This window comes from Methanobrevibacter sp. (genome assembly GCF_015062935.1).
GTDB lineage: Archaea > Methanobacteriota > Methanobacteria > Methanobacteriales > Methanobacteriaceae > Methanocatella.
The window spans coordinates 30,252-145,594 of the sequence record NZ_SUTM01000002.1; the positions used below are offsets into that span (position 1 = coordinate 30,252).

The following is a 115,343-nucleotide window of genomic DNA, read 5'->3' on the forward strand; positions in this document are numbered from 1 at the left end:
GTGAGTTAGCTAATGCTACTGATAGGATTGCTGATTTGACTGAACAGTTAGATGATGCTAATGCTAGGGTTGGTAATTTGACTGGTGAGTTAGCTAATGCTACTGATAGGATTGCTGATTTGACTGAACAGTTAGATGATGCTAATGCTAGGGTTGGTAATCTAACTGAGCAGTTGGCTGATGCTAATAAGACTATTGAGGATTTAACACGTCAATTAGAAGAAGCTTTAGCTAATAAGACTAAAACTGTTGTTGTTGATGGTGTTGAGTATCCTATTGACTATGTGAATGGTACTGCTGTTGTTAATACCAATAAGACTGAAATGTTAAGCGCTGAATTTGATAAAATTACTGTTTCCGGTTCCAACATTGATGCTGTTTTAGTTGATAGTGAAGGAAAACCTGTTGCAGGTGCTACAATTGCATATAAGGTAAACGGTGTTGAATCAAATATCACTACTGATGATGACGGTAGGTTTATGTTGAAAATCGCTCCTAATTCCATTGTGGAAATATCTTATGCAGGAAGCGAGACTGTTGCACCGGTTAATGTCTCTATTAACTTACAGGGTCTTGCTCCTGTAAGACAAGCTACTTTATTTAACAGTAATGACTTCTCACAATATGCTTGTGATTTCTACGAAGGAGAACGTGGTGGAAACTTCACATTCCAACTCGTTGATGAGATGGGTAATCCTCTTGCAAACAAAACCATCTACATCGGTTACAATGGTGTAACATTAAACAGAACAACTGATGAAAACGGTTTTGCAAATGTTCAGATTAACCTCAAAAACGCAGGTCTATACACCTTTGTAATAGTATTCCTGGGCGATGAAGACTACAACGCAACCATGGCTGTACACAAGGTTAACATTGAAAAGAAAACAACTTCAATATCTGCAAGCGCAAAAACATATAAGGCTACTGCAAAAACCAAAAAATACACAGTAACCTTAAAAACCATCAAAGGATCATCCATCGATGGAAAAACATACCTTGCAAAAGGCAAAAAAGTTACCCTACAAATCAATGGTAAAACCTACACAGCAAAAACCAACGCTAAAGGTCAAGCAACATTCAGCCTAAAAATAACTAAAAAAGGCAAATTCGCTGCTAAAGTTTCATTTGCCGGTGACAATACATACAAGGAAGCAAACAAATCAGTAAAATTAACAATCAAATAGAAGGGAATCAAATTCCTTTCTAACTTTTTTCTTTTTTTCACATTTGACCAAATTTATATAACTACTTTTTTTCGGTGTTCATTTCAAGGAAAAAATCTTTGGATTGAAAAATAACAATGCAATATTTAACAATTTATATATAATAATTAAGACATAAACAATATAGACTAGTAATAATATGTAAAATCTAATTATTATAATGAGAATTTACACATGATATTGGTGATAATATGAATGAAATAGGTAGGACATTTACATCAGAGTCTGTAACTCAAGGGCACCCTGATAAGGTTGCGGATATAATTTCTGATGCAATATTGGATGCATATATGGCACAGGATAAAGATTCACATGTCGCTTGTGAAACTTGTGTAACAACCAATTTTTGTATGGTATTTGGTGAAATAACATCTAAAGCTCACATTTCAGATGAAGAAATCGAAAAGATCATAAGGGATACAATTATTGAAATAGGTTATGATAAGCCTGAACTGAAATTCGATGGTCACAGCTGTGAAGTTGTAAACAGGCTCCATGAACAGTCTGCAGATATCAATCAGGGTGTTGACCGTGGAGATGAGGAAACCGGTGCAGGAGACCAGGGTATGATGTTTGGTTTTGCAACCAATGAAACTGAATCATTAATGCCTTATCCGATTGACCTTGCACGTAAGTTAACCAATAAATTGACCGAGCTCAGGGAATCCGGTGAAATTCCATATTTAAGACCTGACGGTAAGGCACAGGTATCAGTCAATTATGACAAGGACGGAAATGTTGTTTCACTTGACGCAGTTGTACTGTCAACCCAGCATGACGAGTCAATGTCTGACAATCAGGAACAGCTTAAAGCGGACATTCGTGAAAAGCTCTTCAAGGCAGTCATTCCTGATGAACTCATGACTGAAGACACAAAAGAACACATCAACCCAACCGGCAAATTCGAAATAGGCGGCCCTCACGGAGATGCAGGTCTTACCGGACGTAAAATCATCGTCGATACCTATGGTGGATATGCAAGACATGGTGGTGGAGCGTTTTCAGGAAAAGACTGTACTAAAGTGGACAGAAGTGCATGCTACATGGCAAGATACATTGCCAAAAACATCGTTGCAAGCGGACTTGCTGAAAAATGTGAAATCCAATTGTCATATGCTATTGGAGTTGCAGAACCGACTTCAGTAATGGTAGACACTTTCGGAACCGGTGTTGAAGGCGTAGATTTCGAAAAGATTGTACGTGAAAACTTCAGATTGACTCCTGACGGAATCATCGAAACATTAGGTTTAAGGGACACTACCTACAAGCAAACCGCAAAATACGGTCACTTCGGTATTGAAGGTCTTCCATGGGAGAAAACCGACAAGGCTGAAGATTTGAAAAAATACATTTAAACAGGCAAAATTTTCCTCTTTTGAGGAATTTTCCATCTCTTTTTTTTAACATTAACGGCAGACATTTTAACATTTGGCTTTATTTTTCTTCTTTGATATATATCCCCATTTTCAGCATGCTTTCAAAATCACTTTCCCGAATGTTAATGTAATTCACGATTAAAATAATCATAGGTTTTATGTAAAACTATGGAAATAATCAATGAGTATTTCTTTTAAATCATACTTTGAACTTTTGCAGTTTATAATCAGGATTAATGTCCGGAATCCTGAAATGGGCAGTATAGATTTTCACTATTAATTTTGATTTTAATTTGTTATCCCTTGAAAATAATTCTAAATCCTTTCTTATTTTTAAAAATTTTCCAGATTCCCACAACCTTTATTTATTATCTAAAACAAAAAGATATATATTATAAATTTTTATTTACTTAGATTATTTTAATTATTTGAGGAGTTACAATGCCAATAGAAGAGGCAGAAAAGTCATACGACCATGGAAAAATAGAAAAGAAAGTTCAGAAATTCTGGAAAGAAGAAGAAACTTTCAAAAAAGTAAACGAGCTTAGAGAAAAAGGTCCTAGATACTCATTTTTGGACGGACCACCATACTGCAGCGGAAAAATCCACTTAGGTACCGCCTGGAACAAGGTCATCAAGGACTCATACCTTAGATACAAGTCCATGAACGGATTCAGCCTAAGGCGTCAGGCAGGATGGGACATGCACGGGCTACCTATTGAAAACAAGGTGGAACACCTCATGGACATCCAATCCAAGCAGGACATTGAGGAAAACATTGGAATTGACAAATTTGTCGACAAATGCAGAGAATTTGCAATCGAAAACAAGATAGCTATGGAAAAGCAGTTCGACCAGCTTGGTGTTTGGATGGACTGGGACGACCCGTACATGACACTTGATCCAAAATACATGGAATCCTCATGGTGGACACTTAAAAGGGCAAACGAACAGGGATTACTTGTAAATGACCAGAGAGTAATCAGCTGGTGTCCTCACTGCGGAACCGCTCTGGCCGCAGCTGAAATAGAATATGAGGAAAAGGTTGACCCTTCCATATTCATCAAATTCCCGGTAACCGGCGAAGAGAATACCTATTTCCTGGTATGGACAACAACTCCATGGACACTACCTGCAAACCTTGCAATCTGTGTAAATCCTGAATTTGATTACGTTTACGTTTCAAAAGACGGTGAAACCTACATCATAGCCGAAAACCTCATGGAAGCGGTTTTAGGAAAACAAATCAAAATCCACAGAACCAAAATCCCTGCCGAATCTGAAGATGAAGAGGACAAAGTCATCGAAGAAGAAGAGGTAATGTATGACATCATTAAAACAGTAAAAGGTGAAGACCTCGTTGGAATGGCTTATGATTATATTTTAGCAGATGAAATTCCAAAACAGATGGAATTCGATTCAGAAATTGAAAAGGTTCACACAATCCTTCCTGGAGACCATGTAGAGCTCGGCGAAGGTACAGGTCTTGTACACACAGCACCAGGACACGGTCCGGACGACTTTGAAGTCGGTCAGAAATTCGGTCTTCCTATATTCTGTCCTGTTGGCGAAGACGGATGCTTCACACAGGATGCAGGTAAATACGACGGCAAGTTCACAAAAGAGGAAAACGACCAGATCATTGAAGACCTCCAGACCAAAAACCTCATGTACAGGGTAGAAACCATTGAGCACAGATACGGTGTGTGCTGGAGATGCAAAACCCCTATCATATACAGGGCAACCAAACAGTGGTTTTTAAAAGTGACTGACATCAAGGACAAAATGCTTGATGAAATCGACAAGGTTGAATGGGTACCTAAATGGGCCGGAGAAGGAAGGTTCCATGACTGGGTTGACAACGCACGTGACTGGACAATTTCCAGACAAAGATACTGGGGTATACCTATTCCTATATGGGAATGTCCTGACTGCGGAGAGCTTAAGGTAATAGGTTCTCTCGACGAGCTTAAAAAAGAATCCTTAAACGAAATCAACGTTTCAGATTCCGAACTTATCCACAGGCCGTATGTTGATGAAGTTGAAGTCAAATGTGACAAATGCGGCTCTACAATCAAAAGAATTCCTGATGTGCTGGACGTATGGATCGATTCCGGTGTAGCCGGATGGGCATCACTCTACTATCCTGAAGAAAAGGAAAAATTCGAAGACTGGTTCCCATATGACTTCATTACAGAAGGCCACGACCAGACAAGAGGATGGTTCTACTCACAACTTGGTACAGGAGTAATTTCAATGGGTAAAAGTCCATATCAAAAAGTATTGATGCACGGTTTTGTTCTCGATGAAAACGGAAACAAGATGTCCAAATCTCTAGGTAATGTTGTATCTCCTGAAGAAGTAATTGAAAAGTACGGGGCGGATGTTTTAAGATTCTACCTGTTATGGGCTTCAAAACCATGGGATGACCTCAAATTCGTTTGGGATGAACTTCTAAACGTCAACAAAATGATTAACATTTTATGGAACGTATATGTGTTCTCAACAACTTACATGTCTCTGGACAACTTCAATCCTAATGAAATCACACAGGATGACATAATTTTAAGGGCTGAAGACAAATGGATTGTATCCAGAGCAAATTCACTGATTAAAGGCGTTGCAGAAGACCTTGACAATCTCTTCTTCCACAAGGCAACAAGAAAAATATATGACTTCATACTTGATGATTTGAGCCGCTGGTATGTAAGGCTCATCCGTGGAAGGACCTGGGTTGAAAGCGATGACCCTGACAAGTTAGGTGCTTATTACAGCCTGTACACAGCACTTGTCAAACTTATTACAGTATTATGTCCTATAGCTCCTCATGTATCAGAGGAAATCTATGAAAACCTTGTAAAAGGAGTAAACCCTGAAGCTCCTGAAAGCATTCACATGCTCGACTGGGAATATGACGGCGAACAGATTGATGAAGCTCTTGAAGAAAAAATGGATGTTGTCCGTCAGGTAATCGACGCATCAATAAGGGCACGTGATATGGCACAGTACAAACTCAGATGGCCGGTATCAGACATTACCGTAGTGTCAGAAGATGAAGATGTTCTCAAAGCCATCGACGAGTTGAATGACATCATCAAAGATCAGTCAAATACCAAAGAAGTCATAAGCGCAAGCGTATTTGAAAAATTATCATACAATGCAAAACCTAACCTCAAGATATTGGGTCCAAAACTCAAAGGAGACATGGGCAAGGTAGTTAAAGGTTTAAAAACAGCTGACGGAAATGAAATCAAAGCTGAACTGGAAGCAAACGGAACAGTAACAATCGAAGGAATTGAACTGAACTCAGAAGAAGTACTGTTCGATTCAGAACTTCCGGATGACTTCGTATCCTCCGAATTCGACGGCGGAAACGTATTTGTAAATACTAATGTTACTCTGGAAATCAGACAGGAAGCTATGGCCCGTGAACTGATAAGAAGAATTCAGGACATGAGAAAAGACCTTGATTTGGATGTGGAAGCAAACATCAATGTCGACGTTGAAACTTCAGCACAGTTCAAGGACCTTATCGTACCTCAATCAGAAATCATATCTCATGAGGTCAGAGCAAAAAGCCTGATTATAACCGATACAGAAGAATGCAGTAAAGATTCTAAAGATTATACTAAAGAATGGGATATTGAAGGTGAAAAAGTAATTATTTCAATTAAAAATTAGGGTGTTTAACATGACTTTAGCTGATTCTGAAATTGAATATATCGAAGGAATCCTCGGCAGGAAAATGAATGAACTTGAAGAAGGAATGCTTGACGTAATGTTTTCAGAACATTGTTCCTACAAAAGCAGCAGGCCATTTTTAAGGGCATTTCCAACCGAAGGGGAAAACATTATTTTAGGTCCCGGTGACGATGCGGGACTGGTATCAGTAACCGACAAATATGCACTTGCTGTAGGAATGGAATCCCACAACCACCCGTCAGCAATCGAACCTTATGGTGGAGCGGGAACCGGTATCGGTGGAATATTGAGGGATATCATTTCCATGGGCGCAATGCCGATAGCTCTTCTCGATTCACTTAGATTCGGACCTCTTGAAGAGGATGAAAAATCAAGATACCTGTTTGAACATGTAGTAAAGGGAATTTCCGATTACGGAAATCGTGTTGGAGTTCCGACCGTTGCAGGTGAAATAGAATTTGACGAATCCTTCAGAACAAATCCGTTAGTAAACGTAATGTGTGTCGGACTTGTCGAAAAGGATAAAATCGTACGTGCACAGGCTCCAAACATAGGCGACGTATTCCTTCTAATGGGAGGAACCACTGGAAGAGACGGAATTCACGGGGTAACATTCGCATCAGAGGAACTCACATCCGATTCAGAAACCGAAGACAGGCCTGCAGTACAGGTTGCAGATCCGTTCACCAAAAAAAGAGTGCTTGAAGCATCACTGGAAATACTTGAAAAAATCAATGTCAGCGGTGTTAAAGACCTTGGTGGAGGAGGCCTTACATGCTGCATTTCAGAGCTTGTGGATTCCTCTAAAAACGGAGCATTAGTGGACTTAAGGGCAATCCCTCTAAGGGAAACCGGAATGACTCCATATGAAATCATGCTTTCAGAGTCCCAGGAAAGGATGGTATTCGTCATAAACCCTGACGATGTCGAACTCGCTCAGCAAATCTGCGACAAGCATGAAATCACATCATCAGTAATCGGTGAGGTAATCGAAGGAAACAACATGATAATCTCTGATGATGGGGATGAAATCGCAAACCTTCCAACCATATTGCTTGCGGACCCTCCTTCAATCGACAGGCCTATTAAGGAAATACCTGAAGACACAGAAAAAATTGAACTGAAAGAGCCTGGCGTTTACCAGTCACTGCCTAAACTCCTATCAAGCCCTAACATAGCTTCCAAAGAATGGGTATACAAACAGTACGACCACGAGGTTCAGGTAAGGACAGTCGTAAAGCCTGGTGATGATGCAGCTGTTTTAAGAATAGATGATGAAACCGCAATTGCGCTTACAACCGATTCAAACACAATCCACACAAAACTCTCTCCATTTGACGGAGCTGCAGGATGTGTTGCAGAAGCTATCAGAAACGTTATTTCAATGGGTGCAACCCCTTACGCTGTGGTTGACTGTCTTAACTTCGGAAACCCTGAAACTCCTGAAATATTATGGCAATTCAAAACAGCAATTGAAGGAATGGCACTTGTTGCTGAAAACTTCAACGCACCTGTCATCAGCGGTAACGTAAGTTTCTACAATGAAACTGAAGGAATCAAAATCAATCCGACACCTGCTGTAGGTGTAATCGGTGTGGAAAACATCAAAAACATAAGAACCATGGACTTCAAGAACGAAGGTGACAAGATTATCCTGATAGGTAAGACCTATGATGAGCTCACAGGTTCTGAATACCACAGATGCATACACAACCTTGAAAAGGGAACAGCACCAAGAATAAGGATTGATGAAGAGGTGGCAAACGGTCAGACAGTCCTCAAGCTAATCGATGAGGATGAAGACAAAAACATCACTGCAGTCCACGACGTGTCTGCAGGAGGTCTTGCAGTTGCACTTTCCGAAATGGTCATCAAATCAGGTCTCGGATGTGAAGTGGAACTTGTCGACGATGAACTTGACAAAATCCAGCTTTTATACTCTGAAAGCCATGCAAGATATCTGTTAACCGTAAAGGCAGATGCCGTCGATGACATCTTATCAAAAATAGATGTTGAAGCAAAAGTCATTGGTGAGGTAAAAGGCACATCATTGAATGTAAACAATCATGAATTCAGTTTTGAAGATTTAAATAATGCTTATCATGGCGTTATTGAAAAGTATATGGCATAAATACTTTGGGGAGTTTTAAAACATGTTCTTATCAAAATTGGATTCAGTTACAAATGCTACAAAGCTAATTGCAGATCATCAGAAATTCACTGACACCGAAGAGATATCCATTTATGATGCCCATAAAAGAGTATTGGCTGAAGACATAATGGCATTTCATGATTCACCGCCTTTTGATAAATCAGCAATGGACGGATTTGCACTGATTGCTGAAGATACATTCGGAGCAGGTCAGTCCGCACCTAAGGAATTTAAAATAATCGATGCAATCGGAGCCGGAGACTTCTCCCAAAAAACAGTCAAAAACGGTGAAGCCATTGTCATAGCCACAGGCGCACCAATTCCTGAAGGCGCTAATGCTGTGCTTATGAAGGAATACACTACTGAAGACGGGGACGATTTGACAATATACTCCCAGGTTACTCCTGGTGAAAACATTTCTCCGAAATCCGAAGACATCAAAAAGGGCCAGAAGATTTTGGATAAAAATACATTCATCAGATATCAGGAACTGGGACTTATAGCTTCAGCCGGATATGACAGGGTTAAGGTCTATAAGAAACCTAATGTCAAGGTTATCATAACCGGAAATGAGCTTGTGGAACCTACCAAGGAAGAGATAGACAAGGCTAAAATCATCAATTCAAATCAGTTCACAATCAAGGCGATGATTGAGGATTCAGGTGCAACATGCGATATTGGACATGCCGGAGATTCCTTTGAAGAGGTAAAACAGGCAATCCTTGATGCGTCAAAGGAATATGATGTAATCATGACCACCGGAGGAACAGCCATCAGTAAAGGTGACGTTGTACTGGACGTTATCAATGAAATTGGAGAAATATTGTTCCACGGAGTAGCCATGAGGCCGGGCAAGCCTGCAGGTGCCGGAGTTGTAAACGATAAAATGATATTTACATTCTCAGGTCAGCCTGTTGCTGCAATGTCTCAGTTTGATGTTTTTGCAAGAAAATACCTGTTTGAAATGCAGGGACGTGAATTCAACTTTAATGTTGTTTCAAGGGTATCACAGCTTAAGATACCTTCCCAGTTGGGTAGAACAGATTTCATACGTGCTTACAGTGATAATGAACATGCAAAGCATGTGCTCAATAGAGGTTCTGGTATAATTCGTTCAATGGTTGAGGCGAACAGCTATATCATCATAGACGAAAATGATGAAGGATATCAGAAGGATGATATAGTTGACGTAGTCTTTTTCGATTCACTACTTTGGTAGTTGAAGGTGTATTTTAATGAATGGGATTTATTATTATTTGATAGCTTTTGCTGTCATCTGGATATTGGCAGGAATATTTCATGAAAGGTTGTCCAATCACGGATTTGAAATAAACTTTCCCGTGATAATGTGGAAAACCCAAAGGTTAAGGGGTCTGATATCCAGAATCAATAACCTTTCACCAAGATTCTGGCGATGGTTCATGAATCTTGGAATTGTTGTAGCCTTCGGGGCTATGATATTTATTACATGGACGCTGGTCTCATCACTGCCGTCAGTATTCGAGACACCTGCTGTTTCCATTGTCATTCCAGGTGTGGAAATGCCCGGATCATCTATTTATATCCCGTTCGTTTACGGACTGATAGGTCTGGCTACAGTCTTAATAGTTCATGAATTTTCCCATGGGGTGCAGGCTGTAGGAGAGAAAATATCCATAAAATCTATAGGTTTACTGCTGTTTGCAATTATTCCGGGTGCATTTGTAGAGCCTGATGAGGATGAACTCAAGGAAGCTAAAAGAACTTCAAGATTAAGGGTTTATGCGGCAGGTTCTGTTGCCAATATTTCCTTAGCCCTTATAGCACTGCTTCTCGTATCATTATTTTCAGCAGGAATTCCGGCATTCTTTGCAGAAGACGGAATAGCCGTTGACAGAGTCGTTACAGATTCACCTTCCGACGGTATTCTAAAAGAGGGAATGATTTTGAAATCTGTCGATAATCATCAGATAACTAATTCTACAGATTATATTGATATTGTAAGTTCATATAAGCCCGGTGATAATGTAACCGTTCAAACAGACCAGGGCAGCTATACTTTAACCTTGGATAAAAATCCAAATAATGATTCAAGAGGATTTTTCGGAATTCAGGCAGTTAAACATTTTGAGATGATTAATGACAGTTTGGGTCCTCTTCCATGGATTTTGTTCGAGCTTGTTGAAATGTTCCAGTGGATAGCAATGCTTAACCTGGGAATCGGACTGTTCAATCTGCTTCCGATTAAACCATTGGACGGCGGATATATGCTCGAAATACTTTTAAGTTATAAATTGTCTGAAGAGCATTATAAACCAATTGTCAATGCGTTGTCTGTTGTAATGGCAATGATAATAGTATTCAGCCTTGTTGCTGGATTCATTTAACTTATTTTTATAAAAAAAAGAAATGGTGAAAGAATAATTAAATTCTTTCGGTTTAATATATATTTAGAAGTATCTTTCAAGGATTCCTTCTAGGATTTTGTAGTGACGACCTTCGTCTTTGGAACTTTCACGGAAGAAATCAGCTGCAGTTTCGATACCTGCTTCCTGAGCTTTTTCGGAAGCTTCTCTTTTTTCTGCATTAGCCATTTTTTCTCCACCCATCATCCATTCGATGTTTTCTTTGAGGGTTGGTTTGATGATTCCGTTCATTTCACAGAATCTTGCAGCGTGTTCAGCTTCTTCCCAAGCTAATCTTTTGAATACTTCAGCTAATTCCCCATAACCTTCACGGGAAGCTTGTCTGGACATGGCTAAGTAGATACCTACTTCGTTGGTTTCTCCTTCAAAGTTTCCTGCAACGAATTTTTCTACAGGGGTTCCTTTTGTAATTCCGATTTCATGTTCGTATTTAACCATATTATCACCATTATAATTCTTTACATGCCTGAGCTAATTTTTTACCTAACTCGTAGCTTGCTTCATCTTCATCAGCGGTTGGTACAAAGTAGATTTCCTGAGTGTCAACAATATCGAATCCGCAGTTTCCTAATTCTTCAGCGAGTTTTGCAGGAGCTCCTCCTCTTCCGCCCATGGAACCGAAGGTAACTGCTTTTCTTTCAATACCTGTTCTGTTGAAGAGTAATCCTTTAAGGTAGTACATGATGTCCCCGATACTTGGGTATGGCACATCGTTGATTGTAGGGTCTCCAACAGCAATTCCTTTACTGGTTAGGATACTTTTGACGATTTCGGATCTTTCATCTTCGTGCAAGAAGAAGATTTCCACATCATATCCTTCAGACATTGCACCTTCAGCAATTTCATGAGCCATTTGCTGGGTTGAGTAGTGCATGGTGTCATAGATGATTGTGATTTTGTCTTCACATACACCGGTAGCCCAGTTCTGGTAAGCTCCGATAATTTGCATTGGGTCGGTCCAGATTTGACCGTGGGATGGTGCAATCATTTTGATTTGATCAAGTAAACCTAATTCGACTACTTCATTTAGTTTTTTGAGAACTAATTTGGAAAGTGGTGTAATTAAGTTTGCGTAGAATTTCTGAGCTGCATCCATTAACACGTTTTCAGGGATTTCATCTGAGAATCTTTTGGTGAAACATAAGTGCTGACCGAATGCGTCGTTAGGGAATAAGATACCGGTTTCATCAGCAAGCAATGTAAACATGCTGTCAGGCCAGTGTAGGAGGAATGCATCTAAGAATGCTAAGGTTCTTCCGCCAACATCTAATGAATCTCCGGTTCCTACAGTGATGAATTCTGCTCCTTCAAGTGCAGGGTAGTGTTTTAATAAACCTTTCACTGCGATTTCGGTACAGTAAATTGGTGCTTCAGGGAATCTTTTGTGTAAGTCCACTAAAACACCAGAGTGATCTTTTTCAACGTGGTTTTGAATAATGTAGTCAACTTTAACTTCTTTTCCTTCTTGAGCGAAAGCATCGTCGATACGTGCCATCATTTCTTTGGTTTTACCAGGATAAGCGTTATCAATAAGTGCTACTTTGTCTTCTCCAAATACTAAATATGCGTTGTAGGTTGTTCCGTCTAAGGTGTAACCGTGGTATGTTCTTAAGTCCCAATCGAGTACACCGATCCAGTATACTCCATCAGCTATTTTTTGAGCATTAGCTTTCATTTTAATCTACCATTTAAAAGTTTTATTCATTTGATTAAATCATATGAATTGTTATTATTTTCTTATTTATTATTATATATAATTTTGTTTTATACGAATAGTTCGTTATTATAGTGGCTTTTTCAAGAGGGTATAGTTATTAATTAAGTGGCTTTCATGCCACATTAACTTTTTATTTAGAAAAATTTAATTTTCAATTGGTGATAATATGCCAGTTATAAGTTTTGATATAGGAGAATTAACAAAAGAGCAAAAAGAAATTTTAGCAAAAGAATTCAGCGAATCTGCTTCAAGAGTCACAGGCCTTCCGATAGAAATGATATATGTGCTGTTCAACGAAAGGAAATTTGACAATGTTGGAGTCGGTGGTGTTCTTTTAAGTAATCAGGAATAGATGGATTTTTAAAAATTCATTCTTTTCATTTTAAATCCAATATTTCCTTATACATTTCTTTCAATTCTTTTTTTTCATATTCCGAATAATGTTCGTTGTCGACATCCGTTTCAAGAGCAAACAGTAACAGTTCATAGAATACCTTATTCAGTGACCTTCCCTTTTTGGTTAGGAAATATTGGGTATTTTTTGGATCATTGCCCTCATTTGTCTTGTAAATAAGACCATTATCCTGCATTGTCTTAAGGCATCTTGACAGTGCCTTGTTGTCCAGTGAGGGTCTGTTGACTTTAAATTCATTGAAATGGCTTTTTCCTAAAAATAGGTCTCTTAAAACATGCAGTGTCCATTTGTTGCTCATGAATTTGAGAGTGTCTTCCAGTGGGTTTCGTTCATACTTTTTTTCGTAATATGCAAGTTTTTTTGGATTTAAAGTCATGTTTATTGTTATATATGTTTTAATATTAAGTTTTTTAGATGTCATTGATGCCACTTTATCTTTAAATACCCTATTTTTTAAATATTTGATTAGAAAATTTTAATTGGTGCGATAATATGAATGATAATGAGATAGTCATGACTAAATTCCTGGCGATACTGTTTGCGATATGTTCAGGTCTTGCAATAGGTAATCTGTACTGGGCCCAGCCGTTGCTTGTCCAGATAATGGATGGTTTCGGTCTTCCCGCAGCAAATGGGGGACTTCTGGTTACTGCAACCCAAATAGGCTATGCGATGGGAATTCTCTTTATTTTGCCTTTGGGCGATTTTGTTCGAAGAAAACGTATGATAGCTATTGTAATGGTTCTGTCCGTATTGGCTTTGGTCTCCTGTGCCATATCTCCTTCATTTATCATATTGTCACTGTCACTCTTCAGTATGGGGATTGTAACAATTTCCGGTCAAATCATATTGCCTCTTGCAGGGGATTTGAGCCGTGAGGATGAACGTGGCCACATCGTTGGAATTGTATCATCCGGAATAACAACCGGTATCCTCTTTTCAAGGTTTGCAAGTGGCATCATTGCAGGATTTTGGGGATGGAGATCAGTTTATGTAATAGCGGCCGCCTTGAATCTGGTCATGGTTTTGGTAATGATTTATGTATTGCCGGAAATTCCTGCAAAAAACAAATTTAAATCATATGGGAAACTTTTGGCAAGTGTTTTCACCACCTTTAAAAATCATAGGTCCTTGCCGAACATATTACTGCACTCAGGACTTATATTCGGTTTGATTTTCAACATATTCTGGACTTCCTTAACATTTCTTCTGTCCGCAGATCCATTTAACTATAACACGTTCCAAATTGGGCTTGTAAGTCTGGCAGGTCTTGCAGCGGCAGTATTTGGTGTGGGAATCGGAAAATTGCAGGACAAAGGCTTGAGCATACCTGCGCTCGGAGCGTTCATTGTGGTTTGCCTTGTTAGTATGGTGTGCGGCTTTGCATTCAGTGATTCAATAGTTGCCATTGTGATTGTTGCAGCGGTACTTTCAGTTGCAGTTCAGGGAGTAAGCGTCTTGACCCAGACAAGATTGTTTAACTTATCTCAGGGTGAGCGCAGCAGACTGAATACGGTTTTTGTTGTGAATAACTTTATATTTGGGGCTGTCGGAAGTGCTCTTGCATCTCTTTTATGGTCATTGGGGGGATGGTCATATGTAATGATGGCAGCTAGTGCGGTTTCTGTTGTGGCATTGATTGTCTGGTTGTTTTCAAGAAGTAAATTTAAATATGCTGATGAATCATTGGATAATTAGTTATTTTTGCTTCCAATATCTAATTTTTTAAATTTTTCTTTCTATTAATTATATATTTGAGTTTTAGTGGGCAAATCGATAAGTATTCGAACTATATCATACGTTTTATATGAATTATTCGTATTTTTATAGATTTTGTCTTTGGGAAATTTCTTTTATAAAAATTGCTCTACTTTTGTAAAATTGCTTTAACTTTATAATATTGTATTCATTTAAAACAAAAACCTTATAAAATTTGTAATTTAACATAATATTAAATTAAATTTTTTAAAATATAAAATAAAGGTTTTAAAAATGAGAGATTATTCTATTGAAGAGGCAATTGAAATAATTAATTCATGTGATCAATCGTTCATGCCTGATACTAAACATTTTGATGTTAGGAATATTCAACGGATTGGAGATTTTGGCTTAATCTTTGAAACATTCTTACACAATCCATTAATGGGGATTATCAAGCAAGATTACAATAAATTTAGATTATATTTTGAACACAATCAGAGACCTACAAAAGATATATCATTAGTGATAGGTATAAATGATAATAAAGATGTGAAGTTTGTAACTGTTATGGAAACTTATAGAAATCAAAGGGTGAGAAAATGAACAACAAAGTAGTATATGATTATGACCATCAAGGGGACTCATTATTCATATATTGTGTTGATGATTATGAATATGAAGTTTCACTTGAATTGGACAATGATGTGATTCTGGATATTGATAAAGAAGGTAAGCCTGTTGCATTTGAATTTCTAAACGCATCTAAAATATTCAATCTGGATAAAAGTCATTTTAATAATTTAACTAAAATTACTATTCAATCAATAATCACTGAAGAAGCTATAAATTTAAAAGTCAAATTAGCAGTTCCGGTCCATAATAAAACACAAACTTTTGGAATGAATAGAATCACAACTAATTTAAATGGTATTCCTGCTATTGAATCTGAACTGGTTACAGCATAACATTATTTACTCTTTAAACCACATAATTATTTAAAAATAATATGTTGAGATTTACTAAAAATTGATAATGTTGCGAACTATATCATACGTTTTATACGAACGTTCGTATTAATTTTACACATGTCTCATATGTTTCTGTAGGGATAAATTCCTTTCTCATTAAATTCTAATTCTAACCATCTTTTAAGAATCGGTTCTGAAATCTCGTATAAACCGTTATTTAGTATTATAAGGCCCTGATTTTGAAGGTTATTTAAGTAATTGCTTAATGACCCTGTTGATATTCCAAATTCATTTGCTATGTCAATTCTACGTAGGGGTTTTTCAAGCAAAATAATGATTATTGTCTGTTCTCTAAATGATAATCTTGTCCACATGTTTATTAATTGAGAACTTATGGCCTGAATTTTTTTATCGAATTGTATTTTTATGGCATTTTCATCTAATTGCTGATTGATTGGTAGAAGTGATGCAAATATATTAACATATGAGGGGGTTCCGGATGTGCATTGGTAGAATCTGTCAAAACCATCATCAGTAAATATTATGTAGGGAGCTTTTTCAGATAAATAATTCCGTACTGTTTCTTTTTCGAATGGATTTAAGTGGATTGAAATCATTCTTCCGCCGAATGCTCCATTTTGACTTGCAATTTCGGAAATTAATTTATCTTGCATGCTCATTGATCCGGAAAATACATATGCTACATTTCTTTGATTTTGAATGTAACTTCTCAATTTCCATAAGAATGAATCTCTGTAGTCGTTTAATTCTCTTATGAGTTGGAATTCGTCAATGAAAATTAAAACACCTTTGATTTTGTCCAGATTTTTTTCATATATTTTTTCGGGTAAATCCAGTACAAAATCCATAAGTTTTTCTTCGTTTGTCTCTTTTGAAAAAACAGGTATAGGTATTTTATCAATTTCTATGAATTCCTTGATGTTAAAGTCATTTGATTTAAAATATTTTTCTATTTGCTTATCTAGTGTGTTTAATCCTTTGCTTTTTGCTTCTTTAATAAATTCTTTGAAAATATGTTCCATCAAACCAATAATACTCATTTGATTTTTCTGATAACATTTGGATTTTGAAAAATCAATATAAACCACTAAATAGTCGTTGTCCATTTCTCGTTTTAATTTTTTAAGAAAAACAGTTTTTCCAACACCTCTTATGCCTGTTAATAATAAATCAGGGGCATGACCCTGGCCTGTTGATTGTAGAAGGTTTTTAATATTTATTAATTCGCTTTTTCTATTGTAAAACTCTTCATCAGTTAAATTTTGATTAGTCCCCCAAGGTAAGTCGGTCATAATGTAAGCTCCTATATGTACTACAAATTGTAGTATGTTTATTTTATAATATAAATTTTAGTATATACTATAAAATATAGTATGATTTGAAGGTATTATAAATTTTAGAATATGTTTTTTTCTTCAACTAGTTCATTGATATGCTCTAGAAATTCTCTATCCACTAATCCATCATATTCGATGTCTGTTTCAGTATCTAATATTTTTTGAGTAGAAAGAATTTCCTGAAACCTTCCCTCAACTGGTGGAATGTCAATTATTCCAATAATGTCATCAGGATGTACTGTTTTTCTTTTATTGTCTCCTTTTCTAGTATATGTATCAAAATTACCTAATTCTTTTTCTAAATATTGTTTTAACCTTTTAAAAACCTCTAAATCTTCTTCATATGCTTCATCACTTGGAATAAATGAAAACCAAGATAAAGCAACTTCAATATCTTTCTGTAACTGATTTTTAGCCATCTATAATCATCTCTATGTCATTAAAATAATCCTTTACTTTTTGCAACAATTCTTTTGTGCTTTCCAATTTGAATTTCAAGCAATCATTTTCTTTTTTTAACTCAAGTATGCTGGAATCTATTGTTTCATCTGATTTCAGCAATTCATTTTCTTCATACAATTTGTTTAATACATCACATAATTCTTTCCAAGTCAATTGTTTGCCGTTGTCCCATATGCCATTGCTTTCAATGATAAATCTTTCATTGACCATTTTCATTCCTCTATGAATTTATTTCACTTAATTAAAGAATAATTGATGATATAATATTAAATTAAAAATAATATATAGTTTTTGTTTGAAATTAAAGCAATTTTATGAAGTGAAAGCAATATTACAATATCAAACAATGATTTCAATATTTTCAATGGTTTCAAAAGATTTAATAATAACTACAAAACAAATTTTGTATCCGAGTTTACGTGCTTGAAATCGATAAGTACTGGAGTATTACGAATAGTTTGTTTAGGTTTTAATAATATAATAGCACGATGTAAAATAATCATTACAATTAAATAGCATGACAAAGATAAACTAAGAATATTATTATTTGTTAGTGGAGAGAGTATTTTGAGTGTAGAAACATTTGTGAGAAAAAACATATATTGCTTTAAGATTATTTTGGCAATTACAATGTTTCTATCATTGGTATATTTTTCACTATATCTGCAGGAATTTCTTGTTTACTCACCATTTACTCCATTTGGTATATTGATATGCCAAATTATAAGTTCTTCAATTGTTGCGCTTGTCATTGCATATTATATCGGCAAATCTAAAAATTTTCATATTGCACTTTCATGCATGCTGTTTGTTATTTTATTAGTGGGGGTTTTTTTAGCTGAAAACGTTATGGCAAGCACATTCAGTTATAATCTTGATGGTGTGGAATACTGTTTGATATTTTTTTCACTATTTATTAGCTTGTTTTTTAGCTATAATCTGTATCAGGTCATGACTAATAAATGTGATTCCAGATTGAAGGTAAATTTCTGGAGCTTTTTGGTCTTTTGTGAATTGTCTTTTTTGTCAATGTTTGTATGTGAAGTGATATTTTATGAACTTACTCTTATATCATCATTAATCGATGCATTTTTAATATTCAATGCGTTTTATCTTGCATTTAAGTTCAGTGTAGATATAACCTCTAGGGATTTAAAGATAATTGAATCAAAAAGGGTTGCTGAATTGAATAAAAAAGAAGAAGACATTGATATGCAAAAAGTAAAATTATGTTTCATGTTATCTTTTGTTTCATTGTTTGTAATCTCTTTTATTTTTTATAAATATTATAATGTTTTGCAACTGGATTCAAGGAGTTTTGCTGGAATAATTTTATTTGGATCTATAATAATCACTGCTTATTATTATAAAAAATCATTATTTTTGTCAATAATTGGAATTGGAATCGATGCGGGATTATGGGCATTATTTGCTGGATTATTTACACTGGTCGGATACTTTAATATGAATCCCAAATTTTTATTCCCAATTTGGTTTTTTGAAGGTTTGACTTTAATTCTTATGCGTTTCGTCTTGAGATACAGGAGATTATCTGGAATAGGCTTTTAATAGTTCTTATTTTAACAGTATTATTGATAAGTTAGAAATGTTAAATTATTGATTTTATTTAGTAAAATTGTTTTTAATTCGTTAAATTGTTTTTATTTCAAACAAAAACTATATTTAAGTTTCAAATTAACATATAATCCATAGTATGGAAACCTATATCTAATAGTATTTAAAATGTTTTATCAAAAAATAGTTAAATATATTATCAAAAAATAGTTAAATATATTATCAAAAAATAGTTAAATATATTATCAAAAAATAGTTAAACGGTATGATTCTATGGAGTATATGGTCCGATATTTGGATGATGAATTGGAGCAGTGGATGAATGTTATTGGTGCAGTGCTTATTGTTGGTCCCAAATGGTGTGGTAAGACAACTACTGCTGAACAATATGCAAAAAGTGTTTTAAAACTTCAGGATATTGACAGGCAAGAGGAATATCAGATGTGGTTAGATATTAAACCATCCAAATTATTGGAAGGTGAAAAACCTAGACTTATTGATGAATGGCAGATGGCACCAATATTGTGGGATGGTGTTAGAAATAGTGTTGATGAACTTCAAGGGGAAGGATTATATATATTGACAGGTTCTACAGTAGTTGATGAGTCTAAAATTATGCATTCTGGGACTGGCAGAATTCATAGGCTATTAATGAGGCCTATGAGTCTATATGAAAGTGGAGAATCAAACGGTAAGATTTCTATTGAGGAATTGTTTGATAATCCGAATATGGATATTGATGGAATTGAATCCAATTTAACAATGGATGATTTAATTTTTGCAGCATGCCGTGGAGGATGGCCAGATTCCATAAATAAACAAAGCGATAAAGATAAATTATTAATAGCTTATAATTATCTGGATAATATATCTGAAAGTGATATTTCTAATGTAGATGGTGTTAAACGTGACCCTGATAGGGTAAAAGTAATTTTAAAAGCTATTGCAAGAAATAATTCTACTTTAGCTAAGGACACTACAATAATGGCAGATATTTCAGCTAACTTTGGTGACATTAGCAAGCCCACTTATTATTCATATGTTGACTCATTGAAACGATTATTTGTCATTGAAGATTTAAGGGGCTGGGCTCCAAACATTAGATCAAAATCATCAATGAGGTCAGGCAATAAAAAAGTATTCATTGATCCATCCATTTCTGTAGCCTCTTTAGATATGAGTCCTGAAGCGTTCAATACAATTGATGGTTTAAAAACTTTCGGTTTTATTTTTGAAAACTTATGTATTCGTGATTTGAGTGTATACACTTCTAAATTGGGTGGTTCAATATCTTATTATCATGACAATTCCGATACGGAGGTTGACTGTGTTGTACATCTCAACGATGGAAGATATGCATTAATCGAATGTAAATTAGGAAAAACTAAAATAGAGGAAGGAGCTCGAAATTTACTGAAAGTGAATAAATTGATTGAAGCTAATGACCAAGTTAGAAATCCTAGTTTTTTAGCTGTTATAACCGGAGGAAAGTTTGCATATACTCGGGAGGATGGTGTAAAAGTAATTCCAATTGGATGTTTAAGGTAGTTTTAGCGCTTGAAATTGAAAATATGTGAAGAGTATCACATGTTTTCTACGAATAGTTTTAATTAGTTTTGAGTCTAGATTTTTTGAACCTCCTCCGGCTTCTTCAGGCCTGAGGGGATTAAAAGTTAATCGGATAGATTATTAATGTCTTCAATTAGCTCATCCAACAATTCATCATTCTCATTTAATTCACGTGCCTTATTTATATAATATAATGCTTCATCGTAGTTTCCCAATCCAATTGATATTCTGGAAATGGCGTATAAATATCCAAATTCGTTAGGATTCATCTCTGATGCTAACTTAAAGTAATCTAGTGCTTTTTCATAATTTCCCAGATAGCTGTTGCAATAGCCTAGATTTGCATAAAGAAACGGATGGTCATATCCTAGTTTCTGGGATTCTTCCAAGCTAACTAATGCCTCATCGTAGCGTTGTAGTGTGTTTAAAGCACTCCCTTTGATGGCTAAAATGTAAGATTTCTTTCCAAATATGAATATGGAACAGTTTGCAAATTTTAAAGCTGTTGAAAAATGATTGTGTCTTAAAAAGAATCTGGCCAGCATGTCTAATGTAGGTTCGAGGCATACCCAGAGCAAAAGCAATAAAAAACCAAAATATCCATATGCTAAAAGCCAGTCATTGTTTTTTATCCCGATGTAAGTCTCAATGAGACAAACAACCATCATTACATATGTTAGGAATTTAGAAATTTTATTTTGGGGGATATCGGCAAACTGGTAAACCAGAATGATGATTACTAGGGAAGATGTGAAAATATTCCATAAACTAAAATTATAAGTACATTGGTAAATTAAATTCGCAATCAGTAATATAGCTAGAATGAAATATTTTGCATTTTTGTCCATGATTACACTTTTAGACTTTGTGATATATATGTTATTTCAAGGCTCTTTTTGTAATTCGAATTGTGCCCTCGCTGTGGATTCGGACAATAGGGTTTTCATCATTTTCTGCAATCCATTCTAATTTTTTCAGGTAGGGTTTTACATGGTCTGGTTTTTGTTTTCCGACAACTCTAAACATTTCAGGAGCTTCTATCCAAACCTTATCGCTTGAATCTGAAATCATTTCTAAAAAAATTTCAAGATTTTCTAAAAATAGTTCGGGAGCGTTTGTTGCAATGTTTTCACAGGCCCAGATGAATGCATGTCTGACGTTTTCAGATTCATCGTCTTTCATAGTCATTAGTTGATCTAAATAAGGGATTATCAGATTTTCATCTCCTCGCCCGATTCTTCCTATTGCATTTGTTGATCTTTCCTGCAATTTGGGATTGCCGTCATCCATGTAACCGGCAATGTCTTCAACATATTTTTCTATCTCTTCAGGGTACTTCAGTCCCATCTCTCCAAGAAGCCATAATGCCTTTGCCTTTACGGCAGCGGAATAATTGTTATCTAATCTGGATGCGACATCATCAATATTGGCTTTCCATGATTCATTATTTTTTGTTATTTCTCTTAATTCTTTTAGAATCTCTTTATCATTCATATTTGACATTAAAATTTTTCTCCTCAGTAAAATTGCGAGTATATCTTTATTTTGCCTGATTTAAATGTGTTTTGAAAATTTTTTCAGGTTCTTATTTTGGATGCCTTCTATAGAACTAATTTTAACAGTTCATGTTGATTTCAGTATTTTAAATGTTGCTATGATATAATCAATAGTTAATTTTTTTATTTTAATTTGAAGGCTCGGATTTCACATTAACGGCAATGATTTTTAAAAACGATTATTATTAAAAATCGCGATATATATCAAACATTTTTAAAAGCTGTTTTGAATAGGAAAAATGTTGGTGTTATAGTAAAAAAAGTATAACTGTGGTTTGTTTTAATTTTAAGAGCTATGCTTTAGTTATTCATCCAACAATTCGGGATTTTTGGAATTCTTTTTGCTAATAACGGATTTTCCAGTCACTGATTCAAGTTCTTTTCTTGCATTTCCTGCAATGTTTCCCCCACGTTTTGCAACATCACGGCTTTCTTCAAAGCCGTCTGGATTTTCAACTTTGCTTATTTCGGTTGTTGAAGCTTCAGCGAGCATGTTTAGGATTAGTTCCATATTTGTCATATTGTCTCTTAGACCTTCTTTTTTAAGTCCCTTGTATTGTTTGTACTCTTTTGTAGACATTCCTGACCATGCTTTTGAAATATCATCAGTCAATATTGCATATTCGATTCCTTCGTTAACTCCGACCCTGTTCCATTCTGCTGTCAGTTCTTTTCTGGTTTCGATAGTTCTCATTCTCTGAGTAATCCAATCTTCGGAGTAACCTTTTTGGCGGTAAGTGTCGATTGCTCTTTGCATGGCGATTTCGGGGTCTGCTATCTCTTCAAGTCTTTCTTTACCCATTTGAGCTAACCATTGTTTGAACGGTTCTGCTTTTGGTGAAGGGACTGACTGGATGAGACGTAATAATTGTTTAGTTGTTGCAACATCTGTTAAACGCATTTTGCCATCTTTGGCAGGCATTTTCAAACGGTTACAATTTGTAACCAGTTCACTACCTTCGTCTTTCATCCTTTTTTTCAATACTTTCCAATAGTTTCTTGGATTTTTGCTCTCGGTAAGAACTGCAATAACATCTATTATGGAATAGTACCAATCTTCGATTTCAGAATCCCATTTGGTTCTTATTTTGTATTCTTCGAATAATTTAATTGCATATTTTTCTTCCATAATTTTTCCTCCTTCAATTAATTAAGTTAAATTACTTATTATTATATTAAAATAAGGGATAAATATAGTTTTTGTTTGAAATGAAAGCAATTATATGAAGTTAGAACAATTTTATGAAGTTAAAGCAATAGTATCATATAATATTTCAATTCTAAAAATCAAGTATTATTTCAACGATTTTTTTGAAGGCCTCTTTTGACTCGGGAACTAAAGGGTAAACAGGATATACGTGGGTCATTTCATATCCAACAATCAGTTCGGCTTCAACACAATTATCCTTTAATTTGTCATGGAATTTAACAACATCAGGATAGAATATTTCATGAGTTCCCACAAACAACGTTGTTTTTGGAAGTTTGCTCACTTCCCCGAATAATGGGCTTACCTTATAGTCTTTAGGGTCCAAATCTCCTGCCCAGGTTTCACCCATTTTGCGCAGGCCGTCCACTCCAAGCATGGGGTCAAATTCCACATCATAATCTCCAGACATTGATACATCAACCCATGGGGATATTAGAATCAGGTTTTCCGGCTGAGGCTTATTTTTAACCGCCAGATGTTCGCTGAATGCAGCGGATAATCCCCCTCCGGCTGAGTCACCCATGATAATAACAGGTTTTTTCAGTGTCAGGAAATAGTCATAGAGCTTTTCAACAATTTCATAGGTTTCTTCATAGCTATGATTTGGAGCAAGCGGATAAATTGGAGCAAATACGCAGGCATTAACTTTTTTTGCAAGTTTGTCGCAAAAGATTATGTGGGGAAGTCTGATTTCGTTAACATATATCCCTCCATGAAGATATATTATTAAACGTTCCGCATCGTCCATATCATTAAATGTTAGCATCTGGCATCCAAACATGTCTTTGCTTTCAACTTTTGAGCGGTATATTATTGGTATTTTGTAATATTCATCTTCTTCTAAAGAGCGTTCCTGCATATGTTCGGCCGCTTTACCTGCATCGTCCACATATTCGCGGTGTCTTTTCTTTAGGACTGTTGCCACTATTTTTGACAGTTTTGACATTTTGTCGCCTGTTAATTTAATTACATGCTTTCAGTCTTTTACGATATCCTTAATCACTTCTCCGGCGATAATAAGTCCCGCAACTGACGGAACAAAAGAAACGCTTCCTTTTACTTTAAATTTCCTGTCCTTATTTATTTCATGGTCGTTGGTGTTTATAGGGTGTTCCTGTGAATAGACTACTTTTAATTTTTCTATATTTCTCTTTCTAAGGTCTTTTTTCATTATTCTGGCAAGTGGGCACACGGTTGTCTCAAAGATGTCTGCAACTTCAAACATGGTGGGATCCAGTTTGTTTCCGGTTCCCATTGATGAGATGACCGGAACGTCAAGTTCATCGCATTTGCATATGATTGCAATCTTTGCCATTATGGTGTCAACGCAGTCAACGGCATATGATAAATCCTCTGTAAGGATGTCTATTTCACAATCATCCATGTAGAATTCCTTATATGTTTCCACATTGGCATTCGGATTAATCTTAAGAATTCTTTCGGCCATCAAATCAACCTTATACTTGCCGATTGTATCAACAGTTGCAATCAGCTGTCTGTTGATGTTGCTTTCATCTATCTTGTCAAAGTCAACCAAAACAAAATTTCCTATTCCGCTTCTTGCAAGTCCTTCGCATACAAAAGATCCTACGCCGCCAAGTCCGAAAACGGCAACCTTTGCATCGCTCAATTTTTCCATTCCGTCATTTCCAATTAACATTTCTGTTCTTGAAAACTTCTCATCCATCTCGCTTCACCAAAAAATATAATTTAATTAATCATATAATTATTGATTAGATAAGAATAAAAAGTTAATGCAAATAATCTTTATTGCAGGGATTTTCATGATAATAGATACTCATTGCCACATTTATGCAAGTGAAATGGAAAATGCGGAAGAAATTATAAATGAAGCCGCAAAAAAGGACATCCATATGATATTGAACGGCACGGACCCATTAAGCAACCTTGAAGTATTGGGGCTGGCAGAAAAATACGAAAATGTCCATGCCGCTTTGGGATATCTGTATACCTTTGCAGATGATGTAACTGATGATGATATCTCCTTATTGGATGAGCAGCTTGAAAATGAAAATGTTATTGCAGTGGGAGAGATTGGCCTTGACTATTACCATACAAAGGACAACAGGGACAGGCAAATTAAATTGTTTGAAAAGATGCTATGCCTTGCAGAAAAACACGGCCTGCCTGTGATAGTCCATTCAAGAAAGTCAATGCAGGATACTTATGACATATTGAAAATGCATAATGTGAGGGGTTCCATGCACTGCTATCTGGGTTCTGCAGAAATGGCACAGCAATTCATCAAATTAGGTTTTTGCATTGGAATTGCAGGGCCGATTACTCACACCAACAACAAGAAAACAAAGAAAATGGCGAAAAATATTGACATTAGCCATATTCTTGTGGAAACCGACTCTCCCTATCTGACTCCAGAAGAGATGAGGGGTGAGAAAAATACGCCTCTGAACTTGAAGTTTATCATAGAAAAACTGGCTGAAGAACTGGCCATGACAGAAGATGAGGTCATTGAAATAACTACAGAAAATGCAAAAGGATTATTTAATCTATTCAAATAAATTGTAAATTTCAGCAGAATTTTTCGGGGTTTTAGTTTGTTAAGAACTTAACTATACTAACTAGTTTATATGTTATAAAACGAACAGTTCGTATCTATTTTATTCTTTAATTTTATCATTGTTCATATTTTTTTATTATTTCTATACAATTATCGTTTTTTGATTTATACAAATATTTATTAACCTAAAAATATTAAATAAGATTATATATTGGGGGATATTAATATGAGCGAACAAAAACCAATCCAGATTTTCTCAAATTCCAACGACAATATTGGTGTTAATGTTGTAAAAAGTCCAGTAAAACTTACAATTCTTGAAATGTTAAGGGACCGTGATATGGAATTTGATGAAATCGTAAGCAATACAGGAAAATCAAAATCTACAGTATCAGTTCATCTCAAAAGTTTAAGGGAAAAAGGTATAATTTCATATAAGGTTCATCCTGTAGACAACAGGAAAAAAATATTCTTTTTAAACTCCAAATACATAGGTTCTGTCGACATGAGGGAACCAAAAGAGATAGAACAAACCCAATCCGATTACCTAATCAAAAATCTAGTTGAAGAGGATGAGGAATTTTCAACATTGCTGTTCCACACATTAAAATCAATGCTTATTCAGGAAGGAATAAATATAGATCCGATTCTTCAGTCAACAGGAAACAGCATAGGCAAATCAATTTTTGAAAAATTGTATGATGATGATTTGGATGTATTCATGGATAATCTTGCCGAATTCTGGCAAAGAAAAGGTTTAGGAAGATTAACATTTAAAATAGGTCAGATAATAAAAATTACAACCTATGACTGTTTTGAATGCAAATTCCTCCCAAAAACAGGAAAACCAGCATGTTTTTTGGATACTGGAATATTTGAAGGTTTATTCACTGAATTTTTCAATCTCCCTGTCAGCGTTATTGAAACTCAATGTTATACTATGGGAGATGAAAAATGTGTATTTGAAATTGAGCCTTTAAGCATCAAATCAAATTAATCGTCTTCAAATTTTATTATTGTTGTTGTAAGGTAAGGTTTTTCATTAGAAAATCCTTCAATAATTTTTTCGCTTTCGCGTGTGCAGTTCTGCACTGAATAAATTTCTTTAGGTCTTTCTTTTTCTTCTATTGTTTTTTCCAGTTCAGAAGTATTTCTTGACGCTTTCATTAACACGACTGAATCGCTGTACTCTAAAACCTGCTCTAATCTGTCGTCAATTTTAGGAACAATAGTTAAAATCTGGTTCTGTTCGACTAAAGCCTTATTCCTGGCTGCAGCACATGCAGTAAATGATGTAATTCCAGGAACTGTTTCTATTTCATATCTTCCAGCTAATTTCTTTTGGACATATGAGTAAGTGCTGAATACGGAGCTGTCTCCGAGGGTAATGAATGCAACGTCCCTTCCGCTGTCAAGATATTGAGCTATCATTTCAGATGCGCTGGTCCAAACTTTTTCAAGTTCCTCTTTATCTTCAATCATTGGAAATATAGGTTCAACAAGCATTAATCTTTTATAATCTTTTCTTTCTTTAAGTATTGGTCTAACAATTGATAATGCAATACTTTCTTTTTCTTTAGCGGATTTTGGTGAGAAAACAACAGGGACTGTTTTTAAAATTCTAGCAGCTTTTAATGTAAGTAATTCTGTATCTCCCGGTCCGACACCAATTCCAATCAATTTTCCTTTTTTAGCCATATAATCACTTTTTAGTATAAAATTTTAATTTGAATATTATTTATCAAATGCTCTTCCTATAATTTATTTATATTATACTAACTAATATATCTTTAATGTCAAATTCGATTTTTTGCCCAAATTGTGGAATGTTAAAAAGTAATTGTACTTGTGGAAATTCAAGTAATAAGAAATCAAGCGGTCCGACTAATTTATTTAGTTTTCAAAAGCCTAGGACATCCTCCATACTGGATGATGAAATTCCTGAGGTATATTCGGTTGAAAACCATAAACTGGATGAGGGAACTGCGGCATATATAAAGGAGTTATATCCTCACATTGACGACGAGATAATTGAAAATTTCCCTTTCAATGAACCCCGTTCCGGCCAGCTGGAAATTATTCAGGACATTAACGATGCAATCAAGCAGGGTTACAAGTATATAATTTTGGAAGCCGGTACAGGTACCGGAAAATCAGCAATTGCAACCACTCTTGCAAAAATGTATGAATCCGCTTATATCTTAACAATGACCAAGCAGCTGCAGTCACAATATTCAAACGAGTTCAGTTTCCCTCTAGTAAAGGGAAGGGGAAATTTTGCATGTTTGAATTCTAATTTGGATGCCACTTGTGATATGGGTACATGTAAGACAACTCCTACTTCAAGCAACTTTTTCTGTCCGTTTGGTATTGCAAAAAATCCTACATTGGATGCTGAGCTGGCTTTTGAGGATTCATTTGGAGGAACAATATTTTACCAGTCAGCAAATCACTGTCATTACTGGAATCAGAAGGCCAATGCAATAAATTCCCCGATAACTCTTATGAATTATGATTATGCTATTGTGGAGTTAAATTATGTAAAGCATTTCGGCCCACGTTCTCTGTTGATTCTTGACGAAGCTCACAACATCGAAAATAAGCTGATGACTACAATGGAGGTTACATTATATAACAGAACCCTTGAAAAGGATATCAGCAAGCACATTTCAGAAGAAACATTAAAAGATGGCGAGCTTCAGGACTGGAAAATGGAAATTGATGCCATCAGGGAAAGCTATGAAGAAATAGATTTGAAGGAAGTTACCAAAAGCAAAGCTGATAGGATCAGGTCAACTATAGGAAGGCTGAAAAGCCTCAGCAACAATCTTGAAAAGGAACCTAAAAACTGGGTTATCGATGCTGAAGAGTCAGGAGTAACATTCAAGCCGCTGAGAGTGCATCATTACGCTAAAAATAATCTCCTAAAATACGGGGATGTTGTAATTTTCATGAGTGCGACAATCCTGTCTCATAAGATGTTTTCCAAATGGCTGGGGTTAAATCCGAATGAGGTCTACCACATTAAGGTTGACAGTCCGTTCACCAAGGAAAAAAGGCCAATCATTCTTAATCTGGCAGGTAAGATGTCTGCAAACAGGATTAAAAATACAGCTCCAAAAACAATTCCAATCCTTCAGGAAATCCTTAAAAAGCATGAAGGGGATAAGGGTTTAATCCACACACACAGTTACAAGTGTCAGCAGTATATTCTAAACAACCTGTATAATTCAAGGCTAGTTTCCCATACCTCAAAAAACAGGGAACAGATATTGAATTTCTTTGAAAAAGATGAAAACCCGCTGGTTCTTGTTTCACCGTCCATGAGTGAGGGTGTTGATTTGCCTTATGATAAGTGCAGATTCCAGGTTATCTATAAGATGCCGTTCCCATATCTTGGTGATAAGCAGGTGAATATGAGAATGAAAAGGGATAAGAAATGGTATGCTTATAAGACTGTAATGACTCTCATGCAGGCGTATGGCCGTGGAATGAGAGCTGAAGATGATTCCTGTTACACTTACATCATTGACAGTGACATTAACATGCTGTTTAAAAGTCCTATGTACAGATCTTTAATTCCTGACTTTTTCAAGGAAGCTGTTGTAAGAATAAAAAATTAGCGGACCTGGAGGGATTTGAACCCCCGATCTCAGGATCCGAAGTCCTGCGTCATTCCAGACTAGACCACAGGCCCTAATTAATAAATAAAATTTATTTTTTTTCGCTATCTCTAGAAATAGGGATATTATCAATATCTTCAACTTCTGCAAAGATATCATCAATAGATTGGCTTTCACGAACTACTTGCTCGTATTCAATTTCTTCGATTTCTTCAGAAGTTAAACCTTTTTTCTCTTTAGGTTTTTCTCGAGCAGGTGGTATTTTATCCAATTCCTCTTGGGTTGGTGGCGCTGGTTTTTTAGGTTGGGACGGTTTTTTGAGTTTACTTTTTATATCCCTAAAGTTGAATTCTCCTATTTTGTAAGACTCTTTATCTAATGGAATGTTACTTTTAGGGATGACTTTTTCAACGGGCTCTTCTTCTTTTTTAGAAGGAGCAGGTTTATTCTCTTCAATAGAATTTATTCTATTTGACATCCCTTCCAATGGGTTTTTAAAACCAATTACTCGGTACAATCCATAGATTAGCAGTAATAAACCAAATATTAAAAATATAATGAAATAAAAGTTGGTTTCACCGGAGACTACATTATCAATGACTCTTTCACTGCGTGATGAGAAAATAAATCCTGAAATGGCTATGAGTATTAATCCCAAAATTGCGCTGATTACACCAATGATTGGTGTTCTTCCAACTTTGGCATTAATTAGATTGTCAAAGCCTTCGCTGACATCACCTGAAAAGTCATCGAAAAATTCGTCACCTTCAGTCGGATTACTTGCTTCTGATTCTTTTTCTTTGGGAGTATTTATTATATAATCTTCATTAATAGGATTATCTTCTAAATTAATAGCTTGTCCTTCATCTTCACCAGGGTGATAGATGAATTCGTCGTCGATTTCATAATCTCCAGCTGACGGATCTTCATTAAGATAGTTGATTAACTCCATGTCCTCTTCGATTTCTTCAGGAGCGACAGTGCGGTCCTTTTCTGTGACATTGTCAATCATGTCCTTGAGATTTGAAATCCTAAGCTCTTTTTCTTTAGAATCTTTCATGATAAATCCTCTTTAATCGTATGCTCTCCAAGTATGTTTACATTTTGAACATTTAAAAATTCTAGTTGGTGCTTCATCAGCACTACGGGTTTGAATTAATTTATAAGTTGCTTTATCATGTCCGCATTCAGGACAGGTTTCGTTTACGGTTGGACCTACTTCAACGTCTTCTCCAAGCATTTTAACAGTTTCATCGCTAGATTTTTCTAATTGTTCTTTTCTTGAAACTTCATACTCGTTGCCGCTTGATAAATCTTTTTTATATCCACAGCCACATTCCAGTTTTCCATTTTTTGGAAGTAGCATGGCACCACAATCAGGACAAAATTCCATTTAACTCTCCTCTATTAATATATTTTATATATTCAATAAATCTTTTTTTTAACTTATTTAAATATACTCATTAAAAGTTCTTTTTTGCTGTTTTTAAGCAGTCTTTAATTATTTCCTTATGGTCGAATGCAATATCGATTTCATCTAATTTTTTTTCATCAAAAATTGAAATGTCGATTGCATCGCTGTCGGCTTTTTTGTCGGCAAAATTTCCTTTTGCTGTGTATGCTACTGTTATTGTGTGTCCCCTTGGATCCCTGTCAGGTTTTGAATAAACATTTACCAGGTCCATGAGTTCAACGTCAATGCTGGTTTCTTCCTTTGCTTCGCGTATTGCTGCGTTTTCTACAGTTTCACCGTATTCAACAAATCCTCCCGGAATAGCCCAACAATCTTTATATGGTTCATTTTTCCTTTTAATTAAAATAAAGTTCAAATCATCATCAAAAATAAAGATATCGGTAGTTATAGAAGGAATTTTGTAATTTGTCATTAAATCACATAAAAAAATAATTTGAAGCTATAAAGCTTCATCAATAAGTTTTTTAAAATCAGCACTCTCTTTTTGGAGTTCTTCTGCTGCTTTTTTTAATGCAACTCTAGGTCTTTTTCCTCTTTTTGTTTTTATTGTCATTTCTGGTTTTCCAGTAAGAGGGTGGTCGATGTTGTAAACAGCATATTCAACATCTTCATCTTGCATTAAAAGGTGTCTTAAAGCATTGCAAACTCCGTGACTTTCATCATTTATGCGAAATGTCAATTCTAAAGTTTTATCTTCAATAATTTCAATATTTTCCATATTATCAACCTTAATTAACCATTAATATAGTTTTTAGAGACTTTACGTTTCTCTTTTTTGTTGCAAGTATTGCACTGAAGTTCATTTTGTTTTTTGGTGGTATGCATATAGTCTCTGCAGCGAGTGCACATTGCCTTTAGAACTCCACATTCATCATCTACTGTACCTAAATCAATATTATCTCCAGTAACTTTAACTACTTTTGCTTGTATGATGTCTCCTATTCTGAAAGCATCGGATAATTTTTCGAGATAATCTTTTTTTGCTTGAGATATGTGGATAGCTCCCATATACGGTAATGCTAACGGTCTAGCATTATCTTTTATGCATTCAATATTCACATTTGCTCTTTGTGGTTTGATATCAGTTATTTGTCCATATACAATGTCGCCGACTTTTAATAAAGCCGGTTTAGTGTCACCTTCAACAGAAATAACCTTCATTTTTTGATTAATTTTAACATTTCCCAGTACAGATGCTTTTATGTCTCCATTATCGTCATATGTACCTTCTCCTGGGAGATATTGTTCAATTATTCCTAATTTATCTCCAGGCATTACTATTTGTTCCTCTTTATTGCTCATATTAAAATCACCAAAATTAAAGATTTTATAAAATTTTCTTTAATATACTAATTTTATTTTAATTAATATTTAAAGCTATTTAATATATTTTGCCTCATTGTTTGAAATATTTTAATCACTAAATATTATATTCATTAATGAATATTTATTTGACCTTATTTTATTGTTTAATCTTCTGAAATTGTTTTATTTTAGATTAACTAAATTTAAATACTTTAAAATTTAAAATAAAGAGCATTAAATAACTTTATAACTAATATATTTTTATTAGGATGTGGGGTTAAAATGAGTAAAAACACGGACATCTTTGCCAAACAGAAAATAGGGCACAGCAAATACGGAATACTTAATGTTGGAAAGAATACCAATAAGGCGGTAATCACGGGTTTTGTGTGGTCATACAGGTATTTTGATGGTGAAAAATTGAGAGTAATCACTTCATATGACCTGGTGAAGCTGAGAAAAAAAGTTGAAAGCATAGGTGAGGAATGGGTCATTGTTGATTTGGAAAAGGCCAGAAAGGCATACGAGCTCAATCGTAAGGCAATGAAAATCCATGAAGAATACATTAAAAACAAAAAAACTAAGTCTTAATGATATCTTTCATGGAATAAGATTTCATCCAGCTGATAATTTTCCCATTCCCTTTTATCTAAAACTATTTCCAACTCCTGCGGAGTCAATAACGGTTTTTTATACATTTGCGAATCGTCAATAGCAATTCTTGGACATGCACTGACGACAAATGCCTCCAATTCAAGATAAGGCAGCAAAATGTCCGGATTGATGTTGTCTGCTAAAATGATGTATGCTTCCATATCCCTGTCTTCTAAAGTTTTCTTAAGTTCCTTTGCAAGAGCCATTCTGTATTGTCCTTCTTTTGAAGAGACGATTATTCCCCATTTTTTTGCACTTCGGGCTTTGGTGATTCTTGCAAATCTTATTCTTAGGATTCTATCTGCATATTCATCCATCTTTCTAATTTCATTGTTGTACGGATCAATAGCGATAACCGGGGTGTTTGAAAATAATTTTATGCCTAACGGGTGGAAATTTCCGCTTCCGACAAACAGAATCACCTCAGCATCCAAATCCTTTATTGATGAAAAGTTGCATCCGAGAACCTGCCCTTTCCTGGTGGATTTTGATGAGCCAAGAATGACTTCCTTTCCGTTGTCTTCAAGAAAATCCCTGATTTCATTTAAAAGATGAAGGTGCTGTGTTGTGGTGACCAGTCCGACTCTGGAATATCCTTTAAGCTCTTCCAAACATTTTTTAAGGTCTTTTTTAACGTCAATTTTTGAATAAGCTTCAATGAACAGTGTCGGAACTTCATATTTAAGTGGAAGTGGAGTATGTCCGTAATGGACTATCAAATCCACAGAGCCTTTCATCTTCCAGTCACTAACGTCACATGCTCCAAAACATGGGTCTCCTGAAATGATGACTGTTGCTTCAGTTTCCTCCTCAATAGCTCTGGCTATTTTAATGGCCTGCATTTTCAAGCCTTCTGGAAACTGAAGGCCAACGGTTCTGGCATCTTTAGAATTGATTTTACGGATTACTTTATCCAAATCCATATCATACATTGACATTTTAATCTTCGATTGTTTTTTCGATAACTACTTTGCCGTCAATAACATCCAGCTTGACGATGGATAATACGTCAACGCCGGTTTCCTTTTTGACGATTTCTTTTCCTTCACCCTTTTCAATAACTGCCACAATAGATTTGATGTCCAGGCCCAGATCTTCAAGGGTTCTGATTAAAGCAACAAGGGTTCCTCCGGTACTTACGACATCATCAATCAGCAATATTTTTTCGCCTGCATGCAAATCGTTGATGTAGAGATTTGATGAACCGTATCCGGTTTTCTGATATACTTCATGTTCTCCCTCAAGTCCGTACTGTCTTTTACGGATAACGACAAAGGGAATGTCGGTTGCAAGGGATAGTGCAGTAGCTAAATGGATTCCCATAGCTTCAACAGCCACAATTTTATCAACATCCAAATCTGCATGTTTATAAACTGCCAATGATATTTCACGTAACATTTTAGGATCCATTGCAGGAACGCCGTCACTGATTGGATTTACAAAGTAATTGTAGTCACCTTTCTTTACAATTGGTGATGCTTCTAAAGATCTTTTCACTTCTTCTAACATAGTATCACACAAAAATTTTAAAATATAGATAAATATAAATATATTTTAATATAATTAAATAATTTTTCTAATAAAGTGATTATTATGCTCGGAAATTTAGGAGAAAATCTTACTAATACTATGAAAAAATTAGTAGGAATGTCTGTAATTGATAAAAAAACAATTAAGGAAGTTGTAAAAGATATACAACGTGCATTAATTCAATCAGACGTTAATATTAAGTTAGTATTGGAATTATCAAAAACAATCGAATCAAGAGCTCTTGAAGAAAAACCTCCTAAAGGTATCACTCCAAGAGAACATGTAATAACTATTATCTATGAAGAAATGGTAAACCTGCTGGGAAGTGAAGCAGTAAGCCTCGACATTAACGACAGACCATACAAAATCCTCTTTTTAGGTCTTCAAGGTAGTGGTAAAACAACCACCATCGGTAAATTATGCAGATACCTGCAGAAAAAAGGTTTCAATCCTGCTGTTGTATGTACAGACACATGGAGGCCGGCCGCTTACGAGCAGTTAAGGCAGCTGACTGAAGAAATGGACATTCCTCTGTATGGGGATCCAGACAATAAGGACGCACTTGACCTGGCCCAAAAAGGTCTGCAGGAATTTAAAAACAGAAAAGTCATTATTTTCGATACAGCCGGTAGGCACAAACAGGAAGAGGACCTGATTGCTGAAATGGATGAACTGGACAACATAATCAATCCTAATGAAGCTATCCTGGTTATCGACGGTACAATCGGTCAGCAGGCAGGTGAACAGGCAAAGGCATTTTCACAGGCTACCGACATCGGTTCAATAATTATTACAAAATTGGACGGTTCCGCAAAAGGTGGGGGTGCAATGTCCGCAGTTGCAGAAACAGGCGCTCCAATCAAGTTCATCGGTACAGGTGAACGGGTAGATGATTTCGAACTCTTTGACCCTGAAAGATTTATTTCAAGACTGCTTGGAATGGGAGACATCAAGTCCCTTATAGAAAAGGCCGAAGAAAACATTGATGAGGATGTGGCTGAAAAAACCATGAACAACATGCTGACTGGTAAATTCACATTGATGGACATGAAAAACCAGTTTGAAATGATGAACAGCATGGGACCGATGCAGCAGGTCCTGAACATGATTCCGGGTATGGGAAACAAGATTACAAAAGAGGCATCCAAAATGACCGAGGATAAAATTGACTCATATAAGGTCATGATGTCTTCAATGACCGAAGAGGAAATGCTGAATCCTAAAATCATTAAACAGTCACGTATTCAAAGGATTGCAAGAGGGTCAGGTGTACAGGAAAGCGAAGTAAAAGAGCTTTTAAAATACTACAACAACACCAAAAAGACCATGAAAGGAATTGGAAAACGTGGTGGCCGTTTAGGCGGCGGTGCAATGAACCGTATGATGGGACAATTCATGAATAGATAATATGTTAGACTTAGCAAGTAAAATTTTGGAAGAAGCCGACTATAAAATCTGCAAGCACTGTCTTGGACGTAAACTATCCAAAACAGTCGAGGGGTCCAACAATATTGAACGGGCCGACAAGGTATGTCAGGAACTGGGCATTGATTTGGATGATGCAGAATGCGTGATTTGTGATAATTTATTTGATAAGCTTGATGATGATTTATACAAAAAGATTGATGATAAGATAAATCAGCTGGGCATTGAATTCGACACATTTCTTGTAGGATGTCAAATCGAAAAGGACATCAGGGACAGGGACGATGAATTCAGTGAAAAATTCGATTTGACTGTAGAAACCATAAAAAAGGAAGTCAACAGATTAATAGGACTTGGAATATGGGAAATCTACGGTAAGGAAGCGGAATTTGAAAGACAAGACATTGTTTTTAATGTGGATTTAAGAAAAGAGCCTAAAGTTAAAATCCAAATAAACCCGCTTTATATTGAAGGAAAATACAATAAGCTGAAAAGGGGAATTCCCCAAACCAAATGGCCGTGCACAAAATGTAAGGGAAGAGGCTGTGAAGAGTGCAATTTCACAGGAAAACAATACCCTGAATCCGTCGAGGAGTTAATATCCGAGCATGTATTAAAGTTAACCAAAGGACGGGAAGCCAAATTCCACGGTGCAGGCCGTGAAGACATTGACGTGCTGATGTTAGGTTCCGGAAGACAATTCGTTCTTGAAATCAAAGAACCTAGAATCAGAAAACTTGACTACAGGCAACTTGAAGATGACATTAACAGGATGAATGAAGGAAAAACCTCCTATCATAACCTGCATCCATGTGAAAGGCCAAGAAAAGCCGAAATAAAGCAGTCATCTCCTGATGCATATAAAGTTTATCATGCAATCGTAAAATGTGATGAGGCATTTGACGAAGCCAAACTCGAAGAACTTAAGAAATTAAATGAAATTAACCAGCAAACTCCTTTGAGGGTACTTAGAAGGCGTGCGGATATGGTAAGAGTAAAGCATGTTCTTGACTTGTCATATGAAATAATAGACGACAAGACATTCAGCATGCATATCAAAACCGAAGGAGGCCTTTACATTAAGGAACTGATTTCCGGAGATGAAGGAAGAAGCAAACCTAACGTATCCGAAATATTGGGAGTCAATGCAATTTGCGAACAATTGGACGTATTGGAAGTAAGTGAGAAATGATATTATGGCAGATGAATTTACACATTTAACTGACAGTGGAGTACACATGGTTGAAGTTGGGGCAAAACCCGATCAGAAAAGAAGAGCTATTGCCCAGGGAAGCATATTTCTGGATAAGCATACCATAGAGTTAATACAAAACGAGGAAATCAAAAAAGGTAATGTATTGACAACAGCTCAAATTGCAGGAATTCAGGCCGTAAAAAATACCTCTTCAATTATTCCTCTCTGCCATCCTTTAGCTTTAACAGGAATCGAACTTGATTTTGAAGTGAAAGCTGATGAAATCATAGCTACCTGTGCAGTAAATACATTGGGTAAAACAGGTGTTGAAATGGAAGCTATAACCGGTATCAGCGTAGCGCTTTTAACCGTATGGGATATGGTAAAGGCTGTTGAAAAGGATGAGAACGGACAGTATCCTGATACAAGAATTAGTGATATTAAAGTTATCAAAAAGGAAAAAATTTAAAGTTTATATATGATGAAGAAAATAATTATATTCAGTTATTTTTATAAATTAATTTAATGGGAGATTATTATGGCAAAAAAAGATAATAAGATTTCTATGCCTCAAACTGGTGCAGGTTTAGTAAGATACTTTGATGAAGAAAGTTTAGGTCCAAAACTTTCCCCTGAGCACGTACTTGTTGCTACTGTAATTTTAGCAATATTCTGTTTCGTTTTAAGATACTCAGCTTAATATTATTGTTTTTAAAAAACAATACTCTTTTTTTATTTATTTGATACTATGTTAACTAAAAGAATTATTCCTTGTCTAGATTGTGATTTACAGGTTCCGGAAGGCAGAGTAGTTAAAGGAGTTGAATTCAAGGAAATTAAATATGCAGGAAATCCTGTTGACCTTGCAACACGCTACTATGAGGAAGGGGCCGATGAAGTGGTTGTCCTCGACATAACCGCATCTCATGAAAGAAGAGCTACAATGGCGGACGTCATTGACAGGTTAACCGAAAACGTGTTCATGCCAATCTGCGTAGGCGGAGGAATAAGGAAAGTTGACGATTATATAAAAATGCTTAAGGCAGGGGCGGATAAATGCTCAACAAACACTGCCGCCATTAAAAATCCTGAGCTATTGACAGAAGCTTCAAAAGTTGTGGGATCTCAGGCTGTCGTTATCGGAATTGATGCTAAAAGAAGATATGTCGACCACCCGGATGACGCTCCGGATAAAACTGTCATTGAAACTGAAAAGGGTTACTGCTGGTTTGATACAAGTATTTACGGAGGACGTGAATTTACAGGCATTGATGCAATCCAATGGGCAGTGGAATGTCAGGAACGTGGAGCCGGTGAAATTCTCTTGACCAGTATGGACGGGGACGGAACCCAGAACGGATATGATATTGAATTGAATAAGACAATCAATGATGCGGTGGACATTCCTGTAATAGCCAGTGGCGGTGTCGGCGAGCCAAAACATATTCTTGAAGTTTTTGAAAAAACAGATGTTTCAGCGGCTCTTGCAGCAAGCATATTTCATTTTAACCAATATTCAATAGGCACTGTAAAGGAATATCTGAAAGAAAATAATGTGGCTGTCCGCTTATGATTATCAAAAAACCTATTGATTTGGAACTGACCCAATTGTCCGGCCAGACTTCTCAGCCTCCATGGGCTGAAATCAACGGTACTTTTTCTAATGTTGTTAATGTTAATGGAAATCAGGTTATTTTTAATGTAAAGCAATTCGGTGAATTTTTGGATTTTGATTTTGACGGGGATGTCTCTCAAAGCCAAGCCGTTTCAAAATTAAGCTACATCTTTGATTTGGATTTTGATTTGGATAGGTTTTATAAATATCTTGAAAATCATGCCGAGCTGGTGGAAATGTCAAAATTCTGCAATGGATTAAGACTGTTTTTGGCACCTGATCCTTTTGAATGCGTTATATCATCAATATGTTCTGCAAACAATTCCATAAAAAGATGGACAAAGTCAATATCCGACATTAAGCATAACTGGGGAAATCAATATGGTGACTACTATACTTTTCCTAAAAGCTGCGATTTATTAAACATCTACCTGGATGAGGAAGAGGAATTTGATTTGTCAGGCATTTCAGATATTGAAAGATGTACCAATAATCTTAAAAATTGCGGTGTCGGATATAGAGCACCATATATGAGAAAGGCAAGCGAGCTTTTTACAGATGAAATGGACCTTCAGGACATTTCAAAAATGTCTTATGAGGAAGCATTTGAAACTATTTTGAAGGTTCCGGGTGTAGGGCCAAAAGTGGCGGACTGCATTTTATTGTATGGATTTAACTTCAAAGAGGCCTTCCCAAGCGATGTATGGATTAAAAGAATAGTTTCATACCTTTACTTTGACGGAAAGGATATAAGCGTTTCAAAGGTAAGGGAATTTGGTATGGAAGAGTTTGGAGATTATGCAGGCTATGTTCAGCTCTATATGTTTCATTATGCCCGCAAATCCGGTTTGATGGCAAAATTGAAGTAGTTTCATTTATGCTTTTAAGATTATTTTTTCATCATTATCGAACCTGTGGAATACTTAAAGATAGGGTTAATATTTTCAATAGCCGTCCTTCTACAGTTATTTTAATTAATTGAATTTTACATTAACGGCCGGTTTTTTTTGAATTTGAATTTAATTTTCAGTAGGGATATATATGAAACTGTTTGAAAAAGCATATTTTAAGTAGCTAAATGCGGATGTTAATGTTAACAACTGCATATAAGAGTTTATATTCTATAATTACCATATATTTCCTTGATGGAGAGCAAAAATTTAATATTAATTATTTGTACAATATTGTCATTTTTTACGGTGTTTGCCGTTAATGCGGTTACAATTGTTATTCCGTCCATTGCAGCGGAATATGGAATGAGTAATATTATTCAAAACTGGGTTACTATTATCTTTTTGCTGGTTGTGGCTGTACTGTCCGTTCCTGCAGGTCAAATTTCAGGAAAATACGGCCTTAAAAAAGTTACAATTTTAAGTATAATCTTATTTATTATAATTTCAATTGTCAATGTTCTTGTCACATCACAGGAACAGTTCCTCGTATGCAGATTTGTTCTGGGAATTTCTCTGGCTTTTATTAACGTTACTTCAATGGCAATGATTGTTTCCGTATTTCCTCCTGAGGAACGTGGAAAAGCATTGGGGATAAACATTACAGGAGTTTATGTAGGCCTGTCACTGTCTCCCGTTCTTGGTGGAATTTTAGACTATAATCTGGGATGGAGATCAGTAGTGCTATTTGGCGTACCGTTCTTGTTTGCAATTCTGGCCCTGCTTTTAACAAAAATAGATGAAGAGTGGAGCTCATTTGAAAACATTCCTCTGGATATTAAAGGGTCACTCACATACGGTATTGGAATGGTACTTTTCATGTACGGCTTTACAATACTGAATACTGCAATGGGAATTGCATTGACTGTTTTGGGAATCATTATTTTAATCGGTTTTGCTTTAATAGAACTGAGAGAGAAAAATCCTGTATTTGACATAAAATTTTTCAAAAATCATAAATTCCTCTCAGCAAATTTTGCATCACTATGCGCATATCTGGCGACATATGCTGTTACAACAATTTTAAATTATCATCTGCAATACATTAAAGGCCTTGATTCACAGACTGCAGGAATGATATTGCTTGCAGCACCGTTGTGCCAGGTTGTTCTCGCTCCAATTGCAGGAAGACTTTCTGATAAGTTTGTTCCGCAAATTCTTGCAGCTATTGGAATGGCATTAGGTACAATTTCACTATTTTTATTCTCATCACTGAGCAGCACAACTTCAATGGAATTTCTCTTTGTTGCAATGATAATCTACGGTATTGGTTTTGGACTTTTCTCACCGCCGAATACAAATGTCATTATGGGTTCTGTTCCTCCTAAAGACACATCGGTGGCATCAGCGGCAGTTGCAACAATGCGTACTGTCGGTCAGGCAATGAGTATGGGAATATTGACACTGGTATTTGCATTTGTGATGGGCAATGTGCCTATGATTGAGCAATACTATCCTCTATTGATTACTAGCTGTCAAATAACCTGTCTGATTTGTGTGATATTATGTATAGCATCTGTATTTGCTTCATTTGTAGGTATTAAATCCAGTGAGGTTTAGTTAAATATAATCAAATTAATATATTTAAAATTAGCAGTTTAAATGGGAGCAATTACATGCCCGTACAATTTTTTCTATTTTCAGCACGTAATAAGTTTAAATTAATTTATTTAAAAAAAAGAAAAGTGAAAGATAAGAATTATCTTTCTTCAACGGTCACTCTGTTCATTTTGTCTCCTTGACGGATTGCATTAACAACATCTTGACCTTCAATAACTTGACCGAATACAGTGTGTACTCCGTCTAAGTGTGGTTGTGGTGAGTGAGTAATAAAGAATTGGCTTCCACCGGTGTCTTTACCTGCGTGTGCCATGGATAGAGCACCAGTACCGTGTCTGTGTGGGTTTCCTTCGGTTTCACATTTGATTGTGTAACCTGGTCCGCCAGTACCGTCTCCTCTAGGACAGCCTCCCTGAATTACAAAGTTAGGAATAACTCTGTGGAAGGTTAATCCGTCATAGAAACCTTCTTTGATTAATTTTTCAAAGTTAGCTACAGTTCCAGGTGCTTCATTCGGGAAGAGTTCTAAAACAATGTTCCCTTTATCAGTTTCAATAGTTGCGACTTTCATTTTATCACCTATTTTTATATAATACTATTACTATAAGTATTATTGAATAAATAGTTAATGGAGGATAAAATGAATACTCAGGATTTAATTAAGATTGAAGATGATTATTTCATTAACACTTTCACAAGACAGCCTGTCGTATTGGACCACGGTGATGGTGTTAAAGTAACTGATATTGATGGAAATGAATATATTGACATGTTTGCAGGTATTGCAGTTAATGCTTTAGGTCACAATCATCCTGCATTGGTTAAAGCTATTCAGGACCAGGCAGAAAAGCTCATTCACATTTCAAGCATTTACTACAACGAACCTGCTTTAATTTACGCTAAAAAATTAATTGACAAAACCAGCTTTGACAGAATATTTTATGCAAACAGTGGAGCTGAAGCAAACGAAGGAGCTATCAAGTTAGCTGTCAAATACACTGGAAAAAGCGAAATCATATCAACCGTAGATTCATTCCACGGAAGAACAATAATGACTCTCGCTGCAACAGGTCATGAAGAATATCATGAACCATTCAAGGCAGTAATGCCAAAAGGATTCATCAACGTACCATACAATGACATCGATGCAATCAAAGAGGCAATCACTGAAAATACTGCAGCTATTATTGTTGAACCTATCCAAGGGGAAGGCGGAGTAAACGTCCCTGACAAAGATTACTTAAAACAAATCGAAGAAATCTGCCATGAAAAGGATATTGTTTTCATTGTGGATGAAGTACAAACCGGATTTGGAAGATGCGGAACATTATTCGCCCATGAACTTTTTGACGTTAAACCTGACATAATGACCATGGCTAAAGGAATAGGTGGAGGAGTCCCAATGGGAGGAATCCTTGCAACCGAAAAAGTAGCAAGCGCATTTGTACCGGGAGATCACGGAACCACATTTGGTGGAGGACCTTTAGTCTGTGCAGCTGCAAATGCAGTACTGGACACTTTCGATGAAGAAAACATCCTTGACAATGTTAATGAAGTCGGCGAATACTTCATTGAAGAGTTGAAAAAATTAGACAAAGAAATCATTGCTGATGTAAGAGGTAAAGGTCTAATGGTCGGTTTGGAACTGACCAAACCTGGAGCAGAATACGTTGATAAACTCAGAGAAGCAGGATTTTTAATTAACTGCACTGCAGGTAATGTATTAAGATTTGTTCCACCACTGATAATTACCAAAGAAGACATCGATGAATTTGTTAAAGCTTTAGACGAAATATTATAGGTGATTTAATGGGTGTCCATAATGAATATTCATGCAGCGAATGCGGATTTAAATTGGAGGATTCTTCAAATATCTTCTGGATAGATTTTGACAGAAATGTTCATGTGGATATTTTAACCGTTAAAGCATCTTCTGAAGCTTCCAAAGCTCTGGTTTCTGGAGGAATCTATAAATATTACTGTTATAACTGCGGGGAAGTTATCTATAACTTCCATATAACCTCTAAAGAAGAAGCTATTCGCAATGAGGAAATTATTTTCCTTCTTGAGAAACTTGACAAAAATGTTAAAATCATCGATTTCGACGCCAAATTCCAAAACTGCATAGAATGCGGCAAAAATCTTGATTTGAAAATGAAAAAATCATTTGCGCTTGACAGTGAAGGAAACTTCTGCATAGACGATCCGAAATTAAATGACTTTTCAGACAAGATGCTGGATTTAAGCGGTAAATACTACGGTTATTACTGTAAGGACTGTTCAAAGCAAATCAACAAATTTGTAATTTTTGAAAACAATGCAGATTTGGATGAGTCTTTAATAAAAGAGATTTTGGAAGACCATACCAATGAACTGACAGTATTTCTTGATGACACTTATGCGTTATGCCCTCATTGCGGGGGAGAACTCAGCGTATTGGGAGAATCTTCTAAATGTCCAAGCTGCAAAAAAGGCGAATTGAAATTGGTTAATCGAACCTTCATCGACTAGATTTCCCAATTTCTTTTTTCTAATAATTTTTTAAGTGATGTTGAAATCTCTAATGTTCTGATTTCATCCAGACTTGCCCACATCCACTCTGTGTGCTCATCACTGATTTTAACTTCACCTTCAACCTCATCAAAATACATCATAATCTGCACGGTACGCTTGTGCATGTAGTCGTTTTGAACTGCATCGCAAAAGTCACCAACTTTAACGTCAAGATTTGTTTCCTCCTTGATTTCACGTACAAGCGCATCTGCGAAAAATTCTCCCTTTTCAACCTTGCCTCCGGGCAATTCCCACATTTCAGGGTCGGTTCTGCTTTTCGGATGTCTTTTGACGATTAGGATTTTATCATTATTTTTGATTATTCCTCTAACGGTAAGTCCATATGCTTTCATATTGTTATTTTAAATGAAATAGGATAAGAATTTTTAGTATGTCATTCCCCTAAATACCCCTATTGCCAGTGATGTTAAAAAGACGGTAGTTATGAAAAATATTGAAGGGAATGCAATATATGCAAATATAAAGAAAATTAATGCAAAAATCAGTTCGCTTCTATGTCCGTCCAGTTCTATTTGGTAATACTCGGCCAGTTCGTATATTATCGGAAATATGATGAATGAGGCCGTAATCCATATGATTTCATAAACATGACCGTAAGGCGCCAGGATGTACATAATTACAGGAACAGTGATGAAACTGACTATTCCGCTGTTAATTTCTTCATATGGTAAATATTTTTTCAGATATATGTTTGGCCATAGGGATGCGGAATATAATATGCATGCAGGCCATGAATACTGCCCGAAACTCAAGATCAATCCGGCTATCAGTCCGCATAAATAGAATGCATTGACACTCACGTTTACATTGCGCTTAAGCAATATCAGCAGTATGACTGAGTTGAGTGAGTATGCAAGGAAAAGCAATTCCATAAACAGGTCAATATTTAAGAATAAGAGTATTATAAATCCGATGAAATATGAAATTGCATTTGATACTGAGCAAACGTTAAATGTATATTTTTCCTGCTTTTCAAGTAAAAAGTTGCTTATTTTAGGAATAACTAATGCAGTTAACACAGATACTGCCGCCAAAACTATGAATTCGGAGGTATCCGAAGATACGGCTGTGCATATTATCAAAAGCAGCGGGACGCATATTATGTTATAGTCTGTAATTTTTGATATTCCCTTAATAAGTTTTGTAAACATTATTTTACATTATGTTCTTTTAATTTAAACTTCTATCGGCAAAATCCTTTCCTTCATTAGTTTTAAATAGCTTAAACTAAATATTTTTATACATAATGTAACTTTTTAGGAGTTTTATTATGGATTTAAATATTAAAGTAAACGATAAAAACCATTTAGATATAGGCGGTGCCGATGCATTAGACATCGCAGAAGAATTCGGAACTCCAACCTATGTAATTGACGAGAATAGGATAAGAGATAACTATAACAGATTTTACTCTGCTTTTTCAAAATACTATTCTGATTTTAAAGTGTTTTACGCATGTAAAGCAAATACCAACATTGCCGTAATGAAAATATTGGAAAGCGAAGGATGCTGCATTGATGCAGTTTCCCCTGGAGAAGTTCACATTGCAAAAATGCTCGGATTTTCAGGTGACAGAATATTATTCACAGGTAACAACATTACCAATGACGAGTTAAAATTCGTTCACGATGAAGGTGCTGTTTTAAACATCGATTCCGTATCAGCACTTAACAGATTAGCTAAAATGGTTGACCCTGAAGGGCTAAAAATATCTTTCAGAGTAAACCCGATGGTTGGTGCAGGACACCATGACCACTGTATCACTGGTGGAGTAATGAGTAAATTTGGTATAATGGACAATGAAGCTGTTGAAGTTTATACCATGGCTAAAGAATTAGGATTTAATCCTGTCGGTATGCACTCACACATCGGATCCGGAATCCTGGACCCTGAACCATTTAAACTCGCAATCGAATCCACAATGGACATTGCAGGTAAAGTTCACCAGGAAGCTGGAATCGACTTTGAATTCGTTGATTTCGGTGGAGGTGTAGGAATTCCATACACTCCTGAAGAAAACATTGTTGACTTGGACAAGTTTGCAGAAGTCAATGTGGGACTTTTCAAAGAAAAACTTGAAGCATATGATATGGGCAACCCAACAATGTATCTTGAACCTGGAAGATACCTGGTTGGAGATGCAGCTGTCCTTTTAGTAACTGTAAACAGTGTAAAACAAAGCTACAGAAAATTCATAGGTGTAGACGCTGGTTTCCACACACTCTTAAGACCGGCAATGTATGATTCATACCACCACATTGTAGATGCAAGCAAAATGGACGCTCCAAATACTCAGGAAGTGGACATTGCAGGTAACGTATGTGAATCCGGAGATTTATTCGCACGTGACAGGCCGATGCCTGACGTTGAAGAAGGAGATGTATTGGGTATAATGAATGCAGGTGCATACGGATTTACAATGTCATCCAACTACAATTCAAGACCATTATGTTCTGAAATACTGGTCACTGACGGCAAATGCAATGTAGTACGTGAAAGAGAAACCTTTGAAGACTTATATGCAAAACAAAGCATTCCACCACATTTAAAATAAGTTGATAGCATGGTAGATTTAAAAGGACTGAAATTTTCAAAAATGCACGGAATAGGTAATGACTTTCCAATAATCGATGAAAGCAAAGGAGAAGTCATTCCCGAAGCAGACAAACCAGAAGCATGCAGAATACTATGTCACAGAAATTTCGGTGTAGGCGGAGATGGAGTACTGTTTGTAGAGCCATCTGAAGTAGCTGACATTGGATACAGAATGTTCAATCCTGACGGAAGCGAAGCTGAAATGTGCGGAAACGGTATAAGATGCTTTGGAGATTTCGTATACAGAAAAGGCATTTTAAAACAGGAAAAAATGACCGTTGAAACCAGAGCAGGAATCAAAACAATTGAAATCACATTGGAAGATGATGAACCTGTACTGTTCAAAGTGGACATGGGTTTATCCACCTTTAAAACTCCTAAAATTCCAATGACTTCAGATAAGGAAGAGTTCCTCGACGGTGAGCTTGAAGTTCTTGATACCACTTTCAATGTAACTGCAATCAGTGTCGGAAATCCTCACGCAATAATCTTTGTCGATAATGTTGATGAAGTTGACATTAACAAATACGGTCCTGCAATTGAGGCTCATGAAGTTTTCCCTGAAAAGATTAATGTGCACTTCGTTGAAGTCATATCCAAAAACGAAGGAAAAATGATTACATGGGAAAGAGGTGCCGGCGTAACATTGGCATGCGGTACCGGTGCAACATCCACAGCCATTTCAGGTTTCAAGTTAGGCCTGTTTGAAGAAAATGTATTGCTTCAGCTGCCTGGCGGTGACTTAAACTTTACAGTTTATGAAAAAGAGGATGCTCTCGGAGCCTTCATGGAAGGTCCTGCAGAGCTTGTTTTCGATGGAGAATTCTAATTCTCCTTTTTTTTAATTATTTTTTCTCATATATCCAGTTATCATCATCAAAATTGCTACAATAATAAGCAGTATTCCTAAATATGCGTATTTTGTTGTAATCAAAAGGAATATCACAGCAATAATTAAAAATACAACTCCTATAATTATTGATTTCATTCCGCTGTCCATATTTTCACCTCTATATTTTATATGCATTAATTAATGTGATATCTTCAAAAAAGAAATGTTCTTTAGCTTTAATTTCAGCTATAAAACCTAGTTTATCCAACATTTCAAGAGTCATGTCATTGTCTGAAAATGAAGACTGTATCACCTGGACAATTCCACCATCATTTAAATAATTTGACACTTCATTTAAAAATAAATCTATGACTTTCCTACCATTTAATCCACCGTCGAATGCATAATTTAAATTGCTATCAATAACTTCGTCTTCTTCGGTAGGCAGATATGGAGTATTAAATAAAATTACATCAAACTTTCTATTTTTCACAGGTTCGAAAAGGTTTCCAAACAATATTTCAATGTTTTCAATTCCGTTTGCCTCGAAGTTTTTTCTCGCAAGCTCACAGGCATCGAAGTTAATGTCTGTAACTGTAATTTTGTCTGTCAGTTTTGAAGCGTACATTGCAACAATTCCGGAACCTGTTCCTATTTCCAAAACGCTTTGTCCTTCTTTTATTTCCAGATTTTCTGCAAGTAAATAGCTGTCTTCTGCTGGAATGTAAACGTTTTCATCAGTATTTAAAACAAATTCGCTCATCGTATCTACTCACTTAAAATTAGGTTCAGCTCTTTTGATAAAAACAGTATCTCTTCAGGCTCGATTGCAATGACCCTTTTTTTAAGATATTCTTCAATCTCCTCATTTTCAATGGAGTTGATCTTGTTTTTCATCTCTTTTTTATCCAGATTGCAGATGATATGTCTTGAATCGATCAGTGCATTTCTGATTTTTTTGTTTCTATGCTGAAATAGAGCCTTTGTATAATTCGAATAAACTTTAAATTCATCCTTTGAGATTTTATTCTCTTTAGGTGTTAGCTTCACGACTGTTGAGTCAATTTTAGGCTTTGGAATGAAGCTTTCGGAACTGACGTCTGTTAAAGTTTCAACGTCGCATTTAAAATAAAGCATGGCGGACAGCCTTGAATAGTCCTTGCTTCCAACTTTGCCGTTCATGCGGCTTGCAAATTCCTTTTGATACATCAGGACTGCCAGGTCAAAATCGTAATTTAAAAATTTAAATGTGATTGGTGATGAAATCTGATAAGGTAGATTTGAGATGATTTTGTTGAATTTTGGAAAATCAACATTCAGTGCATCATCGTTTATTAGCTCTACATTATCGATTTTTTCTTCTTTAAGTCTTTCACTCAGTATGTTGGCTATCTTTGTGTCTTGCTCGATAGCTATTACTTTTCCAGCTTTTTTGGCAAGTTCGATTGTTAAAGTTCCAATTCCAGTTCCTATCTCTAATACAACATCATCTTTAGTGAGATTTGCAAAATTGATTATCTGGTCTCTTTTATTTCTGTCGATTAAATAATTCTGACCAAGATTTTTATTTAACGTTATCCCATATCTGTTTAGAATGTTTTTAGTTGTTTTAGATAAAGACTCATTAGTCAAATTATCACTTTATCTTCTAGGTTTTCTTGGAGCTTGAGTGAATATGTAATATTTATTTTTACCTCTTCTGACAGTGGAGGTATCCAATTCCTGTTTAACTCTGTTAACAATCATGCCTGCGGGATCGGTTAATGTTGGAAGTCTTTTGGTAATGTCTTCAAAACTTTCAAAAGGCTTTTCCTCTCTTGCTTTAATAATGTCCCACATGTATTTTTTACCAATTCCTGGAATTAACTCTAAACTGTGAAGTCTTGTACTTAATGAATCTGCAGTATTAAAGAAATCAACGTATTTCTGTTCGTTTGCTTCTACAATGTCCCGAATTGCATATTCCAATTCGATTCTACTGGTTGCGGTTAAATTTTCGAAATTCAGTTTGCCTAAAACCCTATAGATTTTATCTCTTTTGCCTTTTCCTATGTAAACAGTATCTTGAATTTCCAAATCCACACCAGTCTTTGGAGCTAATTCTAGTAAAGTGAATTGTTCTGTACCAATAGCTTGAGCAATAGCTTTTCCACCAAATTTGGACATGTCTGATTTAACATATCCTCTACTTAAATAATCAAGTATTACAGCATTTTCTTCTTTTTTCACTGCTGGCGCTCTCTCTTTTTTGTTATTATTATTCATGTTATCACTTCACTATTGTTTTTCATCGGCCAAAATTTGACCTAAGATTAATATTATTTATAGTTATTATTTTTAAATGTAATAAACATATCTAAAAAAAGGCGGTTAAATGAGTTTAAAAATAAGTAAAAAAAAGGAATAGTTTTGCAACTATTCAATAATATCATATTGTTCTAAAAGTTCAAGAATTTTTTCCATGTCTTCTTTGCTGAATTGACCTGGTTCTTTTGCAAAAATTAATCTTAAGTCAGCTAAATCCTGTGGAACTAAATCTACAATATGAACTGCTACTTTTGGTCTTAAATTGAATTCACTTTGAAGCTTTTCGATAATCTCTTCGGAATCTTCAACGGAATATCTTTTAAACCTTGCAAGATGGTTTAAAGTAATGTTCTGTTCATAATTCAGTTCGTTATCTTCTGAAAATTCTTCGAGAACTTCTTTAACTTTAGCACCTGAAATAGGTTCAGTTTCAATAACTTCTTTTCCAATCATAAAACTCAGTTTTGTAATTTTAAGTGGTCAGGTCTTACAATTAATTCTTTTGCTTTGTTTCCATCTTTTAAAGCAACTAAGTAAGCTTTACCTTTTTGTCCTACGATTTTACCGGTTTTACCGTGGAATCTAGGAGCAGGTTGACCTTTTTGAATACTTGGGTTAATAGTAATGTGAACTAAGTCTCCTTCATTAAATTTTTGGAGCCTGTTTGTAATAGGGTTAGTTCTTCCCGGTCTTTGTACTTTAGTCATTTTTTTTCTTGATCTACTTTTTAATCCTCTTGATCTTTGCATGATATAACCTCTAATCAGTTCTGTCTGGGTATAAGTCTATGTTATCAGCGATCTAGTATTGTAAAAGCCCATAAATACTAGTAACATAGAGTATTAAAATAATGAATTATCATTCAGTGATATGATAATATTATATTTTTAGATTAATATCATTAATATACTTTTAGTTTTTTGCGGATTTTTCAAAAAATTTGTGGATTTGAAATTTTTTTTTAATTGTTGTGCTAAAATTTTTAAAAATAAAAAAAGAGGAGGAATGTTATTCCTCTTAACGTTTGACTTTTAAGGTTGTTTTAACAGTGTTTTTAAGGTAGGTAACTTTCATGATGTATTTTTTACCTACTTTAAGTTTGCTGATAACGCTTTTCTTAACGGTGAATTTAGCTATTCCATATTTATTGGTTTTGGCAGTTAATTTCTTACCGTTAATGCTGAGTGTTATCTTTTTGTTTTTAAGCGCTGTCTTTCCGTTTTTGAGTGTTGCTTTAACGGTTAGTTTTTTAGCGGATTTTTTGACAGTGTATTTGCTGGTTTTAAGGTTCTGTTTTACCTTAATTGTTTTTGTAATGCTTTGTCCCTTGTATGTTGCAGTCAATTTGTAGGTACCCGGCTTTAAGGTGCTTGGTATCTTAAATGAAATAAGGCCTTTAGCATTTGTTTTGACCTTGTAGGTTTGTTTGTTGAGTTTAATGGTAACTAGCTGGTTTTGGCCAACCGCCTGACCATTGTCCCCAATGATGTATGCTGTAAATTTAGACCCGTCATAATAATACATTGCAATATTTTTAGGATTCACAAACCTTGATACAACTGTAATTTTGCTTGTTTTAACATCTCCGTTTGACGGATTAACAACATTAATTATTTGAGGTTGTGTCAGTTTAGTGAACTTGACGGTTATATAACCCATCTCGTCGGTTGTGTAGTTTTTGCTTTTATTGTTAACTGACACTGAAACTGCAGTTTTGTTCAGCGGATTGCCGGCAGGGTCCAATACCTGCAGTTTATAGTCATAATTGCTGTTGATTCCTCTTACGGCATCATTGGAAATAATGGTACTTTTTATTTCTATATAGTTGAGAATGGTCATGTTTTTGTATGTTGTTGAGATAACATACTTTCCTACATCTCTATCAATATTCAATTTGGCGGATCCGTTCACTGATTTGACAGTGTAGTTTTTATCACCAAACTGGAAAAGGACTTCTTCACCATCATCAACTTCTGCAACGAATGGAGCATCACTTCCATAGTATTTCACCAGATTTTGAGTAATATTTAAATCTGAAACTGTGTATGCTTTTAAAATGGCCACTGCATTTGAAGTCTTCAGCTCATAATATGTTGTGCCGTTGTTGGTACTGTAAAATGATTGGCCCTTTTCAACATGAATTCTAAGGTTAGTGACAACGTGAAGTATATTTCTAAATGCTATTTTGAAATTGTCTCCTTTCTTGATTTGAATGAATTTGTTCAGTTTGATTGTTTCATATCCTCCAAAAGTACTTACTCCTTCATGGTTATATACAGGTACGTCATTGACATATATTGAAAATGCATATTTGTCACCGGAATTTTTAAAGTAGGTTCCAACGGCCGCAATCACTCTCTTAAACATTATAATGTTATACATAATTATGTTTATTTTGTAAAATATTTAAGTTTATTCAAAAAAGTTCAATAACTTTTCAATTAATGTTTTGAAAAAAAGCAGTCTGGGTATAATTATGGATGGTTTTTGGTGTTTAAAAAAAATGGTGTGAAGAAGATAACTGTTTAGTTATCTTCGAATCTTCTTCTGTCAATTAATTCTTGACGTTTACCTGGGTTCCAACCACCAGATGCAGATTTTGCACGTCCAACTTGTTGTACGTATCCGGTAATTCTGTCATACCATTCAACATCTTCGCTTTCACCGCAGGTAGGACAAGTATTATTTAATCCTTTCATTAAGGTTTTACATTTTAAACAGAAACTTAATGCTGAGCTGTAAGCCCAGAATCCGATATCGGATTTTCTTGCAATTTTGTTAGTTAAACTCATTAATGAATCTGGATCGGAGTATGATTCTCCCATGAATGCATGGAAGATATGTCCACCAGGAGTTATACTGTGATATTGTTCTTCAATTTTGATTTTTTCAATTAAGGATAATCCTGTGTCTACTGGTACGTGTGAGGAGTTGGTGTAGTAGTTTGCATTTCCTTCTCCCTGTACGATAGCTTGGTCTCCGAATTGTTTTTTATCGAGAGTTGCAAATCTGTAAGCAGTAGATTCAGCAGGAGTTTGAATTACAGACCATCTGAGTCCAGTTTCATCTTTTAATTGGTTAGCTCTATCGTTAATGTAGTTTATACATTTTACACCGAATTTATTGGATTCAGGATTTTCAATACCTTCGCCGAATAAGGATAATAACATTTCGTTAAGTCCAACAAAACCAAAGGATAATGTTGAATTTTCGATTCTGTAGTATGATTCTTCTCCTACTTTTTGTTTTAAGAATGGTAAGATGTGGAAATCATTTAAACATTTTAATCCTTGTTCTCTTCTAAGCATTAAAGTTTCAACAGCCAAGTCCATGTATTCATCTAAGTATTCGAATACTTGGTTTTCATCTTTGGATTGGTATCCGATTCTTGGTAAGTTTAATGTAACGTATGCAAGGTTACCGGTTCTTAAACAGTCTTTATCCCAGTCTCCAGTCCAGGTATCTTGTAAACAGGTTCTGCATCCCATGTAGTTTGCCATTTGGCCTCTGTATTCAGGGAACATGTTTACAAAGTAGGATGAACCGTATTTAGCAGATAATTCGTGGACTAAACGGAGGTCATCTTCGTATTCACTGGTCATTGTTTCAGGTCTTAAGGTGTAAATTGTATTTGGGAATAAATGAGGTTTACCTTCGTTGTCTCCTGCGAGTAATGTTTCAGTGAATGCTCTTTGGATTAATCTGGTTTCTTCTTCAAAATCAGCGTAGGTTCCTACAACCTGACCTTTTGGTCCGTATGCGGTTTCTTCTTTTAAGAAGTCAGGAACACCGAATTCCAGTGCCATACTTGTGAATGGTACTTGGGATCCTCTTGCTGCATAAGCCATATTTAAGTTGTAAACAAGCATTTGTACAGCCTGTTTGATTTCATCATAAGTTCTGCCTCTTGCAAATGGTGCAACGAATACGTTCCAGAGGGACATTGATTGTCCACCGGACATGTTTTGTTGTGCTGCAAGCATGATTTCACCAGTGTGGTTCATTAAAGTTTCCATGTGGTTTGGTGCACCTGCAATGGAGGTGTGGTCACCGGTACCGTCTACTTTAAGTCCGTATTTGATGAATGTTCTTATATCATGCTGGAGACAGTTTAGAGGTCTTCCTGCGAAGAATTCTAAATCGTGAATGTGAATGTCACCGGACATGTGTGCGTCTGCTAGGTGTGCAGGTAACATTTTTAATAAAGCGTATTGTTTTAATGCTTCGTCTGCTACATGTTTGTGAATACTTTCTGGGTTGTGAATCATGTTTGCGTTATCCCTGTTACCGTTTTCGATGAGTGATGTAATGTTGTATACAGGAATACCTAAACGGGTGTAACGGCTTCTTAAGTCTTCTAAACCGTATTCAATTAATTTTGTGTTAACCATTTCCCTGATCATTGGAGCGGTTAAGTATTCTACATTTAATTTTTTGAGTTCTTTCCAGGTTTCAGTAGCAATTTCAAAAGCAGTTTCTTGGCTAGCACCGGTTTCTTCAATCAGGGTGTTAGCGATTTTTGATAAGTCAAATGCTTCAATAGTATCTCTTGAAGTACGTACTTTTAATTGGGTACTTGCTAAGTATTTGTTTGCGATTTCAGGGTCGATATCTTCTAAACATTCGTGAACTATTTTTTTGATTTCTTTGGTTTTAATTCCATCGTATAATTGGGATACTACTGTAGCTACGATTTTATCAGATTCAAAGAATGGGGTTTCTACCATTACTAATGATTTTACTAGCTTTTCATAGCTAAATCTTTCTTTAATACCGTTATTCTTTTCTACATTGATTTTAACGGTTTCATTTAATTTATTTCCTAGTTCTGAAATTTTTTCCATGTACTTCACACCATTTTCCTAGTTTTTAAAAATTTATTATCCAACTGAGAGAGCATTCTCTCACCTGTTATAGTTTATGTCGTCACATGTATAATTATTGTTCGTTTGTATACGAACATCTATATAATACATGGTTCCTCATAGTATATAAATTGTTCGTCTTGTATCGAACAGGATTTATTTACTCTGAAATATATTATATTAATAATATTAAAAATCAAATGTCCGAGAGCATTTGAGAAGTAATGTCACTAGAAGAAAACATCCAGTGAGCTCTGTTTGGATTTATCACTTTCAAACAGTGACTTGATACCAAACTCCTGAATTTCCAAACGTTGTCTCAAGTATGGGGAAATCGGATATCTGTTAATCAGCTCCTGTGAAATTTCAAGATACTTTGTAACTGATCCCTTTGAAACTGAAAGTATCAGATTGCCTCCGCATTTCTGGCATTTTCCTGTAAGAGGAATCCTGCGGTACTTGGATCCGCACTTGGTACATCTTACCTTCTGTTTGGAAAAGGCTCTTGAATTGCCCATGATGTCTGGCAAGAAATGAGAGGACAATACCTTTTCAACAACCCCTCTTTGGTCAACAGCCCTGATTTTTTCAGCAAGACTGATTTGCGCCTCAACCTTTTCACGCATTGACGGCAAGGTCTTATAAAGACAGATTGTAGGCCCTGCATGAATGTTGGATGTGTGATGGGAAAACATTAATCCCTCATATTGCTGCGGAGTTCCCAAATGCATTTCAACATTGTCAATGTATTCCAGAACTTCAGCAGGTTTTAAAGGACTGTAAGTCTTTTCATAAAATTCAACAGGGAACCTTTCAAAGATATCCAGGTTGTGGGATTCGTCGTCTATTTCTTCCGGGTCAATTCTTGTAGATAAAACTAAAGGAGCATCCATACTTCCTCCTCTAGTGTTTGGTAAGTATGATTTTGAAAAGTTTAAAATTGAATCTAAAAGCAACATTATAGCATCTTCGTCACTGTCACAGTTTCTACGTTTTGCTGAATGGAAATATGGATGCGCATAACAGCCTAAAGCCTTTGTAAATCCGACAATCCTTCCAAGCACTCCTGCAGATGTGTGCGGTGCAAGACCTGCAACAAGATGTCCAATCAAATCGCTTTTTTCTTTGACATTGTAGAACGGTTCCATATCATAAAATCTTGTAAGCTCATCGTCAATGAATTTTGCAGTTTTAAGCAGATATTCTCCGCAGTTATCTGATATTACAATGTCCTGAACTCTTAACTCGATAATTTGGTCTTCATTTTCAATAGGATTTCCGTAACAGTCTTTTTCATAACCCATTTCCTTAAGCTTTTCCACAGTAACTCCAATTTCCTTTGGTATGAAATGAGTTAGAGGCAAATCTGTTGAGTCATGACGGATTGTTCCATCCTTAAATGTGAATACCTCATTTTTGGCTCTAAGAATACCTTTTTCAAGAGGCTCGGCCAGTTTTGATTCTGAAATCATACCAACTACGCCTTTCACTTCATCCACTCTTCTGACTTTAACATTATCTGATGCTTTTTTGAGCATGGATGCCAAAGGTATGTTTTTTTCACTAGGTTTTCCGATTTCAGTCGGACTTCCGCATTTCGGACACAGTGAATTGTTTGAACTGATTCCGCATGAAGGGTTTGTACATTTTCTTCTGGCTATTTCCACTTTGATATTTCCTTTTTTAGCGGCTGTTGCAATTAATCTTCGGGCACCTCCATTGTTTCCAATCGGGAACAGTACATGCGGTGCCGGTCTCATCAGTCTTTCCTTGGACTTTTCAGGTCTTCCTACACGTGTACCGATGTATGCCGGAGCCTTATTCTTAATCTCGATAGGTGAGATTTCATTGACTGCCTCCAATGTGCTGTCCTTTTCAGGCAACTTTTTAGGCAGTGTAACTAAAAGAGCGTAGGCATGATCCTTATCTATGACAATTTTGCCCTCTCTTACTGTATGAGGGACTCCAATAACCTCCAGAACTCTTTTAGGATATGATAAATCTAATATTAATTCACTATTTGCTTTATAATTTGCTTTGCCTTTCTCCAGTAATTCAATCAGTGAATTTAAATCTTCAATAGTAACGTCATTGTAGCAGTAAGTGTATTTCGGATGGAGAGGTATGTTATAGTTTTTAGACAGGGTCAATGCTTCAGCAGATGAGAGATATTCGTATTCGAGTTTGTGTAAATCCAAATCGTTGTTGTTCTCATCAAAGTTTTCGCTTTGCATTAGAAGTTGTATCCACCATTCTTCAACCCATCCTGAAGGGTATAACGGCTGGTTGTTTCTTAAAAACTCTCCGAATGCAACAAGCATGTCTCCAAGGAATAAAATTTCATCCACGTCTTTTTTAAGCTCACGGGCCTGGCGAACGCTGTCGATGATTACGACATCTCCATTTCTCAGCTTGACAATAGGGCCTTCGATTGAGTCTACTGGAACAACACAGTTTCCTTTTCCGGGATATTCAATTTTAAGCTGTGTTCCAACTGCCAGAAATTCGAGCAGTGCCATTGTTGCAGGGTGAACTCCCATTGTTGCAAGACCGGTATTTCTGGACCTTCCGTATCTCAGGCGGAATGCTCCCTTTTCAGAAGGATATCCGAGAATAGGTCTTCCTCCAATAATATCCTGAATATATTTAGGTTCACTGACTATATCTGAGTCTCCACTGTCTTCTGAGGATTCTGTTGTTTTTGGTTTGGAATATTCCTCAAGCCAATCCCAGTCAAGTCCCAGCTTGTTAGCAATCTTTTTGATTTTTTTGGATTTCTGGATTACTCCTTCCACCATCGCAAGCAGTGCTCCTCCACGGATGTTGTTTGTCTCGACACGCTGGAGGTCTCTGTGGGATACTTCAACCTGGTCAGTCTGTTCCCCTGAAACTTCTACGGGGATGTGGTTTGCGGCAAATCTCACTTCTTCTGGTGTTGGTGAGTACTGTAAATTTGTAACTTCGGATTCGTATAGCTCCACTTCCTCCACATATCTTTCGATTTCATCTTCGATAGGCTTGAATTCATCAATTCCAATAGCCTGTCTGATTTTATCTCCTAAAAGCACTGCAAGAGCTGCTGCAGTACCTCCTGCACTTCTGATAGGTCCTGCAAAATAAACTCCGATGTATTTTGTTCCGTCAAAATTATCCTTGATTTTTACATCAGAAATCCCTTCCAATGGTGCTGCTACAACCCCTTCGGTAAGGATAGCCAATGCAGTCCTGAGGCCCTGGTCACATCTCTGCTCAACGTCCCATTCGGCTTTTTCACCGGTGAGTTCAAACTTGGATGATGCGATTTCAGCGGCGATTTCAAATGCAACTGATTCCCTGTCCATATCCTTTTCCAGTTCCTTAATACGCTGAGCAACACCTTCGGGACCAACTAGCCCCTCTACTCTTTCAGCTAAATCCTTTGCTAAAGGCACTTCTGTTTCTGTTTCCACATCCAAACCTTTAGATCTAGCCTCATTAGCTATTTCGTATAGGTGATGGGTTTCTTTCTCTAATCTGTCAAAATAATCCATATTATCGCCACAAGTTACAAAATTAATTCGGTATAATATAGTTAGATTTTCATAATATTTGAATATTTTCAACATTAAAAATCATGATAAAAAAAGATTAAATATATTGTAATCTATAAGTGTTATATACTGTAATTTGACTGTTGAATTTGTAATTATTATTGCTATTTTGGTGATTTTAATGTCAGATGATAAACCAATAAATGCCATGTATGGCCAAAAAATGAAATTAGATTTAGACAAAATTAGAAATAGAAAAGCAAAAGCTAAAGAAACTCCAAAAGAAGTTTCTGAAGAAGTTGTTGAAAATGTTGCTAGCGAACCAGCAGTTGAAGAACCTGTTGTAGAGGAAGTTGCTGAGGAACCTGTAGAAGAGGTTGCTGAGGAAGCTAGTGAAGATGCTTCTGAAGATTCAGTCGAGGAACCTGTTGTAGAGGAAGTTGCTGAGGAACCTGCTGAAGAGGTTATAGAAGAAGATGAAGAAGACGATGATTCAGAAGAGGAAGTAATTAATGAACCTGTCGTGGAAGAGGTTATTGACGATCCGGTAGTCGACGGCGTCATTGATGATGAAAAACCTGATGCAGATTCTAGTTTGGTTGATGACTTGAAAAGGAAAATGAAAGAAAAAGATGAAAAATTATCCAACCAATCAAGTGAACTGAACTATTTAACTAATAAAATTATTCCTAAGCTTAAAAAAGAAAATGCCGAGTTAAACAAACTTAAAAACGAGTTAACCGATGCATTAGAAAAAACTACTAGAAAATACTTCGACCAATTAGATATTAACGCAGATTTGAGTAATAAATTTGGAAAACTAGGTGCTGAAAACGCAGTCAGTAAAGTAAGAGCCGATAAATTAGAATCTGAAGTTAACACAATTCGTGAAGAACTTGAAGGCGAAATTGACAGCTTAAAAGAAAAATTGGCTTCCGTTAATGTCGATGAAGTTAAAAATGAAAATAAACAGCTATCTAGTGAACTAGGTGATGTTAAAGATAAATTGGCCGATGCAAGAAAAGAAAACATAGAACTTTCAGAAGAAATTGACAAGTTAAGAGCTGAACTCATTGAACTTGGAAACTATAAGGAAGAAGTTGACAAAGATAACAAAAAACAGATGGATGAATATAAAGAAGAACTCTCTTCCCTTAGAACTCAACTTAAACTTAAGGAAAGTAGCTATGACAAATTATCCAATGAATCAAGTAAAACTATTTCTGATTTAAGAAAAGAAGTATCCAAACTTGAAGACGCATTGGAAAAAGAATCCAATAAAGGATTGTTCAACAGATTTAAATAGATGATTAATTTCATCTATAACTTATTTTTTTTTAAAATGACTCAAGATAACTGTTTTATGCAAGAAGCTATTAAAGAAGCTCAAAAATCTTTAAAAGAAGGCGGAATTCCTATTGGAGCCGTCCTAGTTAAAGATGATAAAATCATATCTAGAGGGCATAACAGATTAATTCAGAATGATTCCGTTGTGCTGCATGCGGAAATAGATGCAATTGAAAATGCAGGCCGTTTGAATTATGAAGATTACATTAATTGCACACTTTACACAACATTATCCCCCTGCCCTATGTGTTCCGGAGCCGTAATACTTTATAACATACCTAAAGTCGTCATTGGCGAGAACACTACACTGATGGGTGCTGAAAACCTGCTGGAAATGAATGATGTTGAAGTGGTTGTCCTAAATGACTCCAGATGCAGAGACCTGTTTTTAAGGTTTTTGGAGGAAAATCCTGAAGTCTGGGATGATGAACTTGCTAAAGTGGGAAATACTACGGAGGTTAAATAATGGAAATTATAGTGACAGATGAAAGGGATGAAAGATTTATAGAATTTTGCGGGTCTTTTGGATGTAAAATAGACGAACCTCAGGTAGTTTTGCTTTTAAATAATTTTGGAAAAATTGTCGGTTGCAGCAGCTTTAAGGTATATAACGCCGATTCTGCTGAAATCATCATTCTGTTTTTAAATTCCTATGACAATCGTGAAAAGATAGCCTATAAACTGATAAGGCAGCTTGAAAAGATAGCTATTGATTACGAATTCAAAAGTGTGGTTGTCCGTTTTGACAGCCGTGAAGACATCCTCATTGAAATATTCGAAAAACTGGATTATCAATGGGTGGATGAATTCTTAATGAAAAAAGAGTTTAAAAGTTTGGTTTAAAAAAAAGAAAAATTTAAAAGATTAAGCTTCCTGTCTTAATCTTTTTACAACAAAGTCTTTGTCTAAGCTTAACAAGAATGATGCAGCTCTTGGACCTTGTTTTTGACCTAGAATCATTTTATAGATAGCTTGGAAACCTTTTTGTGGTTTTAATCCTTGTTCTTCCAGGACTCCATACATTGCATCATGCAATTCTGCAGCATCTGTAAACTCTGTTGATTCCATTAAATCAGCTAAACCTTTCAGGAATTGAGTTTGCTCGTCAGTTAATGGTAATTTAGGCACTTTTTTAGTTTGCACTTGGAATTTTACAAATTTAGGTGCATAATTTTCCAACCAGTAAATAACGTTGTCAACTCTTTCTCTGTATTGAGCCAATTCAGTTTCAGTCAGGTCTCCAAATTCTTTGTCTTTAAAGCTTTTGGTCAATTGGGAGTTCCTTTTAAGAATATCAAATATTTTTTCAAGGTCATCTCCTGCAATCTGGTAAGCGTTAACGAGGAATCTGAAAGGTGGTCTGAATGGTAAAGGTGCGTCAGGATGCATCTGAACTATTTCATAGATTTCCCTGAATTTTCTTCCTTCTTTTTCAGATGGTGCTTCCTCTTCTCCGTAGAATACTTTTTCAACAGTATCAAAATTGTCAATGAAGTCTAAGAAAGGCATTTTTGGTGAGAAATCTTTAGCTTTCATTGGTTTTGATCTGAACAGGTAGTAATGGAGACTTTCTGCAGGTCCGATTTTCAGCCATTCTTCAGGAGCAAAGAATACTCCGTGGGATTTACTCATTGCTTCTCCGTCAAGGGTAATCCATTCGTATGGTACTGGATAAGGTGCAGGATAGTCAAATATTTCTTCGGAAATGACGCTACTTACATCATATGATCCTCCGCTTGCAGCGTGGTCTTTACCGAACGGTTCGCAGGTGGTTCCGAATATTTTCCATCTTGCTGCCCATTCCACTCTCCATGTAAGTTTACCGTTTCCGGATTTAATGTCCATTTCACCTTCATGGCCACATTCACATCTGTATTTTACAATATCTCCGTCATAATCGTAAGCCTGTGTGGTATTTACTCTGCCACATTCTTCACAGATCGGGTTGTAAGGAAGCCAGTCGTCAGCTAAAGGTTCCCTTCTGTACTGGTTGAAGATTTCTTTGATTCTTTCAACCTTTTCAAATGCAGTTCTTATGTAATCGTCATAAACTCCTGATTTATACATTTCAAATCCGGATTTGTGTTCCATTTCAATTCCATAGTCGTCCATTACTGAAAGCAGTGGTTTTTCAAAGTGCTCTACAAAGTTTGCACAGCATCCGTCAGGACATGGAATCATGGAATAAGGCATACCGAGGTATTTGTCATAATCTTCAGGTAAAGGGTATGGAACTTTTCTCAGCGGATCGTGGTCATCAGCAATCCAGATGGTTTTAGCTTTCTTTCCTTTTTCTCTTAATTTCTTTCCAATTCCGTTAGCTATAAAAATATCGCAAGAGTTTCCAATATGTATTGAACCTGAAATTGAGGTTCCGCTTGCGATGACATGTTCTTCTACATCCATTTTGCTTAATTCATCAGCTATGTTTTCAATCCAATGTGTCATCTATTTCACCATATAATAAAAAAATTATCTTAAAATAAGTTATACTAATTAATCTTTGTTGCTATTAATATAAAAAGATTGGTTTAAATATTCTCTAACCACTATCTCAACATGAATTAAATATATTTTGAGTCATTAAAGTGAAAAAGTTTTATTTTATTATTTTATTAACTTATATTATGACAGAGAAAGGAATTTCTGAATTTATAACATTTCCAAAAAGCTTTGAAAAATACCGATGGTACAAGCCGATACTTGTTTTCATAATTGCTTTGATAATATATTCCATACTTACCCTGGTGCTGGTGGCAGTATTTTCAGGAATTTATGGAGAATCACTTATTGATGCCCTCCTGAATGCGGGATATGAAGCCATGGACACTGAGGTGGGTCAAATCTTTAATCAGTTAGCGGTGATTATCCTGATACCGTCACTGTATATTGCAACTAAGATTGTTAAAGACAGGCCATTTTCATCATATGCATCCTCACGGGGTGGATGGAATCATAAACTCTTCTTTAAGGCATTAATAATCCCATTTATTGTATTTCTTGTTGTTGGATTTATTGAAAATGCAATAGCTGGTTCTAAAGGTGAATATCATTTTTCAATACTGTTTTTTATCATCACATTGATTCTTGTGCCTCTGCAGTCTATTGCAGAAGAGTATGCCTATCGGGGACTTATCATGCAGGCATTCGGCTCATGGTTTAACATACCCCTTTTAGCAGTAATTCTCCAGGCCATAATCTTTGCACTATCCCATGGTTACAATAGTCTTGGAAACATTGAAGTATTTGTTTTCGGACTTCTAATGGGATTTTTAGCATGGAAATCCAACGGTATAGAAGTATCTTCAGCATTCCATGTCGGAAATAACCTGGCCATTGCATTATTGGTCATGTTCGGAATGCAGGCATCAACTTCAAACGTGCAAATGAATGATGTAATAATTGCATTCATTGTAGATATAGTTCTCACTATGGTTATTTATTATGTAGCTAAGAAAAGCAACTGGTTTGGTGAAATCCCTGAAAACTCTCAAAATGCATGATTATTCTAATGAATAATCTTTTTTTCTTTTTTTAAATGTTTTTCATGATTTTGTCGATGGCGTCGAGGAAATCTTTTGAAATCACTTCTTTTCTCTCAGACCTTATTGCAAACATTCCGGCTTCAGTACAGACTGCCTTTAAATCTGCACCTGAAAGGCCTTCGGTTATTTCGCTTATTTCATCAAAATTGATGTTTTCTGCAAGCTTCATCCTTGAAGTGTGTATTTTAAGAATCTTTTCCCTGCTTTCCTTGACTGGATTTGGAACCTCAATTGTCCTGTCAAACCTTCCAGGTCTTAAAAGTGCTTCATCAAGAATATCTGGTCTGTTGGTTGCTCCAACGATTCCAACATCACCTCTTGATTCGAATCCGTCAAGTTCAGCCAACAGCTGCATCAAAGTCCTTTGAACCTCTCTGTCAGCTCCTTCGCTGCTTCCAACCCTTTTTGTTCCTATTGCATCGATTTCATCTATGAATATTATTGCAGGGCTTTTTTCCTTTGCAAGGTCAAAGACATCTCGAACAATCCTTGAGCCTTCACCAAGGTACTTGTTCACGAATTCTGAAGCCACGATTTTAATGAATGTTGCATTGGTTTCATTGGCCACAGCCTTTGCAAGCAGGGTCTTACCGGTTCCCGGAGGTCCGTAAAGCAGTATTCCCTTTGGAGGATCAATACCAATTTCCTCAAATATTTCAGGATTTTTTATAGGAAGTTCCACGGTCTCCTTGATTTCGGTAATCTGTGTGTCAAGTCCCCCAATGTCGGCATATGTAACATCAGGCTTTTCATCAATCTCCATTGCAGATACATTCTTGTCCTTTTTGGCAGGAAATACATTGACTACAGTGAGGCTATTCTGGTTCAGGGCAACTCTTGCTCCAGGCTCAAGCAAATCCCTGTTAATTGAACCAGGACATGTCACAAGAAACTCGTGGCCGACAGCACCTTGAATTCCTATTTTGGTTTCATCAAAAACTTCAGTCACTGTTGCAAGAACCAGAGGTGTCTTTTTAAATGAGTTGATTTCACCCTTGAGCTCTTTGATTTTTCCCTCAAGCTGACGGTTGCTCACGTTTGATTTCAGCTGTTCGCCTTCAAGGGCCCTTACCTTTTGCATCAGTTCGTCCTTGGTTTTTTCATTTTCTTCCTTTAGTGATTCAATTGTTTCAAGAAGCTGTTCCTTTGAATTTTCATTAGCGGACTCCATTAAAATCATTCCCTATGTTGTATGGTTAAAGTTATGTTTTTTGGAGTAATATAATATTTACATTAACGTCAGCTATTGGCAGTTTTCATTGTATTTCAGCTAGTGGATATATATCCCAGTTCAAAAATCAGGTGAGAATTTCAAAAGGTTAATGTTAATGTGGAAGGGAATTCATTAAATGGGTGTTAGCTAAATTGAAATAAAGATGTTAGCTGCAGGATTTAAATTCAGCAATGTTTAAAAAGTTTGTTTTGTGGGCTGTTATTATATCAATCATCTTGATGTCTGCTGAAACGAATGTTAAGTTGTCATGTGCTGTGCCACAGTCATGGGCATCTGCAATGATTTTGCAGTCCGGTTTGTGAATGCCCCACATGTAAAGCTGTTTTGCATAATTTAAATATTTTAAATAGTTGTCTGGGCCGCAATCATGTAAAATCATTATTTTTTTTAACATTTTCTGTCTTTCAATGTATACTTTTTGAAAATCATGTAGATATTCACTGAACTTCAGATAAATGAGTTCTGATATTCCTTCATTTAGCAGAGAGTTGTTCCAAAAACTTTCTAGAATTTTTTGTTTTTTAGTGATGTCCAATTCACATCCTTTTGTTTTTTCAAGAATAATATTTTCGAATTCAAAATAATTTATAAAATCATTTTCGTTTGTTTTCAAAATGGATTTGCAGTTTTCTAGGAAAATTTTTACCTGATCGATTATGTCATTTAATGTTTCATAATATTCTGATTCCACTAAAGTAGACCAAAAAATGGAATCATTTTCATGATTATCTATAAATGTTTTTGATTGTTCATGCCATTTGTCATGGATGACTGTGTAACCAATTGGAATGTTGGTGTCTAGAAAAAAGTTCATGAAATCACTCCCGTAAACTTTTGTGAATTTCATACATTTTTTCATCAGTGTAACTGCCACTAGACTGATAAATGTCACCATAAAAGAGGTATCTGTAATTCCAATATTTTTCCTTAAATTTTTTTTGTATGGTTTTGAATTCATTGTGTGATATTTTCACTGATGAATAATAAAATTCGGTATTGGTTTTAAATAATTCTGTAAAAAAGTTGAGCAATTCAATAGCAAAATTGCAATGTCCAAATGTTGAATCAATTGAATTTTGATAAACTATGTATAATATATAATCTGAAATTGAAAGAAAGAAATTAAATTCATCGTATAATTTTAATTCCTTTAATTTGGATGCAATTTCATCAAATTTTTGATCTAATTCGTTGTAAAATTCAAAATTTGGGGTTTTAACTTTTTTTTCATTAATTTTTGCTTTGACAAATCTGTTAAGTTTCTCAAATCCTTCTTTTATCATTTCTTTGATATTAGTTAATTTTTCGGGGTCATAAACAATGGGGATGTTTTCGTTGATGTTCATATTATTCACCTTAATATTGAGTATATTTTAATTATATTTAAATATTTTTATTCGTAAGTATTTTTAAATGATTTATTTAGCTTATAAGGTAATATTAACTTTTATTTTAAAAATTGAAGTCATTTGGTAAAATTGCTGCGACTTTGTAAAATTGTTGTGAAATATGGATTCACATTAACGTCAGCTATTTGCAGTTTTTGCTGTATTTCAACTGGCGGATATATATCCCCGTTCAAAAATCAGAGGGGAATTTCAAAACGTTAATGTTAATGTGGAAATGACTTCATTAAATTGGGATTAGTTATATTGAAATAAAGCTGTTAGCTGCAGGATTTAAATTCAGCAATGTTTAAAAAGTTTGTTTTGTGGGCTGTTATTATATCAATCATCTTGATGTCTGCTGAAACGAATGTTAAGTTGTCATGTGCTGTGCCACAGTCATGGGCATCTGCAATGATTTTGCAGTCCGGTTTGTGAATGCCCCACATGTAAAGCTGTTTTGCATAATTTAAATATTTTAAATAGTTGTCTGGGCCGCAATCATGGAGTAGTAAAGTTCTATTTAAGTTCTTATCTCTGAGGAGGTACATTTTCTTGAAATTTTTATTATGATTTTTAAAATTCAAATATAGTAAATTTGAAATTCCATAAATGAATTGGTATTTTTCCCAATAATGATTCAATATTTTTTGTTTTTTAATGGTATCTAAATTACAATTTTTAGTTCTATTTAAAACATATTTTTCAAAAGAATAATAGTTAATAAAATCTTTTTCATTAGTTTCTAAGATTTTTTCAGCAGATTTCAAAAATATTTCTATTTCATCAAGAATTTCATCGAATTTTTCAGTATATTCTTCTTGAACTAAATTGGACCAAAATATATCTTCTTTAGATTCATGTATCAGTCTCTTCGATGATTCATGTATTCTGTCATGAATAATGGAATATCCTAATGCAATATTTGTGTCAATGAAAAATGGCATGCAATTACTCCTTTAGACTTTTTACAAATTCATACATTTCATTTTCATCGAAATCATCGCTATATTCATAGATGTTCCAATAGAATTCTCGTCTGTATTCATGGTATCTTTTTTTGAAGTCTAATTTGAGTGTTTCATGATTTTTTAATTCTGTTTTAGAATAATTTTCTATCAATCTGATTTTCGCATTCCAGATTTCAACGAAAAAGTCGAATAACTCTAAAGCAAAATCACAATGTCCAAAATAGGAATCCTTGCAGTTTTGATCAATGATATATAATATCTCATCTGAAATCAGTTGGAGATATGTTAATTCATCATTTAAAAATTCATATCTTTCTAAATTATTTGCAATATCTTTAAATTTTTCATCTAATTCATTATAAATATTAATTTTTAGAGGTTCGGATTTTATAAGGTTTTTAAGCTTGTCAAATCCTTCTTTTATCATTTCTTTGATATTAGTTAATTTTTCGGGGTCATAAACAATGGGGATGTTTTCGTTGATGTTCATATTATTCACCTTAATATTAGGTATATTTTAATTATATTTAAATATTTTTATTTGTAAGTGTTTTTAAATGCTTTATTTAGATTATAAGGTAATATTTACATTTATTTTAAAAATTGAAGTCATTTGGTAAAATTGTTGGGACTTCGTAAAATTGTTGTGAAATATGGATTCACATTAACGTCAGCTATTTGCAGTTTTCATTGTATTTCAACTAGTGGATATATATCCCGGTTCAAAAATCAGATAAGAATTTCAAAACGTCAATGTTAATGTAAAAAAGAGTCAATTAAATTCAATGTTAAAATAAAAAAAGAAGTTAAAATAGATAGGAATCTATCTATTTAATTAAGTCAGAATCGGATTGGTCTAACCATTCGTTTACGATTTTTACTGCACAGTAGTTACCGCACATGGTACAGGTGTCCTCTTCTTCAGGAGGTCTTTGATCTCTTTTTGCACGTGCAGCATCTGGGAACATTGCGCATTCGTATTGTGCTTCCCAATCGAGTCTTTTTCTTGCTTCAGCCATAGCTAAGTCTTGTGAACCATCAATTTGACCGGTTGCTAAGTCTCCAGCGTAAGCTCCAATTTTGGTAGCTATTACACCTTCCCTTACATCATCAGGGTTTGGAAGAGCTAAGTGTTCTGCAGGGGTTACGTAACAGATGAAGTCAGCTCCGGCTTTTGCGGAAGATGCTGCACCGATTGCAGATACGATGTGGTCGTAACCTGGTGCTACATCACATACAATAGGTCCTAACATGTAGAACGGAGCGTTGGAACACATTTTCTTTTGAATCATTACATTTGTTGGAATTTCATTGATTGGAATGTGTCCTGGTCCTTCAATCATACATTGTACTCCAGCTTCACGTGACCTGTCGATTAATTCACCTAAAATGATCAATTCTTGGATTTGTGCCCTGTCGGTTGAATCAGCAATGGATCCTGCTCTCATACCGTTTGCAAGGGAGAGTACTACGTCATGTTCTTTAGCTATTTCTAAAACATAATCGAAATTTTCGTATAATGGGTTTTCTTTTTCATTTTCAACAATCCATCCGGACATGAATGATCCTCCACGGGATACGAGTCCGGTTACACGGCCTTGTCTTTTAAGTCTGGTCAAGGTTTCGATGTTGATACTACTGTGGATTGCCATAAAGTCAATACCATCTTTTGCCTGTTTTTCGATAGCATTGAATAAGTCATCTTCATCCATGTCAACTACTGAACCATGCTCTCTGATACTTTCAATAGCGGCCTGGTAAACTGGTACAGATCCTACTGGTAATGGAGACATGTCCAATACTCTTCTTCTGATTACATCTAAGTCTCCTCCAATACTTAATTCCATTAAACAGTCTGCACCGTTGTCAATTGCGATTTGTGCTTTTTGAACTTCTTCATCGAAGTTTACGATATCTGTTGAGGTACCTACGGTTGCGTTTACTTTGGTTCTGAGTCCTGCACCGATACCTGCTGCATCAATATCTCTGTGTACGTTTCCTGGAATTACTATTGTACCTTTTGCTACTGAATTTAAAATGAAATCTTCTGAAACACCTTCTATTTTAGCTACATGTTTCATTTCATCGGTTAATATGCCTTTTTTTGCATCACTAATTTGTGTCATTATACCATTCCTCAAATAATAGATTAAACAGTCAAATTAATTTTATGATATTCTCATCATAGATTGATATTGTGTTATTTTTATTTAATAGTATTTAAATTAATTGGATTAATGTTAATTCAAACTTTATTGATATAAGTAAATTTTTTTTTAAAAAATAGTGATTTTTAAGTTAGTATAACAAAATTAAAGGCGTGTTGATAAATATAAAGTTTACTTTAAAAAAAGTTAAGAAAATGGATTTAGTAAAATCCATTCATTCTTTCATATGCATCATCAAAGCTAGGCATGTTGGTTTGACATCCTTGGTGTTCAATGATGAATGATGAAACGGTTGATGCGAATTTGGCGGATTCCTCTAATGATTCGCCATTTAAGAATCTGGATAAGAATCCTGCACGGAATGAATCTCCTGCTCCGGTCGGGTCGACAACATCTGTTGGAATTGCATCAATTTTGATTTTATCTTCATTGGAATATATTTCACTTCCGTTTGCACCGCATGTTTTCACGATTATTTTAGGTCCTAACTGTCTGAGGCCCTGCAAATCAAGTTCCAGTGCGTCCAATATCCTTTCGATTTCATGGTGGTTTCCGAAAAGAATAGTGGTATTCTGCAAAACATCAATAAGTTTTTTGGTGTCGTACATTCCAAGGTCTTGGCCAGGGTCGAATGAAACAAGCAAATCTTCATCCTTTGCCTCTTCAGAGCATTTCCAGTTGAAATTTGGATCTCCTGTTGCAAGGTGAATTGCTTCTGCATTTTTTATGGCTCCTGTCGGAACTTTGCTTTCTGCAAATTCACGAGCGGCACCCCAGTAGAAATAGCTGATCTGGTCATCGTTGTCATCTGTGAGGACAAATGCTGTAGGGGTTGCTTCACCAGGAACAATAATTAATGAATCAGTATCGATGCCTAAATTTTGCATATGTTCAAAGTATTCGGTTTTCTTAAAATCACCACCAACAGCAGAAACCAAAGATGTTTTTAATCCTAGTTTTGCTCCAACACATGCAACATTAGCTGCTGCACCACCATTAAAGGTTTTCATGTTGGTTATTGGTGCTGAGAAATTCGCTTTTGGAAATTCAGGCACTCTAATAATGTAATCATGAGCAGAATGGCCTATTGCTAATAAATCTATGTTTTTTACCATAATATCGCCTTTTTTTATCTCAATTCTATATTGTGTTTTCTCATTATTTAATGTTTTGAAAATCACAAAAACACCGATGTGAAATTCCACATAGTCACTATTAACTATATTATATTATATAATTATTTTCACTTTCCCAAGAGCATTTGAAAAGTAATATTTTATAATGGTATGAAGCCCTGATTTTCGATGGATTCCTGGCCGTCATTCAGCAGATAATCAATAAATTCATCCACTTCGCTTTTATCTTCATTAACTTTAACTAAACTAATTACATGCTGGGTATCATACTTTAAAAGTTCATTTCCTTTAAAATAACTTGCATTTAAAAAACAGTGAAGGTTTTCGGAATTTCTCACTAACTTAAAAGCGTCAAACTGTGAATTGACCTTAAATTTAATGTTGTAGCTTATGTCATAATGTTTCAGTGTTGTCCATGCAAGCCTCTGGGCCGAACCGGTAACATTGACAAAATTCAAGTCATTCAAATCGCTGATTTTGCTAATCTCCTCGCAATTCGGACTTGAAATTAGGACAAGATAATCGTAAGCTATTGGGGTAAAGTCAATATCCCTTTCATATGCTATAAGTGGATCGTCCAAGGTCAGGATGTCCACGGCACCCCTTTTTGCAAGTTCAAACGCATCCTTGTCTGAACTGCTGTATATGTTTGCATTGAATGGATGTTTGATACTTTCCAGAAGCCCCGTACTTATGTGGCCTCCTGCAATGTTCAGGTTGGCGGTGTTTTCAATTTTAATTAAATATTTCTGAAATTCTTCAAGCAAGTCAAGACCATTTCTTGTAAGGATTGTGCCGTTGCCAACCTTTTCGGTAATTTTAAATCCCAGCTTGTCCTCGGCTTTAAGCAATCTTCTATTAAAAACAGTATGTGATATATTCAGTTCTTTGGCTGATTTTCTTTGGGATTTTGTTCTGGACAGTGATTCTAAACTTTGGTATAATTTATAGTCATAAATTTCACCATTTATGTCCAGGCTAATCAATCCTCTGCTGTTGAATTTCATTAATTATATATAAAGTTTGATGCATAATATAAATTATATTGTTTTAATTTTTAGGTAGATAAATATGGAAATAATGAAAGATTCAATCAATGCAATATTGGACAATATTGTAAATGCAGTGGATTATCTGGAAGAGGATATCATAGAACAGTTTGAAGATATAGTCATTGCCTCAAAAAATGTTTTTGTGACTGGTGCGGGAAGGTCTGGTCTTGCTGCCAAAGCATTTGCTATGAGGTTAATGCATTTGGGGATAAGTGCATATGTTGTCGGTGAAACTATCTCTCCGGCTATCTATGAAGATGACTGTATTATAGCCATTTCCGGTTCCGGAGAAACTAATACTATTGTTTCCGCTGCAAAAATCGCTAAGTCCAGAGGTGCTAAGGTACTTGCCGTTACTTCTTATCCTGAATCCAGTCTCGGTCAACTGGCTGACGGATACATTTTCGTTAAAGGAAGAACTAAACAGGAAGTGGATGATGAAAACTATATGAAACGTCAAATTCATGGTAATTATACTTCACTGACTCCTCTTGGAACTGCTTTCGAATTGACTACTCTGGTATTTTTGGATGCTATTGTTTCTGAGTTAATGGAAAAAATGCAACAGACAGAAAGTGATTTGAAAAATAGACATGCTGTTTTAGAGTAATTTAGTCAAAAATTACTCTATTTTTATTATTATAAACGTTACAGCGTTGGCCTCTTAAAAATCCAACTAATGTAATGTTTCCTTTTTTTGCAATATTATATCCTGAATTAGCGGGTGCCGCATTTGAAGCCAATATCGGTACACCTGCCCTTGTCATTTTTATGACCATGTCTGCAGGCATTCTTCCGCTGTAGATTACATATGACTGTGAAAGGTCAAAACCGTTGAGCAGACCGTATCCGATTACTTTGTCAACTGCAACATGGCGGCTGACGTCTTCTTTTACTACAAACTGGCCATTGTGAACGATTCCTGCAACATGTGTTCCGCCTGTGGCCTGCCAGATTTCGGCATTGTTTTTCAGCTCTTCGATTCTGTCCAGTAATTCACTTACATGGACCTGGAAATCGGATTCGACTGGATTGACATGTTTGATTTTGCTTCTCCATCCTCCTGCGGAATCTGAACACAGCACGGTTTCATTTGTTTTAAGGAGGGTGTCGTCGATTTCGACATTGATCTGATTTCCGTCAATGTCTATGCTTTTGATGTCATCCAGTGATTTCACCATATTCTCGTTGAAAAGGTATCCCACTGCAAACTCTTTAAGTGAATCTTCTATTGCAGATAGGCTACGGCTTATTTCTTTGTTGATTGTTAATGTGATGGTTTCGTCAAGAACTACTTTTTCTTCAACATCATTTGCTTTTCCGTTATTGTAATTTATTGCATCAATCTTTTCAACTTTCATATTTACTCCTCTAATACTTATTTTTTTAATTTTATTTTTTATATCTTTGTTGTGAAATCTAATTCCATTTCACCGAATTTTGCCTGTTTTTTGGGATGTTTTTTCATGTTTTTCATGACATGATTATATTCGTTATAACGAATAAAATTAATTTTATATATTTCGAACTAAATGTAAAACAATAATGTCTTGTGTTGTTATTTCAATTTCTTTCGATTATATTTTGTTTTTCTTTAAATAATCTTATTTAATCATATTTTTAGGTTAACTAAAATTTTTTATTTATTTTATTTTTTGAAATGATTTTTACCAACGAAATTGTTACGATATATATAAAGGAGTGATATGAAAAGTAGTTATATTAGTATTTTTGCAAAAATTTGCATTTATTATTATTTAAGTTAAAAAATGATTTAAATGGTTTATTTTAATAGTGTGCTATGAATAATATCTATATTAGCGTTAAAAAATCTTGTTAAATGTTTATTTTTTAAAAAAATAGTGATTGTCGATATGATAAGTTATTTATAATGATTAATTATTACAATTATATATAACTCGATTCTCCTATTTAAATATTTCTTTTAGCTTCATATAACAAAGCCTTTTTATATATAAAAGACTAACATATTATCATAATACTTTGTATTAATCTTAATATGGGATTCCATAGTATTATTTTTTAAATTTAAAAAAAGGGAATAAGAGGTTGATAATATGAGTTCATCTTTTAAAAGTCCAGTAGAAACAGCAAAAGCAATTTCTGCTACTGCTGGATCTAAAAATTCTGCTGGCCTCGTAAATGTAATTTTACTCTCCTTCTTAGCAGGAGCATATATTGCATTCGGTGGTTTATTAGCAGTTGTTGCAAGCGCAGGTATGTTAAAAGCAGGCGCTCCAATTGGTTTAGAAAAATTTGTATTCGGTGCAGTGTTCCCTGTTGGTTTGATCATTGTAGTTCTCGCAGGATCTGAACTATTCACCGGAAACGTAATGTTCATGACTTTAGGTGTTTTAGACGGTTCCGCATCTGTTGGCGGTCTCGCTAAAAACTGGGTTGTAAGTTGGATTTTCAACTTTGTAGGTGCTTTATTCGTAGCTTACGTTCTCGCTTTCATGGGCGGAATTACCCCTACTGACGCAACCGCACCAGCATACGCTATTTCAGCAAAAGCAATTGCTGTAGCTGAAGGTAAAGTCACAATGCCATTTACAGTAGCGATGATTAAGGCTATTGGTTGTAACTGGCTTGTATGTTTAGCTGTATGGTTAGCTAATGCATCTGATGATATCATCGGTAAAATCGTTGGTATTTGGTTCCCAATTATGGCTTTCGTTACCATTGGATTTGAGCACAGTGTTGCAAACATGTTCTTCATACCATTAGGTATGTTCTTAGGTGCTAAAGGCGTAACTTGGAGTACTATCATCGTAAACAACTTAATTCCAGTAACAATCGGTAACATTATCGGTGGTGCAATTTTCGTTGCATGTATCTACTGGTACACTTATCTTAAAGAATAAGTAAGATAGAAACAAAAAAACTAAAGAAGCTTTTTTAAAAGCTTCTTTTTCTTATATTCATTAAATTAAAAATATATTTTGGAGATTATAAAATGGTTGAAATTAAATATGTTCCAACAATTTGTCCATACTGTGGTACAGGTTGCGGACTCAATTTCGTTGTAAAAGACGGAAAAATTGTTGGTGTAGAACCTTTAAAAAGACACCCTGTAAATGAGGGTAAAGTATGTCCAAAAGGTAACTTTGGATATCAGTTTATTAATAGGGAAGACAGATTAACTACTCCTTTAATAAAAGAAAATGGTGAATTCAGAGAAGCTTCTTGGGATGAAGCATTAGACTTAGTTGCTAACAAACTCAAAGAAGTATCCGACGAAGATCCAAACAAAGTTGGATTCTATGCATGTGCTCGTTCTCCTAACGAAAACATCTACATTACTCAGAAATTAGCAAGAGTAGCTTGTGGTACCCAAAACGTAGACCACTGTGCACGTATCTGTCACGGTCCTACTGTAGCAGGTTTAGCTAACACTTTCGGATCAGGTGCTATGACCAACGGATTCGACAGTATCAAAGAAGCAGACTACATCTTCTGTATCGGTTCCAACAACATGGAAGCACACCCATTGTTCGGACGTAAATTAATCCAAGCAAAACAAAACGGTGCTAAATTAGTTGTATTAGACCCAAGATTCACTCCTACTGCTAAAATTGCAGATGAATACGTACAATTCGAAACCGGTACTGACGTAGCTTTAATGAACGCAATGATTAAAGTAATCATTGACAGAGGCTTACAAGATGAAGAATTCATCCACTACAGAACCAAAGGTTTCGAAGAAATGAAAGAAACCGTACAAAAATACACTTTAGATATGGCTTCTGAAATTACTGGTATCAAACCTGAAGTAATCGAACACTTAGCTATTGATTACGCATCTGCTGACAAAGCAGCTATCGTATACTCATTAGGTATTACCGAACACTCCCACGGTGCTGACAACGTTATGTCCACTGCAAACCTTGCAATGTTAACCGGTAACATTGGTAGAGAAGGTACTGGTGTAAACCCATTAAGAGGACAAAACAACGTACAAGGTGCTTGTGATATGGGTGCATTACCTTCCGATTACGTAGGTTACAGAAAAGTTAAAGACCCAGAAACTACTGCATGGTTCAATGACTACTACAGTGGATACGGTTACGAAGTAAACTTACCAACCACTCCAGGTTTAACATTAGTAGAAATGATGAACGCTGCTCACGCTGGTGACTTAAAAGTATTATACATCCACGGGGAAGACCCAGTTCTCTCTGATGCAGACGTACAACACACCAAAGAAGCACTCGCTAACTTAGAAATGTTAGTTGTTCAAGAATGTTTCTTAACCGATACCGCACAATGTGCTGACGTTGTATTACCTGCAGCAGGTTGGGGTGAACAAGAAGGTACCTTCACCAGTGGTGAAAGAAGAGTACAATGCTTACACAAAGCACAAGAACCTCCTGAAGGTGCATGGGTAGACTGGAAAATCATGGAAGAAATCGCTGTTAGAATGGGCGTTCCTAGAGAATTATTCCACTACGAATCTGCTGAAGAAATCTTTGATGAAATCAGAGAATGTGCTCCTATCATGGCAGGTATGAACCGTGAAAGATTAGACACTCCAGAAGCACTTCACTGGCCTTGTCCTTCCGAAGACGACCCATGTCAACCATTAATGCACAAAGTAAAATTCGCACACCCAGATGGTTTAGGTGTCTTCCAAGCATTAGAACACAAAGGACCTGTTGAAACCGTAGATGAAGAATACCCATTATTATTAACTACTACAAGGATATTGTTCCACTACCACGCAGCAATGACCAGAAGATGTGAAACCTTAAACAATGAGGTAAAAACTGGATTCATCGAAATCAACACTAAAGATGCTGAAGCAAGAGGAATCCTCAACGGTGAAGTTGTAAGAGCATTCTCTAGAAGAGGAGAAATCGCAATTCCTGCTCGTGTAACTGACGACATCAAAGAAGGTATTGTAAACATTCCAATGCACTTCGTAGAATGTGCAGCAAATGTATTAACTAACTCCGATTCTTTCGACCCTAAATCCAAAATGGTTGAATTAAAAGCTTGTGCTATCCAAGTAGAAAAACTCCCAGATGTTGTTGAAATGAAAGGAGAAGTCTACAAAGATGGTACTGACACTGAAATTAAAGCTGAAAACATGGCAACTACCACCGTAAAAGTAGGTAAATAAATAGGGAGTAGATTTAAATGAGCGCAAAAATTAACGATATGTACTACGCATACTCTGCTATCGAGGATATCAAAGAAAAAGGAGAGTACGGTGGAGTAGTAACTACTATCATGAAATACTTATTAGAAGAAGGTATCGTTGACGGTGTTGTTGGAGTAACCCAAGGTCACGATATTTATGATGGTGTACCAACTCTTATAACTGACCCTGCTGACGTTATTAAAACTGCAGGATCCATTCACTGTGGTACTTTAAACATTGCTAAATTTGTATCCAAATACTTAGATGGTGCAAGATACATGAAATTAGCAGTCGCATGTAAACCATGTGATGCAATGACCATCAGAGAATTAATGAAAAAAGGAAAAATCATCGAAGAAAACGTCATTATGATCGGTGTTAACTGTGGTGGAACTATGTCACCTGTTCCAACCATGAACATGATTAGAGATGTATACGATTTAGATCCTAAAGATGTTATCAAAGAAGAAATCGCTAAAGGTAAACTCATCATGGAAACTGCTGACGGCGAAAAAGCTTTCAAAATCGATGAATTAGAAGAACAAGGAATGGGTAGAAGAGAAAACTGTCAAAGATGTAATCTCAAAATACCTTCCAACGCTGACTTAGCTTTAGGTAACTGGGGAGTTATCGGTCCTTTAGCTGGAAAAGCTACTTTTGTTGAAGTATTCACTGAAACTGGTGCTGACGTTTTAGGTAAAGTAATTGACGCAGGTTTAATTGCTACCGAAGAACCAATCGCAAAAGGTATCAAAATCAGAGAAAACATTAACAACTTCATGTTAAAAGAATCCCAAGCTAAAAAAGAAATCGATTACGCAGGAACTACCGGAGACATCATCGATGTATTCTACCAATACGAAGATGAATTCTCTAAATGTATGAAATGTTACGGTTGTCGTGAAGCATGTCCATTATGTTTCTGTGAAGACTGCTGTCTCGAAGCTGAAGGTCCTGAATGGGTACCTGGTGGATACACTCCTGCTGCTCCATTCTTCCACTTAACACGTATGGTGCACATGGTTGACGCATGTACTAACTGTGGTCAATGTTCCGAAGTATGTCCATGTGAAATTCCTGTAGCTAAAGTATGGAGTACTGTAAACAACAAAGTTAGAGAAATCTACGGATACATCCCAGGTATGGGTAGTGATGATCCACTTCCATTCACTGACCACGTATCCAAAGCTAAATGGTTATAAGGATTCGTCCTTATTTCCCATTTTTTCTTTTTTTTGAGATGTTAAATTAACAATGTTATATTTCAGTTATATAAAAAATAATATTTGGCTTTAAAAAGCGTTCTTTTTTAAAAAAAATTAGGAATTAAACGGTTCACGGTTGTTAATTCCTTTTAAGAATATCTCTTCCAGTTCTTCCTCGCTTGCACCATTTCTGACATATGAAATCAGCTCGACAAGATTGTCATTTCTAAGCAGGCAAGGTTTGATTTTACCGTCAGGTGTTATCCTTAATCTGGAGCAGTTTGCACAGAATGTAGCATTATCCACTGGTTTAACTACCTCGATTTCTCCACCGTCTATGTAATATTTTTTACGTCCCTGCATAAATTTACGTTCATGAACCTCATCAGCTATATCGGCCAGCTCTTTTTCGATGTCATCAAGCTTATAGTGATAGTCGGCACTGAATTTGTCATCGTCACAGTTCTCACTTTCAATCAGTTCAATAAGCTGGAGGACAATGTCATGCTCTTTACAGAATTCAAACATATCATCGATTTCATTCTGATTGATGTCCTTCATTATGACCATGTTTATTTTAACAGGATACATTCCAACTTCAACTGCTTTGAGAATTCCTTTTTTGGCATCTTCAAGATAATCCTTTTTGGTAATGAATTCAAAAGTTTCCCTGTTAAGGGTGTCCAGGCTTACATTAACTCTGTCAAGGCCTGCATCCTTAAGGTCCTGTGCATATTTTTCCATAAGAATGCCGTTTGTGGTCATTGAAATGTCCTTGAAATCAAGACTGGCTATTTTTTGAACTATCTCTACAATGTCCTTTTTAAGCAACGGTTCTCCGCCTGAAAGTCTGATTTTCTTAACGCCAAGTTTTTTAGCTATTTTACAGATGGTATACAGTTCATCAGCTGTCATTTCATCCTTGGATTTGACCATTCCGTCATGATGACAGTACAGGCAGTTTACATTGCACCTGTTTGTTAATGTGATTCTCAGTGAAACAATGGGTCTTTCATATCTGTCTGTAACATAATCTTCAAGCATATTATCATTCTCCCACTGTAACGTTTATCTTGTTGATTTCACTGTCAATTTTAAGTGAACTGACAACTGCAAATATTGTTTCCTTTAAAATGCCCTGTGTAAATTCGTTGATTTCAACGTCATGGCCGTTGGTCTTAAGGCTGATGTGTGCATTTTCCAGTTTTTTGCCCGTGATGTCTTTTATTTCAATATCAATCAGTTTGACATTATCTTCAGTTTTGATGGCATTGATCATTCCCTTTATGGAATTTGATACAATGTTTCTGGTAAATGCGTTGATTTCAAGATTTTCATCATTGATTAAAATTGTGCATTCAGCATCTATCGGGTTTTTTGGGGTATTTTCATTGGGGATTACGACTTCTATTTTGCCGATTTCGGAAACGTCATACTCTTCAAGATTCAAGGTGTTTATGACTCCGACAAGACTTTGTTTTATGTAATCGCTGACAAATCTGTTAAGACCTACAACTTTACCGTCTATTGATAAATAGCTTTTTACATTATCCAAATCGTCTACACTTAAATTTCCATTTCTTATTTCACTTGCAATGACTTCTCCATTGTTGAATCCACAGTTATTTGCAAATAATGTGTCAACTATGTCATGACCTCTCTGTTCTATTAAATCTGCAAGTTCGCTGACTCCCTTATCATCTATGGTAAAAGAGTCAACCTCTTTTATTGTGTATTCATCCCTTACGTTAGGTGAAGTTATGATTTTAGGGTAGTTGTAACTTTTGTATCCTTCAATGATTACAAAGTCAAAATCGTCAAAGTGTTTTAGCAGGTATAATATCCTGTTTAAGTCGTGTTCTTTTCTTGCATTAAAAAAAGTTGTTGACCCAACACCTACAACCAGATTGGCTCCGGCCTGTTTATGTTTCCAGGTGTCTGTATTTTCTTTGTCCATTTCTATTGAATGGTGTGAATGCTTGATTGAGGCTACGTTGTATCCTCTTTTGGTTAGCTCTTCGATAACTTTAACAGTTAGCGATGTCTTTCCTGTATTTTTCTTCCCGACAATAGATACTATTTTCATTTTTACTCCCCTTATAATAATATATTATTCGTATTAATTAAAAATTTCTACATGAGTTCATGTGTAGTTACTACACATTTTAGGTTAACCTAAAAATTTAGGTCATTTTTCACTGTTTTTGTAATACTTTTTACATCGATTGATATTATTTTCACAACGATTTTTTTTAAAAATTTAAAGATTTCTCAAAACATATTTACCTAATTATTCTTCTACACTTTAAAAATTATATCTGTTAAAAATAAATAAGGTTTACTGATTCTGTTTGCTTAATACTCTTTTTATATTAATTTTTGAAAAAATTTTTGTGTAGTTATCCCACAGTAATATTTAAGTCTTTCGACTTAAATCTAGTAGGCAACTATATTTATATAAGAAAACATATGTGTTATCATTACACATTGGTGATTTTAAATGCCGAAACATATTGCATCTGGTCTTAAATATTTGGCTGCGGTCAAGTTGAAAGATGAGGGTAAAAGTCATCAGGCAATTGCCGATGAGTTAGGCGTTGATAGATCTACCATATCTCACTATCTGAATGGTAGAAACCTGTCTTGGAACTCAATTGACGTTGCAAGAACAATCATCGAGCTGTGCCCTCCAGATTTCCTGAAAATGGCGGAGGCAATATTTGAGGAACCAGAACAGAGTCGTAAAATTGTGAGTATTTGCAGAGAAAGAGATTTCGAAGTAATTATAGAAGATTCTTGTATTGGTTGCGGTTTATGTGTAAATGCATGTACAATGAAAGCTATTAAATTAGAATCATTGCAAGCGCATGCAGACTCCATGCAATGTTGTGGTTGTCAGCTGTGTAGCGAAGATTGCCCAACGAATTCTATAAAAATTTTGGAGATTGAATATGATTAGAAATTTAAAAGAGGTTAAAGACAACAACTTTGACATCACAAGATCTGCTGAAGAAGTTAGAAACTTGTCTTTCAATGACCACACCTGTTTAGGTTGTGGAATTTGTGAATCCACTTGTCCTGTTGAAGCGATTACCTTAAACGCAATCGCTGTCGACGCACGTCACAGAGTATTCAATGACGTTTACTTCAGTGGTCACGAAAAGATTGCTCAAAACTTCAAAGAAGATTTCGATGTTCAAAGAATAAGCATTGACGAAAGTAAATGTGTATTATGTGGTATGTGCAGTGGATTATGTCCAGTTGATGCCTTAGTATTAACTATCGATGGCGTACCTATCAAAGAAATTGAAGCATATCCTCATTACAACGCTTTCTCAGAAATCGATGATGATGAATGTATTTACTGTAAAAGATGTGAAACTGCATGTCCTCGTGATGCAATTGTCATTGAAAGAGTTTTACCAAACCGTGCTGACTTAGTAACTGGTGAAATTAACGTAAATGATGAAGAATGTATTTACTGTGGAGTATGTCAAGAATTATGTCCTGCAGAAGCAATTGTTGTAGATCAAGAAACAGGAAAAGAATCCATTGTTATTGATAAAGACAAATGTGTATACTGTCTCGTATGTAAAAAAGCTTGTCCTACCAACGCTATTAAAGCAATTTGTAGAGCATGTAACTACGGTGAATATGACTTAGATCCTTCCAATGCAGTTGTAAAAGGAAATTCAGTTATTGATTCTGATCTTTGTGTATTCTGCGGTTGGTGTGAAGGCGTATGTCCAACTGACGCAGCAAAACATAAAAAACCATTCCAAGGTTCTATTGAAATTGATGACGACAAATGTCAAGCTTGTGGAGCTTGTGTAGATATTTGTGGATGTAACGCATTAGCATTTCCAGTATCCTCAGGTCCTGGTTCTAGAATGGAACATGTAATTGCTTACAATGATTACTGTGTAAAATGTAAAGCATGTGCTAACGCATGTCCTAACGGTGCAATTACTGTAAAAAGAACTGAAATTGACCACACACCTATTAGCTCAACTACTTGGAAAGAAGCTTTAGACGCAATTAAAGACTAGGTGATTAGATGGAACTTAAAGTTAATCAAGATAATTGTTTAGGATGCGGGATTTGTGTTATTGCTTGTCCTGTAAATGCAGCTATCAGTCCAGAAAATGCTGGTGGTAATGGTGCAAAGACTGAAGAAGTTATTATGATGGTAGAAAACGGATTTATCAAACTTTTCAGTCCTGAAAAATGTGAAGAATGTGGAACATGTCAAATGTTTTGTCCAGTAAATGCTATATGGTTAGAATAGGGGGATTATTATATGCATTATGCTAATACTTATTTAGAAAAACCTGTAGTACCAGATGTAAAAATTACTGGTGAAGGAACAACTGACGTACTTAAATGTATGTTAAACACCGGATCTGACATCTACCAAGGTGCTTGTAAAAAAAGAGGATCCACTTTAAAAGAAGAATACAAAAACGCTTCAGGTACTTGTTACATGGATCCTAGAGATATGGCAAAATTAGGTGTAAACAACTGGGATACTGTACTTGTAAAAACTGATTTCGGTGAAGTAGTAGTAAACTGTGCAGTATCAAGAGACGCACCTCACGAAGGAACTGTATTCATTTGTAAAGGACCATGGGCTAACACTATCGTAAGTCACGATACTTACTGCTGTTCTGACCCTACCTACAAAGGAATCAAATGTACTGTCGAAAAAACCGACAGAAAAGTATTACTCATGGCTGACTTAATGAGATGGGTATACAAAAAATACGTTGATGAAGAAGATGACGATGTTGTTGAAAACATGGAATCTTTAGGTGAATTACCTGTTTATCACGGACGTAAATGGGAGGAGTTGATTGACCATGACTTATGAACCACCTGTAACTGATTATGATTACATTGTTGAAAATTGTACCTGTGCATTCTGTGGTTGTAACTGTGACGATTTAGATTACTTAGTAAAAGATAATCACGTAGTTGCTGTAAGACACGCATGCAGATTAGGAGCAAGTAAAATTATGGAAGATATGGATCAAAGATTACTTGTTCCAATGATTAGGGATGAAAACGGAGAACTTATGGAAGTAGATTGGGATACCGCTTTAGACAAAGCTGCAGAATACATTGCTAATTCCATCAGACCTGTATTCTACGGATGGTCTGAAACTTCTACCGAATGTATGAAAGAAGGAGTAGCATTAGGTGAATACATTGGTGCAGTATTAGATAACCAAGCTACTATCTGTCACGGTCCTTCTCTCCAAGCTGTACAAAACGCAGGATACCCTATTCAAACTTTAGGAGAAGTTCAAAACAGAGCAGACGTTATTGCTTACTCTGGAAGTAACGCTATGAACTCTCACCCAAGACATATGGCAAGATACGCTGTATTCTGTCGTGGATACTTCAGACAAAGAGGAAGATTCGACAGAACTGTTATCACCATGGATCCAAAATTCTCAGATACCGCAAAATGTTCTGACAAATGGATTGGATTCGAACAAAACGGAGACTACGGTTTCTACAACGCTATTAGAGCTGTACTCAGAGGAAAAGAATTATACCAAGACGTAATTTCTGGAATTCCTAAAGAAGACATTTACGAATTAGCAGAAGAAATGAAAAACGCAGAATTCGGTGTTCTCTTCTTCGGTTTAGGTTTAACCCACACTTTATCAAAACAAAGAAACATTGATATCGCTATTAAGATGGTACAAGACTTAAACAAATACAGTAAATGGGGACTTACTCCAATGAGAGGTCACTTTAACGTAAACGGTTTCAACATTTTCATGGCATTCGAATGTGGATTCGCTTTCGGTGTTGACTACTGTAGAGGTTACCCAAGATATATGTTAGGAGAAACCAACACTATCGATTTATTAACCAGAAAAGAACCAGATTGTTTCATGGTTATTGCAGCTGACCCAGGTGCTCACTTCCCTAACGGAGCAAACCAACACTTAGCTAACATTCCTGTTATTCAAATCGATATTCACTGGGGCCCATCTACCGAACTCGCTGACGTAGTATTACCAGGTTCATTCATTGGTGTAGAATGTGCTGGTACCAGTTACCGTATGGATGGAGTTCCTATCTACATGAAAAAAGCTATCGACAAACCAGAAACCTGTCGTGACGACGAATGGATTGTCCGTGAATTGAAAGAAAGAGTAATGAAACTCAGAGAAGAGCCAAACGTAGCTCCAAAATATGTGCCAAATCCAAACGCACTATAAAGGTGATATAATGGAATATATTCTTAAAAACGGTATTGTCTACGACCCTGCTAATGAAGTAAACGGGGAAAAGATGGACGTAATGTTCAAAGATGGTATTATTGTAGATAACGTTTCCTCCGACGCTAAAGTCTTAGATGTTACCGATAAAATAGTCATGCCAGCAGGTGTTGACCCTCACGCACACGTTGCAGGTCCTAAATTAGTAGTAGGAAGATTATACAGGCCTGAAGATTCCAGAAGAGGTGTTACTCAAAAAACTAAAGTTTTAAGATCAGAATCTGGTTTCTCCATTCCAAGTTGTCCTGCAACCGGTTACAGATACTCAAGATTAGGTTACGGTACTGTTGTAGAAGCAGCTATGCCTCCTCTTGAAGCAAAACACACTCACGAAGAAATTGCAACTATTCCACAATTAGACATCCCAGCTTTACCATTATTCGGTAACAACTGGTTCGTAATGGAATACGCTAAAGATAATAATATTGAAGACATTGCAGCATTTGTATCTGCATGGTTAAAAATCTCAAAAGGTTACGGTATCAAAATCGTAAACCCATGTGGAAGTGAAGCATGGGGATGGGGTATGAACGTACACGGTGTAAACGACAAAGCTCCTTACTTTGACGTAACTTCCAAAGAAGTTATCGTTGCACTTGCAAAAGCTAACGAAATGTTAAACTTACCTCACTCTATCCACATTCACCCTAACGACTTAGGACACCCTGGTAACGTACCAACCACTATCGAAACCATGGATGCTGTTAAAGGAATCAAAAAAGGTAAAGGCGCAGCTGAAATTAGGGATCAAGTTATGCACTTAACTCACTTACAATTCCACTCCTACTTAGGAAACAGTTGGAAAGATGTAACTTCCGGTGCTGAAGAAGTCGCTAAACACTTCAACAAAGCTGACAACTTAACCTGTGATATTGGTCAAGTAACTTTCGATGAAACCACTACCATGACTGCAGACGCTCCTATGGAATACGACTTATTCAAATTATCCGGTCTTAAATGGACCAACAAGGATATTGAATGTGAAACTGCAGCAGGTATCATCCCATGTATCTACTCCAAGAAAAGTCCTGTTAGTACCTTACAATGGGCTATCGGTCTTGAATTATTCTTGTTAATCGAAGATCCATGGAGAGTATGTTTAACCACTGACCACCCTAACGCAGGTCCATTTACCAGATATCCTAGAATCATTTCCTGGTTAATGAGTAATGAGAAAAGACAAGACATGTGTGACAATGAAGTTCACAAATGGGTACACAAAAGAACTCTTCTCCCTACTCTTGAAAGAGAATACGATTTCTACGATATTGCAACTATTACAAGAGCTGCTCCAGCTAAAATCTACGGATTCACTGACAGAGGTGCACTCACCCCTGGTTACAGAGCAGACATTGCAGTATACGACATAAATCCTAATGACATTGACCCATCCAAACAAGCTGATGAAATCGAAAAAGGTTTCAACGTAGCTGACTACACTATTAAAGATGGTCAAATATTAGTAAAAGATAAAGAAATTGTAAAAGTTAAAGAAAGTCAAAACATTTGGGTTAACGTAAAAGGATGGGAACAAAACGAGCAAAAAGTTATCGACAACATTATGCCGTTCTTCACCCAATACTACTCAGTTAAATGGGAAAACTATCCAGTACACGACCACTATGTATCAAACCCAATTAGAGTAGACGTTGACGGTAAATAGGGGTGTTTAATTTGAAAACAATTACATTTGATCAAATCAAAACTTCATCAATCGCATTAGAATTTGATGAATTAATTCCTGATGAAATTTACTCATGGACCGAAGCAGATTTCGCTAAATATCAAGTTCCTATTGGAAATTCCAGATTCCCAATCACTGACTTCTTCGACATCACTGTAGAAGGAGAAGCTAACGGGCCTGAAGAAGTTGAAATGATTTTAAACGGTGACTTAAACAGAGTAAAATACATCGGTTGTAAAATGAGCGCTGGAAACATTGTCTGTAACAGTAGTGTAGATTTACACGTAGGTGCAGAAATGTCCGGTGGATCTATTCTCGTTAAAGGTGACGCAGCTGCTCACGCTGGAAGAGAAATGTCTGGTGGATACCTTGAAATCGAAGGAAATACCAAAGAATTTACTGGTGCTTCTTACATCGGTGAATGGAGAGGTATGACCGGAGGACAAATTGTTGTTGGCGGTAACGCTGGTAAACAATGTGGTGAATGTTTAACTGGTGGAAGAATTCACGTTAAAGGTAACTGTGATATCTTAGCTGGTATTCACATGACCAAAGGTCTTATCGAAATTGACGGTGACGTAAACCGTTGGCCGGGTGGTCAAATGAAAAACGGTAACATTGTCATCCACGGATTCCTCGGTAGATTACTCGAAGGATTCGTTCTCGACGGTGTTGTCGTAGATCCTGAAGTAGAAGGAACCACTTTCAAAGGAAAATATATTCACTACACTGGAGATATTGGTCTTAACGGTAAAGGTAACCTTTACTTAGACGCTGAAGCTAACAAAGAAAAATTAGCTGAATACGGAGAAATTGACGACGAATATACTTCAATCAGAGAATACAGGAATTTATAATTCCTTTCTCTTTTCTTTTTTTTTTAAAATAATTTTGGGCTGATAATATGGTAAAAGAAGTAGAAATGACTTTTGATGAGGTTGTAGAATACGTTAGGAATAAAGTATATGTTGGAGATGTTTTTGAAATTTCCTATAATCGTATTTTTGCTCCAGGAGAAGTTTTAGGTCTTACTGAAGAAGATGAAGTGACTGGAGAAGGTCTCAGAGTCGGTTTACAGTTAACCGGTGAAATTTTAAATCAGGCAGTTGAAGTTGACTTGCATGAAATTGCCGACGATTTATTAGAAATCCGTCATATTCACGATGGCGATGAAATTATAATAGAAGTATTATAATTCTCTTTTTTTATTTATTTTTCATATTTTATTTTTCATTGAAAATTTTTTTTGTTCGATATCATACAAACAAACTTTTATATGATGAGATTTATAATATTATGTAAGGGGTGGATTGTCATGAAAGAAATAGAATTAACCACACAAGAAGCTGTAAAATATTTAAAAGAAAATGTAAAAATGCATGATAGGATCGAAATAGCTTACGATAGAATTTTTGCAGAAGGAGAAGTCTTAAACGTTGATTTTTCCGAATATTTCGGCAAACCTGGATTTAAAATGTTAGTGTCTCTTGATGAAAGTGAACTTGGTGCCACAGTTGAAATCGATGTCTATGAGGTCGAAGAGGATATAATCGAGTTTATCCATTATCCGAAAGATGGTGAAGCTGTGGATGTTACTGTAATATAATATTACAGTCTATCCATATTTTCAAAAGGCATCAGCTGCTCAATTGCTTTGACATGTATGTCAACACCACGTTCTCTGACTGCTGCAATTGAGTTCAAACCGCTTCCGGCAACGACACCGAAATTATAGTTTTCCGCCTTTGCATTGTAGGTAACCTCTCTAGGTTTGCCTATTTTATAGATTGAAAAACCAATTTTATCTAATGTGTCCAGTAAATCCACTGCATATTCACGTGCGATATAGGGGATCTCTTTAAAACTGGCCAATATCTTATTCGGACCGAAATTTCCGCTGATTGAAGTCATATTTTTTGCAATGAATATCTTATGGGGATCAACAGTGGAACCGTTGTATGAAATCAGCTCTATGAATAGTGGAGGTTCTGTAAGTTCTAGCAATCCTCCATATTTCGGATTTGACATAATTCCATTGTTTATCAACAGTCCGTCTATACTCAAACTGCATATTGTAGCTATTCCAACCATGTTATCGTCGCTCGGATGATTTACAATCTTGTAATATGGGTTTATGTATTTTGGATTGCTGTTGTAGGTTTCTTCCATTATGCCAAGTGTTTTGTCAAGATCTTCTTTTTTAAGATAGGACACATTTGATATGATGTCTCCTTTTCTTTTTTCGATATCGAAATTAACCTGCTGGATTAAGTTCCATGATTTTGAGAGTAAAAATGATATTTTCGGTTGCGGAGTATGTTCAACAGGTTTTAAGCCGTATTTGATTGTTGATGTGATTGGGGACAATGTATTGAAGTCTCTGATTTCTTCCGCTATTTTTATGTCAATTTCCTGACCCTGTTCCTGAATTGCACGAAACGGAGTTATTCCTCCGACGATTGATATTCCGACCATTCCTTTAGGTACTGTAATTCCAAGTATGTCTTTTCCCTCGTCACTTATGGCTATTATTCCGCCTATTCCAATCTTGTCAAGCTTTTTGATTATTTCTATTGTCTTTTCACGGCCGATTCCAGGTATAAGTCTGAAGTTTGCAGGTATCAGTCCGTCACCTGAAGTTACCACATCCATAACTGAGGTCCTGTTAGGTGATGAAAATGCATCCAGCGGTGTAAGGGATGTTTTCTTGTAGGATATCAGCTCTTCAAAGCGTATAGGTTTGTAGTCCTCAATTCTGAGAAGTCCTCCGTATTGAGGTTGTGCAGGAATTCCTTCATTCAAAAGTATCCCGTCAATTGTTGTACCGCATAAAGTTGTCACTTCAATTTTGCCCTTACTTTTATCTTCATTTATATTAACGTAAGGACTAACAGAAAGACCACTTTCAATAATACTTTTAAGTATATTGATTGATTCTTCATTATAAATGGTTGATGTGTTGACAACAACATTTCCTCTTTGTGTGATATAGTTGAAGTCAGTTAAATATATCATTTCTTCAAATTTTGAATAGATGAAATCAACCTGGTCATATATCAGTCCCTTTTCCAGCTTGTCACGGCCAAGTTCGGTAATGACTCTTCCAGAATATCCCTTTCTTTCAGTGTAGCCCTTTTCATCCAAAATCTGCATGTGGTATCGAACGGCACGTTCGCCCAGGTTAAAGCCCTTTTCGTTTAGTTCATCTGCTATCAGTTTTGAACCGATTGGCTTTTCCTGCTGGCTCAATATCCTTAAAATTTCAATCATTCGGGGTTCTGAATCTGACATTTTCGGCTCCGGTTAAAAATAAAAAAGGAATATTTAGAATTAGATATCTAAATATTTTCTTTGTTCGTATCCAAATACTTGAACACGGTATTCGTCCCATTCCTGATATTTGAGCTCTAGGAATTTTTCGCTGACGTGAGGTCCCAGTGCATTGAGTATCAGAGGGTCTTCTTCTAAAGAGTGGTAAGCTTCCCATAAACTGGTTGGCAGCAGTTTGATTCCTTTCGCTTCCCTTTCCTCTTCAGTCATTACATAAATGTTTTCTTCAACAGGGTCTCCAGGATCGATTTTGTTAACGATTCCGTCAATACCTGCTTCAAGCATTACTGTAAATGCGAGATATGGGTTACATGCAGGGTCAGGAGATCTGTATTCAATACGTGTAGCTTTACCACGTGCTGCAGGCACTCTGATTAATGCTGACCTGTTTCTAAGACCGTATGCCCTGTATACTGGAGCTTCATAACCAGGAACTAAACGTTTGTATGAATTTACGATAGGGTTTGTGATTGCTGTAATAGCTGGAGCGTGCTTGAGTAATCCTCCCATGAAGTACATTGCATCTTTTGACAGACCTGTTTCTGAGTCAGGGTCTGAAAAGAGGTTTCTGTCTCCTTTAAATACTGACTGGTGGCAGTGCATACCACTTCCGCTTACTCCGAAAAACGGTTTAGGCATGAATGTTACTCTGTAGTCCATCTGGTCAAATGTAGCCATGTTGTCTACGATAGCTTTGATAGCCTGTTTGAATGTAATTACAGCATCTGCTGTTTTTAAAGCGTCTTTGAATTTGAATGCGATTTCGTTTTGACCCGGTGCCACTTCGTGGTGTGAAGCCTCAACTTCAAAGTCCAAGTCTTCCAGGTTTAAGGTTAGTTCTCTTCTGAAGTCCGGACCTTTGTCCAATGGTTCAACGTCAAAGTATCCTGCATCATCGTAAGGCATAGGATATCCGTTTTCATCAATGTCCACAATGAAAAATTCAGGTTCAGGACCGATGTTGTACTGAAGGCCCATTTTTGCTATGTGTGCAAGGGATTTTTTAAGAACTCCCCTTGGGTCTCCTATAAACGGTTCTCTGTCTGCTGTCCAGACGTCACAGATAAATCTGCAGGTTGCGGATTCTTCAGGTCTCCATGAAAGTCTTGAGTAAGTGTCAATATCAGGTTTCAATACTAGGTCACTGTCGTTTACTCCTACAAATCCTGCTATGGATGATCCGTCAAACAACATTCCTTCGTTAAATAATTCCGCCATATCTTCTCCATTGAACGGAATTACGATGTTTTTAACGGTACCATTAATATCAACAAATTGTAAACGGATAAATTTGATATTATCCTCTTTCATTTTTTCTCTTATAAGTTCTATTTTTTCTTCTGGAATATCACTCATCTAAATCAAGCTCCGAATTTTATAAGACTGAGTTTTTTCAATAGTCGGAAATATACTTCCTATTAATTTTATATCTAAATTTATTACTATATAAAGATTTTGAAAAAAAATAAGCTAGTTAAAAGGATAATCAACCGTTATATCCAAATTAAATTAATTTTTATAAAAAATTTCTATGATTTTTTAATTTTATTGAATACTGTTCAATCTTATATAAAAAATAGTTAAAAATTTGATTTATCTACAGTTCCTCTGTTGTAAAAGAGGTAAAATCCAATAAATCAAATGTCAATATTTTAGGCACAACTGTTACCTTTCCGATTCCTGTAATTATTTTAAAGGCTTCTATGGCTTCAAGACACCCTATCAGATTTGGAGTAGGTCCGATTGCAGGCGGTGTTGTGCTGGCAATGCCTTTAAGCTCGTCAATGACATCACTTGTCAGTTCCCTTTCAAATGAAGGAAGGTTGAAAAGTTCCTCATAGCTTTTTGTATTTGACAGGAAGACTGTAATCTGACCCATTGTTCCGTGAATCGCTCCATGGATAAAAGGTATTCTGTTTTCTCTTGCCTTTCTGGAAACGATGACTCTGGTGAGGACATTGTCAAGTGCATCGATGACGATATTTGCATCCTGAATAAGCTTGTCAATGTTGCTTTCATCCACATGCTCTGTAAAGCACTCCACATTAACGTAGGGGTTAATCTGTTCAACTTTCTGTTTGGCAACTTTGCTTTTTTCAAATCCTATGTCATTTGCTGTTGCAAGGGTCTGTCTGTTGAGGTTTGTCCAGTCAAAGGTATCCTCATCTACAAGAACCAGGCTGCCTATTCCCATTCTTGCAAGCATTTCGATGGTCTGGCCCCCGATTCCTCCGCAGCCGATTACTGTTATTTTTGCATTTCTGAACTTTTCCTGTTCTTCTTTGTCTAAAAGGGGCATTTGGCGTGTAAGGATTTCCCAGTATCTATCATCATTTTCCATTTTTTACACCTAAAAGTGGTCAAATTCACTTCCGAAGTATTCATATACCTTCTGAAGCTCTTCAGGTATATTCAGCATTTGGGTACAGAACGGAAGACATTCTTCACAGTTGACGCAGCTGTCCGCCCTTGAATCATCATCAATCAGTGAGAAATACTGCATTGCACTGGCCTTAGGGTCGTTAAGCATGTGTGCGATATTGTATTCGGTCAGGCAGTTGATGATGTCCACTCCATGAGGGCATGGCATACAGTAGCCGCATCTGGTACATCTGTTTCCTAAAAATCCTCTGTATGTTCTTGCAACCTCCCTGATTATTTCCTGGTCGTAATCGCTGATTTTATCAATTCTTGAAGCTATTTCAATATTCTCTTTCACCTGATCAAGGCTTGTCATTCCGCTTAAAACGCAGTCGACATCATCCCTGTTCCATAAGTATTGAAGAGCCCATTCAACAGGAGTCCTTTTGACTTCTGCCATCTGCCACAGTTCATTAACTTCCGGCGGAATGTTGTTTACGAGTCTTCCACCTCTTAAAGGCTCCATAATCATGCTTCCCATATTCACTTCCTTGAGATAGTTCAGTCCCATGATTCCTGACTGATAATATTCGTCCAGGTAGTTCATCTGGGTCAGCCCCACTTCCCATTTCGGATATTCGTCAATGATTTCAATTACATAGTCAACTTCAATGTGTGATGAAAACCCTACATGGCCCACTTTTCCGGATGAAAGGCAGTCGTCGAGAAAATCAAGGACATTCAAATCCTTAACCTTGTACCAGTCCGGAACTGTCAGGGAATGGAGCAGATAAATGTCAATATAATCAGTCTGAAGTTTTTTGAGCTGTTCGTCGAGATAATATTCGAAATCCTCTTCCTTTTCAATAGCCCATGAAGGAGATTTTGTCTGAAGGTAAACTTCGTCCCTCATGCTGTTTTCAGCTAAAAATTCACCAACAAATGTTTCACTGTTTCCGCTGCCTTCCAATGTTTTGCTGTGGTAAGGATAAGCGGTATCTATGAGATTTATTCCGTTTTCAATTCCGTATTCAAGCATTTTGGATGCTTCAGTCTTGTCGATATTGTCATTGGAACCGATTGTTGGAAGTCTCATTGTTCCAAAACCAAGTCTTGAAACCTTCAGTCCGGTTTTTCCAAGTTTATTATATATCATTTCAAATCCCTATATGGTATATTAGAAAGAAAACTATAAAATTGTTATGATTTGAAAAATTATTTAAAAAATAGTAATTAAGATGGGAATTCCTGGGATTTAAGATGCCGGGGGCGGGATTCGAACCCGCGATCTCACGGTATCCCAGGAATAAGCTAGAGCACGCTTTATTACCCTATGAGCCGTGCGCTCTAACCAGCTGAGCCACCCCGGCATCTAACAAATATATTTATTTTAATCATTACATTTAAAGTTTTTGTTTTTTTGGTCTATTTTTACTCCACTTTACATTTTTTGAAAAATATTTAAAAACTAAAAGTTAAAATATTACGGATTGAATAATTAGAATTATCAACTGAAAAGTATGTGATTCAATGCAAAAGTTCTGTAAAAACTGCGGGGCATACGTCGGTGAAACCACAAGGTTCTGCCCCGATTGCGGCAGGGAAGTTCAAAACAATTCCATAAGGTACTGTCCTCACTGCGGTGACGAGCTTGTAGAAAATGAATACTTCTGCAAAAACTGCGGTACAAAGCTTAAGGAACCAAAAAAGGAGAGTCTGCTTGACAGGCATAAGATTCCTATTATCATTGTTCTTGTTATTGCAGTGATAGGCGTAATTGTACTGGGCGCCGCTTCCATGATGCTTCCTTACGGGAGTCAGGAAGTCCAGGTCGATACATTTTCCTTTGAAATTCCTGAAGACTATGTTTACAATGAGGATTTAAGCAGCAGTGAAAATACTGCAGGCCTTCAATACGTCACAGGATACTGGGACAACTACGGCGACTATATCCAGATAGACGTGATGTATACGACATCCTATCATGTGGATCAAAATGAAGTCGCAAAGGAAGTCGGCGGAGAGCGCCGCAGCATGATGGGCTATGATGGTTATTACAATGACCTTTCAGATGCATATTCATTCAGTTTTGTAAAGGATAACAAGCTAATCACTATATACACTTCCAATGAGGATTTGTTCAATCAGATAAGCGTGTTGTAATCTTTTAATTTTTTTTATAAAATGATAATTTTAAAACTTATGAAAAATATATTATTAATAGTTAGTTTATTAGGAGACATGTTAAAATGAGCAAAGTTAAAGATATGTCACTTGCACCTGAAGGTGTAAGAAAAATCGAATGGGTTCAAAAACACATGCCTGTTTTGGAATCCATTAAAGCAGAATATTTAGAAACCCAGCCTTTCAAAGGAATTACTATTGGTTCATGTTTACATTTAGAACCTAAAACAATCAATTTAGGTTTAACATTAATGGCCGGTGGTGCGGAAGTCGCAATGACCGGATGCAATCCATTGTCCACTCACGATGATGCAGTTGCAGGAGCAGCTGATTTAGGATTAAATGTTTATGGATGGAGAGAACAGGATGATGAAGAATACTACCAGACCATCAACATGGTTCTCGACCACAAACCTGACATCATCATCGATGACGGAGCAGACATGATTATGGTACTTCACAATGAAAGAACTGAACTTTTAAGCCACATCAAAGGGGCTTGTGAAGAAACCACAACAGGTGTACATCGTCTTCAGGCAATGCACGCTGACGGCGCATTGAAATTCCCGGTAATTGCAGTAAACGACGCATACACTAAATATCTCTTTGACAACAGATACGGAACCGGACAATCAAGTTTCGACGCAATCATGGGAACAACCAACATGGTCATTGCCGGAAAAACCGTTGTAGTATGTGGATACGGATGGTGCGGTCGTGGACTTGCACTCAGAGCAGCAGGTCTCGGAGCAGACGTTATTGTAACTGAAGTAGATCCAATCAGAGCACTTGAAGCTAGAATGGACGGATACAGAGTAATGACAATCAGAGAAGCTGTAAAACAGGCTGATTTAATTATCACTGTAACCGGTAACGCTGACATCATCTGTGGAGATGACTTCAAATACATGAAAGACGGATGTATGCTTGCAAACTCCGGACACTTCAATGTAGAAATCAACAGGCCAGACCTTGAAGCAATTTCAACTGAAGTTAAAGAAGTACGTGAAAGTATTGAAGAGTTCACCACTAAAGACGGAAGAAAAATCTATCTTTTAGCTGACGGACGTTTAGTAAACCTTTCAGCAGCACGTGGACAGGGACACCCTGCAGAAATCATGGACATGAGTTTCGCAGTACAGGCTTTATCTGCAAAACACATCCTTGAAAACGACCTGCCTGTAGGCGTAACCAAAGCACCAGATGAAATCGACTACACCGTAGCAAGTATGAAACTCGATGCTATGGGAATTGAAATCGACTCTTTAACCGACAAACAAAAAGCTTACATGGCTAACTGGCAGGAAGGAACATAATTCCTTCAATTTTTTTTCTTTTTTTTATGTCTTATTTTAAATATATTGACAATGGTGACGGACCAACCAAACTATTCGTTGGCGGAATCCATGGAAATGAAGGTTTGACCTCTTTAAAATTCATTGAAAACATTAATGAGGATGATTTGTCCAGCGGACAGTTTTATTTTTACAATTTCGATAAGACTCCATATATTTCCACAATCAAAAAGGAGTATTATGAATCTGAAATTGGCCAGAAGATACTGAATCTGATAGAATATTTCGAACCTGATTTCTATACGGAACTCCACTGCTATAACCTTAAGAATTATGAAAAGTTAACTTCCATGGAGAGATATGAAAAAACAGGTGTTCCTCCATTGATAAAGCTTGGAAATCATGTTCTTGTATCATCAGTTTCACCGCTGATTAGAATGACCTATTTTTCAACAGATACTGTCTGCAAGACCCTGGAATTTCCATGTTTTGAAAAACTGACTCCCGAACTAATTGAAAAATATGATTTTAATGAGTCAAAAGCCATTGAGACTTATGAAGATTTGCTGAAACTTATTTTAAAATCACCTTCAAGGGATTATTTCGAAACTGCAATGTTAAAGTATTATAAGCCTCAGGTAGATTTGGCAGTTAAATTTGCAAAAAAAGTTTTCGGCGAGGATTTCCCGCCTTATTAATTAATTTTTAAAACCAGGCGTCAAGACTTCCCTGTGATGAGTTTAAATTTTTAAGTTTATCCGCTGCCTTTGACACACGTTCCTGTGAGAATCCATGTTCAAAGCATAGGAATTCTATCAGTTTATCCTGATTAGGTTTTTCCCATTTGATTTTATAATCGGTATTCACGTTATGGTTTAAGAATAGCTGTCTGACTTCATCCAAATCGTGTGTGGATTCCTTTTGAAGCTCTGCAATTTTTTCTTTGAGCTGTCCTTTATGGGCTAATTTCAGCGCAGTTTTTGCACCCACTCCTTTTAGGCCTTCACAGAAGTCTGTTCCAATCAGTATTCCCATATCGATAAGTTCTTCACGGCTGATTTTAAGTTCTTTCAATACCCTGTTCAGCTCATAGTATTCCAGATTTCCTAAATTTGAATTAACTGCCAGGTTTCTAACAACCCTTTTGGCTCCAAACAGCAGACAGTCATAATCCTGTGAAGCAACAGCATACGCATCTCCGTTAGCTACAAGATATGCGGCCTGGGCCTCACCTTCCCCTTTGGCTTCAACATATGGTATTCCCATCAATGTCAATAGCTTTTTGGAGGATTCGATAATTTCAGGAGACAGCTTTGAGGATCTCATTGCAAACTTGCGGGCCTTTTCAGTATCTCCCTCTGCAAGCGCTTCCTTGTAGATTTGTTCTGCTTCGTCACGGATTTCTCTTCTTTTGGCTTGGGTGTCACTTTTCAGTTCTGATGACTTGCCGTCAAAGACATAAATTGGCTTGATGTCCTTTTCAATCATTGATGAGTTTCTGTATAGTATTCCGCTTAAATGGGAAGTGATGTTTCCGTTCTCATCAGTCAGAGGTCTTCCGTCCCTTTGTCTGATTGTGGATAAAAATTGGTAAAGTGTATTGAAGGCATCTATGGATACCGCTCTGCCTTCCAAATCTTTAAAGTCAATTTTTTTAGGTTCAATTATGTCTTTTAGTTTTACACCCATGTTTACACCTTGAATTCATTTAAAATAACTTAAAGGGAATATCTCTCTTGACCAGAGCCTTACCTTTTCGTGCTGGCTTATGGTGTATTCTCTTCTAAGCATATCTTCGTCTGTTTTGAATAGTTCTTTAAGTATTGGTGTAGGTTTTTCAATCACGAGATTGCTGATGTCTCTGATGGTTTCAATATTATTGTCGAATATTATTTTATCTATTGTAATCTTTTCATCAAGCAGAGCCTGTTTAATTGTATCTTTAATCCTTCCTGTAGGTATCAATGACAATGCATAAAATAGAGGACGGCCGCCTTTAAACACAATGACTTCCCTGTAAATTATTTCACAGTTCTCATCCATGTCCAGATGTTCTTTTTCCTCGTCAGTGGAATTTCTGACCTCCTGTTTAAGAACGAACAGGCTTAAAGGTCCATATATTGCACTTAAAGGTGATCCGATTGGACCTAAAGAACATAAAATTTTTTGCATTGATGACAGTTCCACGCCATATTCTTTTTCGGTTTGTTTTATCAAGTTATAGGTTTCGTTTTTGATTTTTTTACCTGAGGATTCCATTTGCTCACCTCTTTATATTTCTGTAAAGTAAGAGATTGGGAATACTTCCTTAATCCACATTAACACTTCATCGTTGTTGATGATCACGTATTCACGTGCCAGCATTTCCTCCTCGGTGTGGAATAATTCCCTTAATTTAGCATTCGGTTCTTCGATGTATATCTTTCTGATTTCACGTCTTGATTCTATATTGTAGTTTTTTAATATTCTTCCTATTGGAATATCCGCTCTGATTAAATCGGCGCACACGTCATCGCTGCACCTGAAAAGAGGTATGTGTGATATTGCATATATCAGGGGTTTTGCACCCTTGTGCATCATAACCTCCCTGAAATTGATTTTTGTGCCGGCTTCTACATCGACCAGTTTTGCATGCTCTTCATCGGCATCTTCAAAGTGCTGGTCTAATGTAAACAGGCTGATTTTTCCATATAATACATCTAAAATGGCGGTTATTGAGCCGTCAGTAGTCAGCAGTATTTTCTGGGTATTTGAGAAATGCTTATTGTTTTCATTTTCAAGGTCGTTGATTTTTTCAATTAGTGGTTTGTTCGCTTCATTTTTCGCCATTGTCATTTTAATCACTATAAGTCTTTTGGATTGGTAATAACTCCTGTAATTGCTGAAGCAGCTACTACTTTGGAGTTGGATAAGTATACTGATGAGTTTGGATCTCCCATTCTTCCCTTGAAGTTTCTGTTTGTGGTTGATATGCAGCTTTCACCTTCACTTAACACTCCCATGTGTCCTCCAAGACAAGGTCCGCAGCCAGGATTGCATATTATTGCTCCCGCATCTATGAATGTGTCAATGTAGCCTAAATGCATGGCCTTTTTATAAATTTCTTTTGAAGCCGGAAGGATAAGAAGCCTTATGTCATCGCATATTTTCTGGTTTTCAAGTATTTCACAGGCATCCTTTAAATCTGACAGCCTTCCGTTGGTACATGAACCGATTAGGCACTGGTCGATTGGAGTTCCTTCAACCTTTGAAATGTCTTTAACATTATCAACATCATTCGGACATGCGATTTGAGGATCCATGTCGGTTATGTCAAAGTGCATTTCCTTTGAATATGTTGCATCGCTGTCTGATTTAACGATAGTTAGTTCAGATTCATTTTTTCCGGTTCTTTTGCAGATGTAGTCGACAACGTCACGGTTAGGTTCCATTATTCCGTTTTTAGCTCCCATCTCGATTGCCATATTGCACATGGTTGCTCTTCCTTCAACACCCATGTTTTCAATTGTAGATCCGCAGAACTCTGCAGTCTTGTAGGTCGCACCGGCAATTCCTATTTCACCTATGATGTTTAGTATGATGTCTTTTGGAGCAATGTAGGGATTGAGTTCCCCTTCAATTTCCATTCTTATAGCTTCGGGAACCATGAACCAGGTTTTACCTGTTGCCCAAACCATTGCAAGGTCGGTTGCACCCATTCCTGTTGAAAACGCTCCGAAGGCACCGTATGTGCATGTGTGTGAATCTGCACCCACTACAACCATTCCAGGTTCAACAAGTCCCATTTCGGGAACGACCTGGTGGCATATTCCTTCTCCGTGAATAAAGTTTTTAGTAATGTTCTGGGTTTTGATGAAATCTCTGCAAACCTTTTGAAACTCGGCGGAACCTATTGTATTTGCAGGGACGTTGTGGTCGAAAATGATTGCTATCTTTTCCGGGTCCCATACCTTATCCGCTACCTTTTCAAAAGTTTTGATGGCAGGGGGGCTTGTTCCGTCGTGGGACATTGCAAGGTCAACCGGAATTTCAATTATTTCGCCGGGAGTTACTTCATGTCCTGCCTTTTTGGATAATATCTTTTCTGTAATGTTCATGTTATGACCCTATTTTTTTGTATTTTTAACTATTTCTTTAAATACCTGGTCGTTAATGTATTTTCCTTCTTCCCTTTGTTTTTTAACCTGTCTTACGATTTCAATAAGCTCATCGTCACTGACGTCAAGCTCGCATTCATTCAGTTTTGCTCTAACTGCTCTGCATCCTGAATGTTTACCGAGTACGAGCTGGCGTTTCTGTCCGACAAGTTCTGGAACGTAAGGTTCGTAGCATAAAGGCTCTTCTATAACTGCATCAACGTGTATTCCTGATTCGTGTCTGAATACGTTGTTTCCTACAACAGGCTTGTTGTAAGGGATTGGAAGTCCGCTTGCTTTGGATACGATATTTGATAATTCTGTAATGTATTTGGTTTTGAATCCAAGGTCTTTTCCGTATAATATTTTCAATGCCATGATAAGCTCTTCAAGTGATGCGTTACCTGCTCTTTCACCGATTCCGTTGACGGTTGTGGAAATACCTTTTGCTCCTGCAAGAACTCCTGTAATTGAATTGATTACAGCAAGACCGAAGTCATTGTGGCAGTGCAGTGCTATGTTGATGTCAAGATCTTTAACAAGCTCCCTGACGAGATAGTCAATACCCTGCGGAGTTATTGCACCGGTTGTGTCTGCAATATGTACCCTGTCTGCACCGCATTCCTGAGCTTTTGAGTAGATACGTTTTAAAAATTCAATGTCGGTTCTTGTTGCGTCTTCTGCTGAGAATGCAACATATAAACCATGGTCCTTAGCATAGTCAACTGCGGTTTCACATAAGTTGATTGCGTCTTGTCTTGTAATGTGCATCTTATGGTCAAGGTGAATGTCTGATGTTCCGACAAATGTGATGATTCCGTCGACATCACAGTCGATTGCGGCATCGATGTCTTCAGGTTTTGTCCTGGTCAGTGCCAAAATGTCCGCATCAAGGCCTTCATTGGCTATTGTCTTTACGGATTCTCTTTCTCTTTGTGAAACTATTGGAAAACCAGCTTCAATCTGATGGATTTTAAACTGGTCAAGTTTTTTAGCTATTTCTAATTTGTCTTCAAGGCTGAAACAAACTCCCGGGGTTTGTTCACCGTCTCTTAATGTTGTATCATAAATTATAAAATCTTTAGGGAAAGCAATTTCACTTTCTTTGTTATAATGACTTATAAAATATTGCAATTTATCACTTCTAATCTATTTTAATATTATTAATATAATATTTATATATTATATAAGTTTTCTAAAAGTTCCAGATAGGAAGTTCTCTCAAAGCCTTCTGTAATGCCCAATTTTTCAAAAAGTTCGAAAATTTTATTCTGGGCCTTGCTGTAGTCTTCGCCGTCTTCAAGACCTATTTCTATTTCCATGTATGGCTCAAGACCTTCCACGTCATCAAGGGATATTTCAAAATTTTCATAGGCGTAGTACTGGCGGTTCTTTCTCACTGCCCTTACTTGTTTGAAGCCGATTTCCTTAAATATGTCTGCACACTTTTCAGAGTCTTCGATTTCCATTTCTATTTCCTTTCTGGTCTTTGATGACTTGTCTATTTTGGGGCCCTTGTAGGTTATAAATATTTTAGTGTCTTCATCTTCTTTTGTGGTTCTGATTCTCAGGGCTTCGTCGGTTTGGGCAAAATCAACTATTGGGCTGTTAAAGTAGATGTCTTCCTGAAACTCTTTTTTAGTTTTAACAGCGCCTAGCTGTGATAATTTCTCTTCAATTTCTTCGAAACTTTCAATTTTGGCTTTAACTTCAACTTCTATCATGTTATCATGCATTCGATTTTTGTATTGTTATATATTATTATGGAACTTCAATATTTAATTTTTTTAATTTTCAATTTTAGGGCCTGGCTATTTGCAGCTGCTTTATATATTAGATATTTTTTAATGCATTTTTCAATGGGTGTTGATTATATACATAATGGTTGTTCGGGCCAACCACATCGGCAGTTTTCATATTTAAAGGATTGTCATTTAAAAAATTTTTTTAAAATTAATTTCAGGTGGTGTTTTTTTCAAAAAATCAATAAAAATTAGTAACATTTATATAGGGGGTATTGTCAATATTGAAATCCGTTATATATAAACGATAGTATTTTATTTCAAAATTTTAAAATTTTTCATTTTGTTTATATTTTTCAATATATATTTTAAATAAACATACCTTTATATACTATTTAAATAATATATTTTAATAGTAAAAATTTAATACATTTTTTTGTTTTCTTAAATTTTACTGTCTACTTTTAAAAAGAAATTGGAGGTTTTGAGTTGACCGATGTTGAAATTAAAATTGAAAACATTGTTGCTTCTGCAAGCATTGGTAAAGACATCGATTTAAAAGAAATTGAAGGCTCTAATGCATTAGAGGGCGTTTCTTACAATCGTGAACAATTTCCAGGTCTAGTCTTTAAACTTCCGGAACCAAAAACCGCAGCATTAATTTTTGGATCCGGTAAACTTGTTTGTACTGGAGCAAAATCTATAGATGATTCTAAAATAGCAATCAAGAAAACTGTAGATTTAATGAGGACTGTCGATACAGACATCCCCGAAGAATTCGAAATTAAAATTCAAAACATTGTGGCTTCTGCTAACTTGGAATCCACATTAAACTTAGAGGCTGTAGCTTTAGAACTCGAAGATACTGAATATGAACCTGAACAATTCCCTGGTTTAGTATACAGATTATCTGATCCTAAAGTGGTCTTGTTATTATTTGGTTCTGGTAAAGTTGTTTGTACCGGAGCTAAAACCCGTAGCGACGCTAAATTAGGCGTCGAAAGAGCTTACGATAGATTAAGTGAGCTAGATTTAATATAATTTGGTGGTATTATTGATTAAACTTGTAGTATTTGACTTAGATAACGTTATTATTGATGGTGAAGCGATAGATGAGATAGGTAAATTAGCAAATGTTGAAGAGGACATAGCTGCAATTACTGAAAAAGCTATGCAAGGTGAAATAGACTTTGAAACTTCTATTAAAGACAGAGTTCAACTTCTTGAAGGAACTTCTATTGAAGACATTGAGAAAGTTGCTGATGATCTCCCATTAATGGCTGGCGCTGAAAAAACCATCGCATGTCTAAAAGAAAAAGATGTAGATGTAGCTATCATTAGTGGTAGTTTTGATGTAGTGGCTGAAAAAGTAAAAGATAAACTCGGTGTCGACGCAGTTTATACTAATAGTTTCACAGTCGAAGATGGTAAATTAACTGGTGAAGTGACTGGTCCTTTAGTATCTGGTTCCAAACTAGACGTATTAAAAGACCATGTTGAAGAAGCAGGAATTACTTTAGATGAAGTAGTTGCTGTTGGAGATGGCGCAAACGACATTTCCATGATTGAATCAGCAGGTTGCGGAATTGCATTCAATGCAAAAGATTCTGTAAAAGAAATTGCTGATGTAGTAGTAGATGAAAAAGACTTATGCAAAGTCTTAGATGAAATTCTTAATCAATTAACCACTGAAGAAGAAAACGAAGCTGTTGACGACGAAGAAACTGAAGAAGCTGTTGAAGCTAGTGAAGAAGCAGAAGAAACTGCTGAAGAAGCTGCAGACGAAGAAGCTGCAGACGAAGCAGAAGAAACCGAAGAAGCTAGTGAAGATGCTGCTGAAGACAAAAAAGAAGATAAAAAAGAACTTCCTAAATCTGAATTTGTTCTTGCTGACACCATGGAAGGTGTAAGAAAACAAAAAGATGAAAAAGAAGCTGAAATCTCCAAAGTTGCAGATGAAAGGGAAGAATTCAACAGAATAGCTAAAGAACAACGTAAAATACGTGATGAATTAAACGCATCATTAAAAGAAAACTTAAATAAAGCTATTGAATTCAGAAACGAGCGTAATGAAATCAACAAAGAAGTTGAAGCTGCTAAAAAGGCTCGTAATGAAGCAAATAATAAAATTAAAAGTCTCGAATGGTCTTCAGGTAAACGCGATAAAATTAAAATAGAAAATGAAATCAAGAAAATTGATAAAATCATTGAAACTCGCGTTTTAGATATCAAAAAAGAAAATCAGCTTGTTAAAAATGCAAATGATTTAAGAAAACAGTTAATGGAAATTCATGAAGATGAATCCATTAAAACTGAAGCTCAAGAACTCAAAAAAGTTTCTGAAGAAGAACATGAAAAAGTTATTTCACTTTCCGAAAAAGCTCAAGAAGCTCACGAAGAAATGCTCACCTACTTCAGAAAAACTGATGATATCAGAACCGCTGCTGACGAAGCTCATAAAAAATTCATCGAAGCACGTAAAAACGCTTCAGCTAAACATGAAGAATTTAAAGCTATCTTAAGCGACATCCATGTTATCAACAAAAAATTAGGTTCCAACAAACCTAAGAGAAGGAGAAATGATAACAAAGGTAGTTCTGGCGGTAACAAAAACCGTGAAGAAAAAGAAAGAGCTGAAGAAATCTTTGCTAAATTTAAACAAGGTGGAAAAGTTTCCACTGAAGAGATTTTACTCTTGCAAAAATATAATATAGGTTAAGCAATTAACCTTTATTTCTTTTATTTTTTTAGGGTAATAATATGGCTGAAGAAAAAATTGAAACTTGTTTTATCTGTGGTAAAAAGTTTGACATGAATAAGGCAGATTTGGCATATTACAGAAATGGCCAATTTCCAATCTGTGATTTCTGCGCTGATTTTTACCGTTTTTACAATGAGGAGTTAACTCCTAAAAAAGAATAATTACTTTTTTTAACTTTTTTTCAAATTATAAATACATTTTCGTTATTTTTCTCTACTGATTTTTTGCAATGTTGAAATAGTAATATTTTTATATTAAAAATTTCATTAAAATATTTTATAAAAAATGAGTAGGTAGAAGTATAATGCATGAAGTAATAATTTGCGAAAAGCCAAGTTCAGCTGAAAAAATAGCAAAAGCGCTTTCACCTAGCGCAAAAAAGAAAGTATACAATAAAAAAGTTAAATACTGGGAATTAAAAAGGGATTCCAAGGATATTACAGTCGTTTCCGGTGTCGGTCACCTTTATTCACTGATTCCAAAAAACGATGCAAAATACCGGGTATCATTTGATCTTCATTGGGTTCCTTCCTATGAGGCAAGCAAAAGCAGTTCCTTTACCAAAAACTATCTTAATGCTATTAAAAAAGTTGGAAAGGGCGCTGATTCATATATTCATGCCTGCGATTATGATGTTGAAGGAACATTGATTGGTTATAACGCTTTAAGATTTGCCTGCGGTGAAGATTCACTCAACAAGTCATCAAGGATGAAATTTTCAACATTAACAAAAAAGGACATTGTTGATGCTTATGAAAACAGAATCGACATTGACATGCACCAGGTTGACAACGGAATAGCCCGTCATATCCTGGATTACTATTTTGGAATGAACATTTCCATTGCTCTTTCAGACACAGTTAAAAAAACCAAACACAGATTCCTGAAACTGTCTGTGGGCAGGGTTCAGACTCCTACCTTATCCATTTTGGTAAACCGTGAAAAGGAAATCAGAAACTTCGTTCCTGAACCTTACTGGGTTTTAAGAGCTATTCTTGACTTTGAAGACATTGAAATCAAGCACGTTGACGGAAACATATTCGACAGGCAGCGTGCAGATGAAATATTTGACAAATGCAACGGCAAGGATGCAACAGTCGATGAGATTACCATTTCAAATTCAAGAACCAGGCCTCCTGTACCGTTCAATTTAAGCGGTCTTCAGGCTGAAGCATATAATGTATTTGGTTTTTCACCTAAAAGAACTCAGGTTGCAGCTCAAAACCTTTATAGTGCAGGTTATACTTCCTATCCACGTACTTCATCTCAAAAATTACCTGAAAGCTTAGGTTTTGCAAATATTTTCAAGCAACTGTCTGCAAACCACGAATTCAAAAAGCATATAGACCAGCTGCCTGCAAAGCTTAAACCTAATAACGGTAAAAAAGAGGATGCTGCTCACCCTCCTATTCACCCTACAGGAATACTGCCTACATCTAAATTAAGCAATGACGAGCAGAAAATCTATGATTTGATTGTCTACAGATTCATTGCAGTATTTTTCGATGCGGCCAAATTCGAAACCATGAAAACCGTTCTGGACATTGAAGGTGAAAAATTCAAGTTCTCAAGAAGAAGAGTAACCTACAAAGGCTGGATGGAACATTATCCATTTAAAAAGATTGATAACGAGCCTTTCCCTGAAGTTGAGGAAGGGGACTTGATGAGCGTTAAGGAGCTTATTAAGGATGAAAAGGAAACCAAACCTCCTGCCCGTTATAATCAGGCTTCTCTGATTAAGGAACTTGAAAAGAAAAACCTCGGAACCAAGGCTACCCGTGCGGATATCGTCGACAAGTTATATGACAGGAAATATATAGAAGGAAGCAAAATCGAGGTCAATGCCCTTGGGGAGCATTTGATTGATACTCTAAACACCTATTGTAATAATCTCACAAGTGAAGAGCTTACAAGGGATTTGGAAAATAAGCTTGAAGGCATCAATCAGGATGAAACCACCCGTGACAGCGTTGTCAATGAAGGAAAAAAGGATGTCAAGGATATTCTCGTTGACATTAACAATAACATTCAGGGAATCGGTTCCAAACTTTATGAGGCTTATCAGGCAAGTAACATTGTCGGAGAATGTAAATGCGGTGGAAAGCTTGTTAAAAGATCCGGCCGTTACGGAAAATTTGTCGGATGTACCAACTATCCTGACTGCAACGTTACTTATTCCCTTCCGCGCAATGCATCTGTCATCAAAAAGACATGTGAGAAATGTGGCCTTCCTATGATTGTGGCCGGCAAAGGCAGAAACAAGAGGGAAATGTGTCTTGACCCTAACTGTGGTAAGGACTCAAACACCAAATCCCATAATCCTGAAGAGGTCGGTGAGTGTCCTAAGTGTGGCAAGACCCTTTTGAAGCGTTCCGGAAGATTCGGTGATTTTGTTGGTTGCAGCGGATTTCCGAAATGTAACTTTACATGTTCCCTAGAGGAGCTTGAAAGCAAATTAAATAATTCATAATTTTGAATTTAAATTATATTTTATTTTTATTTAAGTTTACATTACTCTGAATTATTCTTAACTGTTCGTTTAGGGATTTAAATTCAGATTTATCTTTTTTTATTTATTTTCCGTTTTGTTGAATATTGTTATTTTTCTGATATGCACAATACTTAATAATGTTAAAAAATATAAATATATCTTAATAAAAATATTATCCCTTTTATTAATATTTTTATTTAATATCGATATTAAATTTAAAAAATGAACTTAATATTATTCGATTGTTTCGACAATCTTTAACAAAAAAAGTAAACGAGGATTTTTAATGAATAGAGAAAATTTAATGACAGTGGCTAAAGGAGCGCTTATCATAATCATCCTATTAGCTTTTGTCTTTGCATTAAAAGTTCCTGCAGCCGATTTGAATGGTCTTTCAGACGATATCAAGGGAGAATATATAGATTCTTCCGGTCTGCCTTACTTCAGTGAAATGGATTCATATTATAACTATAGGCTGACAAATGACTATGTCGAACACGGTTTTGTGGGAGATGAAATGGTAAACGGTAGTGAGTGGGATATGCATAGGTATGCTCCTACTGGTAATCAGATTAATTATGAGCTGGGAATTGTATATGTTACATCGTTCTTCCATAATATGTTCCCTGATCATTCAGTAAAAGAAATCGCATTCTGGACTGGTGCGATTATTTCAACTTTGGCAGTAATTCCTGCATTCATATTTGCAAGAAGACTGACAAATGACTGGGGTGCAATAGTTGCAACATTAATCATAGTTCTTGCACCGAACTACTTTGCGCACACATTCCCAGGATTTTTCGATACAGATATGTTCTACTACATATTTTCGCTGTTCTTTATATTCTTCTTTGTAGAGAGTATACGGGCAAAGAACATTATATTCAAGATTATATTCGCAATATTTTCTATCCTATCAATCGGTCTGTTCTCAATTTCATGGACTGGTTATATCTTTTACATAGGTGTAATGGGAATATTCTCAATTGTTTATCTAATTGCATGTTACATATTCAATGTCGGTGATGAAAGCCCTGATGAATATCCAAGTAAAATACAGTGGTTTATTCGTCAAAATGCATTGCTGTCAATTGTAATTTTAGGCGTAATTGGAGTCATAGGTCTGGCTATTTTCAGAGGCTTCTCTGGTGTAACCGGATTATTCGGAAGTTTATTAGGCTTGCTTTCCTTGCAATCCGCTTCAAGGGTAGTCGGCGGATTCCCGAACGTACTTGTTTCTGTTGCAGAGATGCAAATGCCAAGTTTACTTGGTGGAGGAATGGCTTCTGCATTTTTAGCAAATACCAACGGTGTAATTAACGGTATCGGTGGTATTTCAATATTATTCACAGGTTTAGCAGTATTATACACTTTAGTCAAAAGGGTTTTCGGACTCAGAAAAGCTAGGGTAAAAACAAATAATACAACAACCAAAAAACCTCCGAAAGGAAAAAGAAAAGCTTCAGCTAAGAAAATTGATGACGAACGTAAATTTAAATTGAATGTTGGCAGTTTCGAATTCGGTTCTACCGATGAACTTTTAGCTTCAAAACAGACAACAGTTTTATACGCATGTCTGTTTGTTGTTTGGGTAGTTCTTACCGCTCTTGCAGTAAGTAGAGGTTCAAGGTTCATTACCACACTCGTATTACCATTCGCACTCATGACTGGTATATTTGTAAGTCTTGCAATCGACTACATCAAAAACAGACTGTCCAATGACAAACTCATTGTTGGGGCATTCTTCCTTACAGGTTTCCTTGCAGCTATACCTTTAGCTCAAATCAATTCCATGTACGGAATATTAATGTTTTTAGCTATTGTCGTAATCGGTTTAATCACTGTTTATGCAATCAAATCCAATTCAGCTGACAAAAAAGTACCTCTTAAAAAATACGTTCTTGTAATTGCACTTGTGCTTGCACTGATTTCACCATCCATATGCGGCGCTTATCAGACTTCATATGGTGTTGTTCCAGGTACAAGTGACCCAATGTGGAACGCATTGGAATGGGCAAATGAAAACACTGACAATGATACCGTACTCACATCCTGGTGGGACTTCGGGTACCTGTTTGAGGTTGCAGCCGACAGACAGGTAACCTTCGACGGAGGTTCTCAATCAGGTGACCGTGCATTCTGGCTGGGTCAGGCGATGACAACAAGCAATCTGGAACTGTCAGCCGGTATCTTCAGAATGCTGGATACAACAGGTACATTGGCTCAAGAGGCATTGATTAACTATACAGGTGATTCAGGTAAAGCAACTGATATATTAATCGATATCTTACCGAAAACAGCAAGTGACGCTCAAAAAGACTTGACAAGTAAGTATAAATTAACAGCTGAACAGGCAAGCACTGTAGTTAACTACACTCACCCTGAAAACCCACGTCCTGTAATATTCGTGGCATCTTCAGATATGCTTACAAAAGCGGGCTGGTGGACCTACTTCGGAGCTTGGGACTTTGAAAACCAATCTTCTGAAAACTACAACTACTACATGCCTCAGCCTGGTACTCCTTCATCAGTTGAAGTACAGCCTGGTCAAACCAACAAAATCCAATTGCTTGACGACCAAGGTATGACAATCAACGCTGTCATAAGCAGAGGTACAGGCAACAATACAACTACAGCATATACTGAAGCGGTTTACAGCCAGACTGGTGAGCAGATTATGATCAATGACACTCCGTACAACCCATTGAACATTTCACATATAATGGTAATTGAAGACGGTTATGTCATGAAAAATGAGTCCATCGGCAGTGTTAAGGACGCTAACTTCACACTCCTTCTGATGGGTAACGATAATCAGTACACACCTATCCTTATGAGCAATGAATTGAGAAATTCAATGTTTACTCAACTGTTCCTTTTAGGTGGAGCCGGTCAGGACATCTTTGAAAATGTTCACGTGGAAAGCGGTGTAATGCTGTTCAATGTAAACTTCAACAATACTGTTGCTGGTGGAGGCTCCGGCAGCAGCTCAACTACAAACACAACACAAACTTAGATTAGGTTTTTCCTAATCTCTATTTTTTTATTTTTTTCAATATTTTGTTTCGATACTGCTATTTTTTCAAAGTATTTATATGATATTAACAACATAAATTAAGCTATAATATATACTTTTTATTAATGATTATTGTGGCGATTTTATGGGTATAGAAGAGAAAATTAAAGATATTGAAGAGGAAATTCAAAAGACTCCATATAATAAAGCTACTTCACACCATATTGGTAAACTTAAAGCAAAATTATCAAAATTAAAAGAAGAATCATTGCAACGTAGCAGCGGAGGATCAAAAGGCCAGGGTTTTCATGTAAAAAAATCTGGTGATGCTACAGTTGTGCTTGTAGGTTTTCCTTCTGTGGGCAAATCTACATTACTGAATAATATTACTAATGCTGAAAGTAAAGTTGGAGCTTATCAATTCACAACATTGGACATTGTTCCAGGTGTAATGGAACACAAGAACGCTAAAATTCAGGTTTTTGACATTCCTGGAATTATCACAGGTGCAAGTAGCGGTAAAGGAAGAGGTAAGGAAATTTTATCCGTTGCAAGAACTGCAGACTTGATACTTGTTGTTCTTGACACTTTCAATCCGCAGCACATCAATGTTATTCTTGATGAATTGAGGGCCATTGGAATCAGGCCGAACGAACAGCCTCCTGACGTTACTGTCAAAAGGAAAAAACTGGGCGGTGTAAAGGTATCATCAACCTGCCCGTTAACTCACATGGATGAAAAGACAATCAGGTCAATCCTCAATGAGTACGGATATATTAATGCGGACGTTCTTTTCAGGGACGATGTGACAATGGACCAGTTTATTGATGTGCTTGACCGAAATAAATCATATGTTCCAATGCTTGTTCTATTAAACAAGGTGGATCTTGTAGATGAAGCATACCTTGAAGAGCTTAAAAAATACATTCCGGAATTCATTCCGATTTCCGCAGACAAGAACACTAATATCGATGAGCTTAAAGACGTAATTTTCGATAATCTTGACCTGGTCAGGGTTTATCTTAAACCTCAGGGCAGAAAAGCGGACATGGAAGATCCATTGGTTATCAAGAAAGGCTCTACAGTCATTGATGCATGCAGAAAATTGCACAGGGAATTCGTTAAAAATTTCCGCCATGCAAAAATCTGGGGAACCTCAGTCAAGTTCCCAGGCCAGAAGGTAGGTCCCGACCACGTACTTGAAGATGAGGATGTTTTAAGGATTATTCTTAAAAAATAATTCTTTCTTTTTTGATTTTTATGAGCGAAGCTATTTTTATAACAGGTACTCCGTGCACAGGAAAAACCACAGTCAGCGAATTGTTGTGTGAAAAATTAAACTGCAGGCTGATTAAGATTAACGATTTGGCAATTGAAAACGATTTTGTTTTGGGAATTGATGATGAGAAAGGCTATAAGGTCATTGACATTCCCGCCTTAAATGAAAAGGTAGCTGAAATCATTAGTGAAAGTGATGAGCTTCTTATTTTTGAAGGGCATCTGGCACATTTGTGTGACGGTGCAGATAAGGTAATTGTTTTAAGGGTCAGACCTGAAATTCTGCGCTCAAGACTTGAAGGACGTGACTATTCTGAAGCTAAAATCCGTGAAAACCTTGAAGCCGAAGCAATGGGAGTCTGCACAGCAGAAGCATATGACATCTATGATGAAAACATCTCAGAAATTGATGTAAGCGATTTGACAGTTGAGGAAATTGTTGATGAGCTTTCAAGTGTAATTTCAGGTGAGAAAACTTATCCTGCGGGTGAAGTCGACTTCATGGACTGGCTGATTTCATAGTGAACTATCATTTCACAGCAATTTTACAAAATCATAACAATTTTATTAAATCGCTTCAATTTTTCTAAATGACTACAATTTAACCTATTTTTTTAATTTTTGATTTTAAATTTCATTATATTGAATATGCACGTCTGTGACTTTTCATACTTGAAAAATATTTATATACGTGCGAGTTAAATTATAATGTATAGGTTCTTAATTTCAAGTGAATGTCCTGCATTAAATTTTTAAATGATTTAACTCATATGAATTATCAAGTGAGAACATGGCCGAAATTAATGTAAAAATCAATGATGAATTAATTGAGGATTTGTCTGAGGTTTGTTTAAAGAACAACTTGAATTTGGAAGAACTTGTATTGAATTATGTCCAACAGGGTTTGGATAATGATAAAGGAGTTGATAATATGTCAATGATAAGTTTGGATAGAGATGTAATGGAAAAAGTGAATATTGTGGTTAGATTAACTGATCAGACTCCTGAAGAAGTTGTAAATGATGCCTTGAGAGATCAATTAAGGACAGTTGAAGATGTCCCTGATAATGTTGATTATGAAAAAATTTGGAATGCTCTTGACCATGATAAACCTGAAGGCGATGATATTTTGGATAATCTTGTTCGTCTTGGTGAACAGAGTATAGATTAAATTCCTTATTTAACACCACTGGGGAATTTAAATGATTTTTTTAGATAGTTCATATATCAAAGGTTTGATGATTAAAAGAGATCCTCATAAGAAGTTTTCTAATAATATTCGGCCTTTTTTGAAAAATGAGACTAAAGTTATCAATATCACCGTACTCGTTGAAGTGTTAAATTCTCTAAAAAAGAATAATTTTCAGGGCAGCATAAATGATATTATCAATCAATTGCTCAATCTTGATATTTTTGATTGGTTAAGTGTTGAAGATTACAAATCTGCTGCTGAAAAATTCAAATATTATAATGGTAGTGTTAATTTTGCAGATTGCACTATATTAGTTACTATGGAAAAATACGGAATCACAAAAATTGTTACTACTGATTCTGATTTTGGAAAAATCCGTGGTATACGTAGAATAAGTGGGATTTTTTAAAATATTGTGGAGTTGGTAGTGTGGCTACAATAACAGTTGATGAATCAATAATGGAAAAAATAAACATTAGATGTAAACAGTTAAACTGTTCTCCTGATGAACTGGTTAATGATATTCTATATGCTCATTTGAGGCATGTTGAAGAAATTCCTGATGATATTGATGCCGAAAGAATCTGGAATTTGCTTGAACATGACAAACCTGAAGGTGATGACATTTTAGATAGGATTACTGACATGTTTGACTGAATATTTCAAGCATATCATTTAATCGAATTGCTTTTGATAAAATAATGGTTGAAAGGATATATTGGTATCCTTTCTTATTTATTCCATTATTTTTTTACTTTAACGCTTTTTTTAACTGTATCTTTAACGTATGTTGCAGAGTAAGTTACTTTTTTACCAACTTTGAGTTTTTTCAAGACACTTGATTTGATGGTTACTTTTGCAACACCTTTTTTATCGGTTTTTGCTTTGAAAGTTTTGCCGTTGAACTTAAAGGTAATCTTTTTGGATTTAAGGAATTTTCCTTTTACCTTCTTAAGTGTTGCAGTTAAAACTAATTTTTTAGCTGATTTTTTAACGGTAACTTTTTTAAGTGTTAAAATCTGTTTTACAGTTAATTTTTTAGTCACTGTTTTTCCGAGAACTGTGGCTGAAATCTTATAGGTTTTTGGCACCTGTGTTATTTTTAGACTTGCAACACCTTTGCCGTTTGATATTGGAATCATTTACAGATAGTGCTTCATTGTCAGCTTCTGTCTTTAAAATTTCGTTTGTCTTTAGATTTTCATTTGACAATTCTATTGATGAATCGTCCGCACTCAGTGAATCATCTGTAATGTTGTCTGATGCACTAACTGCACTTATTGTAAATATGGTCAGTAAAAGTAAACTGACTAAAAGTAGTTTTTTAAACTTCATGTTTTATATTTCTTTAAGATTTTTATAAAAAAACAATATTATTCAATTAATAATAGTATAAGGCATTTTTAATGTTTTTGACAACAGTTGCAAAATTTTGAATTTTATTTTATCATGTGGGATGATATCTTGCAGACGAAAATAATCAAAGTGGTGGATTTCAATTCTTGATTTTTATTTCACAACAATTTTCTATAATGGGAGCAATTTTCATAAATCATAACAATTTTTCTTTTTTAGGTCAATATTTAATTAAAATTTATATTTTTTTATAATGCACGCTTATGCAATTGTGTATTTCGAAAATATTTTATATATTCGAATTTAATATTAACATGATTGTTCTAGCTAGTTCAAGCATGTTTAGAAGTGGTTAACATTAACTCTTTTGATGGTTTGAACAGATTATGTGTTGTGGTAATATGGCTAATATATGTTTAGATATTGATGATGACTTATTTGAAGAGTTAAAAAAACAGGCTTTTAAAAATAATTTAAATTCGGATGATTTAATTGAAAAATACATCCAGAACGGATTAATTAATAAAGAGGTTGAAAATATGCAGTCAGTTCAGATACCTGATGAAATAATGGAAAAGATGAATGCTAGATGTAGTGAACTTAAATGTAATCCTGAAAAATTGATTCATAGTATCCTTTTTGATTATCTAAAAAAAGTTGAGTGTATTCCAACTACTATTGATCGTGAAAAAATGATGATGATGCTTGAACAGGATAATCCTGAAGGCGATGATATTCTGGATAATCTTGTTCGTCTTGGCAGACAGGGATGGGATTAAATTAATCTAAACACCACGTGAGGAATTTTCATGATTTTTTTAGACACATCATATATTAATGGATTAATACTCAATAACGATAACTATGCCAGTCTTTCTAGAAGTATGAGGCCATTTTTAAAAAATGAGAGAAAAGTAACTAATATCACCGTTCTTCTTGAAGTTTTAAATAGTATCAATAAGTATAATTTTTTTGGAGACCTTGAATATTTAAAAAATCAATTGATAAATCTTAATGTTTTTGATTTTTTGACTTGTGAAGATTATGAAAGTGCATTTGAATTATTTAAATTCTATAACAAAAGCTTGAATTTTGCAGATTGCACAATACTTCAGACTATGCAGAATCATGGTATTTCCAGAATTGCATCATTTGATTCTGATTTCGATAAGATTAAAGGTATTGAAAGAATATATGGGTTTTATTAACCCTTTATTTTTTTTCAATTTCATTAATTTTTAAAGGAATTTTCAAATAATCCATAACCTTTATTAATAGCAATAAACATAATTATTCTTAATATTCATATTAACCTAAGGTTATTCTAACTATGGTTTTTGTTTTAATTTGCGCAAATCATTTTAATTCAATTTTGAATATTATATCCTACATTTTAAAGGAGGATATTTTTGAGTAGAGGAAAACGACCAAAGTGGATGATTGATATAGCGATTGAAAGAATGAACATTCTTTTTGAGCGTGCCGAGATGGAATTCATCACCCATCCGGAAAGGTCCGATCGCTATGTTGAGTTAGCATTGAAATTGTCCACAAAATACAATACCAAAATCCCTGAGAAATGGGCCAGAAGGTATTGCAAGAATTGTAAGAGTTTCCTTTATCCTGGCCATAATTGCACCGTCCGGCTGGTTAACTCAGAAGTTAACATTTTTTGTGGTGAATGTGGTCATGTCATGAAAATTCCTTATCACAAGGAAAAAAAGTTAAAAAGGAGAGCTAAATATGAGTCAAAGCAAAAAAGAAATGATGAATAGAGCTCTTAATGCGATGACAATCAACATTGGTAAAAGCGGCGTCAACGATAATGTTATTGAAGAAATCAAACGTCAGCTCAAGGCTAATGAGATTGTTAAACTTAAATTTGCAAAGAATATCGCTAGAAATAAAGATGATTACATAGATGAAATAGTCTCTAAAACAAGAGCACAGCTCATTGACGTTAGAGGCCATGTTGCTGTAATCTATAAGAAAAAGCCTTAAACATTTTAAATTTAGAGTTACAGGCCCTATTTTTTAGGTCTTAAATTTACAGTGGATTAAGCTACAATTATTTAATAAAATATTGGAGAATTAATATGACTACTGTATTTGATGTACCTGCAGATTTATTAATTAAAAAAGTCGCAGAAGAATTTAAAAATAACGAAAAAATCAATTCCCCTGCATGGTCCAATTTTGTTAAAACCGGTGTTCACAAAGAAAGAAAACCTGAAGACAAAGATTGGTGGTTTATTAGGACTGCTTCTATTATCAGAAGAGTTTACATGGATGGTCCTGTAGGAGTAATGAGTTTAAGAACTTTCTACGGTGGTAAAAAAGACCGTGGCGTACGTCCTGAAGTTTTCAGAAAAGGAAGCGGATCCATTATCAGAACCGCACTTCACCAATTAGAAGACGCAGGATATGTAGAAAAAGTTGAAGGTGGAAGAGTTGTCTCCCCAGCAGGAAGATCATTCTTAGATAAAATTTCTGCTGAAATCATCAAAGATATTCCTGAACTTGAAAAATACTAATTATATTTCGGAGAGTTTGATATGAGCGATTTAGATGAAATTCGTCGTAAAAGAATGGCTGAATTACAAGCTCAACAGGCTGCTATGCAAAATCAGCAAATGCAGCAACAACAGGCTGCTGCTCAAGCACAACAGCAAGAAGCACAAAGACAACAGTTCGAAGCTCAGAAAAAACAAATTTTAGGTCAGATAATGACCCCTGAAGCTCGTACTAGATTGGGTAACCTCAAACTTACAAAACCTGAACTCGTAAATCAGATTGAACTTCAACTGATTCAATCCGCTCAGGCCGGAAGCTTAAGAGGTAAAGTCACTGATGAGCAATTGAAAGTATTGTTACGTCAAATTGCCGGTCAGAAAAGAGAAATTAAAATTACAAGGAAATAATATCGATGAAAGCAGCTGTTTTATATAGTGGAGGTAAAGACTCATCCTTTATGGCTGTAATGCTTAAAAGGTTAGGAGTCGACGTTGAACTTTGCACTGCAAATTTTGGCGTTTACGATTCATACATT

The 115,343-nt window shown here is 35.9% G+C and carries 118 protein-coding genes, 2 tRNA genes and 1 pseudogene (1 of these 121 only partly in view); 64 read left to right on the forward strand and 57 right to left on the reverse strand.

All coding sequences use genetic code 11. The features are described from left to right. The 6 genes and pseudogenes from E7Z81_RS00930 to E7Z81_RS00955 all read left to right on the forward strand — a co-directional run. Positions 1–1,187, forward strand: a pseudogene (locus E7Z81_RS00930) (hypothetical protein); the annotation flags it as partial. 230 nt (positions 1,188–1,417) lie between these two features. After that, positions 1,418–2,581 carry a methionine adenosyltransferase gene (gene metK, locus E7Z81_RS00935; RefSeq protein WP_292742999.1) on the forward strand — a complete coding sequence of 388 codons (1,164 nt, stop codon included), beginning with the start codon at positions 1,418–1,420 and terminating at the stop codon, positions 2,579–2,581. A 462-nt stretch (positions 2,582–3,043) separates the two neighbouring features. Next, entirely contained in the window at positions 3,044–6,283 is a 3,240-nt protein-coding gene (gene ileS, locus E7Z81_RS00940) for an isoleucine--tRNA ligase (RefSeq protein ID WP_292743001.1), read from the forward strand. Between the two features lie 10 nt (positions 6,284–6,293). After that, positions 6,294–8,435: a phosphoribosylformylglycinamidine synthase subunit PurL gene (gene purL / locus E7Z81_RS00945; RefSeq protein WP_292743003.1), complete on the forward strand. Its 2,142-nt coding sequence runs from the start codon at positions 6,294–6,296 to the stop codon at positions 8,433–8,435. A gap of 22 nt (positions 8,436–8,457) precedes the next feature. Then, the gene (gene glp / locus E7Z81_RS00950; RefSeq protein WP_292743005.1) at positions 8,458–9,675 is read left to right on the forward strand and encodes a gephyrin-like molybdotransferase Glp; all 1,218 of its coding nucleotides are present in this window, start codon (positions 8,458–8,460) and stop codon (positions 9,673–9,675) included. A gap of 16 nt (positions 9,676–9,691) precedes the next feature. Next, on the forward strand, positions 9,692–10,822 hold the full coding sequence (locus E7Z81_RS00955) for a site-2 protease family protein (protein WP_292743007.1): 1,131 nt from the start codon (positions 9,692–9,694) through the stop codon (positions 10,820–10,822). Positions 10,823–10,885: 63 nt separating this feature from the next. On the opposite strand, the gene E7Z81_RS00960 is transcribed toward E7Z81_RS00955, so the two are convergent. Then, complete coding sequence (locus E7Z81_RS00960) at positions 10,886–11,299, reverse strand: ferritin family protein (protein ID WP_292743010.1); 414 nt, start codon at positions 11,297–11,299, stop codon at positions 10,886–10,888. Positions 11,300–11,309: 10 nt separating this feature from the next. Then, on the reverse strand, positions 11,310–12,536 hold the full coding sequence (locus tag E7Z81_RS00965) for an FprA family A-type flavoprotein (protein ID WP_292743012.1): 1,227 nt from the start codon (positions 12,534–12,536) through the stop codon (positions 11,310–11,312). A 208-nt stretch (positions 12,537–12,744) separates the two neighbouring features. Between E7Z81_RS00965 and dmpI the strand changes: the two genes are divergently transcribed. Continuing rightward, positions 12,745–12,930, forward strand: coding sequence for a 4-oxalocrotonate tautomerase DmpI (gene dmpI / locus E7Z81_RS00970; RefSeq protein WP_058738979.1), 186 nt, complete (start codon positions 12,745–12,747; stop codon positions 12,928–12,930). Positions 12,931–12,955: 25 nt separating this feature from the next. On the opposite strand, the gene E7Z81_RS00975 is transcribed toward dmpI, so the two are convergent. Continuing rightward, on the reverse strand, positions 12,956–13,414 hold the full coding sequence (locus tag E7Z81_RS00975; RefSeq protein ID WP_116592878.1) for a helix-turn-helix domain-containing protein: 459 nt from the start codon (positions 13,412–13,414) through the stop codon (positions 12,956–12,958). A 71-nt stretch (positions 13,415–13,485) separates the two neighbouring features. On the opposite strand from E7Z81_RS00975, the gene E7Z81_RS00980 reads away from it, so the two are divergent. The 3 genes from E7Z81_RS00980 (at position 13,486) to E7Z81_RS00990 (ending at position 15,659) form a co-directional block, all read left to right on the forward strand. After that, complete coding sequence (locus E7Z81_RS00980) at positions 13,486–14,691, forward strand: MFS transporter (protein ID WP_292743017.1); 1,206 nt, start codon at positions 13,486–13,488, stop codon at positions 14,689–14,691. Positions 14,692–14,985: 294 nt separating this feature from the next. Then, positions 14,986–15,297, forward strand: coding sequence for a hypothetical protein (locus E7Z81_RS00985; protein WP_292743019.1), 312 nt, complete (start codon positions 14,986–14,988; stop codon positions 15,295–15,297). Continuing rightward, on the forward strand, positions 15,294–15,659 hold the full coding sequence (locus tag E7Z81_RS00990) for a DUF2283 domain-containing protein (RefSeq protein WP_287412021.1): 366 nt from the start codon (positions 15,294–15,296) through the stop codon (positions 15,657–15,659). Before E7Z81_RS00985 ends, E7Z81_RS00990 begins: the two co-directional genes overlap by 4 nt. 125 nt (positions 15,660–15,784) lie before the next feature. On the opposite strand, the gene E7Z81_RS00995 is transcribed toward E7Z81_RS00990, so the two are convergent. The 3 genes from E7Z81_RS00995 to E7Z81_RS01005 form a co-directional block, all read right to left on the reverse strand. Continuing rightward, the gene (locus E7Z81_RS00995; protein ID WP_292743024.1) at positions 15,785–16,975 is read right to left on the reverse strand and encodes an ATP-binding protein; all 1,191 of its coding nucleotides are present in this window, start codon (positions 16,973–16,975) and stop codon (positions 15,785–15,787) included. Between the two features lie 104 nt (positions 16,976–17,079). Further along, the gene (locus E7Z81_RS01000; protein WP_292743026.1) at positions 17,080–17,439 is read right to left on the reverse strand and encodes a hypothetical protein; all 360 of its coding nucleotides are present in this window, start codon (positions 17,437–17,439) and stop codon (positions 17,080–17,082) included. Next, positions 17,432–17,692 carry a hypothetical protein gene (locus E7Z81_RS01005; protein WP_292743028.1) on the reverse strand — a complete coding sequence of 87 codons (261 nt, stop codon included), beginning with the start codon at positions 17,690–17,692 and terminating at the stop codon, positions 17,432–17,434. The genes E7Z81_RS01000 and E7Z81_RS01005 overlap by 8 nt, the downstream gene beginning before the upstream one ends. Before the next feature lie 357 nt (positions 17,693–18,049). On the opposite strand from E7Z81_RS01005, the gene E7Z81_RS01010 reads away from it, so the two are divergent. Together E7Z81_RS01010 and E7Z81_RS01015 are read left to right on the forward strand one after the other, a co-directional pair. After that, positions 18,050–19,051, forward strand: a complete 1,002-nt coding sequence (locus E7Z81_RS01010; RefSeq protein ID WP_292743029.1) for a hypothetical protein — start codon at positions 18,050–18,052, stop codon at positions 19,049–19,051. A 279-nt stretch (positions 19,052–19,330) separates the two neighbouring features. Next, positions 19,331–20,605, forward strand: a complete 1,275-nt coding sequence (locus tag E7Z81_RS01015; RefSeq protein WP_292743031.1) for a DUF4143 domain-containing protein — start codon at positions 19,331–19,333, stop codon at positions 20,603–20,605. Positions 20,606–20,730: 125 nt separating this feature from the next. Here the strand turns inward: E7Z81_RS01015 and E7Z81_RS01020 are convergent, their stop codons facing one another. The 5 genes from E7Z81_RS01020 to E7Z81_RS01040 form a co-directional block, all read right to left on the reverse strand. After that, the gene (locus tag E7Z81_RS01020) at positions 20,731–21,474 is read right to left on the reverse strand and encodes a M48 family metallopeptidase (RefSeq protein WP_292743033.1); all 744 of its coding nucleotides are present in this window, start codon (positions 21,472–21,474) and stop codon (positions 20,731–20,733) included. Positions 21,475–21,505: 31 nt separating this feature from the next. Further along, entirely contained in the window at positions 21,506–22,129 is a 624-nt protein-coding gene (locus E7Z81_RS01025; RefSeq protein WP_292743035.1) for a HEAT repeat domain-containing protein, read from the reverse strand. 357 nt (positions 22,130–22,486) lie between these two features. Then, complete coding sequence (locus E7Z81_RS01030) at positions 22,487–23,311, reverse strand: BRO family protein (RefSeq protein WP_292743037.1); 825 nt, start codon at positions 23,309–23,311, stop codon at positions 22,487–22,489. A gap of 151 nt (positions 23,312–23,462) precedes the next feature. Further along, positions 23,463–24,338, reverse strand: a complete 876-nt coding sequence (locus E7Z81_RS01035; RefSeq protein ID WP_292743039.1) for an alpha/beta hydrolase — start codon at positions 24,336–24,338, stop codon at positions 23,463–23,465. 30 nt (positions 24,339–24,368) lie between these two features. Continuing rightward, on the reverse strand, positions 24,369–25,079 hold the full coding sequence (locus tag E7Z81_RS01040; protein ID WP_292743041.1) for a tRNA threonylcarbamoyladenosine dehydratase: 711 nt from the start codon (positions 25,077–25,079) through the stop codon (positions 24,369–24,371). A 97-nt stretch (positions 25,080–25,176) separates the two neighbouring features. Here E7Z81_RS01040 and E7Z81_RS01045 point away from each other — a divergent pair, with 97 nt between their 5' ends. Together E7Z81_RS01045 and E7Z81_RS01050 are read left to right on the forward strand one after the other, a co-directional pair. Next, positions 25,177–25,932, forward strand: coding sequence for a TatD family hydrolase (locus E7Z81_RS01045; RefSeq protein ID WP_292743043.1), 756 nt, complete (start codon positions 25,177–25,179; stop codon positions 25,930–25,932). Between the two features lie 225 nt (positions 25,933–26,157). Beyond that, positions 26,158–26,928 carry a V4R domain-containing protein gene (locus E7Z81_RS01050; protein WP_292743045.1) on the forward strand — a complete coding sequence of 257 codons (771 nt, stop codon included), beginning with the start codon at positions 26,158–26,160 and terminating at the stop codon, positions 26,926–26,928. Here E7Z81_RS01050 and cobI read toward each other — a convergent pair. After that, positions 26,925–27,629 carry a precorrin-2 C(20)-methyltransferase gene (gene cobI / locus E7Z81_RS01055; RefSeq protein ID WP_292743047.1) on the reverse strand — a complete coding sequence of 235 codons (705 nt, stop codon included), beginning with the start codon at positions 27,627–27,629 and terminating at the stop codon, positions 26,925–26,927. The two genes, E7Z81_RS01050 and cobI, sit on opposite strands and share 4 nt — an antisense overlap. Before the next feature lie 95 nt (positions 27,630–27,724). Between cobI and E7Z81_RS01060 the strand changes: the two genes are divergently transcribed. Beyond that, the gene (locus E7Z81_RS01060; protein WP_292743049.1) at positions 27,725–29,554 is read left to right on the forward strand and encodes an ATP-dependent DNA helicase; all 1,830 of its coding nucleotides are present in this window, start codon (positions 27,725–27,727) and stop codon (positions 29,552–29,554) included. Here the strand turns inward: E7Z81_RS01060 and E7Z81_RS01065 are convergent. From E7Z81_RS01065 to E7Z81_RS01090, 6 genes are all read right to left on the reverse strand, one after another. Continuing rightward, positions 29,555–29,628, reverse strand: a tRNA-Arg gene (locus E7Z81_RS01065). It lies immediately after the preceding gene. A gap of 17 nt (positions 29,629–29,645) precedes the next feature. After that, positions 29,646–30,614 (reverse strand): topoisomerase IV, encoded by a 969-nt coding sequence (locus tag E7Z81_RS01070; RefSeq protein ID WP_292743051.1) that lies wholly within the window; start codon positions 30,612–30,614, stop codon positions 29,646–29,648. 12 nt (positions 30,615–30,626) lie between these two features. Next, positions 30,627–30,947, reverse strand: coding sequence for a transcription factor S (locus E7Z81_RS01075; protein ID WP_292743053.1), 321 nt, complete (start codon positions 30,945–30,947; stop codon positions 30,627–30,629). A gap of 70 nt (positions 30,948–31,017) precedes the next feature. After that, the gene (locus tag E7Z81_RS01080; protein WP_292743055.1) at positions 31,018–31,440 is read right to left on the reverse strand and encodes an NUDIX hydrolase; all 423 of its coding nucleotides are present in this window, start codon (positions 31,438–31,440) and stop codon (positions 31,018–31,020) included. 27 nt (positions 31,441–31,467) lie between these two features. Then, positions 31,468–31,746 carry a DNA-directed RNA polymerase subunit L gene (locus tag E7Z81_RS01085; protein WP_292743057.1) on the reverse strand — a complete coding sequence of 93 codons (279 nt, stop codon included), beginning with the start codon at positions 31,744–31,746 and terminating at the stop codon, positions 31,468–31,470. Between the two features lie 14 nt (positions 31,747–31,760). Further along, positions 31,761–32,330: an exosome complex RNA-binding protein Csl4 gene (locus E7Z81_RS01090; RefSeq protein ID WP_292743059.1), complete on the reverse strand. Its 570-nt coding sequence runs from the start codon at positions 32,328–32,330 to the stop codon at positions 31,761–31,763. Between the two features lie 285 nt (positions 32,331–32,615). Here E7Z81_RS01090 and E7Z81_RS01095 point away from each other — a divergent pair, with 285 nt between their 5' ends. Then, positions 32,616–32,924, forward strand: a complete 309-nt coding sequence (locus tag E7Z81_RS01095) for a hypothetical protein (RefSeq protein ID WP_292743061.1) — start codon at positions 32,616–32,618, stop codon at positions 32,922–32,924. Here the strand turns inward: E7Z81_RS01095 and dph2 are convergent. Together dph2 and hpt are read right to left on the reverse strand one after the other, a co-directional pair. Further along, the gene (dph2, locus tag E7Z81_RS01100; RefSeq protein WP_292743063.1) at positions 32,921–33,925 is read right to left on the reverse strand and encodes a diphthamide biosynthesis enzyme Dph2; all 1,005 of its coding nucleotides are present in this window, start codon (positions 33,923–33,925) and stop codon (positions 32,921–32,923) included. The two genes, E7Z81_RS01095 and dph2, sit on opposite strands and share 4 nt — an antisense overlap. A gap of 1 nt (position 33,926) precedes the next feature. Then, complete coding sequence (gene hpt, locus E7Z81_RS01105) at positions 33,927–34,496, reverse strand: hypoxanthine/guanine phosphoribosyltransferase (protein WP_292743065.1); 570 nt, start codon at positions 34,494–34,496, stop codon at positions 33,927–33,929. A 78-nt stretch (positions 34,497–34,574) separates the two neighbouring features. Between hpt and E7Z81_RS01110 the strand changes: the two genes are divergently transcribed. The 7 genes from E7Z81_RS01110 to E7Z81_RS01140 all read left to right on the forward strand — a co-directional run bounded on the left by E7Z81_RS01110 (position 34,575) and on the right by E7Z81_RS01140 (position 41,262). Beyond that, entirely contained in the window at positions 34,575–35,924 is a 1,350-nt protein-coding gene (locus E7Z81_RS01110) for a signal recognition particle protein Srp54 (protein ID WP_292743279.1), read from the forward strand. Beyond that, positions 35,917–37,134 carry a tRNA pseudouridine(54/55) synthase Pus10 gene (locus E7Z81_RS01115; RefSeq protein WP_292743281.1) on the forward strand — a complete coding sequence of 406 codons (1,218 nt, stop codon included), beginning with the start codon at positions 35,917–35,919 and terminating at the stop codon, positions 37,132–37,134. The genes E7Z81_RS01110 and E7Z81_RS01115 overlap by 8 nt, the downstream gene beginning before the upstream one ends. Before the next feature lie 4 nt (positions 37,135–37,138). Further along, on the forward strand, positions 37,139–37,606 hold the full coding sequence (gene moaC / locus E7Z81_RS01120) for a cyclic pyranopterin monophosphate synthase MoaC (protein ID WP_292743067.1): 468 nt from the start codon (positions 37,139–37,141) through the stop codon (positions 37,604–37,606). Positions 37,607–37,675: 69 nt separating this feature from the next. After that, positions 37,676–37,837 carry a preprotein translocase subunit Sec61beta gene (locus tag E7Z81_RS01125; RefSeq protein ID WP_292743069.1) on the forward strand — a complete coding sequence of 54 codons (162 nt, stop codon included), beginning with the start codon at positions 37,676–37,678 and terminating at the stop codon, positions 37,835–37,837. A 48-nt stretch (positions 37,838–37,885) separates the two neighbouring features. Next, positions 37,886–38,710 (forward strand): imidazole glycerol phosphate synthase subunit HisF, encoded by an 825-nt coding sequence (gene hisF / locus E7Z81_RS01130; RefSeq protein WP_292743071.1) that lies wholly within the window; start codon positions 37,886–37,888, stop codon positions 38,708–38,710. After that, entirely contained in the window at positions 38,707–39,621 is a 915-nt protein-coding gene (locus E7Z81_RS01135; protein ID WP_292743073.1) for a DNA glycosylase, read from the forward strand. The genes hisF and E7Z81_RS01135 overlap by 4 nt, the downstream gene beginning before the upstream one ends. Before the next feature lie 276 nt (positions 39,622–39,897). Beyond that, positions 39,898–41,262 carry an MFS transporter gene (locus E7Z81_RS01140; RefSeq protein WP_292743075.1) on the forward strand — a complete coding sequence of 455 codons (1,365 nt, stop codon included), beginning with the start codon at positions 39,898–39,900 and terminating at the stop codon, positions 41,260–41,262. A 139-nt stretch (positions 41,263–41,401) separates the two neighbouring features. Here E7Z81_RS01140 and E7Z81_RS01145 read toward each other — a convergent pair whose 3' ends face one another. Further along, positions 41,402–41,833 (reverse strand): peptidylprolyl isomerase, encoded by a 432-nt coding sequence (locus E7Z81_RS01145; protein WP_292743077.1) that lies wholly within the window; start codon positions 41,831–41,833, stop codon positions 41,402–41,404. A 69-nt stretch (positions 41,834–41,902) separates the two neighbouring features. On the opposite strand from E7Z81_RS01145, the gene E7Z81_RS01150 reads away from it, so the two are divergent. Then, positions 41,903–43,063, forward strand: a complete 1,161-nt coding sequence (locus E7Z81_RS01150; RefSeq protein WP_292743079.1) for an acetylornithine transaminase — start codon at positions 41,903–41,905, stop codon at positions 43,061–43,063. Between the two features lie 8 nt (positions 43,064–43,071). Further along, on the forward strand, positions 43,072–43,773 hold the full coding sequence (locus E7Z81_RS01155; RefSeq protein WP_292743081.1) for a hypothetical protein: 702 nt from the start codon (positions 43,072–43,074) through the stop codon (positions 43,771–43,773). Here E7Z81_RS01155 and E7Z81_RS01160 read toward each other — a convergent pair. Continuing rightward, positions 43,770–44,168: an NUDIX domain-containing protein gene (locus E7Z81_RS01160; RefSeq protein WP_292743083.1), complete on the reverse strand. Its 399-nt coding sequence runs from the start codon at positions 44,166–44,168 to the stop codon at positions 43,770–43,772. The genes E7Z81_RS01155 and E7Z81_RS01160 overlap by 4 nt on opposite strands. A 33-nt stretch (positions 44,169–44,201) precedes the next feature. Beyond that, positions 44,202–44,987 (reverse strand): hypothetical protein, encoded by a 786-nt coding sequence (locus E7Z81_RS01165; protein ID WP_292743085.1) that lies wholly within the window; start codon positions 44,985–44,987, stop codon positions 44,202–44,204. 119 nt (positions 44,988–45,106) lie between these two features. On the opposite strand from E7Z81_RS01165, the gene lysA reads away from it, so the two are divergent. Next, positions 45,107–46,390 (forward strand): diaminopimelate decarboxylase, encoded by a 1,284-nt coding sequence (gene lysA / locus E7Z81_RS01170; protein ID WP_292743087.1) that lies wholly within the window; start codon positions 45,107–45,109, stop codon positions 46,388–46,390. Between the two features lie 9 nt (positions 46,391–46,399). After that, positions 46,400–47,260, forward strand: a complete 861-nt coding sequence (gene dapF / locus E7Z81_RS01175; protein WP_292743089.1) for a diaminopimelate epimerase — start codon at positions 46,400–46,402, stop codon at positions 47,258–47,260. Between the two features lie 12 nt (positions 47,261–47,272). Here the strand turns inward: dapF and E7Z81_RS01180 are convergent, their stop codons facing one another. The 9 genes from E7Z81_RS01180 to polC form a co-directional block, all read right to left on the reverse strand. Further along, positions 47,273–47,431: a hypothetical protein gene (locus E7Z81_RS01180; protein ID WP_292743091.1), complete on the reverse strand. Its 159-nt coding sequence runs from the start codon at positions 47,429–47,431 to the stop codon at positions 47,273–47,275. A gap of 10 nt (positions 47,432–47,441) precedes the next feature. Beyond that, positions 47,442–48,026 carry a HemK2/MTQ2 family protein methyltransferase gene (locus E7Z81_RS01185; protein WP_292743093.1) on the reverse strand — a complete coding sequence of 195 codons (585 nt, stop codon included), beginning with the start codon at positions 48,024–48,026 and terminating at the stop codon, positions 47,442–47,444. A 5-nt stretch (positions 48,027–48,031) separates the two neighbouring features. Beyond that, a complete protein-coding gene (gene rsmA / locus E7Z81_RS01190) occupies positions 48,032–48,895 on the reverse strand; it encodes a 16S rRNA (adenine(1518)-N(6)/adenine(1519)-N(6))-dimethyltransferase RsmA (RefSeq protein WP_292743095.1) in 864 nt (287 codons plus the stop codon). Positions 48,896–48,904: 9 nt separating this feature from the next. Next, positions 48,905–49,528: a DUF655 domain-containing protein gene (locus E7Z81_RS01195; protein ID WP_292743097.1), complete on the reverse strand. Its 624-nt coding sequence runs from the start codon at positions 49,526–49,528 to the stop codon at positions 48,905–48,907. A 150-nt stretch (positions 49,529–49,678) separates the two neighbouring features. Then, positions 49,679–50,023, reverse strand: a complete 345-nt coding sequence (locus tag E7Z81_RS01200) for an RNA polymerase Rpb4 family protein (protein WP_292743099.1) — start codon at positions 50,021–50,023, stop codon at positions 49,679–49,681. A 5-nt stretch (positions 50,024–50,028) separates the two neighbouring features. Next, positions 50,029–50,319: a 50S ribosomal protein L21e gene (locus tag E7Z81_RS01205; RefSeq protein WP_292743101.1), complete on the reverse strand. Its 291-nt coding sequence runs from the start codon at positions 50,317–50,319 to the stop codon at positions 50,029–50,031. A gap of 268 nt (positions 50,320–50,587) precedes the next feature. Next, positions 50,588–51,952, reverse strand: coding sequence for a hypothetical protein (locus E7Z81_RS01210; protein ID WP_292743103.1), 1,365 nt, complete (start codon positions 51,950–51,952; stop codon positions 50,588–50,590). 143 nt (positions 51,953–52,095) lie between these two features. Next, the gene (gene nrdD / locus E7Z81_RS01215; protein WP_292743105.1) at positions 52,096–54,414 is read right to left on the reverse strand and encodes an anaerobic ribonucleoside-triphosphate reductase; all 2,319 of its coding nucleotides are present in this window, start codon (positions 54,412–54,414) and stop codon (positions 52,096–52,098) included. Between the two features lie 251 nt (positions 54,415–54,665). Beyond that, entirely contained in the window at positions 54,666–57,965 is a 3,300-nt protein-coding gene (polC, locus tag E7Z81_RS01220) for a DNA polymerase II large subunit (protein ID WP_292743107.1), read from the reverse strand. Positions 57,966–58,146: 181 nt separating this feature from the next. Between polC and E7Z81_RS01225 the strand changes: the two genes are divergently transcribed. From E7Z81_RS01225 to E7Z81_RS01235, 3 genes are read left to right on the forward strand one after another with little or no spacing between them, the layout of a single operon-like run. Beyond that, on the forward strand, positions 58,147–59,271 hold the full coding sequence (locus E7Z81_RS01225; protein ID WP_292743109.1) for a hypothetical protein: 1,125 nt from the start codon (positions 58,147–58,149) through the stop codon (positions 59,269–59,271). 36 nt (positions 59,272–59,307) lie between these two features. Further along, positions 59,308–59,778 carry a nucleoside deaminase gene (locus E7Z81_RS01230; protein WP_292743111.1) on the forward strand — a complete coding sequence of 157 codons (471 nt, stop codon included), beginning with the start codon at positions 59,308–59,310 and terminating at the stop codon, positions 59,776–59,778. Then, a complete protein-coding gene (locus E7Z81_RS01235) occupies positions 59,778–60,155 on the forward strand; it encodes a hypothetical protein (protein ID WP_292743113.1) in 378 nt (125 codons plus the stop codon). The genes E7Z81_RS01230 and E7Z81_RS01235 overlap by 1 nt, the downstream gene beginning before the upstream one ends. A 21-nt stretch (positions 60,156–60,176) precedes the next feature. Here the strand turns inward: E7Z81_RS01235 and lysS are convergent, their stop codons facing one another. After that, complete coding sequence (gene lysS, locus E7Z81_RS01240; protein WP_292743115.1) at positions 60,177–61,760, reverse strand: lysine--tRNA ligase; 1,584 nt, start codon at positions 61,758–61,760, stop codon at positions 60,177–60,179. Positions 61,761–61,939: 179 nt separating this feature from the next. Between lysS and E7Z81_RS01245 the strand changes: the two genes are divergently transcribed. Further along, positions 61,940–62,815 (forward strand): CPBP family intramembrane glutamic endopeptidase, encoded by an 876-nt coding sequence (locus E7Z81_RS01245; RefSeq protein WP_292743117.1) that lies wholly within the window; start codon positions 61,940–61,942, stop codon positions 62,813–62,815. A gap of 31 nt (positions 62,816–62,846) precedes the next feature. On the opposite strand, the gene E7Z81_RS01250 is transcribed toward E7Z81_RS01245, so the two are convergent. The 8 genes from E7Z81_RS01250 to E7Z81_RS01285 form a co-directional block, all read right to left on the reverse strand. Further along, positions 62,847–64,028: a proteasome-activating nucleotidase gene (locus E7Z81_RS01250; protein WP_292743283.1), complete on the reverse strand. Its 1,182-nt coding sequence runs from the start codon at positions 64,026–64,028 to the stop codon at positions 62,847–62,849. Between the two features lie 208 nt (positions 64,029–64,236). After that, complete coding sequence (locus E7Z81_RS01255; protein WP_292743118.1) at positions 64,237–64,905, reverse strand: hypothetical protein; 669 nt, start codon at positions 64,903–64,905, stop codon at positions 64,237–64,239. Between the two features lie 4 nt (positions 64,906–64,909). Then, the gene (locus E7Z81_RS01260; RefSeq protein ID WP_292743120.1) at positions 64,910–65,437 is read right to left on the reverse strand and encodes a hypothetical protein; all 528 of its coding nucleotides are present in this window, start codon (positions 65,435–65,437) and stop codon (positions 64,910–64,912) included. Between the two features lie 320 nt (positions 65,438–65,757). Continuing rightward, positions 65,758–66,423: a hypothetical protein gene (locus E7Z81_RS01265; protein WP_292743121.1), complete on the reverse strand. Its 666-nt coding sequence runs from the start codon at positions 66,421–66,423 to the stop codon at positions 65,758–65,760. A gap of 4 nt (positions 66,424–66,427) precedes the next feature. Further along, the gene (locus tag E7Z81_RS01270; RefSeq protein WP_292743123.1) at positions 66,428–66,937 is read right to left on the reverse strand and encodes a hypothetical protein; all 510 of its coding nucleotides are present in this window, start codon (positions 66,935–66,937) and stop codon (positions 66,428–66,430) included. A 337-nt stretch (positions 66,938–67,274) separates the two neighbouring features. Beyond that, entirely contained in the window at positions 67,275–68,573 is a 1,299-nt protein-coding gene (gene thiC / locus E7Z81_RS01275) for a phosphomethylpyrimidine synthase (RefSeq protein WP_292743125.1), read from the reverse strand. Positions 68,574–68,815: 242 nt separating this feature from the next. Further along, the gene (locus E7Z81_RS01280; RefSeq protein ID WP_292743127.1) at positions 68,816–69,730 is read right to left on the reverse strand and encodes a carbohydrate kinase family protein; all 915 of its coding nucleotides are present in this window, start codon (positions 69,728–69,730) and stop codon (positions 68,816–68,818) included. 161 nt (positions 69,731–69,891) lie between these two features. Further along, complete coding sequence (locus E7Z81_RS01285) at positions 69,892–70,758, reverse strand: LysR family transcriptional regulator (RefSeq protein WP_292743129.1); 867 nt, start codon at positions 70,756–70,758, stop codon at positions 69,892–69,894. Between the two features lie 64 nt (positions 70,759–70,822). Here E7Z81_RS01285 and hxlB point away from each other — a divergent pair, with 64 nt between their 5' ends. Further along, entirely contained in the window at positions 70,823–71,413 is a 591-nt protein-coding gene (gene hxlB, locus E7Z81_RS01290; RefSeq protein ID WP_292743131.1) for a 6-phospho-3-hexuloisomerase, read from the forward strand. A gap of 1 nt (position 71,414) precedes the next feature. On the opposite strand, the gene fdhD is transcribed toward hxlB, so the two are convergent. Beyond that, complete coding sequence (fdhD, locus tag E7Z81_RS01295; protein WP_292743133.1) at positions 71,415–72,164, reverse strand: formate dehydrogenase accessory sulfurtransferase FdhD; 750 nt, start codon at positions 72,162–72,164, stop codon at positions 71,415–71,417. 717 nt (positions 72,165–72,881) lie between these two features. Between fdhD and E7Z81_RS01300 the strand changes: the two genes are divergently transcribed. From E7Z81_RS01300 to E7Z81_RS01310, 3 genes are all read left to right on the forward strand, one after another. Further along, the gene (locus E7Z81_RS01300) at positions 72,882–73,688 is read left to right on the forward strand and encodes a formate/nitrite transporter family protein (RefSeq protein WP_292743135.1); all 807 of its coding nucleotides are present in this window, start codon (positions 72,882–72,884) and stop codon (positions 73,686–73,688) included. A 92-nt stretch (positions 73,689–73,780) separates the two neighbouring features. After that, positions 73,781–75,946 (forward strand): formate dehydrogenase subunit alpha, encoded by a 2,166-nt coding sequence (gene fdhF, locus E7Z81_RS01305; protein WP_292743137.1) that lies wholly within the window; start codon positions 73,781–73,783, stop codon positions 75,944–75,946. 17 nt (positions 75,947–75,963) lie between these two features. Then, positions 75,964–77,169, forward strand: a complete 1,206-nt coding sequence (locus E7Z81_RS01310) for a Coenzyme F420 hydrogenase/dehydrogenase, beta subunit C-terminal domain (protein ID WP_292743139.1) — start codon at positions 75,964–75,966, stop codon at positions 77,167–77,169. A 117-nt stretch (positions 77,170–77,286) separates the two neighbouring features. On the opposite strand, the gene moaA is transcribed toward E7Z81_RS01310, so the two are convergent. Together moaA and mobB are read right to left on the reverse strand one after the other, a co-directional pair. Further along, positions 77,287–78,216 carry a GTP 3',8-cyclase MoaA gene (gene moaA / locus E7Z81_RS01315; RefSeq protein WP_292743142.1) on the reverse strand — a complete coding sequence of 310 codons (930 nt, stop codon included), beginning with the start codon at positions 78,214–78,216 and terminating at the stop codon, positions 77,287–77,289. 4 nt (positions 78,217–78,220) lie between these two features. Next, positions 78,221–79,258 (reverse strand): molybdopterin-guanine dinucleotide biosynthesis protein B, encoded by a 1,038-nt coding sequence (gene mobB, locus E7Z81_RS01320; protein ID WP_292743144.1) that lies wholly within the window; start codon positions 79,256–79,258, stop codon positions 78,221–78,223. Positions 79,259–79,672: 414 nt separating this feature from the next. On the opposite strand from mobB, the gene E7Z81_RS01325 reads away from it, so the two are divergent. The 9 genes from E7Z81_RS01325 (at position 79,673) to E7Z81_RS01365 (ending at position 86,758) form a co-directional block, all read left to right on the forward strand. Then, positions 79,673–80,131, forward strand: coding sequence for a 4Fe-4S binding protein (locus E7Z81_RS01325; protein WP_292743145.1), 459 nt, complete (start codon positions 79,673–79,675; stop codon positions 80,129–80,131). Then, positions 80,124–81,221: a tungsten-dependent formylmethanofuran dehydrogenase subunit FwdF gene (gene fwdF / locus E7Z81_RS01330; RefSeq protein WP_292743147.1), complete on the forward strand. Its 1,098-nt coding sequence runs from the start codon at positions 80,124–80,126 to the stop codon at positions 81,219–81,221. Before E7Z81_RS01325 ends, fwdF begins: the two co-directional genes overlap by 8 nt. A gap of 8 nt (positions 81,222–81,229) precedes the next feature. Beyond that, positions 81,230–81,460 (forward strand): ferredoxin family protein, encoded by a 231-nt coding sequence (locus tag E7Z81_RS01335; RefSeq protein ID WP_292743149.1) that lies wholly within the window; start codon positions 81,230–81,232, stop codon positions 81,458–81,460. A 12-nt stretch (positions 81,461–81,472) separates the two neighbouring features. Next, entirely contained in the window at positions 81,473–82,042 is a 570-nt protein-coding gene (locus E7Z81_RS01340) for a molybdopterin dinucleotide binding domain-containing protein (RefSeq protein ID WP_292741092.1), read from the forward strand. Beyond that, positions 82,032–83,408, forward strand: a complete 1,377-nt coding sequence (locus E7Z81_RS01345) for a formylmethanofuran dehydrogenase subunit B (protein WP_292743151.1) — start codon at positions 82,032–82,034, stop codon at positions 83,406–83,408. Before E7Z81_RS01340 ends, E7Z81_RS01345 begins: the two co-directional genes overlap by 11 nt. A 7-nt stretch (positions 83,409–83,415) precedes the next feature. Beyond that, positions 83,416–85,131: a formylmethanofuran dehydrogenase subunit A gene (locus E7Z81_RS01350; RefSeq protein WP_292743285.1), complete on the forward strand. Its 1,716-nt coding sequence runs from the start codon at positions 83,416–83,418 to the stop codon at positions 85,129–85,131. A gap of 2 nt (positions 85,132–85,133) precedes the next feature. Continuing rightward, entirely contained in the window at positions 85,134–86,009 is an 876-nt protein-coding gene (locus E7Z81_RS01355) for a formylmethanofuran dehydrogenase subunit C (protein ID WP_292743153.1), read from the forward strand. A 47-nt stretch (positions 86,010–86,056) separates the two neighbouring features. Next, positions 86,057–86,347: a DUF2097 domain-containing protein gene (locus tag E7Z81_RS01360; RefSeq protein ID WP_292743155.1), complete on the forward strand. Its 291-nt coding sequence runs from the start codon at positions 86,057–86,059 to the stop codon at positions 86,345–86,347. Between the two features lie 120 nt (positions 86,348–86,467). Next, positions 86,468–86,758, forward strand: coding sequence for a DUF2097 domain-containing protein (locus E7Z81_RS01365; protein WP_292743157.1), 291 nt, complete (start codon positions 86,468–86,470; stop codon positions 86,756–86,758). A gap of 2 nt (positions 86,759–86,760) precedes the next feature. Here E7Z81_RS01365 and E7Z81_RS01370 read toward each other — a convergent pair whose 3' ends face one another. From E7Z81_RS01370 to E7Z81_RS01390, 5 genes are all read right to left on the reverse strand, one after another. Beyond that, positions 86,761–88,443, reverse strand: a complete 1,683-nt coding sequence (locus E7Z81_RS01370; protein ID WP_292743159.1) for a DUF128 domain-containing protein — start codon at positions 88,441–88,443, stop codon at positions 86,761–86,763. A gap of 39 nt (positions 88,444–88,482) precedes the next feature. After that, positions 88,483–89,838 (reverse strand): type I glutamate--ammonia ligase, encoded by a 1,356-nt coding sequence (glnA, locus tag E7Z81_RS01375; protein WP_292743161.1) that lies wholly within the window; start codon positions 89,836–89,838, stop codon positions 88,483–88,485. Between the two features lie 241 nt (positions 89,839–90,079). Continuing rightward, positions 90,080–90,823: a HesA/MoeB/ThiF family protein gene (locus E7Z81_RS01380; protein ID WP_292743163.1), complete on the reverse strand. Its 744-nt coding sequence runs from the start codon at positions 90,821–90,823 to the stop codon at positions 90,080–90,082. Positions 90,824–90,832: 9 nt separating this feature from the next. Beyond that, positions 90,833–91,999, reverse strand: coding sequence for an aldo/keto reductase (locus E7Z81_RS01385; RefSeq protein ID WP_292743165.1), 1,167 nt, complete (start codon positions 91,997–91,999; stop codon positions 90,833–90,835). 105 nt (positions 92,000–92,104) lie between these two features. Then, positions 92,105–92,213, reverse strand: a tRNA-Met gene (locus E7Z81_RS01390). Between the two features lie 160 nt (positions 92,214–92,373). Here E7Z81_RS01390 and E7Z81_RS01395 point away from each other — a divergent pair. The 3 genes from E7Z81_RS01395 (at position 92,374) to E7Z81_RS01405 (ending at position 95,020) form a co-directional block, all read left to right on the forward strand. Beyond that, on the forward strand, positions 92,374–93,006 hold the full coding sequence (locus E7Z81_RS01395) for a zinc ribbon domain-containing protein (protein ID WP_292743167.1): 633 nt from the start codon (positions 92,374–92,376) through the stop codon (positions 93,004–93,006). An 86-nt stretch (positions 93,007–93,092) separates the two neighbouring features. Beyond that, the gene (gene ahcY / locus E7Z81_RS01400; RefSeq protein WP_292743169.1) at positions 93,093–94,343 is read left to right on the forward strand and encodes an adenosylhomocysteinase; all 1,251 of its coding nucleotides are present in this window, start codon (positions 93,093–93,095) and stop codon (positions 94,341–94,343) included. 26 nt (positions 94,344–94,369) lie between these two features. Beyond that, on the forward strand, positions 94,370–95,020 hold the full coding sequence (locus tag E7Z81_RS01405) for a DUF2119 domain-containing protein (protein WP_292743171.1): 651 nt from the start codon (positions 94,370–94,372) through the stop codon (positions 95,018–95,020). A 7-nt stretch (positions 95,021–95,027) separates the two neighbouring features. Here E7Z81_RS01405 and fen read toward each other — a convergent pair whose 3' ends face one another. The 6 genes from fen to cyaB are packed head-to-tail and all read right to left on the reverse strand — an operon-like array spanning position 95,028 to position 100,182. Further along, entirely contained in the window at positions 95,028–96,011 is a 984-nt protein-coding gene (gene fen / locus E7Z81_RS01410; protein WP_292743173.1) for a flap endonuclease-1, read from the reverse strand. A 15-nt stretch (positions 96,012–96,026) separates the two neighbouring features. After that, entirely contained in the window at positions 96,027–96,581 is a 555-nt protein-coding gene (locus E7Z81_RS01415) for a chorismate pyruvate-lyase family protein (RefSeq protein WP_292743175.1), read from the reverse strand. Between the two features lie 12 nt (positions 96,582–96,593). Next, complete coding sequence (locus tag E7Z81_RS01420; RefSeq protein WP_292743177.1) at positions 96,594–97,157, reverse strand: chorismate pyruvate-lyase family protein; 564 nt, start codon at positions 97,155–97,157, stop codon at positions 96,594–96,596. A gap of 8 nt (positions 97,158–97,165) precedes the next feature. Next, on the reverse strand, positions 97,166–98,419 hold the full coding sequence (gene hacA / locus E7Z81_RS01425) for a homoaconitase large subunit (protein ID WP_292743179.1): 1,254 nt from the start codon (positions 98,417–98,419) through the stop codon (positions 97,166–97,168). 9 nt (positions 98,420–98,428) lie between these two features. After that, positions 98,429–99,592, reverse strand: a complete 1,164-nt coding sequence (locus E7Z81_RS01430; protein ID WP_292743181.1) for a homocitrate synthase family protein — start codon at positions 99,590–99,592, stop codon at positions 98,429–98,431. Positions 99,593–99,633: 41 nt separating this feature from the next. Continuing rightward, positions 99,634–100,182, reverse strand: coding sequence for a class IV adenylate cyclase (gene cyaB / locus E7Z81_RS01435; protein ID WP_292743183.1), 549 nt, complete (start codon positions 100,180–100,182; stop codon positions 99,634–99,636). A gap of 507 nt (positions 100,183–100,689) precedes the next feature. On the opposite strand from cyaB, the gene E7Z81_RS01440 reads away from it, so the two are divergent. The 10 genes from E7Z81_RS01440 (at position 100,690) to E7Z81_RS01485 (ending at position 111,595) form a co-directional block, all read left to right on the forward strand. Continuing rightward, positions 100,690–101,241 (forward strand): TATA-box-binding protein, encoded by a 552-nt coding sequence (locus E7Z81_RS01440; protein WP_292743185.1) that lies wholly within the window; start codon positions 100,690–100,692, stop codon positions 101,239–101,241. A 13-nt stretch (positions 101,242–101,254) separates the two neighbouring features. Then, positions 101,255–102,919: a phosphoserine phosphatase SerB gene (gene serB, locus E7Z81_RS01445; protein ID WP_292743187.1), complete on the forward strand. Its 1,665-nt coding sequence runs from the start codon at positions 101,255–101,257 to the stop codon at positions 102,917–102,919. A gap of 41 nt (positions 102,920–102,960) precedes the next feature. Next, on the forward strand, positions 102,961–103,122 hold the full coding sequence (locus E7Z81_RS01450; RefSeq protein WP_292743189.1) for a hypothetical protein: 162 nt from the start codon (positions 102,961–102,963) through the stop codon (positions 103,120–103,122). 143 nt (positions 103,123–103,265) lie between these two features. Further along, positions 103,266–105,431 (forward strand): DNA topoisomerase I, encoded by a 2,166-nt coding sequence (gene topA / locus E7Z81_RS01455; protein ID WP_292743191.1) that lies wholly within the window; start codon positions 103,266–103,268, stop codon positions 105,429–105,431. A 307-nt stretch (positions 105,432–105,738) separates the two neighbouring features. After that, a complete protein-coding gene (locus E7Z81_RS01460) occupies positions 105,739–108,468 on the forward strand; it encodes an STT3 domain-containing protein (RefSeq protein ID WP_292743193.1) in 2,730 nt (909 codons plus the stop codon). Between the two features lie 145 nt (positions 108,469–108,613). Continuing rightward, a complete protein-coding gene (locus E7Z81_RS01465; protein WP_292743195.1) occupies positions 108,614–109,708 on the forward strand; it encodes a GTP-binding protein in 1,095 nt (364 codons plus the stop codon). A gap of 20 nt (positions 109,709–109,728) precedes the next feature. Continuing rightward, positions 109,729–110,268, forward strand: a complete 540-nt coding sequence (locus E7Z81_RS01470) for an adenylate kinase family protein (RefSeq protein WP_292743197.1) — start codon at positions 109,729–109,731, stop codon at positions 110,266–110,268. A 268-nt stretch (positions 110,269–110,536) separates the two neighbouring features. Continuing rightward, on the forward strand, positions 110,537–110,917 hold the full coding sequence (locus E7Z81_RS01475; RefSeq protein ID WP_292743199.1) for a hypothetical protein: 381 nt from the start codon (positions 110,537–110,539) through the stop codon (positions 110,915–110,917). 31 nt (positions 110,918–110,948) lie between these two features. Then, the gene (locus tag E7Z81_RS01480; RefSeq protein ID WP_292743201.1) at positions 110,949–111,347 is read left to right on the forward strand and encodes a type II toxin-antitoxin system VapC family toxin; all 399 of its coding nucleotides are present in this window, start codon (positions 110,949–110,951) and stop codon (positions 111,345–111,347) included. Positions 111,348–111,367: 20 nt separating this feature from the next. Next, the gene (locus tag E7Z81_RS01485; protein WP_292743203.1) at positions 111,368–111,595 is read left to right on the forward strand and encodes a hypothetical protein; all 228 of its coding nucleotides are present in this window, start codon (positions 111,368–111,370) and stop codon (positions 111,593–111,595) included. 86 nt (positions 111,596–111,681) lie between these two features. On the opposite strand, the gene E7Z81_RS01490 is transcribed toward E7Z81_RS01485, so the two are convergent. Together E7Z81_RS01490 and E7Z81_RS01495 are read right to left on the reverse strand one after the other, a co-directional pair. Continuing rightward, positions 111,682–112,080 (reverse strand): hypothetical protein, encoded by a 399-nt coding sequence (locus E7Z81_RS01490; RefSeq protein ID WP_292743205.1) that lies wholly within the window; start codon positions 112,078–112,080, stop codon positions 111,682–111,684. After that, positions 112,013–112,273: a hypothetical protein gene (locus E7Z81_RS01495; protein WP_292743207.1), complete on the reverse strand. Its 261-nt coding sequence runs from the start codon at positions 112,271–112,273 to the stop codon at positions 112,013–112,015. Before E7Z81_RS01495 ends, E7Z81_RS01490 begins: the two co-directional genes overlap by 68 nt. Before the next feature lie 422 nt (positions 112,274–112,695). Between E7Z81_RS01495 and E7Z81_RS01500 the strand changes: the two genes are divergently transcribed. The 7 genes from E7Z81_RS01500 to E7Z81_RS01530 all read left to right on the forward strand — a co-directional run. Beyond that, positions 112,696–113,073, forward strand: coding sequence for a hypothetical protein (locus E7Z81_RS01500; protein ID WP_292743210.1), 378 nt, complete (start codon positions 112,696–112,698; stop codon positions 113,071–113,073). Between the two features lie 30 nt (positions 113,074–113,103). Further along, on the forward strand, positions 113,104–113,502 hold the full coding sequence (locus E7Z81_RS01505) for a type II toxin-antitoxin system VapC family toxin (protein WP_292743212.1): 399 nt from the start codon (positions 113,104–113,106) through the stop codon (positions 113,500–113,502). 201 nt (positions 113,503–113,703) lie between these two features. Continuing rightward, the gene (locus E7Z81_RS01510; RefSeq protein WP_292743214.1) at positions 113,704–114,069 is read left to right on the forward strand and encodes a ribonuclease P protein component 4; all 366 of its coding nucleotides are present in this window, start codon (positions 113,704–113,706) and stop codon (positions 114,067–114,069) included. Further along, complete coding sequence (locus tag E7Z81_RS01515) at positions 114,038–114,295, forward strand: YhbY family RNA-binding protein (RefSeq protein ID WP_292741871.1); 258 nt, start codon at positions 114,038–114,040, stop codon at positions 114,293–114,295. The genes E7Z81_RS01510 and E7Z81_RS01515 overlap by 32 nt, the downstream gene beginning before the upstream one ends. Before the next feature lie 95 nt (positions 114,296–114,390). After that, entirely contained in the window at positions 114,391–114,828 is a 438-nt protein-coding gene (locus tag E7Z81_RS01520; protein WP_292743216.1) for a 30S ribosomal protein S19e, read from the forward strand. A 21-nt stretch (positions 114,829–114,849) separates the two neighbouring features. Next, the gene (locus tag E7Z81_RS01525; RefSeq protein ID WP_292743218.1) at positions 114,850–115,215 is read left to right on the forward strand and encodes a DNA-binding protein; all 366 of its coding nucleotides are present in this window, start codon (positions 114,850–114,852) and stop codon (positions 115,213–115,215) included. Positions 115,216–115,220: 5 nt separating this feature from the next. Further along, a protein-coding gene (locus tag E7Z81_RS01530) for a hypothetical protein (protein ID WP_292743220.1) crosses the window boundary here: on the forward strand, positions 115,221–115,343 show its start. 462 nt of this gene lie beyond the right edge of the window; the window shows 123 of its 585 coding nt (coding positions 1–123); its start codon is at positions 115,221–115,223; its stop codon lies beyond the right edge, outside the window.

Bases quoted from the DNA above. Each gene is read 5' to 3' on its own strand.
- metK (WP_292742999.1), top strand. From the start codon at position 1,418: ATGAATGAAATAGGTAGGACATTTACATCAGAGTCTGTAACTCAAGGG.
- ileS (WP_292743001.1), top strand. From the start codon at position 3,044: ATGCCAATAGAAGAGGCAGAAAAGTCATACGACCATGGAAAAATAGAA.
- purL (WP_292743003.1), top strand. From the start codon at position 6,294: ATGACTTTAGCTGATTCTGAAATTGAATATATCGAAGGAATCCTCGGC.
- glp (WP_292743005.1), top strand. From the start codon at position 8,458: ATGTTCTTATCAAAATTGGATTCAGTTACAAATGCTACAAAGCTAATT.
- E7Z81_RS00955 (WP_292743007.1), top strand. From the start codon at position 9,692: ATGAATGGGATTTATTATTATTTGATAGCTTTTGCTGTCATCTGGATA.
- E7Z81_RS00960 (WP_292743010.1), bottom strand. From the start codon at position 11,299: ATGGTTAAATACGAACATGAAATCGGAATTACAAAAGGAACCCCTGTA.
- E7Z81_RS00965 (WP_292743012.1), bottom strand. From the start codon at position 12,536: ATGAAAGCTAATGCTCAAAAAATAGCTGATGGAGTATACTGGATCGGT.
- dmpI (WP_058738979.1), top strand. From the start codon at position 12,745: ATGCCAGTTATAAGTTTTGATATAGGAGAATTAACAAAAGAGCAAAAA.
- E7Z81_RS00975 (WP_116592878.1), bottom strand. From the start codon at position 13,414: ATGACATCTAAAAAACTTAATATTAAAACATATATAACAATAAACATG.
- E7Z81_RS00980 (WP_292743017.1), top strand. From the start codon at position 13,486: ATGAATGATAATGAGATAGTCATGACTAAATTCCTGGCGATACTGTTT.
- E7Z81_RS00985 (WP_292743019.1), top strand. From the start codon at position 14,986: ATGAGAGATTATTCTATTGAAGAGGCAATTGAAATAATTAATTCATGT.
- E7Z81_RS00990 (WP_287412021.1), top strand. From the start codon at position 15,294: ATGAACAACAAAGTAGTATATGATTATGACCATCAAGGGGACTCATTA.
- E7Z81_RS00995 (WP_292743024.1), bottom strand. From the start codon at position 16,975: ATGACCGACTTACCTTGGGGGACTAATCAAAATTTAACTGATGAAGAG.
- E7Z81_RS01000 (WP_292743026.1), bottom strand. From the start codon at position 17,439: ATGGCTAAAAATCAGTTACAGAAAGATATTGAAGTTGCTTTATCTTGG.
- E7Z81_RS01005 (WP_292743028.1), bottom strand. From the start codon at position 17,692: ATGGTCAATGAAAGATTTATCATTGAAAGCAATGGCATATGGGACAAC.
- E7Z81_RS01015 (WP_292743031.1), top strand. From the start codon at position 19,331: ATGGAGTATATGGTCCGATATTTGGATGATGAATTGGAGCAGTGGATG.
- E7Z81_RS01020 (WP_292743033.1), bottom strand. From the start codon at position 21,474: ATGGACAAAAATGCAAAATATTTCATTCTAGCTATATTACTGATTGCG.
- E7Z81_RS01025 (WP_292743035.1), bottom strand. From the start codon at position 22,129: ATGTCAAATATGAATGATAAAGAGATTCTAAAAGAATTAAGAGAAATA.
- E7Z81_RS01030 (WP_292743037.1), bottom strand. From the start codon at position 23,311: ATGGAAGAAAAATATGCAATTAAATTATTCGAAGAATACAAAATAAGA.
- E7Z81_RS01035 (WP_292743039.1), bottom strand. From the start codon at position 24,338: ATGTCAAAACTGTCAAAAATAGTGGCAACAGTCCTAAAGAAAAGACAC.
- E7Z81_RS01040 (WP_292743041.1), bottom strand. From the start codon at position 25,079: ATGGATGAGAAGTTTTCAAGAACAGAAATGTTAATTGGAAATGACGGA.
- E7Z81_RS01045 (WP_292743043.1), top strand. From the start codon at position 25,177: ATGATAATAGATACTCATTGCCACATTTATGCAAGTGAAATGGAAAAT.
- E7Z81_RS01050 (WP_292743045.1), top strand. From the start codon at position 26,158: ATGAGCGAACAAAAACCAATCCAGATTTTCTCAAATTCCAACGACAAT.
- cobI (WP_292743047.1), bottom strand. From the start codon at position 27,629: ATGGCTAAAAAAGGAAAATTGATTGGAATTGGTGTCGGACCGGGAGAT.
- E7Z81_RS01060 (WP_292743049.1), top strand. From the start codon at position 27,725: ATGTCAAATTCGATTTTTTGCCCAAATTGTGGAATGTTAAAAAGTAAT.
- E7Z81_RS01070 (WP_292743051.1), bottom strand. From the start codon at position 30,614: ATGAAAGATTCTAAAGAAAAAGAGCTTAGGATTTCAAATCTCAAGGAC.
- E7Z81_RS01075 (WP_292743053.1), bottom strand. From the start codon at position 30,947: ATGGAATTTTGTCCTGATTGTGGTGCCATGCTACTTCCAAAAAATGGA.
- E7Z81_RS01080 (WP_292743055.1), bottom strand. From the start codon at position 31,440: ATGACAAATTACAAAATTCCTTCTATAACTACCGATATCTTTATTTTT.
- E7Z81_RS01085 (WP_292743057.1), bottom strand. From the start codon at position 31,746: ATGGAAAATATTGAAATTATTGAAGATAAAACTTTAGAATTGACATTT.
- E7Z81_RS01090 (WP_292743059.1), bottom strand. From the start codon at position 32,330: ATGAGCAATAAAGAGGAACAAATAGTAATGCCTGGAGATAAATTAGGA.
- E7Z81_RS01095 (WP_292743061.1), top strand. From the start codon at position 32,616: ATGAGTAAAAACACGGACATCTTTGCCAAACAGAAAATAGGGCACAGC.
- dph2 (WP_292743063.1), bottom strand. From the start codon at position 33,925: ATGTCAATGTATGATATGGATTTGGATAAAGTAATCCGTAAAATCAAT.
- hpt (WP_292743065.1), bottom strand. From the start codon at position 34,496: ATGTTAGAAGAAGTGAAAAGATCTTTAGAAGCATCACCAATTGTAAAG.
- moaC (WP_292743067.1), top strand. From the start codon at position 37,139: ATGGCAGATGAATTTACACATTTAACTGACAGTGGAGTACACATGGTT.
- E7Z81_RS01125 (WP_292743069.1), top strand. From the start codon at position 37,676: ATGGCAAAAAAAGATAATAAGATTTCTATGCCTCAAACTGGTGCAGGT.
- hisF (WP_292743071.1), top strand. From the start codon at position 37,886: ATGTTAACTAAAAGAATTATTCCTTGTCTAGATTGTGATTTACAGGTT.
- E7Z81_RS01135 (WP_292743073.1), top strand. From the start codon at position 38,707: ATGATTATCAAAAAACCTATTGATTTGGAACTGACCCAATTGTCCGGC.
- E7Z81_RS01140 (WP_292743075.1), top strand. From the start codon at position 39,898: ATGGAGAGCAAAAATTTAATATTAATTATTTGTACAATATTGTCATTT.
- E7Z81_RS01145 (WP_292743077.1), bottom strand. From the start codon at position 41,833: ATGAAAGTCGCAACTATTGAAACTGATAAAGGGAACATTGTTTTAGAA.
- E7Z81_RS01150 (WP_292743079.1), top strand. From the start codon at position 41,903: ATGAATACTCAGGATTTAATTAAGATTGAAGATGATTATTTCATTAAC.
- E7Z81_RS01155 (WP_292743081.1), top strand. From the start codon at position 43,072: ATGGGTGTCCATAATGAATATTCATGCAGCGAATGCGGATTTAAATTG.
- E7Z81_RS01160 (WP_292743083.1), bottom strand. From the start codon at position 44,168: ATGAAAGCATATGGACTTACCGTTAGAGGAATAATCAAAAATAATGAT.
- E7Z81_RS01165 (WP_292743085.1), bottom strand. From the start codon at position 44,987: ATGTTTACAAAACTTATTAAGGGAATATCAAAAATTACAGACTATAAC.
- lysA (WP_292743087.1), top strand. From the start codon at position 45,107: ATGGATTTAAATATTAAAGTAAACGATAAAAACCATTTAGATATAGGC.
- dapF (WP_292743089.1), top strand. From the start codon at position 46,400: ATGGTAGATTTAAAAGGACTGAAATTTTCAAAAATGCACGGAATAGGT.
- E7Z81_RS01180 (WP_292743091.1), bottom strand. From the start codon at position 47,431: ATGGACAGCGGAATGAAATCAATAATTATAGGAGTTGTATTTTTAATT.
- E7Z81_RS01185 (WP_292743093.1), bottom strand. From the start codon at position 48,026: ATGAGCGAATTTGTTTTAAATACTGATGAAAACGTTTACATTCCAGCA.
- E7Z81_RS01195 (WP_292743097.1), bottom strand. From the start codon at position 49,528: ATGAATAATAATAACAAAAAAGAGAGAGCGCCAGCAGTGAAAAAAGAA.
- E7Z81_RS01200 (WP_292743099.1), bottom strand. From the start codon at position 50,023: ATGATTGGAAAAGAAGTTATTGAAACTGAACCTATTTCAGGTGCTAAA.
- E7Z81_RS01205 (WP_292743101.1), bottom strand. From the start codon at position 50,319: ATGCAAAGATCAAGAGGATTAAAAAGTAGATCAAGAAAAAAAATGACT.
- E7Z81_RS01210 (WP_292743103.1), bottom strand. From the start codon at position 51,952: ATGTATAACATTATAATGTTTAAGAGAGTGATTGCGGCCGTTGGAACC.
- nrdD (WP_292743105.1), bottom strand. From the start codon at position 54,414: ATGGAAAAAATTTCAGAACTAGGAAATAAATTAAATGAAACCGTTAAA.
- polC (WP_292743107.1), bottom strand. From the start codon at position 57,965: ATGGATTATTTTGACAGATTAGAGAAAGAAACCCATCACCTATACGAA.
- E7Z81_RS01225 (WP_292743109.1), top strand. From the start codon at position 58,147: ATGTCAGATGATAAACCAATAAATGCCATGTATGGCCAAAAAATGAAA.
- E7Z81_RS01230 (WP_292743111.1), top strand. From the start codon at position 59,308: ATGACTCAAGATAACTGTTTTATGCAAGAAGCTATTAAAGAAGCTCAA.
- E7Z81_RS01235 (WP_292743113.1), top strand. From the start codon at position 59,778: ATGGAAATTATAGTGACAGATGAAAGGGATGAAAGATTTATAGAATTT.
- lysS (WP_292743115.1), bottom strand. From the start codon at position 61,760: ATGACACATTGGATTGAAAACATAGCTGATGAATTAAGCAAAATGGAT.
- E7Z81_RS01245 (WP_292743117.1), top strand. From the start codon at position 61,940: ATGACAGAGAAAGGAATTTCTGAATTTATAACATTTCCAAAAAGCTTT.
- E7Z81_RS01250 (WP_292743283.1), bottom strand. From the start codon at position 64,028: ATGGAGTCCGCTAATGAAAATTCAAAGGAACAGCTTCTTGAAACAATT.
- E7Z81_RS01255 (WP_292743118.1), bottom strand. From the start codon at position 64,905: ATGAACTTTTTTCTAGACACCAACATTCCAATTGGTTACACAGTCATC.
- E7Z81_RS01260 (WP_292743120.1), bottom strand. From the start codon at position 65,437: ATGAACATCAACGAAAACATCCCCATTGTTTATGACCCCGAAAAATTA.
- E7Z81_RS01265 (WP_292743121.1), bottom strand. From the start codon at position 66,423: ATGCCATTTTTCATTGACACAAATATTGCATTAGGATATTCCATTATT.
- E7Z81_RS01270 (WP_292743123.1), bottom strand. From the start codon at position 66,937: ATGAACATCAACGAAAACATCCCCATTGTTTATGACCCCGAAAAATTA.
- thiC (WP_292743125.1), bottom strand. From the start codon at position 68,573: ATGACACAAATTAGTGATGCAAAAAAAGGCATATTAACCGATGAAATG.
- E7Z81_RS01280 (WP_292743127.1), bottom strand. From the start codon at position 69,730: ATGGTAAAAAACATAGATTTATTAGCAATAGGCCATTCTGCTCATGAT.
- E7Z81_RS01285 (WP_292743129.1), bottom strand. From the start codon at position 70,758: ATGAAATTCAACAGCAGAGGATTGATTAGCCTGGACATAAATGGTGAA.
- hxlB (WP_292743131.1), top strand. From the start codon at position 70,823: ATGGAAATAATGAAAGATTCAATCAATGCAATATTGGACAATATTGTA.
- fdhD (WP_292743133.1), bottom strand. From the start codon at position 72,164: ATGAAAGTTGAAAAGATTGATGCAATAAATTACAATAACGGAAAAGCA.
- E7Z81_RS01300 (WP_292743135.1), top strand. From the start codon at position 72,882: ATGAGTTCATCTTTTAAAAGTCCAGTAGAAACAGCAAAAGCAATTTCT.
- fdhF (WP_292743137.1), top strand. From the start codon at position 73,781: ATGGTTGAAATTAAATATGTTCCAACAATTTGTCCATACTGTGGTACA.
- E7Z81_RS01310 (WP_292743139.1), top strand. From the start codon at position 75,964: ATGAGCGCAAAAATTAACGATATGTACTACGCATACTCTGCTATCGAG.
- moaA (WP_292743142.1), bottom strand. From the start codon at position 78,216: ATGCTTGAAGATTATGTTACAGACAGATATGAAAGACCCATTGTTTCA.
- mobB (WP_292743144.1), bottom strand. From the start codon at position 79,258: ATGAAAATAGTATCTATTGTCGGGAAGAAAAATACAGGAAAGACATCG.
- E7Z81_RS01325 (WP_292743145.1), top strand. From the start codon at position 79,673: ATGCCGAAACATATTGCATCTGGTCTTAAATATTTGGCTGCGGTCAAG.
- fwdF (WP_292743147.1), top strand. From the start codon at position 80,124: ATGATTAGAAATTTAAAAGAGGTTAAAGACAACAACTTTGACATCACA.
- E7Z81_RS01335 (WP_292743149.1), top strand. From the start codon at position 81,230: ATGGAACTTAAAGTTAATCAAGATAATTGTTTAGGATGCGGGATTTGT.
- E7Z81_RS01340 (WP_292741092.1), top strand. From the start codon at position 81,473: ATGCATTATGCTAATACTTATTTAGAAAAACCTGTAGTACCAGATGTA.
- E7Z81_RS01345 (WP_292743151.1), top strand. From the start codon at position 82,032: ATGACTTATGAACCACCTGTAACTGATTATGATTACATTGTTGAAAAT.
- E7Z81_RS01360 (WP_292743155.1), top strand. From the start codon at position 86,057: ATGGTAAAAGAAGTAGAAATGACTTTTGATGAGGTTGTAGAATACGTT.
- E7Z81_RS01365 (WP_292743157.1), top strand. From the start codon at position 86,468: ATGAAAGAAATAGAATTAACCACACAAGAAGCTGTAAAATATTTAAAA.
- E7Z81_RS01370 (WP_292743159.1), bottom strand. From the start codon at position 88,443: ATGTCAGATTCAGAACCCCGAATGATTGAAATTTTAAGGATATTGAGC.
- glnA (WP_292743161.1), bottom strand. From the start codon at position 89,838: ATGAGTGATATTCCAGAAGAAAAAATAGAACTTATAAGAGAAAAAATG.
- E7Z81_RS01380 (WP_292743163.1), bottom strand. From the start codon at position 90,823: ATGGAAAATGATGATAGATACTGGGAAATCCTTACACGCCAAATGCCC.
- E7Z81_RS01385 (WP_292743165.1), bottom strand. From the start codon at position 91,999: ATGATATATAATAAACTTGGAAAAACCGGACTGAAGGTTTCAAGACTT.
- E7Z81_RS01395 (WP_292743167.1), top strand. From the start codon at position 92,374: ATGCAAAAGTTCTGTAAAAACTGCGGGGCATACGTCGGTGAAACCACA.
- ahcY (WP_292743169.1), top strand. From the start codon at position 93,093: ATGAGCAAAGTTAAAGATATGTCACTTGCACCTGAAGGTGTAAGAAAA.
- E7Z81_RS01405 (WP_292743171.1), top strand. From the start codon at position 94,370: ATGTCTTATTTTAAATATATTGACAATGGTGACGGACCAACCAAACTA.
- fen (WP_292743173.1), bottom strand. From the start codon at position 96,011: ATGGGTGTAAAACTAAAAGACATAATTGAACCTAAAAAAATTGACTTT.
- E7Z81_RS01415 (WP_292743175.1), bottom strand. From the start codon at position 96,581: ATGGAATCCTCAGGTAAAAAAATCAAAAACGAAACCTATAACTTGATA.
- E7Z81_RS01420 (WP_292743177.1), bottom strand. From the start codon at position 97,157: ATGACAATGGCGAAAAATGAAGCGAACAAACCACTAATTGAAAAAATC.
- hacA (WP_292743179.1), bottom strand. From the start codon at position 98,419: ATGAACATTACAGAAAAGATATTATCCAAAAAGGCAGGACATGAAGTA.
- cyaB (WP_292743183.1), bottom strand. From the start codon at position 100,182: ATGATAGAAGTTGAAGTTAAAGCCAAAATTGAAAGTTTCGAAGAAATT.
- E7Z81_RS01450 (WP_292743189.1), top strand. From the start codon at position 102,961: ATGGCTGAAGAAAAAATTGAAACTTGTTTTATCTGTGGTAAAAAGTTT.
- topA (WP_292743191.1), top strand. From the start codon at position 103,266: ATGCATGAAGTAATAATTTGCGAAAAGCCAAGTTCAGCTGAAAAAATA.
- E7Z81_RS01460 (WP_292743193.1), top strand. From the start codon at position 105,739: ATGAATAGAGAAAATTTAATGACAGTGGCTAAAGGAGCGCTTATCATA.
- E7Z81_RS01465 (WP_292743195.1), top strand. From the start codon at position 108,614: ATGGGTATAGAAGAGAAAATTAAAGATATTGAAGAGGAAATTCAAAAG.
- E7Z81_RS01470 (WP_292743197.1), top strand. From the start codon at position 109,729: ATGAGCGAAGCTATTTTTATAACAGGTACTCCGTGCACAGGAAAAACC.
- E7Z81_RS01475 (WP_292743199.1), top strand. From the start codon at position 110,537: ATGGCCGAAATTAATGTAAAAATCAATGATGAATTAATTGAGGATTTG.
- E7Z81_RS01480 (WP_292743201.1), top strand. From the start codon at position 110,949: ATGATTTTTTTAGATAGTTCATATATCAAAGGTTTGATGATTAAAAGA.
- E7Z81_RS01490 (WP_292743205.1), bottom strand. From the start codon at position 112,080: ATGATTCCAATATCAAACGGCAAAGGTGTTGCAAGTCTAAAAATAACA.
- E7Z81_RS01495 (WP_292743207.1), bottom strand. From the start codon at position 112,273: ATGAAGTTTAAAAAACTACTTTTAGTCAGTTTACTTTTACTGACCATA.
- E7Z81_RS01500 (WP_292743210.1), top strand. From the start codon at position 112,696: ATGGCTAATATATGTTTAGATATTGATGATGACTTATTTGAAGAGTTA.
- E7Z81_RS01505 (WP_292743212.1), top strand. From the start codon at position 113,104: ATGATTTTTTTAGACACATCATATATTAATGGATTAATACTCAATAAC.
- E7Z81_RS01515 (WP_292741871.1), top strand. From the start codon at position 114,038: ATGAGTCAAAGCAAAAAAGAAATGATGAATAGAGCTCTTAATGCGATG.
- E7Z81_RS01520 (WP_292743216.1), top strand. From the start codon at position 114,391: ATGACTACTGTATTTGATGTACCTGCAGATTTATTAATTAAAAAAGTC.
- E7Z81_RS01525 (WP_292743218.1), top strand. From the start codon at position 114,850: ATGAGCGATTTAGATGAAATTCGTCGTAAAAGAATGGCTGAATTACAA.